This is a genomic window from Acuticoccus kalidii (assembly GCF_021556395.1).
In the GTDB taxonomy this organism is placed as follows: domain Bacteria; phylum Pseudomonadota; class Alphaproteobacteria; order Rhizobiales; family Amorphaceae; genus Acuticoccus; species Acuticoccus kalidii.
On sequence record NZ_JAKGCS010000024.1, the window covers coordinates 173,015 to 285,148 of the forward strand.

A 112,134-nucleotide genomic window follows, 5' to 3' on the forward strand; every position below is an offset into this window, starting at 1 on the left:
TATACCCTTAAATATATCAAGAGGTATAGCGCAAGAAAAACGCCGCACCCCGTGAGGTGCGGCGTTCAGAAAACGGTTTGGATCGCGCCGCCCCCGGCGGCGCGCAACGGACCTATTGGGCGAGGAAACCGCCGTCGACCGGCAGCATATGGCCCGTCACCATGCCGGCCGCGGGCGAGGCGAGGAACAGGATCGCGGCGGCGATTTCCTCCGGCTCGGCAAGGCGGCCGAGGGGCGTCATGTCGGTGATTTTCGCCATCACCTCGGGCTGGCCGAGCAGCGCCTTGATGAACGGAGTGCGCACATAAGTCGGCGCGACGGCGTTGACGCGGATCCCCGCCGGTGCCCACTCGACCGCCAGCGCGCGCGTCATGTTCACGATCGCGCCCTTCGTCGTCTGATAGGAAATGTTCGGATAGACCCCGCCGCCGGAGAGCGACATGATCGACCCGGTCTGCACGATGCTGCCCTTCGTCCCGGCAGCGATCATCATGCGGGCCACCGCGCGGGAGGTGAGGAAGCTCCCCGTGAGGTTGACGTCGACGACCTTGTTCCAGTTCTCGAGGCTCTGATCGACCGCTGCCTCGCGGATCGCGATGCCGGCGCAATTGACGAGAACGCCCGGCACCTTGCGCGCCGCGACGGTGGCGACCGCCGCTTCGACCGAGGCCTCATCGGCGACATCGCAGACGACGGCGAACGCGCCGTCGATCTCCCCCGCGACGGCCTGCGCCTGCTCCGCGTCCCGGTCGAGGACGGCGACCGTCGCGCCGGCGCCGGCCAGCATCTTCGCCGTCGCCGCACCGATCCCGCTGGCCGCGCCGGTGACGATCGCCATCGTCCCGTCGAGGGTGAAGAGCTTGTCCATGGTTGGAGGATCCTTCGTGTGTCGCGCGTCAGAGCGCGCTGAAATTCATGGCTTCCACCGCGCCGACCAGCGCATCCTCGCCGCGCCTTCGCTGCACGAGATGTTTGTCGACGGCGAGGGTGAACTCGCCCGACCGGAGCGCGGCGACGAGTGCGGCGTGGTTGTCGGTCGAGCTGCGCTTATATTCTGCGCTCTGCAGACGGACGGCGACGACATGGGCGCGGCGGGCGAAGTCGCGAAGCTGGCAGCCGACGGCGGCGAGACGCCGGTTGCCGGACAGGTGCATGAGTTGCCGGTGAAAATCCTCGTCCGCGTCGCACCAGCCCATCACGTCGTCGGCCTCGAGCGCCCGTTCCATGCGCCGCACCGCTTCGTCGAGCGGGGCAAGGGTCGCCGCGTCGGGGTGTTTCTCGGCGAGGAGCTGGACGGCCACCATCTCGAGCCCCGAGATCGCCTGATAGGCCTCGCGCATATCGACGATGGAGATCGGCAGGACGCGGATCCCCCGCCCCCGCGCGATCTCGACGAGCGATTCGGCCTGAAGGCGCAGCAGCGCCTCACGCACCGGCGTCCGGCTCATGCCGAGCTCGGCCGCCATTTCCGTCTCGTCGACCGCGGTGTTCGGGGTGAGTTGCCCCCGCACGATCTTGTCCTTGATCGCGGCATACGCCGTATCCGCCGCTCGTCCCATGATTTCGCTCCGGCCGCGACGGCGGCAGCGCTATTATATCGCCTGATACATTTGAAGATACAACAGTTGCGGTCCGACACCGTCGCTGCCCGTGGATGGACTGATCGGCCGGCCCAATGGGCGGCGAGCGTCATCGCCCGGCCTGACGGTGCGCCGGTGAGCGTCGCGGTGGCGATTGGGGGGTGCATGACGCGCCGGCGCGTTCGGATCGAGGCCCGATGCGCGTGTCGACGCCGCTAGGGCGTGACGGGCTCGGGCGGCGCGAAAAGGCCCGAGCGCGGCGGACGACGGAACGGGCGCGCGAAGGCGCCGGCCCCGTCCCGCAAAGTCAGCTCTGACGCACCAGCGTCTCTTGCTGCGTCTCTTCGATTTCGGCGTCCTCGATCGGCTCGACATCGCCCGACAGGTGCTCGGCGCGGCGGCGGACCGCCCCTTCCTCGCCGAGATCGACAGAGCCGAGCGGCGGATAGGGCACCGTGCCCGCGACCTTCTGGACCTGATCTTGCGACATGAACGGGAACGGCAGCGTTCCCGCCTCGCGCCATGTCTCGACCTTTTCCTTCGCGTGATCGGTGCGCACGACATCGAGCCCGGCATCGCGGCTCATATAAAGGCGCGAGGCCGGAACGGCGAAGTCGGTGCCCGCTTCGTGCACGATCTCGTTGACGCGCAGATAGATGTCCTCGCGGATCGCGTAAAAGTCGTTCCACTCGCGCGTCTGGGCGTAGATGCGGATGCCGATATTGAGGGCGGATTCGCCATAGCCCGCGAAGCGGATGCGGATCGTATCGCTCGCGATCCGGGGGTGGGCGTGCGCCATCGCCCGGAGCTGGCCGAGCACATAGCGGAGCTGGTCCGGGCCCGTCTCATAGCGCAGGCCGATCGTGTCGTTGATCAGCATCTGATCGCACTGGGCCCAGTTGATGATCTCCATATCCGCGAATTTCGCGTTGGGAATCGAGATCCGCGTGCGGTCGAGCCCGCGGATCTGCGTGGAGCGGATGCCGATCGCTTCGACGGTGCCCATGTAGCTGCCGAACGAGCAGAAATCGCCGACGCGCACCGGCCGGTCGGCGAAGAGGACAACGCCGCCGATGAGGTTTTCAAGCGAGGGCCGGACCGCGAGCGCCACGGCGAGGGAGCTGACACCGAGACCGGCGACGACGCTCATGACCGGAAGGCCGAGCCGGGTCGCGCCCGCCCCGAGGATCACGAGCACGCCGAAGAGCGCCAGGATCCGCGCGCCGAGCGTGATGAGGCTCGCATTCAGCGTCTGCCGGGACTCGCCGGGCGCACCCAGCACCCAGTTGAACGCCCCCGTCACCGCGACCCAGAAGAGCCAAGCGAGCGTGAAATAACTCAACACCACCGCCACTGTCGCGACCCAGCTCGCGAACGCCCCCGACAGAACGAGCTGATTGTCGAAGAAGCGGCCGAGAGCGCCGATCACGACGAGCGTGACGATCGGCGGAATGAAGCGGCGCGCCAACCGCACCGTGCGCGAGGCCGTGGGGCTAGGCCAGACGGCGCGGGTGAAAAGCGCGAGCACGACCGCCGCGATCAAGACGGAGCCGAACACCGCAAAGGTCTTCCAGCGCGGCGTGACGTGCCAGAGCATCCGCAAATCGTCCGGCATCGCGCGAACGAATTCGGCGGGGATCATCGTCCCCGTGATCTGCGGCCATCCCCGGCTCCAACTCGAGAAAGAGAGGTCGCTCTCCATCGGACCATCGAGCGTGCTCGCAAAGCGCGGCGCGGTGCGGACCGTGGCGGCGGAGAACAGGAACTCGCCCTGCCGCGGGCCATCGTCGAGGCGCACGAGCCGCAGCGAGGTCTCCGGAATGCGCCATGTCGCGGTCGGATCGTCGGCGAACGCGTTGGCGTCCGGGATCGACTGGAGCGACGGCAACCCGACACGGGTCACTATATCGAGAAGCGCGAGCGCCGTCGTCATCCCCACCTCGCGGCGCGAGGCGGGCGGCACCTCCGCAAGATCGATCAGCGCGAGGAGCTGGTCGAACAGCGTGTTGATGTCGGCGAGGCGGGCGCTGGTCTTGTTCTGCCGATAGGCGAACACCTCGCCTTCGAGGGCGGCGGCGAGATACTCGAACGATTCGATCGTGAGGCGCGGGCTGCCCGTGCGGACGGGCCGCACGTCGGGCGCATCGGCGCTCGTCGGAGCCGCCGCCGTTTCGGTCGTGACGTTCGGCGCATCGCCCGGTGTTTGCGCGAGGACTTTTGCGTCGATCGATAGAATAATCAGTGCGATCGCCACCGCGACGCCCGCCCATCGGCGATAAAGACAAGAAATGTGGATCAAGTGATCCCCCCTATTCACTCCGCAACCAACGACGCTGGCGTTCATGAACGGAGAAGACGGCCATTCAACGTGACGTTTCCCCTCGCAGGGCAAGGCGGAACGAAAATTGACGTTGGATATGGGAGACCACAAAAATTTGGGTGCCCGAGTCAAGGGACCAAGCCGACAAAGGGCAGAAAGTGATCGTGCGGCGCGTGGCGGAATGCCGGTCCGCATGAAAACGGCGCCCCGATCGGGCGCCGTTCTGCCTCGTCCGTCGGACGATCGGCTCAGTGATAGCCCTCACCCGGCTTCAGAGTGCCGCGGAAGGTCCAATAGACGAAGCCGGTATAGATCAAAATGATCGGCACCATCGGCACCGCGCCGAGGAGGAGGAAGAGCTGGCTCTCCGGGGCCGCCGCCGCCTCCCAGAGCGTCACGCTTCGCGGCACGAGATAGGGGAAGGTGGAGATCGCAAGGCCCGCGAAGCACAGAACGAAGAGCGCCACCGTCGACAGGAAGGTCTGCGGCCCCTTGCCCTTTTCCACCCCGCGAATGGCGAGCCATGCAAAGCCCGCGGTGAGCAGCGGGACCGGCAGGAGGTAGAGGAATTCCGGCAAGCGGAACCAGCGGTCGGCGATCGGCGGGATCGCGAGCGGCGTCCACACGGAGACCGCGACGATGAAGGCGAGGAGCGCGATCACCAATGGCCGGCCCCAGCGCTTGGCCTTCGCCGCGAGCTCACCCTCCGTCCGCATCATCAACCAGCCGGAGCCGAGGAGCGCGTAGCCCGCCACGAGACCGACCCCACACAGGAGGGCGAAGGGGTGGAACCAGGTAAAGCTGCCGCCGGAGAACTGCCCATCCTCCACCGGCACGCCATAGACGATCGCCCCGAGGACGATCCCCTGACAGAACGCGGCGACGGTCGAGCCGAGAGCGAACGCGACATCCCATTTGCGATGGTTGGGCTTGGAGACGAAGCGAAACTCGAACGCCACGCCGCGAAAGACGAGCGCGAGCAGCATGAAGATGATCGGCAGATAGACCGACGGCATGATGATCGCAAAGGCCTGCGGAAAGGCGACCCAGAGGCCGCCGCCGCCGAGCACGAGCCACGTCTCGTTACCGTCCCAGAAGGGAGCGACGGAGCTCATCATCTGGTCGCGCTCGGCCTCGTCCTTGGTGAAGGGAAAGAGGATCCCCATCCCGAGATCGAACCCGTCGAGGAGGACGTAGAGGACGACGGCGACGCCGATCAGAGCGGCCCAGATCAGCGGCAGATAGTAGGTGAACCAGAGGGTTTCCATGATCGCCTACTCCCCAGCCTCGATGACTTCGCGTCCGACGTCCTTGGCGCCCGAGAGCGGCCGGCGGCCGCTGACGTCCTCGTCTTCGCCCTTCGTGCGGACGTGTGGGCCCACCTTCAAAAGGCGGTTGATGTAGTAGGTGCCCGCCGAGAACACGATGCCGTAGACGACGACGAAGAGAATGAGCGACGTCAGGACGGCGCCCGCCGAGACGGGGGAAACGGCGTCCGCGGTGCGCAGGATGCCGGTCGCGAGCCAGGGTTGCCGCCCGGTCTCGGTGGTGTACCAGCCCGCCAGAACGGCGATGAAGCCGATCGGCCACAGAAACCGGGCCAATCTCAGATAGGTGCGACTGTCGAAGAGGCGGCCTTTATACCACAGATAGCCGCCGGTGATCACCGCGAGCATCATGATGCCCCACATCGCGAGCATGATGCGGAAGGTGAAGAAGGGGATCGCGACGGTCGGCCGGAGGTCTTCGGAAAACTCTTTCAGCCCCTTGATCGTCCCGTCGAGCGAACGGGTGAGGATCAGGCTGCCGAGATAGGGAATGGCGATCTCGTAGTCGTTGCGCTCCTCGGCCTCGTTCGGCCAGGCGAAGACGACCCAGGGAAGCGGCCCCTCGGTGCCCTCCTCCGAGCCCCAGACCCCTTCCATCGCGGCGACCTTCACCGGCTGATATTTCAGGGTGTTCTCGCCGCTGGCATCGCCCAAAAACCCCTGCAACGGCACGAGCACGATGAGGATGCCGAGGCTCATGCGCAGCATCGTCTTGGCGTTCTCGGGCGCGATCCCGGCGAGCATCCACCGCGCGCCCGAGGCGAACACCACGAACGCCGTCGTGATATAGGCCGCGACGACCATGTGGCCGAGCCGTGTCGGAAAGGTCGGGCTGAAGATGATCTTCAGCCAGTCGACCGGATAGGCGATCCCATCCCGCACCTCGTGCCCGGTCGGAAATTGCATCCAACTGTTGGCAGATAGGATCCAGAAGGCCGACGCGGTGGTGCCGACGGCGACCGCGAGGCAAGCGCAAAAATGCAGCCAAGGCGGGACCCGGTCCCAGCCGAACAGCATGACGCCGAGGAAGGTCGCCTCGAGGAAGAAGGCCGTCAGCACCTCATAGCCGATCAGCGGGCCGATGACGTTGCCGGTGACTTCCGAAAAGCGGCTCCAGTTGGTGCCGAACTGGTAGGACAGGACGATACCCGACACGACGCCCATGCCGAACGAGACGGCGAACACCTTGGTCCAGAACCGGGCGAGATCGTGATAGCGGTCGTTCCGGGTCTTCAGCCACATCCCCTCGAGCGTCGTGATCCAGGCGGCGAGCCCGATCGTGAAGGACGGGAAAATGATGTGGAACGTCACCGTGAACGCGAACTGGAGACGGGCGAGGACGACGGGATCCAGCTCCATCGAGACTATCCTTTTCGAGGCCGGAATATCGGCGAAAAGCGCGTGGGCTGCGGTCGAGTGGTTAAACTTGCCGCGGACCGCAATCTCGATCAATTGCCGTCGGCCGACAAAATGCCAAAATGTCCAATCGGTTGTGTGACGATCCGAGGCCGGGCGCGGTGGCGCCGGTCACATCGTGCGGACCTCGCCCCCGCCCGGCCATGCCGCGCGCAGACGATCGGCGACCGCGTCGACGATGAGGCGATCGTTCGGGCCGAGGCTCGGCGCCCGGTGGAAGCGGATCTCGGCGCCGGGGAGCGGCGGCAGGCCGGGCGGCTCGATCCGGCGCAGGCCGGCCGGCATCATCCCCTCCTTCACGATCGTCACCGCGAGCCCCTGGCGCACGATCGCCTCGACGGCGGCAAGGCTCGGACTGACGAAGGCGAGGCGCCAGGCCGTGCCGCTCGCGGTGAGGGCCTCGATCGCCCATTCTCGGAACAGGCAGTCCGGGTGCGAGAGCGCGACCGGCAGCGGATCGCGCTCTTCGACGGCCCGGTCCGGCGCGGCCACCCAGACCGGCCGCTCGCGGCAGATGAAATCCCCCTCCTCGACGCCCTCCGGGTGCATCGCGAGGACGGCGTCGAACCGTGTGCCGAGCCCTTTGAGAAAGCGCCGCGTCAGGCCGATCTCCATTTCGATCTCGACGAGGGGAAACCGCGTCGCGATGGCCGCGATCACGCCGGGAAGGACCGCCGCGCCATAATCCTCCATCACGCCGAGCCGCACGCGGCCGACGACCCGCTGCGGCGAGAGCCGAGCGAGCGCCTCCTCGCCGAGTGCCAGGATCCGGCGGGCATCGAGGAGGAACCCCTCCCCGGCTGCCGTCAGACGCACGTGCGCGGTCGACCGCTCGAAAAGGGCGACGTCGATGCGCTGTTCGAGACGGCGGACCTGAAGGCTCACCGCGGACTGGGTGCGGTTCAGCCGGCCCGCCGCGCGCGTGAACGACCGCTGTTCGGCCACGGCGACGAACGCGCGCAAGAGTTCCGGGTCGAGGTTCGCGCTCTTCATTGCGAGATCTTATCAAGGCGATTGCATTAATTCGATTCCGTTCGGACGCCGCGCCGCCTATCACGGATGGTGACGAACCCGGACGGCACCATGGAACTCCTCGGCATTCTCGCGGCGATGCTCGCGAGCGCACTCGGCGGCACCGCGGTCGGCGCGACGCGCTACCTCGCCGACGCCCTCGACCCGTTCACGATTGGCGCGGTCCGTTTCGGCGGCGGCTTCGTTCTTCTGTTGCTGATCGCGTTCGGACGCGGCGAACGCTGGCCGTCCCGACGGGACTGGGGGGCGACGGCGGCGCTCGGCCTTCTCCTTTTCGGCCTCTTTCCGATCCTTTTCAACGCGGCGATGATCTTCACCACCGCGGCGCGGGCCGCGCTCGCTTTGTCCACTGTGCCCCTCCTCACCATGGTGACGGGCGCGGTCCTGCGCGTCGAAGCGCTGAAGGCGCGTAAGTTGGTCGGCGTGATGATCGCGATGGGCGGCGTCGTCTTCGCGCTCGGCGTCAATGCCTCGCTCGCGCCGGACGGCGCCTGGCGCGGCGACCTCCTGATGCTCGCGGGCGCGGTGTGCATGGCGCTCTACAACGTGCTCTCGCGCCCCTTCATCGCCCGCTCCGGCCCCATCCCCTTCGCGGCGACGGGCATGGGGATCGGCGCGGCCGTCCTCGTCACAGCTTCGCTGGTCTCCGGCGGTTTCGGCGATCTCGCCGCGCTCGACACGGGCCAATGGGTCGCCAACCTTTATCTTGCGATCGTCTGCGGCGCGCTGATCTTCTTCTTGTGGGCTTATGCGCTCGGCCGCACCTCGCCGACGCTCGTCGCCGTATCGGTCGCCCTCAATCCCATCACGGCCTCGATTTTCGGCCTCGCCCTTCTCGGCGAGGCGGTGGGCCCGGCGTTGATCGTCGGCCTCGTCGCGATCCTCAGCGGCATCGCGATCGCGTCGGGCTTCCTCGCATTGACGCCCGTTCCGCGCCTGCGCCTCAACGCGTCGCGCGGACGCGGTGCGGAACCGCCCCGCCTCTGACGCCCGCGCCCCGCGATCGGGCCCACACTTTGCGCCGTCCCCCTAGCGCTCCTTCACATAAGGGATGCTGAGAGCGCGAGGCGGGATCGCCCGCCCGAAAAAGCCGGCGAGGAGGATCACCGTCAACACGTACGGCGCGACGAGGATCACCTCGACCGGGATCTCGCCGATCACCGGAAGGTCGACGCCGGAAAGCCGCGAGGCGGTGCTTTCGAGAACGCCGAACAGCAGGCACGCGAACAGCGTCGGCACCGGCTTCCATTTGCCGAAGATGAGCGCGGCGAGCGCGATATAGCCGCGCCCCGCGCTCATCTCGCGCACGAAGCCGCCGCCATGGGCGATCGAGAGATAGGCCCCGCCAATGCCGCACAGGAGCCCCGCGATCAGCACCGCCCGGTAGCGCAGCCAGGCGACCGAATAGCCCGCACTGTCCACCGCCTCGGGCGCTTCCCCGACGGCACGGAGCCTGAGGCCGAAGGTCGTCGAGAAGAGGACGAAGCCCGTGATCGGCACCGCAAGGATCGCGAGATAGACGAGGAGATTCTGGCCGCTCAGAAGCTCGGCATAAAACGGGCCGAAATAGGGAATGTCGGCGAACGTCTCGGTGAAGGGCAATGTGATGTCGCCGAACCGCTCGGGCCGCGACAGAGGCGGCGTCTGCCCGCCTTGGGAGAACATCGCGATTCCGAGAACCACCGTGAGGCCGGACGCGAGGATGTTGATTGCGACGCCGCTCACGATCTGGTCGCCCCGGTGCGTCACGCACGCGAACGCATGGACGAGGGCGAGCGCCATTCCCGCCGCGATCGCCGCGAACAGGCCGAGCCAGGGCGAACCCGTCGCGCTCGCCGCGGCCGCCGCCGCGAAGGCGCCCATCAACAGCTTGCCCTCGAGGCCGATATCGACGACCCCCGCCCGCTCCGAGAAGAGCCCCGCCATCGCGCAGAAGATCAGCGGCGCCGACAGGCGCAGCGTGCTCGCGAGGATCTGCATGAGGTCGAGCCAGGCTTCAGCCATGGGCGAGCCTCGCGCGCGGCGTCAAGAGGCGGGCGAGCGGGCGCTCCAGCATGAAGGCGAGCGCGCCGGAGAAGAGGATGATCAGCCCCTGGATGACGAGGACCATCTCCCGGTCGATCGTGTCGAACTCGAAGGAGAGCTCGGTGCCGCCCTGATAGAGCGCGCCGAACAGGAGGCTCGCGAGGACGATCCCCACCGGATGGCTCCGCCCCATCAGGGCGACCGCGATGCCGGTAAAGCCATATCCCGCGGTATAATTGAGGACGAGCTTGCCCTGCGCGCCGATCACCTCGTTGATCGCCATCAGCCCCGCGAGCGCCCCCGAAATGCACATGACGACGATGACGGTCCGCGGCACCGCGACGCCGGCATAACGGGCCGCCGGCTCGCTCTCGCCGAGGGTGCGGACGCGAAAGCCGAACGGCGTGCGCCAGACGAGGAGCCACACGCCGACACAGGCGAGAAGCGCAATGACGATCGACACATTGAGCGGCGACGGCGCGGCGTCGATGCCGACCGCCCGCAAAATCTCGTGCACCTTCGGCAGGAGCGCGTCGAGATTGCGGGTCTGCGGCGTCGACTGGCCGGGCCGCATCAACGCGCCGGTGAGGAGCGCCACGAGGAGCCCGGCGGCGATGAAGTTGAACATGATCGTGGTGATCACGACGTGGCTGCCGCGCGTTGCCTGAAGGAGGCCCGGCAGGAAGGCCCAACCCGCCCCGAATATCGCGGCGGCGAGGATCGCGAGCGGGATCACCAGGACGACCGGCAGATAGGGATCGAGCGCGAGGCAAACGAGCGCGACGCCGAGCCCGCCGATCGCCGCCTGCCCTTCTCCGCCGATATTGAAGAGCCGCGCCTGGAAGGCGACCGCGACCGCAAGGCCGGTGAAGATGAAATTGGTCGCGTAATAGAGCGTGTATCCGAGGCTTCCGGGATACACGAACGCCCCCTGAAGCATCACCGTCAGCGCCCGCCACGGATTTTCTCCGATGAGAGCAACCACGAGACCGGCGACCAGGAAGGCGAGCAGAAGGTTGAGGAGCGGGATCACCAACAGGTCGGCCCAGCGCGGCAACGGCGTCGTCACAGGATCGCCTCGTCGCGATAGACGGGCTCGGCCGTTCCCGTCGGCAAGGGATGGGCAACGCCCGCCATCATCAGGCCGACCGACTGGCGGTCCGCCTCTGCCGCGTCGACGATACCGACGATGCGGCCGCCATTCATCGCCATGATACGGTCCGACAGCGCCAAGATCTCGTCGAGCTCGACCGAGACGAGGATGATCGCGCACCCCGCCTCGCGCAGCGCGAGGAGCTGGCGGTGGATGAATTCGATCGCGCCGACATCGACCCCGCGCGTCGGCTGGCCGACGAGGAGAATGCGCGGCGAGGCCCCGTGCTCGCGCGCCAGAACGAGCTTTTGCTGATTGCCGCCCGAAAAACCCGCCGCGCGCAAGGCCGGGTTGGCGGGCCGCACGTCGAAGGTGTCCATCAGGGCCTGACAGCGGCCCGTCATCCGGGTCCGGTCGATCATCCAGGGACGGCGGGCGCGCGCCTCGTCGAGATAGCCGAGAACGGCGTTCTCGCGCATCGCGAAGGGGAGGACGAGCCCCTCGCGCCGCCGGTCCTCCGGCACGTGGGCGAGGCCGAGGGCTCGCATCTCGGCCGGATCCGACGGGCTCGCGGCGCCGATCTCCCGCGCTCCGATGCGCACCGTGCCGGCAGCCGGCGGCATCAGCCCGGCGAGCATCGCGAGAAGCTCCGATTGGCCATTCCCGGCGACACCCGCAACGCCCAGGATCTCACCCGCCCGCAGGTCGAAGGACACCTCGCGCAGCCGCTCCGCCCCGGTCTCGTCGCGGACCGATAGACGCTCCACCTGCAACACCACCTCGCCGTTCGCCGACGGGCTCACATTGCGCACCGGGCGGACGGCCCGGCCCACCATCAGCTCGGCGAGTTCCTCGCGGTTCGTCTGCGCGGTTTGCCGATGGGCGACCATCTTGCCGCGCCGCATCACAGAGACGTTGTCCGTGACGGCCATCACCTCGCGCAATTTGTGGGTGATGAGGAGGATCGTGACGCCCTTCGCCTTCAGGACGCCGAGGCTCTCGAACAGGCGGTCGGTCTCGTCGGGCGTCAGCACCCCGGTCGGCTCGTCGAGGATGAGGATGCGGCCCCCGCCGATCAGCGCCTTCACGATCTCGACCCGCTGTTGCAGGCCGACCGGCAGGCGCTCGACGACGGCGAACGGATCGACCTCGAGCCCATAGGCGCTGGAGATCGCGGCGATGCGGGCGAGGAGATCCTTGCGGCCGGCCTTCAAGAGCCGCGTCTTCGCAAAGCCGAGCTGGAGGTTTTCGAGAACCGTGAAGTTCGGCACCAGCATGAAATGCTGATGCACCATGCCGATGCCGCGCGCGATCGCGTCGGCGCTGGAGGCGAGCTTTACGCTCTCGCCGAAGAGCGCGATCTCGCCCGCATCGGCGCCATAGTGGCCGGAGAGGATCGACACGAGGGTCGACTTCCCCGCCCCGTTCTCGCCGATGATGCCGTGGATCGTTCCTTCGGCGACGTCGAGGTCAACGGCGTCGTTGGCCTGCACCGCCCCGAAGCGCTTGGAGATGCCGCGCAGCGAGATCGCGGGCGGCGCGCTCATCGGCGCCCCGGCTTTCGGATCGACGCCGACGTCACGCCGGTCAGAGGGGGCAGCTTTGGTCGTCTTCGTAATTGTGAACGGTGATCTCGCCGGCGACGATCTTGGCCTTCGCCTCCTCCATCGCCGCACGGATATCCTCGGTGAGAAGATCCGCGTTGTTCTCGTCGGCGACATAATCGACGCCGTCCTCGGCGAGGCCGAGGGTCTTGATGCCGGGGGTGAAGTTGCCGTTCTTGGCGTCCATCAGCGTGTCGTAGGCCGCATTGTCGACGCGCTTCAGCATCGAGGTCAGAACGGCACCGGGCGAGACGGCATATTGGTCCGAATCGACGCCGATCGCGAGCTTGCCCTCGTCCGCGACGGCCCGGATGACGCCGAGCCCCGTGCCGCCCGCCGCGTGATAGACGATATCCGCCCCGCGATCGATCTGGCTGCGGGCGAGTTCGGCGCCCTTTGTCGGGTCGTTCCAGGCGGCCGGCGTCGTCCCGGTCATGTTCTCAAGGACGGTGGCGTCGGGCTTCGTCGCCATGACGCCCTGCTTGTAGCCGCAGGCGAATTTGCGGATCAGCGGAATGTCCATCCCGCCGACGAAGCCGACCGTCCCCGTCTCGCTCTTCATCGCGGCGGCGACACCGACGAGATAGCTGCCTTCGTGCTCCTTGAAGGAATATTGGCGCAGGTTCGGCCGATCGAGCCAGTTGACGTCGATGATGGCGAACATCTGGTCGGGATAATCGCCGGCGACGACATCGATCGCGTCGGCCTGGGCGAAGCCGACGCCGAGGACGGGGTTGCCGCCACGCTGGGCCATGCGGGTGAGCGCCTGCGAACGCTGCGTCTCGTTCGTGACCTCGAACTCCATGACGTCGTCGCCGGTCTCGTCCATGAAGCGCTTCACGCCGTTCCAGACGCCTTCATTGAACGACTTATCGAACTTTCCGCCCATGTCGTAGACGACGGCGGGCTTGAAGTCCTGCGCCGTGGCGGCGGTGGCACACAAGAGGGCGCCGGCAACGCCGGCGAGCCAGGGCTTCACGGTCATGGACGATCTCCGGCTGCATCGCATTCGGAACGAAGCTTAGATCGCGTTCCGTCGATTTGGCTAGGGGATGGGCACGCTTGTTTTGTTCGCAATCGCGTGTGACGCCGCTGCGCGAAAATCGCGGCCGGCGCGGCGTCAGCTTCCGAGGCCGATCTCACGCAGCCGCTCGGTCAGATATTCGTTCGCCGTCCGCTCCGGCGACAGCCGCACCTCCGGCCGGGGATGGATGAACATCGGCATCGAAAAGCGCGGGCCCGGCTGATTCTCGGCCGGGTTCACCACGCGGTGCGTCGTCGACGGATAATAGCCGCTCGAGGCAAGCTCCAGCATGTCCCCGGTGTTGACCGCGATCATGCCCGGATCGCACGGCACGGCGTGCCAATTGCCCTCCCGGTCGCGCGCTTCGAGGCCGGGGGCGGACCCGGCGAGGAGAAGCGTGATGAGGTTGATGTCCTCGTGCGCGGCGGCGCGCGTTGCGCCGGGCTCGACCTCGACGCCCGCCTGCTCTGGATAATGAAGGATGCGCAGCATCGACATCGCGCTGCCGTTCAGCATCGACGGAAGCGGCTCGGAGAAGGTCTTGCGCACCTCCTCCGGGGTGTTGTCCTCGATCCAGCCGAGCATCGTCATGCCGAGGACGACGAGATCGTCGTAAAGGGCGCGCGTCTCGGTGGCGACGGCATCGGGCAACGGGGTCTTCGGGTAGACCTGAAAGAACTCCTTCAGGTCCTTGGTGGGCGAGCCCTTCGCGTTTTCCGAGCGGAAGGGATAATAGCCGGCCGGATCCGGCGCCTTCGCGCGAAACGCGTCCTTCGTGTCGGAGGCGAAGAAGGTGCCCCAATCATGATAGGCGGCATCGATCCGATCGGGGGTGATCGGATGGTCGGTCAGGACCGCGAAGCCCGTTTCCCGCAGCGACCGGGTGAAGGCGGCCGGCGCCTCCGGATCGCGAAAGCTCACCGCTTGAATGTTGAAGGTCATGTCCGTCGCTCGCTGCCAGTGACGGAGGGAATCTAGGCCGGTCCCCGCCTCACATCAAACCGCCCCGCGCCCGCCTTCGGGGCGAGACCCCTTGCGCGAACCGGCGCGGCGCGGTCGCATCGCCGTGCCGTCCGTGCGAAAATGCGAGACGCGAACACGACAGGACCCAGGATGACGAGCGAACTTCCCCCCGCCGACCACACCCTCGAAGCCGGCGCCGAGACCTGCCATTGGGGCTTCTTCGAGGCGGGCCTATCCCCCCGCCTCACCGTCGCCCCCGGCGAGCGAGTGCGGATCGAGACAGTTTCGGGCGGCCCCGCACAGCTTCCCCCCGAGGGCTTCACCGTCTCCGACGCGCTGCGCGAGGTCCACGCCAAGCTCGAACCACCGATCACCGGCCACATCCTGACGGGCCCGGTCGCGATCGAGGGGGCCGAGCCGGGCGACCTCCTGGAGGTGAAGATCGAAGGCATCGCGCTCGCCGCGGACTGGGGCTACACCTTCTTCAAGCCGCTCGGCGGAACGCTGCCGGACGCCTTCCCGGAGTTCCGCCAGGTCCACATCGCGCTCGACATCGAGGCCGGCCGCGCGACGACGCCTTGGGGCACGGTCCTGCCCACCCATCCCTTTTTCGGTGTCCTCGGCGTGTCGCCGCCCGCCTCCTGGGGGCGCTGCACCTCGATCATTCCGCGCCCGTTCGGCGGCAATCTCGACAACAAGGAGCTCGTTCCGGGAACGTCGCTCTTCCTGCCGGTCTACGTGCCGGGGGCGAACTTCTCCTGCGGCGACGGGCACGGCGCGCAAGGCGACGGCGAAGTGTGCGGGACGGCGATCGAAACCGCGCTCACCGGCGTCTTCTCCTTCGCCGTCCACAAGGGCAAGGCAACGGCGCGCCCCTTTGCGATCACGCCGACCCACATCATGACGATGGCGACCGGCCCGGACCTCGACCGCTGTGCCGAGGAGGCGCTCGGCGACCTCATCGCCTATCTCGCGCAGACCACCCGCCTCAGCCGCGAGGATGCCTATATGCTCGCGAGCCTCGCCGCGGACCTGCGCGTCACGCAGACGGTGAACCAGCACAAAGGCGTCCATTGCATGATCGCCCGCGATATCGTCGCCCAGTCCTGACGATTTCGGCGCACGAACGGCCTCTGCCATAGCGAACGGATATGGCAGAGGCGTAAATTGCGATGTGTCATCGGCCGCGAACGGTGCGATTGAAGCGCCGAGGGCGCGGCCCGCTCTCGAGCACGACAAGGGGGAACGGCATGGCGGCAAAATATCGGCGCGAGGATGCGAAGGCCTACGCGCGGGAGAACATGCGCGGCATCTGGGCCGCCGCGCTCACCCCCTTCAAGGACGACCTGTCGATCGACGAGGCGGGCTATACGAAAAATCTCGTCCATTGGTTCGATGATCTCGCGATCGACGGCGCGTTCATCAGCGGCAAGCAAGGCGAGTTCTTCGCCATGTCGGTGCCGGAGCGCAAGCGCACCTTCGAGATCGCGGTCGCCGCCGCGGACGGCCGAGGGGCGACGATCATGTCCTGCTCGGATCAGAACATGGACGTCGTCATCGATCTTGCCAAACATGCCGAGGCGATCGGCGCGGACTATATCGTCGTCCACGCGCCGCTCCTCCATTTCGTCCACGATCAGGACGAAACGCTGTACCAATATTACAAATACATCTCGGAGCAGGTGAACATCGGCATCGCCCTCTGGAGCCATCCGGACAGCGGCTATCTGATGAGCCCGGAATTGTGCGCCCGCATCGCCGACCTGCCGAACATCGTCGCGATCAAATACAGCGTGCCCCGGCCGATGTATCAAAAGCTCACCGAGATCGCCGGCGACAAATTGATCGTCAGCACGGCCTCGGAAGAGGAATGGCTCGACAATATCATCGAGCTCGATTGGCAGGTCTATCTCTGCTCCTCCCCGCCCTATCTGATCCAGACGAAGTGGGACCGGCGGATGCGCGATTATACCGACCTCGCCTTCGCCGGCGAGCACGCCAAGGCCCGCACCGTGCGTGACAGCCTCGACCCGGTGCGCAAGGCGATGAAGTCGACCCGCCCGGCCGACAAGCCGCAAGCCTCGCAAAAATATTGGCAGACCATTCTCGGCCAGGCCGGCGGGCCCGTGCGCCGGCCGATGCTTCCCCTCACCGAACCCGAAAAGGCCGCGATCCGCGCCGCGTTCGATACCTGCGGCCTCAAGCTCGGCCCCGCCGCCGCCGCGGAGTGACGTCCGGCGCGAGGGATATCCGGCGCGCGGTGTCTCAGCGGCCGGCGTGCCGGATCCGCTCGATCCCCGTGCCGATCCCCTCGGGCGGGGCGATCGCCCCGTCGACGATCTCGATCCCTCGATAAGGATCGCCTTCGAGGCGGACGAACTCGGCAAGTTCACACGGCAAATCGATCAGCGGCAAGCTCACCGCGACGTGGAGCGCATGGGCGACGAGGAGCTGACTGCCGACATTCGCCCCCATCCGGTAAGCGAGCCCGCCCGCCTCGCACATGCGGGCCATCCCGAGGGTCGCAAGGATGCCGCCCGAGCGGGCGAGCTTCAGGTTGATCCCGTCGACACTGCGATGGGCGGCGAGGCTCAGAACGGCGCGGGGTGAGGCGGCCGCCTCGTCCGCCTCGAGCGGGATCGCCGATCGCCACACTTCTCTCAGCGCGCCGAGCGCGTCGGACGGCACCGGCTGCTCGATCATCGTGACGCCGAGCTCATCGACGCGGGCGGCGAAATCGGTGGCGTCCGCGACGTCGAAGGCCATGTTGGCGTCGGCCGACAGGCGGACGTCGGCGCCGACCGCCTCGCGCACCGCACGCACCCGCGCAACGTCCTCGTGGACGGCGCCGGCGAGCTTCACCTTCAGCGCGCGATAACCCTCGCCCGCGAGCCGGGCGGCCCGTTCGGCCATCGCGTCCGGCGCCTTCAAAGCGAGGATGCGCATCACCTCGACCCGCTCGCGCGACTTGCCGCCGAGCAATTCGTAAAGCGGCACATTCATCGCGCGTGCCTTGAGATCATGCAGTGCACAATCGACCGCTGCGCGCGCGGGATTGGCTCCCGGCAATGCCGCATTTACCGCGGCCATCGCCGCCTCGATGGCGAACGCCTGACGGCCGATGATCAACTCCCCCGCGAGGCGCAGCGCCTCGAAGGTGTCGTCTTGGGTGGTGCCGAGGTGGGCGAAGGCGGCGGCGTAGCCCTCCCCCCGCGTCCCATCCTCGGCAATGAGGGTGAAGATGCATCCGTCATTGGTCGGGATCCGGTGGCCCGCGATCTGCCAGTCCGGGTCCTCGTCGGGGAGCGACACGCGCTCCACCTGATAGTCCGCAATCTGCAAGAGAAGCTCCCTCCTCGACGGCCGGCCGGTGGATCCGGCGCGCACCGGGCGCTATCAACGTCAGACACCGGGCCGCAACGATGGACAACCCACCACACCACGATATCGACGAGGAAGAGCGCCTGCGCACCGCGCTCGCGCAGCGCGTGAAGCTGCAACAGCTCCGTGTCTTCCTCGAGGTGGCGCGGCAAGGGAGCGTGTCGAAGGCGGCCGCAGTCCTCCACCTTGCCCAGCCCGCCGTCACCAAAACCTTGCGCGAGTTGGAGCGACTGCTCGGCGCCCAACTCTTCGAGCGTCAGGCGCGCGGGGTCGTCCTCACGCGGGCGGGCGGTCTGATCCTGCCCCACGTTCACGCGATCTTCGCCGACCTTGCCCGTGTCGGCGAGGCGATGAGCGCCTTCCAGCGCGGGGCGTGCGGCGCGGTCACCGTCGGCGCGACGATGGCAGCGCTGCCGGCGCTCTTACCGGAAAGCCTCGCGGACGCGGCGGTGCGGGAGGCGGGTGGGCTCGTTCGGGTGGTCGAAGGCACCGTCGAGCCGATGCTCGCCGCGCTCGATCGCGGCGAGATCGACCTACTCATCGGCCGCATCGTGATCGGCTCGCGCGACCATCTTGCCCACGAGATCCTGTTCGAGGATCCGTTCGTGCCGGTCGTCGGCGCCCGCCACCCGCTCGCCGGCGGCGTTCGCTCAGACGCCGACCTGTCGGCCTTTCCCTGGGTGATCCCGCCCTTCGGATCGTCCGCCGCGGAGCCGCTGGAACGCTATTTTCTGAAGAACAAGATCGTGCCGAACGGGCGGACGATCGAGACGGTGTCCTATCTGACGATCCTTCGCCTGCTCGAGCGAACCGACACGATCGCGATCCTGCCCGGTCATCTCGCCGCCGCGGAGGTGATGCGGGGAACCCTCGTCCCTGTCGCCCCGCCGCTCGCCGAGGGCCGCCTTCCGGTGGGCATCACCCGCCGCCGCGACCGCCCGCTTCCCCCCTTCGCTGAGACCTTCGCCGGCGCGGTCCGCCGCGCCGCGCGCGCGCTCGGCGGCGCAGATGGGCCGGACGCGGCCAAAACATGACCGAATTCTAAATGGACGCCATAGAATTGTCATGGTTTACTCCAGATGTTCGGATGTCGCGGATCGATCAATCGATCGCAGCGAAAGGATCAGCCCCGGCGCCCGACAATCAAACGAAACATAAAATAACGGGGCGGCGGCGCTGAAGCGGCCGAAGCAGTGATATGAACGAGATCGGCACGACCAAAGTCCTGATGCGGGACGACTTCAATGTCGACGGCAGGATCGATTCCAGCGTCTGGAAGCCCAATGTCGGGCAAGGCTCGTTTCTGGGCCTCACGCAGATGCGGCCGACGCTGCCGGTCGCCGAAGGCGGTGTGCTCCGCCTGAAGCTCGACACCTACAATCCCTCAGGCGATCCCCGGAACCCGACCTTTTTCGGTTCCGAGGCGATCACCAATGAATTTTTCGACGTCGGCAACGGCATCGCCTTCGAGGGCGAGATGCGCCTTGCCCAGCCTCAACGCGGGCTGATCGCCGGCTTCTTCCCCTATTGGACCGACCACAAGGTCCATGACGAGATCGACGTCGAACTCATTCCCAATCGCGGGCCCGACATCGTCCAGTCGAACATCTTCGTGAACAACGCCTTCGATGAGGGCGATTACAAACTTCACTCGATGGACGCGCCGCTGACCGAGTATCACACCTACCGGATCGAATGGCTGCCCAACACAGTGCGCTGGTTCGTCGACGGCGAGCTCGTCCGGGTCTCCGACGAGTCACCGACCCGGCCGATGGCGCTTCACCTCAACATCTGGGGTCCAGGCAACGGGTGGGACACCTCCGACCCCTCATTCAAGCCGACCGGCAATGCGAGCCAGAACCGCTCCGCCTTCTTCGAGGTCGATTGGGTGCAGGTGGTGGAGCTCGCCAACTTCACCGGCAGCGGGGCGAACGAGGCTCTTCGCGGCACGGCGGCGAGCGACATGATCCGCGCCGGCGGCGGTGACGACGTGGTGAATGGCGGCGCCGGCTTCGACACCATCTGGGGCGGCGCGGGCAACGATCACCTCATCGGCAAAGCGGGCGAAGATCACCTCGTCGGCGGCGCCGGAAATGACAGCCTCGCCGGCAACGCGCACGACGATGTCCTCCGCGGCGGCGCCGGCGACGACACCCTCGATGGCGGCCGCGGCACCGACACGATGGTCGGCGATGACGGGGCCGACACCTTTCTCTTCCGCAGCGTCGCCGATTCCCCCGCCGGCCCCGCCCGCGACCGCGTCGCCGATTTCGACGCCCAATGGGGCGACATGATCGACCTATCCGCGATCGACGCGAACATGCTCGTCGACGGCGATCAGAGCTTCCACTTCCTGCGGCGGGCCGAGTTCGGCAGCCGCCCCGGCACCGGCGATCAAGGCGAACTGCGCTACGAGGCCAGCGGCAACGGCATCCTCCTTCAAGGCGATGTCGATGGCGATGGCGTCGCCGATTTCGAGGTCTATTTGAACGGCACCGCCTCGCTCTTCGCGGACGCGCTGGTCCTTTGAGCCGAAAGGGGCCGGTGCCGCGCACCAGTCCCCTTATCAGCCATCGAGCCCGAGCGGATCGGGATCGAGCGGCCACATTGGCCGCGGCAGGCGCGTGAAGGGCAGCGCCGTCCAATCCGGATTGCTCGTTCCGGGCGTCGCCACGAAAAGCTGGCGGCGCGTGTTCTCCACGAACAGATCCTTGTGCTTATAGAGGTTCTTGATCGACACGACCTGCTTGTCGTCGAACGAGATGCCGTGAAGCGTGAGAAGGCTCAGCGAATAAAGGTTCGTCCGGTGCGTCGTGAGGAGGATCTCGATCCCCTCCACCCGCACCACCGCGATGTCGCCGATCGCGATCCGCTCGCCGGGCAGATGGTCCTGATAGGCGTCGCGTTTCAGGAGGAGCACCTCGACCTCCGCATCGAAGGGCGGGCCGGAATGCGGCTCGAACTTGCCGCCGATCCGCATCGGAAGGCGCGCCCCCTCGCCCACTTTGAAGCAGATCGCGACCGCCGAGGGATCCCAGAGCGGCGCGATCGCCGCATTGCGGATCCCCGCCTCGACGAAGGCGCGCAGGACGTGCGTCGTGTCGCCGGGTGCGCCGCTTCCCGTCTGGTCTGAGGTGTCGGCGATGAGGAGCGGCTTGTCGCCCTTGATCTTCGCCTCCTCGATCGCCTCCTCGAAGGGGGTAAAGGGCAGCGTCGCCTCGGCGCGGATCCGATAAAAGCGCTCGCCATAGTCGCGGGCCGCCGCGTCCGCCGCCGCCTGGTCCCCGTCGGCGACGGCGAGCATCTTCGCCCCGGCGAGCGGGACGTCGGCCCACGGAAAGCCGTGATTGAGCGAGAGGGAGACGATCTTGCCGACGCCCTCCCCGTCATAAAGGGACTGGGTGAAAGCAATCATCGGCCCCTCCATCGTGGTCGGGAAGAGGCCCATCGTCTTGCAGTCGAAGAGACCCATCACCGGGTCGATCTCACCCGCCAAGGTGCGCTTCATCAGGGTGAAGAGATCGTCCGCGCGCTCGGTATGGTCGATGTGCGGATACGTTTTGTAGATGACGATGAGATCGGCCGCGTCGACGATCGTCGCATCCATATGGGCGTGAAGGTCGAGCTCGATGCCGATCCGCGTTTTCGGCCCCACTTGCGCCCGCATCCGGGCGACGAGATCGCCCTCGCAGTCGTCATATCCCTCGGCCACCATCGCCCCGTGGAGGAACATCAAGACGGCGTCGACCGGCCCGGCCGCGGCGAGATCGGACAGGATGCGCTCGCGCATCGCCTCGTAATCGCGCCGAACGGTGAGGCCGGCGGGCGATGCGAAGGCGTGAAGGCTCTCGATCACCTCCCACCCTTCCGCCTTGCCGCGCTCCAACCAATGTTGCGCCGGGGCGGACCAGGGCGAGGCCGGCTTGGAGGCGATGTCCCCTTCCGACCAGAGCTGCACCTTGAAGTCGTCGATGCCGGTGGGGAAGGACGCAAACGTGCTTGTCTCCGTCCCGAGCGTTGCAATGAAGAGCCGCATCGTCCTGCTGTTCCGTGTCGATGGTGGGAAAAAAACCGCCGCGACGGCGCGGCGGCGTGCCGGTTCAGATCGCGCCGTCGGCCTTGATCTGCTTGACCGCGCGCTCGAACGCGTCGAGCGTTTCGGCGATGACGGCGGCGTCGTGCTCGCTCGACAGGAACCAGGCTCCGCGCTCGAGCGCCCGCACGCCGCGCTTCAGGAGCGCCGTCGTCAGCGCGATATAGGCCACGCGGTTCATCTGCGTCAGATCGCGATAGTGCGTCGCCGGCCGGTCGAGGCCGAGGGCGATGTGGAAGATCTGCGGGAAGCCTTCGACCACCGCCGGAACGCCCTCGCGGGCGAAGATCTCACGCATGCCGGCCATTAGGGTGTTGCCGTGCTCGGCGATGCCGGCATAAAGGGCCGGCGTCAGCGAGCCGAGCGTCGCCGCGGTCGCGGCCATCGCGATCGGCTGCGCGTTGTATGTGCCGCCATGGACCACGCCGCCGGTCGAGAAGAGATCGATGAGATCCGCCCGGCCGACGATCGCCGCAACGGGAAAGCCGTTCGCGATCGCCTTGCCGAAGGTCGAGATATCGGGCGTCACGCCGAAGAGGGATTGCGCACCGCCGGGGGCGACGCGGAAGCCGGTGATCACCTCGTCGAAGATCAGCACCGTCCCGGCCGCCGAACACGCCGCCCGGACACCTTCGAGATAACCGGGCGCGGGGTGGATCGCCCCCTGATTGCACATCGCCGGCTCCATGATGACGCCCGCGATGTCGCCCTGCCGAAGGCGCGCCTCCAACAGGTCGAGATCGTTCCACGGCAGGACGACGAGATCATCCGCCTCGGACGCGGGCTGACCCTTGCTGCCCGCCACCGGCACCGGGGCCTCATAGGGACCGGCCGCATTGAGGCCCGGCGCCGTCGACCACAAAATGTTGTCGAACCAGCCGTGATAATGGCCCTCGAACTTGATGATCTTCGTCCGCCCGGTCGCCGCGCGCGCGACGCGGATCGCCGCCTGATCGACCTCCGAGCCAGAGCTGCCGAAGCGCAGCCGCTCGGCCGAGGGCACCAGCTCGCACACCCGCCGCGCCGCCTCCGCCTCGATCGCGGTCTGGCCGGCGAAGAGGATGCCGTTCGCGATCTGGGCCGTCACGGCCTCGGTCAGCGCCGCCGGATTGTGGCCGAGGATCATCGGCCCCATGCCGAGATAATAATCGATCAGCCGGTTGCCATCGACATCGTAGAGATATGGCCCGACGCCTTTCTCGAACACGAGGGGCGTCGGCGCAATATTGAGGCGGAAGTTGCTGTTCACCCCGCCCGCCATCCATTGGGAGTTGCGCTGGATCGTCTCGGCGGATGTCTCGAACGACAGCAACGTTTCGGCGGCCGAAGCCTCTGACGGTGAGATGGTCAACACTCTTCTCCTCAATCTCCCGCGAAGCTAACCATGTGCGCCGGCTCCGATGAATGCCCGCATGTTTCGCGAGACGGAAACCTCGCGCCACTCAGCGCACGAACGGAAAGATCCCGGGTCGGAGGCGCGCGAAGGGCAGACCGGACAGATCGCTCGTGCAGGGCCCGGCGGTGCGGACCGTGTAGCTGCCGGCGGCAATCGGATCATAGGCGCGGCGATGGGCGACGGCCGCCTTCACGCCGATCGCGAAGAGCGTCTCGGGGTCGATCCCCTGCGAGCGCCATTGCGCGAGATCGAAAGGCGGCGTCTTGCGGCTCGTGAGGAGCACCGTCACCCCCTCGACCCGGACCACCGCCGTCGGCCCCATCTGGAAGTGGACGCCTTGCGAGGCGGCGAGATGGCTGTTGCGGTCTTCGAGGGTGAAGGCCCCGTCGCTGCGGCGCTCGAAAACCGCCTCGACCTCGAGTGGCCCGGCCCCGAGCCGGCTCGCCTTGCCGCCGATCGCAAGCCGCCGCACCGCGCCGGGCGCGGCGTCCGCGAGCGCCTCGACGGCCGCCTTGTCTGCGATCGCGACGGCCGCGTTCGTGAGGCCGTGAGCGAGGAAGGCGCGCAGAACGGCGGTGTCGTCGCCCGGCGCGCCGCCGCCGATATTGTCGGCCGGCTCCACCACGAGATAGGGCCCGCCTTCGCGTCCGGCGAAATCGGCGATCGCCGCGTCAAGCTCCCACTCCTGCGGGACGCCGAGTTCGCGCAGGGCGACTGCGAGCGCTTCGAGCGCGTCGAGGATCGGCCTCGTCTGCGCCTCCGACAGCGTCGTCACGAGGCTGAAGGCAACGCCTGCCTGCGGCACGTCCGAGAAGGAGAAGCCGCCGACGACATTCGCCGCCCAGACGCCGGGCGTCTCGGCCTCGATGCGGCGGGCGAGCGCCTCGAGATCGCGCATCGGCCGGTCCGCGGTGCCCGTTCCGGGCGGCGCCCACAGGATCGGCGCGTTGCGGACCACCATATGCGGCATCTCTCCGTCGAGGGCGCGGGCGAGGAGATCGGCCGAGCGGACCGCCGACGCGCGCGCATCGATATGCGGGTTCTCGCGATAGCCGACGAGGCCGTTCGCGTGGTGGGCCATTGCCGGCGTGAAGGTCGCGTGGAGATCGAAGACGCCGAAGATCGGCAACGTCTCCGCGCCCGGCACCGAGCGCAGACGCGCAAGGAGCGCGCCCTCCGGGTCGACCTCTTCCGTCGTCACCATCGCGCCGTGAAGGGCGAGCCAGATCCCGTCCAATGGCCCGTCGAGCGCGGCGCGCAGGCCGTCTTCGACCTCGGCGAGGAACGCCTCGAACACCGCATGGTCCGCCGTTCCCGACGGGAGCGCCGCATAGTCGACAACCGGAACGATCTCCCATCCCTCCCGGTCCGCGACCTCGATGAAGCCGTCGATGGTCGAGCCGTCGCCGCGCCGGGAGAGCACCGCATCGCCGCGCAGAACATGGAAGTCGTCGAAGCCGGTGATGTCGTCGACGAAGGTGTGTGTCTCGTGGAAGAGACCGGCGAGAAGGATGCGGGTCATGGCACCATCTTGGAGCTGCGGGGCGGGTCGATCGCCGCGGTGAGGCTTTTGGTGACTTCGGCAAGGCTCTCCACGAGAAGCGCGCCGAAGCGCTTCATCGTCGCCGGGCCGAAACGGGCGGAAGGGCCGGCGATGCTGACGGAGGCGATCGCCTCTCCGCCCGGCCCAAAGATCGGCGCGGCGACGCACGCCCCGCCGATCTCGTTCTCCTCGAACTCGGTCGCGTAGCCGACGCTGCGGCATTCGGCGAGAAGCGCCTCGAGCGCGTCGGGATCGGTGACGGTGCGCTCGGTCTCCTTCATCAGCGGGCCGAGACCGTAGATCACCTGGCGGAACGGATCCGGCTGATGGGCGAGGAGCGCGCGCCCGCACGCCGTCGCATGATAGGCGGCGCGGGTGCCGGAATAGGACGAGACGCGCAGGCTCTGGCTGCCTTCGAGACTTTCGACGATCACGCAGTCGGTCGGAGCGGGAAGCGCGAGGTTCACCGTCTCGCGGGTCGCCGCGCAGAGGCGGATGAGGTGCGGCCCGGCGATCGCCGCGATATCGAGCCGCCGCTCCACCGCTTTGCCGTAGACGACATGCTGTAGGCTGAGCCGGTAGGCCCCGGCTCGGCCATCATGCTCGGCAAGGCCGACATCGACGAGGGCGGTGACGAGATTGAAGGTCGTCGTCTTCGCAAGGCCGGTCGTCTCGGCGAGGCGGCCGAGGCCGACCCAGCCGCCATGGCCCATCGCGTCGAGCAAGGCCTTCGCCCGGCCGATCGACTGAATTCGCACCGGCGCCGGACGTTGGGGAGCCCCCTGCCGCCGCGCCGCGCCATTCTCCGCCATACCGCACCACGAATCGTCAATGTTTTACATTGTGGAACGCAACGCTTCAGCGCACCGCCCCACCATAAGGCCAACCTTCAGCCGATTATGCAAGCATGACGCTCGAATAGTCAGCATTCGTCCATTGAGCATTGACATCAACGCGCGTCCGCCGTGTTATTTCACTCGTTACGCAGGTGATGAGATCCCACAATGTGGATCGACCACCGTAGGAGGATCGACCCGTGCGCGCTTTCGTGGCCTCACTCGCGACCGAGACGAACACGTTCTCGCCGCTCTTCGTCGATCGCACGGCCTTCGAGGACGCCTTCTATTGCCCACCGGGCGCCCATCCCGAAACGCCGACCCTGTGCTCGGCGCCGATGGTCGCCGCGCGCCGCCGCGCCCGCGAGGGCGCATTCACCCTCGTCGAGGGCACCGCCACCTGGGCCGAGCCCGCCGGCCCCGTCTCCCGCGCGGCCTATGAGAGTCTGCGCGACGAGATCCTCGATCAGCTCCGCGCCGCCCTCCCGCTCGATATCGCCCTCTTCGGCCTCCACGGTGCGATGGTCGCCCGCGACTATGACGATTGCGAAGGCGACCTCCTCGCCCGTGTCCGCGCCCTCGTCGGCCCCGACTGCATCGTCGCCGCCGAGCTCGACATGCACTGCCATATGACCCCCGCGCGCGTTGCCGCGGCCGACCTTCTCGTCGCCTTCAAGGAATTCCCCCACACCGATTTCCTGGCCCGTGCCGAGGACCTCGTGAGCCTCGCGATCGCTGCCGCGAAAGGTGAGATCGCGCCGGTGATGGAGGTCTTCGACACCCGCGCAATGGCCGGCTTCATGACGAGCCGCGAGCCCGGCCGCAGCTTCGTCGACCGCATGATGGCGCTCGAGGGCAAAGACGGCATCCTCTCGGTCTCGATCGCGCACGGCTTTCAGGCGGGCGACGTCTACGATGTCGGCACCAAGGTGCTCGTGATCGCCGATGGCGAGGCGAACCGCGCCAAGGCGGCAAGGCTCGCCGAGACGCTCGGCCGCGAAATGCTCGCCTGGCCGCCGGCCTCGGCCGGGCCGAAGCATCACAAGCCCGCCGAAGCGATCGCGCTCGCCCGCGCCGCGGCCGGTCGGCCGATCGTCTTCGCCGACCGGTGGGACAATCCGGGTGGCGGCGTCGCGGGCGATTCTTCCGTCATGGTCCGCGCCCTCCTCGACCACCCGGACATTCCGTCGGCGATCGGCGCTTTGTGGGATCCGGGGGCCGTCGCGCTCTGCCGGGCCGCCGGCGAGGGCGCCGAGATTCCACTGCGCTTTTGCGGCAAGGCCGCCGCCACCTCGGGCCCTCCGATCGATGCCGTGGTGCGCGTGCGCGCGGTGTCGGACGATCTCGTGATCCCGTTCGAGCAGAGCTTCGTCTCGCTCGGCCCCTCGGCGGCGATCACGATCGGCGCGGTCGACATCGTGCTCGCGACCGGCCGCTCGCAGACCTTCTCCCCGCCCGCCTTCACAACGCTCGGCATCGACCTCGATCGCAAGACGATCGTGGTCGTGAAGTCGTCCAACCACTTCTACGCCGCCTTCGCCCCGATCGCGGCCGAGATCCACTATCTCGACACCGGCGGCCCTTACCCGGCGGACCCCACCAAGGTGACGTACGCGAAAGCCCGTCGCCCCCTCTTCCCTCTCGATCCGAACCCGCTCCTATGATCCCTCGCCTCGACCTTTCAAGCCTCGACGCTCTCCCGCTCGATCCCTCCACCAAGGGCCTGCCCTTCGGCGCGGTGCCGCCCACGGTCGGCGCGGTGGCGGATGAAGGCTGGCGCATTCTCGAGGAGGATCTGCCGCTCCCCCTCGCCGTCATCCGCGAGGATATTCTCGCCGCGAACAGCCGCTGGATGGCCGCCTTCACCGCCGCGAACGATCTCGTCATCGCCCCGCACGGCAAGACCACGATGGCCCCCGCCCTCTTCGATCTCCAGATCGCGGACGGGGCGTGGGGGATCACCGTGGCGACCGTGCAGCAGCTCGAGGTCTGCCGCCGCTTCGGGGTGAAGCGCGTCCTTCTCGCCAACCAGCCGACCGGGCCGCGCGCGATCGAGGCGTGTTTCGCCGCGCTCGCCGCCGACGCCTCCTTCGAGCTTTATTGCCTCGCCGACGGTGCGGACGGGCTCGCCCGTCTCGCCGAGGCGGCGCAGCGTATGCCGACCGGCGGCAACCCGTTGCGGATCCTCGTCGAGGTGGGCTTCACCGGCGGGCGCACCGGAGCGCGCACCGAAGCGGGCGCGCTCGCACTCGCGCGGACGGTCGCGGCCACCGACGGGCTCGCCCTCGCCGGCTTCGAGTGTTTCGAGGGGCTATTGCCGACGCCCGACGAGGCGGCTGAACTCGTCGCCGCCGTCACCCGCTCGGCGGAGGCGGCGACCCGCGAAAACCTCTTCCCGGCGGACGTGCCCGTCATCGTGAGCGCCGGCGGCTCGGCCTTTTTCGACCGTGTCGGCGAGCGCTTCGCCGCGCTCTCTCTCGACCGCCCGCTCCTCAAGGTGATCCGCTCGGGCTGCTATCTCACCCACGATGCGATCGGCTACGCCGCCGCCTTCGAGCGGATCCGCCGCGAGACGAGCCTCACTTTGCCGGACGGCGGCCTCGAACCCGCGCTCGAGGTCTGGGCCTATGTCCAGTCGTGCCCGGAGGCGCAGCGCACGATGCTGACGATGGGCAAGCGCGATGTCGGCTTCGACGCGGGCTTTCCCGTTCCGACCCGCTGGTTCCGGCCGGGACCGGGCATGACGGCCCCCGAGCCGATGCCGGCCGGCCACGAGGTGGTCGCCCTCAACGACCAGCATTGCCACCTCGTCAGCGAGGCGCCGACGCATTTGCAGGTCGGCGACATGGTCGCCTTCGGGATCGGCCACCCCTGCACGACCTTCGACAAATGGGCGCTCCTCCTCCTCGTCGACGAGACCTATCGCGTCACCGGAGCGCTGCGGACCTTCTTTTGATCCCGCCGCCGCATGGCGCGGGATGAAGTGGAGAGATCGGACATGAGCCATGTCAGCGACGACTATATCGTCCAGCCCGTCATGAAGGCCCTCAACGTCCTCGACTACGTGATCCGCCAGGGCCGCGACGTGACGCTGACCGAGACGGTGCAGGAACTCGGCCTGCCGAAGACGACGGCGTTCCGCTATCTCCAGACCCTCTCGGCGGCCGCCTATCTCGAATATGACGCCGCCTCCGATCGCTACCGCGCCGGCCCTCGCTTTCGCGCGCTCGCCGGCGCCGACCGCGCCTTTCACGCGCTGCGCGAAGCGGCGCGGCCGGAGATGGACGCGCTCCTCGACGCCTTCCGCGAGACGGTGAACCTGGCCGTCCTCGATAACGGAATGGTCGTCTATATCGACATTGTGGATCCCGGCCGGTCGGGTCGCGGCCAGGCCCGCGTCGGGCATCGCCACTATCTTCACTCGACTTCGCTCGGCAAGGCGATCGCCGCCTTTCTGCCGAACGCGGAAAAGGGCCTCGTCGGCCCCTCCGAGCTTCCGGCGCGCACCATCAACACCCTCACCGACGCGCGCCGCTTTCGCCGCGAGGTCGAGGCCGTGCGGGCGCGCGGCTTTGCGGTGGAGCGCGGGGAAAACGAAGACGGACAGATGTGCATCGGCGTGCCGATCCTCGACGCCGCGCGCCATCCGCTCGCCGCGATCAGCCTCTCCGCCCCCGAAACGCGGATGCCGGCCGAACGCATCGAGACGACCGCCGCGGCGCTGAAAAGCGCGGCGGCGCGGATCGCCCGCGCGCTCGAAACGCCCGTTCCGCCGTTCGCCGCCTCGTGACGGCGCGTTGTTCCAAGAGGCGGAACGGGTCCGCGTTGACCCTAGAATAGGTGAAAAATACTCTCACCATCACACCCACGAATAGCGGCGAAGACTGGATGAAACGCGCGACATATGAGGGAGGCGAGTGGCATTTGCAGGCTTCACCATCGAGATCCCCTTGCGATTGCCGCGCGTCGTCTCGTCTGCGTGCGCCGCGGCGGCTGAGGTAGAGCGCTGGCTCGCCGCGCCCCCGTCATCCGCGCAGGCGTCGTCCGCGCTTCCCCCCTCCGCGCATCCATTGTCCCCGCGCGATGCGGGAGCGCGCATCACACGGCGCACCGGCGCGCACCATGGTGCGCCCGCCTCCCCGCAGGATCACCGCCGTCCCACAGCACGAACGTCCGCCCGATCGATGCGGGCGGTTCCCGATCGATCGTCCCCGTCACGGCAGAGCGCAACAGGAGCTCAAGATGAGAAAAAGACTTTCCGGACTGGTCAAAGTATTGAGTGTGGCCGCCTTCGCGGCACTGCCGATGACGGCACACGCGGCCGACGAGGCCCTCGAGGGCGGCACGCTGCGCGTCGGCATCCTCGCCGACATGACGAATTTCGACCCGATGCAGTTCTCGTCGGTGAACTTCTTTCTGATCAAGAATCTTTATGACAGCCTGATCGAGTACACGGCCGAGGGCGAGCCGGTGCCGAGCCTCGCGACCGCGTGGGAGATCGCCGACGACAACACGTCCGTCACCGTGACGCTGCGCGACGGCGTCACCTTCGCGAGTGGTGCGCCGCTGACGGCCGAGGATGTCGCGGCGACGCTCGAGAAGGCGTCGGACCCCGAAAAGGGCAAGAACGTCTATCCGACCACCTCGATCATCGACGGATGGGAGACGCCGGACGAGAAGACCGTCGTCATCACCTTCAAGAGCCCGGTGCCGACGCGGCAGATCCTCGACCTCCTCGAGTTCACGATGCCGATCGAAAAGGCGGGCATCGACACCGTCGAGACCGTTCCCGCCGGCACCGGCGCCTACGAGCTTGAAAACCGCGCCGTCGGCCAGGGCGTGACGCTGACCGCCAACGCGGATTATTGGCGCGAGGGCGAGCCGGTCGCCGAGACCGTGACGTTCACGATCTTCAGCGACGACGCTTCGGCGAGCGCGGCGCTCGAGTCGGGCTCCGTCGATCTCGTCTATGGTGGCTCGGCGCGCAGCGCGAAGCGGCTCGGCGATGCCGGATACACCGTCTTCCGCGGCCCGGGCCCGCTGGTGCAGGTCTTCCGCATCAACGCGACCCACGCCCCCTTCGACAACGCGGCCTTCCGTCAGGCCTTCAACCATCTGATGGAGCGCGACGGCATGCTCCGCGTCGCCTATGCCGGGATCGGCGAGGTCGTCGCCCTGCCGTGGGCCCCGGCAAGCCCGGCCTTCGACGCCTCGTTCAACGACACCTATGGCTACGATATCGACAAGGCGAAGGCGCTCTTCGCCGAATCGGGCCTTTCCGACGCCGAGATGAGCGACTGGACGCTTCTCGTGAACGGCACGGACGAGGCGGCCGTCATCCTCAGCCAGATCGTGCAGGGGTCCCTCTCCGAAGCCGGCATCGACATCGAGCTCGACGTGCGCGAGAGCGCGGAATGGATCGAGGCGCTTCTCGGCGGCGATTTCGACGCGACCTTCGCGGGCATCGGCAACGTGCAGAAATTCCCCTCTCGCGTCGCCACGAACTCGATCTATCGGACCGTCAACAACCCCGTGTTCGGCGAGCCCCACCCCTTCCCGGATTATGTCGAGGCGATCGCCGCCGTCGACGCTGCCGTCGGCTCCGAGGACGAGGTCAAAGCCGCCTACGACCACCTCAACACGGTGCTGATCGAATCGGCCTTCGCGATCCCGACCAACACCTACGATGTCGGCATCGTCGTCGCCTCGCCGAAGCTCGCCGGCTTCACGCCCGAGATCGACAATCTCTTCGTCGCCCGCACCATCGGCTTCAAGTGACGAACGGCCCCACGTGACGCGTAAGACCCAAGGAGCCACGATGAGCGAGCCGGTTCTCGCCGTGCGCGATCTGACGGTGGATTTTTCGGGCCCCGCCGGCCCGATCCCCGTCGTGCGCGGCGTCTCGTTCGATGTCCATGCCAACGAGGTGCTGTGCATCGTGGGCGAGTCGGGCTCGGGCAAGAGCGTCACGTCCCTCGCGGTCGCCGGCCTGCTCGCCGACACGGCAAAGGTCGGCGGCGACATCCGCCTCGGCGCGATCGACGTCCAACGCGCCGACGCCGAAACGCTGCGCCGGATGCGCGGCGAAGACGTCGGGTTCATCTTTCAGGACCCGTCGACCACACTGAATCCGGTCCTCAAGGTCGGCCGGCAGATCACCGAGGGAGAGGTCGCCCATGGCCGCCTCTCTCCGAGCGAGGCCCGTGCGCGCGGTGTCACCCTCCTGCGCGAGGTCGATATCGCCGATCCCGAAGGCCGCATCGACCAATATCCGCACCAATTTTCCGGCGGGATGCGTCAGCGCGCCGTCATCGCGATGGCGATGGCCGGCAAGCCGCGCCTCATCATCGCCGACGAGCCGACGACGGCGCTCGACGTCACCGTTCAGGCGCAGGTTCTCGCCGTTCTCGCCCGCCGCCAGCGCGAGACGGGATGCGCGGTCGTCCTCATCACACACGATCTCGGCGTTGTCGCCGAAGTCGCCGACCGGGTCGCGGTGATGTATGGCGGCCGCATCGTCGAGACCGGGCCGGTGCGCGAGATCTTCCGCGCCCCGCGGCATCCCTATACGCGTGCGCTCCTGCGCTCGATGCCCCGCCTCGACGGCACGGACGCGCGCCTCGACCCGATCCCCGGCCAACCGCCCGTCGCGATCAACCTGCCGGCGGGCTGCACCTTTCACCCGCGCTGCGCCCTCCAGAACGGCCGCGAGCGGTGCCTGCGGGACGAGCCGGCGCTACGCGCGCTCGCCGCCGATCATACCGCCGCCTGCCATTTCGCCGAGGAAACGCCGGAGCGCCCGCCTGCCCTCGCGGCCGAGCCGCGCCCGCTGCCCGCTCATGCCGCCGAGGCGCCGCTCCTCGAGGTGGAGGATCTGCGTGTCCACTTCCCGATCAAGGCCGGTCTCCTGCGCCGCACGGTGGGCGCGGTCCATGCCGTCGACGGGGTGAGCCTCGCCGTCCATCCCGGCGAAACGGTGAGCCTCGTCGGCGAATCGGGCTGCGGCAAGACCACGACCGGCCGCACCGTGATGGGCCTCATTCCCGCGACGAGCGGCGCGGTCCGCTTCGACGGGCAGTCGATCCTCGGGCTCGACCGGCGCCGGATGCGCAAGGCCCGCCGGCAGATGCAATATATCTTTCAGGATCCCTATTCCTCCCTCAACCCGGTGCGCTCGGTGGAGGAGGTCATCGCCGAACCGATGCACATTCATGGCGTCTATGACGAGATGGGCGGCGCGCCTTGGGTCGCCGAGCTGTTCGACCAGGTCGGCCTCTCCCGGACCATGATGGGCCGCTATCCGAGCGAGTTCTCGGGCGGGCAGAAGCAGCGGATCGGCATCGCCCGCGCGCTCGCGCTGAAGCCGCGCCTTCTCATTCTCGACGAGCCCGTCGCCGCCCTCGATGTGTCGATCCAGGCGCAGATCCTCAACCTTCTTCAGGATCTCCAGCGCGAGCTCGACCTCGCTTATCTCTTCATCGCGCACAATCTGTCCGTCGTGCGTCACATCTCGGACCGTGTCGCGGTGATGTATCTCGGCCGGATCGTCGAGATGGGCGATCGCGACGCGCTCTATGAGCGCCCGTCCCATCCTTATACGCAAAGCCTCCTGTCGGCCGCGCCGATCCCTGACCCGGCGATGCGCGACCGCGATTCCCGCATCGTCCTCGAAGGCGAGATTCCCAATCCCGCCGCGCCGCCGCCCGGCTGCACCTTTCATCCGCGCTGCTTCCGCGCGAGCGAGCTGTGCCGGCGCGAGGCGCCGCGCTTTGAACGGCCGGACGGGCTTGCGACCCACCTCGCCTGCCACCATCCGGGGCCGCTCTTCGACGAAAGGGCGCCCCGTGCCATGGAGCGGGCGACATGAAGGCCGCCTTCGGCATCCTCGGGCGGCTGATGATCCGGCCGGGATCGGCGCTCGCCGTCCTCTTCCTCACGATCATCGCGCTCGCGGCGATCTTCGCCGACCTCCTGCCGCTCGACCCGTTCCGGCAAAATCTCCTCCACTCGCTGGAAGGGCCGTCGGCGCAATACTGGTTCGGGACCGACGAGCTTGGGCGCGACATTCTCTCCCGCGTCGTCTACGGCGCGCGCACATCGCTTCTCACCGCAGCCGGCGCGGTCGCCGTCGCCGCCCTCTTCGGCATCCCGATCGGCCTGATCGGCGGCTTTTTCGGCGGGTGGCGTGACGCGGCGCTGATGCGCTTCGTCGACGTCCTCCTCGCCCTGCCGGCAATCCTCTTCGCCATGGCGCTGATCGCCGTTCTCGGCCGCAGCCAGGTCGCCGCCTTCATCGCCGTCGGCATCACCGGGATTCCCGCCTTCGCCCGCATCGTGCGCGCGCAGACGCTCGCGCTGCGCAAACGCGATTTCGTGACGGCGGTCGAATCCTTCGGCGGCTCATCGGGCTACAACATGTTCCGCACGATTTTGCCGAACGCGTGGAGCCCGATCCTCGTCCAGGTCGTCGTCCTCTGCTCGATCGCGATCCTTCTCGAGGCCGCCCTCGCTTTTCTGGGCGTCGGCGTCGCCCCGCCGACACCCAGCTGGGGCGAGATGCTGCGCACCGGCAAATCCTATCTCTACGAGGCGCCGACCTATGCGCTGCTGCCCGGCATCGTCCTCACCCTCACCATCCTTTCCTTCGACACCATCGGCCGCGCTCTCGGATCCCTCCTCGAAGACCGGCACGATACCGGCACCGCCACGGCCGGCGGAGTGACGTCATGACCGGCTATATCCTGCGCCGCCTTCTCCAGCTCATCCCCGTCCTGATCCTCGCCTCGATCGGCGTCTGGGCGATGATGTATGCGGTGCCGGGCGGGCCGGTCGCCGCGATCGTCGGCGACAATGCAACGCCCGAGCAGATCGCCGCCGTCACGCGTCAATACGGCCTCGATCGCCCGATCGCAGTCCAATATCTCGACTGGTTCGGCAGCGCGCTCGTGGGTGATTTCGGCGAGTCTTATTATAGCCGCGCCCCGGTCCTCCAACTGATCGGCGAGCGGCTTCCCGCAACGCTCCACCTTGCGGTCGCGGCGACGATCGTCGCTCTCCTTCTCGGTATTCCCGTCGCGGTGGCGAGCGCCTTGCGGCCGGGAACGCTCCTCGACCGGATCCTGTCGGGATGGAGCGCGCTCGCGCTCGGCGTGCCGACCTTCTGGCTCGGCATCCTCCTCATTCTCCTCTTCGCGGTGGAATTGCGGTGGCTCCCCTCCGCCTCGGGCTATGTGCCGATCTGGGAGGATCCGCTTCAGGCGCTGCGCAATCTCGCGCTTCCCGCCATCACCCTCGGCGTCTACGTCTCCGGCATCCTCGCCCGCTTTCTGCGCGCGTCGCTGGTGACGGAGCTGAGGGCCGACTATGTGCGCACCGCCCGCGCCAAGGGACTGCCGGAGCGGCAGATCGTGTGGGTGCATTTGATGCGCAACGCGCTCCTGCCGTTCATCACCATCGTCGGGTTGATGATGGCCGGCTTCATCGGCGGCGCGGTGGTGACGGAGGCGGTCTTCACCTATCCGGGGCTCGGCCGCCTCCTCATCCAGGCTATCAGCTCGCGCGATTACCCGCTGATCCAGGGCTGCATCCTCGTGATCCTCGTCCTTTATGTGGCGATCAACCTCACGGTGGATGTGCTCTACGCCTATATCGACCCGCGGATCGATTATCGCTGACGGCGGCTCCGCGTTGTTGCATTGCAGCATCGCGGCGTGGCAACCTGTCGCATCCCATCGCGCCCCGAGCGGCGTCCGCCGCGCGCCGGCGCGACAGTTCGGAGGCGACAATGCAATCCAACCGATCGAAGACACTCGCGTTCGCCGGCACGCTGTGCGCGATCCTGTCGGCGACGTCCCCGCTCCGTGCGGCGGACGATCAGGGCCTTTGGGGCGTTTATGAGAGCGCGCTCAAGGGCGCGAAATATGTCGACCTCACCCACACCATCACACCGTCGATCCCGGTCTGGTCGGGCTTTGCCGCCTCGACCTTCGGCCCGGCCCGTGCCGGCGTCGACATCGAGGGTTATGCCAAAAAGGGTGAGGTCTACACCTACGAAAAGCACGGCTTCGAGGCGACGGAATACACGCTGCGGACCGACCAGCTCGGCACCCAACTCGACCCGCCCGCCCACTGGGCGCCCGAATATGCCGCGATCGACGAGATCCCCGCGAGCTATGCGATCCGTCCGCTCGTCGTCATCTCGATCGTCGATCAGGTGAAGGAGAACCCCAACTACGCCCTAGAGGTGTCCGACATCGAGGCGTGGGAGGATGCGAATGGGCCGATCCCGGAGGGTTCGGTCGTCTTCGTCCGCTCCGATTGGTCGAAGGATTGGCCGGACCCGGCGCTCGCGACCTTGAAGGAATTTCCCCAGGTCGGGCTCGATGCGCTCAAATTCCTGCACGAGGAGCGCAACATCCTCTTCCACGGGCACGAGCCGCTCGACACCGATTCCACCCCGACGCTCGAGGGCGAATATTGGCTGATGCACAACGGCTACGCGCAGGCCGAAGGCGTCGCCAATCTCGACCAGGTGCCTGAGACCGGCGCGCTCGTGATGATCGGTTATCCGAAATTCGGCGGCGGGCTCGGCGGCTATGCCCGCTATATCGCAATCTGCCCGCCCGACTGGCCGCACGGCGTCACGGTGAGCGCCGAAGACGCGCCGCTCAAGAAGTTCGAGACCCCGCTCCATTTCGACGAGGCGAAGGGCATGCGGGTGCGCTGAGCCTACCGCACGCCGCACACGGTGCGCCGCCGCCGGTCGGGCGACGGCGCGTCAATCATGGGATCAGACCACCCCTTCGATCGCGACGACGCGGGCCGGCGCACCGTCCGCGCCGTCGATCTTCAGCGGAAGCGCGCAAAGGAAGGTGCGCGGCCCCGGAACGCTCGCGACGTTGACGAGATATTCGATCAGCGTCACTCCGTTGCGCAGCAGGATATCGTGCGTCACGTGCTCGGGCATCGGCGGGACGACCCTGTCGAGGGAGAGGCGGATCGTGTAATCCTGCGGGAAGTCGAAGGCGACCGCCTTCGGCTTCAGCGCGGCGATCACCTCGGTGGCGGGCCGGCCGAGATAGGGCGCCTCCCGCCAGAACTCGGGCGTTTTCCAGTCGCGCTGCGTGTCCCAAGCGCTTTTCAGGAGGATGATCGGTTCGCCGTCATACCCGGCGAGTGCCCGCTCCATCCGGTCCGCGGAAATCTCCGTGTTCGGCACAACGTCGGTGAGATCGGCGACGAAGGCCGGCCCGGCGACGTCCTCGAGCGCCGTCGCCTCGATCGTCGGCGCGCCGGGAAGCATGTGGCGGCGCGCGTCGACATGGGTGAAGGAGTGGACCGAAAGGGTCAGCTTCGTCACCTGGAAGGGCGCGGCGTCGGAATGGTCGCCCGTCACCTGCCGGGGCGCGGGCCAGCGGAAATGGTCGGCGATCACCGGCATCGACAGGTCGATGATATGGGTCATGGCATCATCCTTGATAAAGCGCCGGCAGCGTCGTCGTGATGGCGGGCACGAGCGTCAGGATCGCGAGCGCGGCGAAAAGGGCGAGGATGAACGGGATCGATGCGACCATCACCCGCTCCGGCTTCTCGTCCGCGATCCGGGCCGACAGGTAGATCAGATAGCCGACCGGCGGCGTCGTCAGCCCGATCATCAGATTGAAGACGAGGACGATCCCGAAATGGATCGGGTCGATCCCGAGCTGGGTCGCCGCCGGCAACAGGATCGGCACCAGGATCACGAGCGCGGCGAGCGGATCGAGAAAGAGGCCGAGAAGCAGCGCGAAGAGGTTGACGAAAAGCAGGAAGACCAGCGGGCTCGCGCTCACCGCGGTGATCAGGTCGACGATCGTCCGGCTCACCCTGAGATCGGCGACGATCCAGGCAAAGAGCGCCGAGGCCCCGACGATGACGAGGATTGTCGCCGTCCCCTCCGCCGCGTCGCACAGCGCCCGCCAGAACCCTTTCCAGGTCAGCTCGCGGAAATAGAACGCGCCGATGAGGCCGGCATAGAGACAGGCGATCGCCCCCGCCTCGGTCGCCGTCATGACGCCGCCGAGGATGCCGCCGACCACGATGATCGGCGCGAGGAGCGCGAGGATCGCGTCGCGGCCGGTGACGATGATCGTCTTCAGCGAGGCGCGGGGCGAGCGCGGAAAGCTCTGCCGGGTCGAGATGATGAAGACGCACACCATCAGGCAGATCCCGATGACGATCCCCGGAACGATGCCGGCGAGGAACATAGCCCCCACCGATTGCTGGGCGAGGAGCGCGTAGATGATGATCGGGATCGAAGGCGGGATGATCGGCCCGACGACGGAGGAGGCTTGCGTCACCGCCGCCGAGAAGGCCGCGCCATAGCCCTTTTCCTTCATCGACGGGATCATCACCGAGCCGACCGCCGCGGTATCGGCGACGGCGGAGCCGGAGATGCCGGAGAAGAACAGGCTCGACAGGATGTTCACCTGCGCGAGGCCGCCGCGAATATGGCCGATCAAGGCGTCGGCGAAGGCGACGATACGGCGCGTGATGCCGCCGCGATTCATGAGTTCGCCCGCGAGGAAGAAGAAGCCGATCGCGAGGAGCAGAAAGGCGTCCATTCCGTTCATGAAGAGCTGCGTCACGAGGACCAGCGGCATCTCGGGCTTGGCGACGACGATGGTGAGGACGCTCGCCCCGAGGATGGCGAAGACGAGCGGAATGCCGAGGATCGCGAGAACGATCATCGAGCCGAAAAGGAGCGCGACCATCATGGCACGAGTTCCTCGTCCTTGTGGTGGGAGAGGAGCCCGGTCACCAGCAGCACGATCCACAGGATGCCGCAGGCGATCGCCCCGCTCCAGTACCACGACTTGGTGATGCCGAGCGTCACATAGCGGTCCGCGCCGAAGCTCGCATTGAGGGTGAGCGCGCCGCGCACGATGAGGACGAGCAGCGCCGCCATCACCACGACGCGCAGCGTGGCGAGCGCGGTGCCGAGAAGGCCGGGCGCGGCGTCGGCGAGGATGCCGATGCGCATGTGCGGCGCGGCGGTCGCCGCGACGAGCACGAGCCAGACATAGAGAAGGCGGATCAACTCTTCGCCCCAGACGATCGAGTCGTTGAGGACATAGCGGGCGAAGACCTGCACCACCGCAAGCACCGTCACGGTGAGAAGCAGCCCCCCGGAGACCCAACGCACCGCCGTGCGCAGGGCCGTATCCAATCGGGCGATCGCGGAAAGCATGGCCTCTCCATGGCTGGCCGGCCCGCGAGCGGGAAGCGGCTGAGGCGTATTGGTCCGAAATGAAGCGGGCGGCCCCCGAAGACGCCGCCCGCTCGACATTGGTGTGAAGGGATCAGTCGCCGGCGGCGGCGATCGCCTTATCGAGAAGCTCGGAGCCGTGCTCGGCGACGTAAGCCTCGCGCGTCACGTCGGCGACCGCCTCGCGGAACGCCTCGCGATCGGGATCTTCGATGATCTCCATCCCGGCGGCGCGCATGCCCTCGAGGCTCCCCGCCTCCTCCTCATCGTTGAGCTGACGCTCGAACGCGGCCGCTTCGAGCGCGGCCTCGCGAAGGGCCGCCTTGTGCTCGTCGGAGAGGCTGTTGAAGCGCATCGCGTTCATCACCAGCGGCGCGGCCGTATAGGCGTGCTCGGTGAGCGACAGGTACTTCTGCACCTCCTGGAGCTTGGAGGCGTAGATGTGGTTCACCGGGTTTTCCTGCCCGTCGATCGTGCCGGTCTGAAGGGCGGCGTAGACCTCGGAGAAGGGCATCGGCGTCGGGTTTGCGCCGAGCGTCTCGAACGCCTTGATGTGCGCCGGGTTCGGCGTCGTGCGGATTTTGAGGCCCTCGAGGTCGGCCGGCTCGCGCACCGGGCGGACATTGTTGGTGAGGCTGCGGAAGCCGAGTTCCCAGAAGGCGAGGCCCTGGAGGCCGGCCGAGTTGATCTGGTCCATCAGCGCCTGCCCCACTTCCCCATCGAGGACGGCGTAAGCGTGCGCGTCGTTCTCGAAGAGGAACGGAAGGTCGAGGAGGTTGAGCGCCGGGGCAAAGCCCGTGAAGTAGGGATTGCCGGTCAGCACGATATCGATTGTGCCGAGGCGCGCGCCTTCGAGCATCGTCGGGCTGTTGCCGAGCTCGCCTGCCGGAAACACCTCGATCGCGAGCGAGCCGTCGGTCTTCTGCGAGACGAGTTCGGCGAAGTGCTCGGCCGCCTTGTGGGCGGTGTCGGCGGTGTGGGCATAATGGCCGAAGCGCAGAGTCACGTCCTGCGCGAAAGCCGGCATGTCGCTCATCGCGAGCGCGCCGACGATGGCGGCACCGGCCATGAGATTGCGGCGGTTGATCATATCGTTCAATCCTCCCTTGTTATGGGCGGCCCGCCCCACCGGCGGGCCGATTGTTCAGTCGGTCTGTATCGCGAGATCGGACGGCGGCTTGCGGCGGTCGCGATAGACGCGCCAGGCCGTGAAGATCCAGAGCGCGAGGGTGACGACGCCGAGCCCCGCCGCGACCGGCCGGGCGAAGAAGGCGATAAGGTCGCCGTCCGCCTTGATCATCGTCGTGGTGAAGTTGAACTCCACCGTGCCCCCGAGGACGATCGCGAGGATCGCCGGGGCGACCGGAATGCCGTTCTCCTCGAAGATCCAACCGACCACCCCGAAGACCAGCATCACGCCGACATCGAAGAGCGAGTTGTTGATCGCGTAAGAGCCGATGATGCAGGTGACGAGGACGACCGGCGGCAGGAGCGAGCGCGGAACGCGCACGATGTGCCGGGCGAAGCGGATGAGGAGCCAGCCGAGCGGCCACAGGATCAAATTGGCGAGGATGAAGGTCAGGAAGATCGCATAGACGAGCTCCGGCTGACGCAGGAAGATCGTCGGTCCGGGGTCAAGCCCCTTGAGGATCAGGACGCCGATCACGATCGCCGTGATGGAATCGCCCGGAATGCCGAACACCAGCGTCGGCACCCACGCCCCCGACAAAGCCCCGTTGTTGGCCGCGCCCGCCTCGGCGAGCCCTTCATCGTGCCCGGTGCCGAACTTTTCCGGCGTCTTGGACGACCGGCGGGAGACCGCATAGGCGACCCACGCCGCGATATCGGCCCCCGCGCCCGGCAGAGCGCCGATGACGGTGCCGACGATCGAGCCGCGCGCCACGTTGCGCTTCAGCTTCCAAAGATGCGCGCCGAGACCCTGGCGAACGCTGCCGACATGGTCGGTCGCGAGCTTGGCATCGCTGCCGGTGCGGCCGAGCGCCTGACGCAGGATTTCGGAGACGGCGAAGAGGCCGATCATCGCCGGGATCATGTTGATCCCGCCCATCAGATCGACCGAGCCCATCGTGTAGCGAAGATTGCCGGACGCCGGGTCGATCCCGACCGTCGCGCACATGAGGCCGAAGAGCAGCGAGATGAGCCCCTTCACCGGATCGCCCGCCGCGACGAACGCGGCGCAGGTGAGACCGAGAAGCGAGAGCCAGAAATATTCGACCGTCGAGAAGCCGAGCGCGACCTTGGCGAGGAGCGGCGCCCCGAGAATGAGGATGAACGTTCCGACGAGCCCGCCGATCACCGCCGCGCCGAGACAGAGGCCGAGCCCCTCCTCCGGCCGTCCGGCTTTGGTGAGGGCGTAAGCCTCGTCGACATAGGCGGCGGAGGCCGGCGTTCCCGGCATCCTGAGGAGCGCGCCCGGCACGTCGCCGGCGAAGATCGCGGTCGCCGCCAGCGCGACGATCGCCGCCACCGCCGGGATCGGGTCCATGAAGAAGGTGAGCGGCACGAGAAGCGCCGTGCCCATCACCGCCGTCAGGCCGGGAATCGCGCCGATGATCATGCCCATCACCGACGCGGCGAGGATGGTGAGGATCACCTGCGGATCGGCGACGATGGAAAGCGCGAGAATTATCTGATCGACCACGGGTCAGCCCTTCACAGGAATCCGATCGGCCCCGGCGGCAACGGCACCCGCAACAGGTGGCCGAACAGCAGCGCGAGCACCAAGGTCGCCACGACCGCGACGATGAGCGTGGTGAGGACGGGCGCGCGGAAGACGAGCCCGAGAACGACCATGATGACGAACGAGGAAATGACGAAGCCGAGATACGGCGCCGCGGCGACGTAAAAGGCGATCGCCGCGAGGACGACGACATAGCGGAACACGCCGCCGAGCGTCGGCCGCTCGGCGTCCGCGGCCTCGCCGATGCCGTCCGCCGGCTGAGGCACCGGCCGCTTGGCCTTGAAACCTCGGACGAACAGCACGACGCCGGCGAGCGTCATCGCGACGCCGATGATGGAGGGGAAGAAGCCCGCGCCATAGGGCTGGCCCGCGAGATTGGGCAGGCCGAAAGCCACGAAGGCGTAGGCGGCGCCGCCGAGTGCGGCGACGCCTCCCACGACGCGATCGTCGAGCCGCATCGGCTTACTTCGCGACCCCGAGATCGACGAGGATCGCGTTGGCGCTCTCGGAGAACGCCTCGACGGCCTCGGTCGACTTCTGCGAACCGTCCCACACCGGTGTGATGCCGCGTTCCTTGAGCGCGGACTGCACCGCCTCGCCCGCATGGGCGACGGCGCCGGCCTCTTCGAGCTTCGCCGTCACTTCGTCGGGAAGGCCCGCCGGACCGCAGAGCGAGAAGAAGTTCTTCAGCTCGAAATCGATGCCGAGCTCCTTGAGCGTCGGAACGTCGGGATAGGACGAAAGGCGCTCGTCGCTCATCACCGCGAGCACTTCGACTTCGCCGGCATCGGCGAGCGTCTGCGCCTCGATCGGCGAGCCGGTGAAGAGATTGAGACCACCCGCGACGAGATCCTGCAGCGCGGGCGCGCCGCCTTGCGAGGGCACGAACTTGATCTTGGTCGCCGGCTCACCGAGCGCCTTGGAGAGGCCGCCCGCCGCCATGTGCCACGTCCCGCCGACACCGGAGCCGGACGAGGAGAACGTGCCCGCGGGCTCCGACTTGATCGCCTCGAGGAGCGCCTCGGCGCTCTCATAGGCGCCGGCCTTCACAGTGATGCCGGCCGGGATCGTCGCCATGCGGGAGACGATGGTGAAGTCGTCGAGCGTCAGCGGCGCGAGACCCAGGGTCTTGAAATAGGCGATTTCGGGCGTGCAGGCGCCGATCGTGTAGCCGTCCGGCTTCGCCTTTGCGATCGCCATATGACCGACGACGCCGTTGCCGCCGGCGCGGTTCACGACGTTGATCGGCTGGCCGAGCTCCTGTTCGAGGCCCGCGGCGAGAATGCGCGTCACCGTGTCGGTGCCGCCGCCGGCGCCCCAGGGGACGATCACCGTAACGGGACGGTCGGGATATTCGGCGAGCGCGGCGCCCGTGCCGAGGCTGAGCGCCACGGCGCCGAGCATGAGGGATTTCAACGTGTTCTTCATGATGGTCTCCTCCATTCGTTCTTTTCGTTCGCGGTCGATGTCGGGATCAGTCGGCGGCGGCCCCTTCCGCGGGCGATTGCCCGGCGACGGCCGCACGTGCCGCAGCGATCGCGTCGGCGAAGCTTTGCGAGATCTCCGGCGCGTCAGAGGCCGGGCGCGCGAGACGGGTCGCGAGCTCGATCGCCTTGATCGCCGCGCCGTCATTGGCGATGCCCTGACCGGCGATGTCGTAGGCGGTGCCGTGGGCAGGCGTCGCGATCGGGAAGGGATAGCCGGCCACCAGCGTGACGCCGCGATCGAAGCCGATCAGCTTCATCGCGATCTGGCCCTGGTCGTGGAACATCGTGAGCACCGCATCGAACTCGCCCTTCACGGCGCGCACGAAGACGGTGTCGGACGGGATCGGCCCCTCGACCGACATTTGATGCGCCTTGGCGCGCTCCACCGCCGGCAGAATGACGTCCTCGTCCTCGGTGCCGAAATTGCGGCCGTCCCCGGCATGGGGGTTGAGGGCGGCGACACCGATGCGCGGACGTTTGATCCCCGCCCCTTCCATCACCTCGGTGGTGAGGCGGATGGCGCGGAAGATGCGGTCGGTGTCGATCGATTCGGCGACCTTCGAGAGCGGGATGTGCGAGGTGACGCGCGCGTTCCAGACCTCATCGAGGACGTTGAATTCGGAGCCCGAGCGCTCCGCCCCGATCGTCCGGTTCACGAAGCCGATCTCGTCGACATAGTTGCTCTCGCCGAGCCGCATCGCGTGCTTGTTGAACGGCGTGAAATAGACGGCGTCGGCGAAGCCCTCATTGGCCGCCGTGAGCGCGATGCGGAAATTGTCGAGTGCGGCGCGGCCGCCCGCGGCGCTCGATGCGCCGATCCCGACCGAATCGACGTCGCAGTTCGCAAGGTCGACGAACACGGAGCGGGCCGGACGCGCGGTCCCGATATCGGCCGGCGACACGCGATCTATCGACGCAGCGAGACCGGGATCGTCGAGCTTCGCGTGGGCGATTCCGCGGTCGAGAACACGGGCGTCCCCGAGCACCAGCAGCGTCGCGTCGTCCTCATTGTGCTTGGCGAGCACGCGGACGGCTAGTTCGGGGCTGATGGCGGCTGGGTCGCCGATGGCAAAGGCGATGACAGGTTTCTGGGGCATTCGCACCTCGTTGGGATGCAGTATACAAAACACAATATTCGGGATGTGCAAGAGGATCATATTCGATCTATCGTTGCGGCCGTGAGATTTTGAGGAGACCGAGAGCGTTGGCGACTGACACCCAAATGGACCCGACAGCCGCACCGATCCTGCGTCGAACGCTGCACGAACAGGTGACGGAACGCGTGCGCGACATGATCATCGAAGGCCATCTGTCGCCCGGTCAGCGAATCAGCGAAGCCCAGCTCGTCGAGCAGCTTGGCGTCTCCCGGACACCGCTGCGCGAGGCGCTGCGCACGCTCGCGGCGGAGAATCTGATCGACTCACGTCCGTCTCGCGGTTCGGTTGTACGCGCTCTGAGCCCGAAGGATATTTTCCACATGCTGGAGGTGCTCGCCGATCTCGAGCGCCTCGCCGGTCGGCTCGGTTGCGAGCGCGGCTCGGATGCCGACATTGCCGCGATCTGCGCGATGCATGAGGAGATGATGCGCCATTATGCGCGGCGTGATCGCCTGCCTTATTACAAGGCGAACCAGGCGATTCACTCGATGATCTCGGCCCTGCCCGGCAACCCGACCCTCATCGAGATGCAGTCCGGCATCCAGGCCCGCCTCAAGCGGATCCGCTTTATCGGCAACCAGGAGCCGGAGGGTTGGACGGCGGCCGTCGCCGAGCACGAGGCGATGATCGATGCGCTGACAGCGCGTGACGGCGAACGCCTCGGCAACGTCCTCGCCGATCACATGATGAAGACGTGGGACCGGGTCCGCCATGTGGTCACGACGGAGCCGTCCCGGAACGCCTAGAAGCGCCGCCCCGCCGCCCGTCAGAGGCGGGAGGCTCGCGGCCGGATCCCGCTATTTGGCGCCGATTTTTTCCGCGTAAGGCATGAACGCGGCGAGCTGCGTCGCGATCACCTTGCGCGTTCCTTCGTCGGCGATCGTCTCGCCGTCCGGCGAGACCTTCTGCCCGGCGCTCCCGACGAACACTTCCGGCGTCAGGAAGACGTGCGCGTTCAAGAACACCATCGTCTGACGCAGGTGATACTGCATCCGCGCCCCGCCGAGCATGCTCGCCGAGGCGGATTGGAGCGCGACCGGCTTTCCCTTGAACGGCTGATCGGGCAACCGCGAAATCCAATCGATGAGGTTCTTGAGCCCGCCCGGCACCGAATAATTGTATTCCGGCGACACGATGATCACCCCGTCCGCTGCCGCGATCGCCTCGCCATAGGCCGTGACCTCCGGCGGAAAGCCCGTCGCCTGAATATCCGCGTTATAGATCGGGATCGGCTCGAAGGACGGGGCGAGCGTCGTTCGCATCCCCTCCGGCGCGAGCTCGGGCAACGTGTTGCAGATCGCGCGGTTGTAGGAGCCTTTGCGCAGGCTCCCACAGATCACCAGAACGTCGAGTTCTCGGGCCATCGGTCGGTCCTCTCCGGGGTTTGCCACCCGCGCCATGCGAGCGACGTCTCCGAGAAAGAATGTGTCCCGTCACCGCGCAAGGTCGAGGGGCGATGCGCGAACGCCGTCGAATCAGCGCGCGGTCGCCGGAAATCCCGCCGCCGCGAGCGCCTTCAACACGGCGTCCTGGCTGGCGCTCGTCTCCACCCGCACCTTTCGCGTCTCAAGGTCGGCCTCGACCGTCGCCTTGTCGTCGAGGCGGGACAGGATCCGCGCCACGCTGCTCACGCAGCCGCCGCAATGCATGTCGGGCACGTCGAACGTCATCATCAGAAGCACTCCAAAACCGCAATCGGTCCAGGATATGGGGCTTCCAACGGTAGGAAGGTCAAGGCCTCCGCGCCCCGTCCGGCGCGCATGACGGATTGCCGATCGTCTCCCCGGCCCCGCGACCGCCGTTGGCCATAAGGCAGATTTTTTGGCGCTCACCTATAATATTGCGGTCGACGGGCGTGGGGGTCGTCCCACATGCAGGCAATCGCTGTCGCCGAAATCCGCCGGATGGGCGCAGTGGGAGCGGAGCAGGGAGAAGGCACATGAATATCGGCCGTGCGGCTGAGGCGTCCGGCGTCTCTGCGAAGATGATCCGATATTATGAGGACATCGGCTTGATCGAGAAGCCGGCGCGCACCGCGGCCGGCTATCGCCGTTATTCCGAGGCGGAGGTCAACACGCTCTCCTTCATTCGCCGCGCGCGCAATCTCGGTTTTTCCGTGGAGGAGATCCGCGCCCTCCTCGCGCTGTGGCGCGACCGCAGCCGCGCGAGCTCGGACGTGAAGGCCCTCGCGATGAAGCATATCGCCGATCTCAACACGCGGATCGCCGAATTGAAGGAGATGGCCGACACGCTCGACCATCTCGCCCGCAACTGTCATGGCGACGACCGCCCGCACTGCCCGATCCTCGAATCGCTCGCCGCGCCCGTCATCGGCGAGACGCAGCCGCGCGAAGGTCAGCCGCCGGAGGCCTGACCGCCGCCAGCGGCCGGCGGCCGGCGCCCCGGCTCAGTCCTCGCGGCGCGCGTGATAGGCCGCTCGGATGTCGGCCTTCACCTTCTCCGGCTGGGTTTCGATCGCCCCGCCGAGCGCCTTCAATTCGCGCCTCAGCCCATAGACCTGATCGATCAGCGACAGCACCATCGGCATTGCCTCGTCGGCGACTTCCATGTCCTCGCCGAGCTGCGAGAGCAGACGCACGCGCGCCACGTCGAGCGAATCGAAGGTCGGCCCGTTCGCGCCGGTGGCCGGTGTCACCCAGCCATGGCTCACCATGACCCTGAGGCGCTGCAAGGTGATCGTGCGCACCTCGGCGACGATCTCGGTCTCGGTCCATCGCATCATGACGCCATCCTCATCGTGCGGCGGGGGTCGTAGGCGTGGGTCTTGCGCCAGTCCTCCATGAAGGCCTCGAGATCGGGATCGACCCGTTCGGGCATCACCACCTTGAGAACGACGCGCTGATTGCCGGCGGCCCGCCCCTTCGCGGCAACACCCCGGCCGCGCAGGCGCAGCGTGTCGCCGCTCGACGCGCCCTTCGGCACGGTCATCTTCACCGCGCCCCCGATCGTCGGCACCTCGACCTTGCCGCCGAGCACCGCCTCGTCGATCGTGATCGGCAGTTCGATCACGATGTCGTCCCCCTCCCGCTTATAAAACGGGTGCGGCAGCACCCCAATCTCGATCAGCGCATCGCCCGGAGGACCGCCGCCGATACCCGGCCCGCCCTTGCCTTTGAGGCGCATCGTGCCGCCGTCCTCGATGCCGGCGGGGATCGTCACGTCGAGGGCGCTGCCGTCGGGCAGCGTGAGGCGGCGCGTCGCGCCCTTCACCGCGTCGAGAAAGTCGACCTCGAGGTGATAGCGTGCGTTCTGGCCGCGCATCTTGAAGCGGCGCTCGCCGCCACCGCCACCACCACCGCGCCACGCTTCGCCGAAGAGGTCGGCGAAGATGTCCGACGCATCGGCGAAATCCTCATAGCCGGCCGAGGTCGAATAGCGCCCGCCATGGTCGGCGTCGGCATAATGGCGGTAAAAATCGTGCTGGGGTGCACGTTCGGCGCCCGACGCGTCGATCTCGCCGCGGTCGAAGCGGCCGCGCTGCTCCTCGTCGCTGAGGAGGCTGTAGGCCGACGAGACCGCTTTGAAGCGCTCCTCGGCGGCGCTGTCGCCCGGATTGAGATCGGGGTGCAGCGTCTTGGCAAGTTTTCGGTAGGCCTTGCGGATCTCCTCCTGCGACGCGGTCTTCGCGACGCCGAGGAGCGCATAGGGATCGTCATTCACGGCGGTTCACCTCACGGGGTCGCGGCGCCCGAGCCGGACCGGACGCCGCCACGAGTCTTAGGGGCTCGCGGCGTCGCCTTCCAGTGCGTCCTGCTACGTCACGGACGCGGCGTCGAACCCGTCGGGCACGGTGCCGGTCGGCTTGATGACGTCGTAGGGGCCGCGCGGCAAAAACGAGCCCGATCCTGGTGCGGCGATCACCTCATTGTCGCGCACCGCGATCTCGCCGCGGCGGATGGTGACGACGGGCCAGCCCTTCACGTCGAGCCCCTCCCAGGGCGTATAGTCGATCGCCTGGTGCATCCGCGCGACCTCGACCTTGCGCTCCATCTGTGGATCCCACACCACGAGATCGGCGTCCGCACCCGGGGCGATCGTCCCCTTGCGGCCCTGCAGGCCGAAGAGACGGGCCGCGTTGGCGGAGGTGATGCGCACGAACGCGTTGATCGAGATCCGGCCCTTGCTCACCCCCTCGGAGAAGAGGACCGGAAGGCGCGTCTCGATCCCCGGCATACCGTTCGGGATCGCGTTGAAGGCCGGCATTCCGTCGGCCCGCTGCACCGCGCCGCCTTGGCCGTAGCCGCTCGATCCCGGATTGCGCTTCGCCGTCGCGAAGGAAAAGCCGCAATGGTCGGAGGTGACGATGTCGAGCGTGCCGTCTTTGATGCGCGCCCACACCCGTTCGCTCTCCCCCTTCTCCCGCAGCGCCGGCGAGCAGACCGCCTTCGCGCCGCCGAAATCGGGTTGATCGAGATCCTCGTGCGAGAGCGTCAGATATTGCGGGCACGTCTCGCCCCAAACCTTGAGGCCGCGGGCCTTGGCGCGCGCGACCTCGCCGGCCGCCTCCTCGCAGGAGACGTGGAAGACCTGGATCGGCTGGTCGACGAGCTCGGCGAGCGCGATCGCCCGGTGCGTCGCCTCCCGCTCCACGAGGGGCGGGCGCGCCCAGGCGTGCTGCAAGGGATCGGTGAGGCCGGCGGCGAGGAGCTTTTCGATACGCCACGAGATCGCGTCGAAATTCTCGCAATGGACCGTCACCATCGCACCATGCCGGCGCGCCGTCGCGAGGACTTCGAGATATTGGGCGTCGGTGAGCTGCAGCGGATCGTAGGTGAGGAAGACCTTGAGGCTGCGCACCCCCTTCGCGATGAGCGCGGGCACCTCCTTTTCGAGGACCTCCGGCATCGGATCGGTGATGATCTGATGGAACGAATAGTCGGCGCGCGACTGGCGGGCCCGCTCGGCATAACCGGGCGCGCTCTCGGTGAGCGTGTGGCCCTTCCACTGCTGAAGGAAGCAGATGAACGAGGTCGTGCCCCCCGCAAGGGCCGCGGCTGAGCCCGACGCGAAGCTTTCCTCCTGGACGCCGCCGCCGGGGCTCATCTCCTCGATATGGCAATGGCTGTCGATGCCGCCCGGCAAGACGAGCTTGCCCTTGGCGTCGACCTCCTCCTTGCCCCTGGCGAGATTGCGGCCGATCGCGTCGATCTTGCCGTCGACGATGCCGATATCGGCCTCGAAGAGGTCGTAGGCGGTGCCGACCGTTCCGCCGCGCACCACAAGATCGAACTCAGCCATCGCAACGCTCCCTCTCTCTGTTCTGCCGCGCCGGGATCAACCGCACCGGTTGCCGCCCGGCCCGCCCGCATCCCGCTCCGCAGCCATCCTGTCCTCGCGAGCCGCCCCGCCGCAAGCGTCCCTCACCGCGCGCCGCCGGCTTGCCGATGATGGGGAGACAGCAGATTATGCCGTGACAGCGCCAACTTCGGCATGAGATGCGGACGACAATGTTCGCAAAGACGCACAATGGCGGTGCGAACGACGACAATGCCCGCAAGACACCGACACGACACCTGCAAGACTTCGGCCACACCACACCGGCCCGCACGGCAGATTATGCCGAGCGCCCCCGATCGGCCCCATCCGCAAGGAGCGAGCGACGTGAACCTCACCGATTATAAAGCGCTGACCTTCGACTGCTACGGCACCCTGATCGACTGGGAGACCGGCATGATCGAGGGGCTGAAGCCGCTGACCTCGCGCCTCGCCTCCCCGCCGACGCGCGATCAGATCCTCGAAGCGCACGCCCGCCACGAATCGAGCCAGCAACGCTGGACCCCGGCGAAGAAATATTCAGATCTCCTCGCGACCGTTTACAAGCGCCTCGCCGAGGAATGGGGCCTCACCGCCTCGATCGAGGCGTGCGAGGCCTATGGCGACAGCGTGAAGGATTGGCCCGCCTTCCCCGACACAGCCGGCGCGCTTCAATATCTGAAAAAGCACTACAAGCTCGTGATCCTGTCGAACGTCGACAATCGCGGCTTCGCGGCGAGCAACACGCGTCTCGGCGTCGAGTTCGACGCGATCTATACCGCCGAGGATGTCGGCTCCTATAAGCCCTCCGACCGCAATTTCGAGTATATGCTCGAAAAGCTCGCCACGATCGGGATCGAGAAGGCGGACATCCTCCACACGGCGGAAAGCATGTTCCACGACCATCAGCCGGCGAACCGGTACGGCCTCGCCAACTGCTGGATCTATCGCCGCTACGACCAGGAAGGCTTCGGCGCGACGATGAACCCCGGCGAGATGCCGAGCTACGATTTCCGCTTCAACTCGATGGCCGATCTCGCCAAGGCCCATCAGGAAGCCTTGCGCGGCTGATCGCCATGGGCCCGGTGAAGCTCGACCGGATCGACATCGCCATCCTCGCAACGCTCCAGCGCAGCGGCAAGATGTCGAACATCGCGCTCGCCGCGACGGTGGGCCTCTCGCCGAGCCCGTGCCTCACCCGTGTCAAACGCCTCGAGGCGGCCGGCTATATCGCCGGCTACCGGGCCGAGCTTGCATGGGCGAAGCTCGCCGACCACATCATAGTCTTCACCGAGGTGACGCTCGCCGATCACAAGCGCGAGGATTTCGTGCGCTTCGAGGCGGAGATCCGCCGCGTGGAGGCGGTCGTCGAATGCCATGTGGTGAGCGGCGGTTACGATTATCTCCTGAAATTCGTCGCGCGGAATGTGGCGCATTATCAGGAGATCATCGAAGCGATTCTCGATCGGAATCTCGGGGTCGAGAAATATTTCAGCTACGTCGTCATCAAGACGGTGACGGCAAAGGACGGCGTTCCGTTGCGTTTTCTTCTGCCCTGACGTCGCGGGCGGGCGGAGCGCGGTGGATTTTGCGTTCGTCGCATTCTAAATTGAGGACGCGGGCGGTGCTGTGACGCCCCCGCGAACGGCTCGAGGCCCCGCGTGTGGCCGCGCCGCCCGCAGAAAAACGTCATCGACCTGTCTCGTGTCCGCTCCGTTGATGTTGCAACGCAGCAAAGAGACGATGATCGAAAAGGCAAGTTGACGCTTCAATGGGCGGCCCGTGTTTGCTATGTGGGCCCTTGTAAGATGTCAGGATGATCTCATGCCAACCTATCGCTCTCGCACCACGACACACGGCCGCAACATGGCCGGCGCGCGGGGCCTCTGGCGCGCGACCGGAATGCGCGACGGAGACTTCGGCAAGCCGATCATCGCCATTGCGAACTCGTTCACCCAGTTCGTGCCCGGCCACGTGCATCTGAAGGATCTCGGCCAGCTCGTCGCGCGCGAGATCGAGAAGGCCGGCGGCGTCGCCAAGGAATTCGACACCATCGCGGTCGATGACGGCATCGCCATGGGCCATGACGGGATGCTCTACAGCCTCCCCTCGCGCGAGCTGATCGCCGACAGCGTCGAATACATGGTGAACGCCCACTGCGCCGACGCGCTGGTGTGCATCTCCAATTGCGACAAGATCACGCCCGGCATGCTCCTCGCCGCGCTGCGCCTCAACGTCCCGACGGTGTTCGTCTCCGGCGGCCCGATGGAAGCCGGCAAGGTGGTCCTCAAGTCCGGGACGAAAAAGCTCGACCTCGTCGACGCGATGATCGCCGCCGCCGACCAGAAGATCAGCGACGAGGATGTCGCGACGATCGAGCGTTCGGCCTGCCCGACCTGCGGCTCCTGCTCGGGCATGTTCACCGCGAACTCGATGAACTGCCTCACCGAGGCGCTCGGCCTCTCCCTGCCCGGCAACGGCTCCACGCTTGCCACCCACTCCGACCGTCAGCGCCTCTTCGAGGAAGCCGGCCACACGGTCGTCGCCCTCGCCAAGCGCTATTATGAAGGCGACGACGCGTCCGTGCTGCCGCGGTCGATCGCGACCTTCAAAGGGTTCGAGAACGCGATGACGGTGGACCTTGCCATGGGCGGGTCGACGAACACCGTTCTCCATCTCCTCGCCGCCGCGCACGAGGCGGAAGTCGACTTCACGATGGCCGACATCGACCGTCTGTCGCGCCACGTGCCGTGCTTGTGCAAGGTCGCGCCGAACATCGCGAACGTCCACATGGAGGACGTCCACCGCGCCGGCGGCATCATGGCGATCCTCGGCGAGCTCGACCGGGCGGGCCTCATCCACCGCGACCTGCCGACGATCCACGCCCCCACCATCGGCGAGGCGCTCGAGACCTGGGACATCGCGCGCAACCCGTCGGAAGAGGTCCAGACCTTCTTCCGTGCCGGCCCCGGCGGCGTGCCGACGCAGACCGCCTTCAGCCAGTCCGAGCGTTATGACAGCCTCGATATCGACCGCGAGAAAGGCTGCGTCCGCGACAAGGCGCACGCCTACAGCCCCGATGGCGGTCTGGCCGTTCTCTATGGCAACCTCGCCGAGGACGGGTGCATCGTGAAGACGGCGGGCGTCGATGAAAGCATCCTGAAATTCACCGGCCCGGCCTGCGTCTTCGAGAGCCAGGACGCTGCGGTTGCGGGGATCCTCGGCGGCCAGGTGAAGGCGGGCGACGTCGTCGTCATCCGCTATGAGGGGCCGAAGGGTGGGCCCGGCATGCAGGAAATGCTCTACCCGACGAGCTATCTGAAATCGATGGGTCTCGGCAAAGCTTGCGCGCTCGTCACCGACGGCCGCTTCTCCGGCGGCTCCTCGGGCCTTTCGATCGGCCATGCGTCGCCGGAAGCGGCGGAAGGGGGCACGATGGGCCTCGTCCAGGACGGCGACACGATCGAGATCGACATCCCCAACCGCTCGATCAATCTCGCGGTCGCCGATGTCGAAATCGCCAAGCGCCGCGCCGACCAGGAAGCCCGTGGCGCCGATGCATGGCACCCCGCAAGCCCGCGCAAGCGCAAGGTGACGACCGCGCTGCAGGCCTACGCCGCGCTGACCACGAGCGCCGCCCGCGGCGCGGTGCGCGACGTCGCCCAGCTTCGCCGTCCGGCTGCGATCCCCGCGACCCCGTCGCGCGAGACGCAGGCCGAACCGGCCGAATAAGCGCGCTCCTCGGAGCACGAAGCGGGCGCGCCATCGGCGCGCCCGTTTTTGTTTGCGCAGCCCGCCACCCCGCCCCGACACCCGACCCGCCTTGTCGCCCCACCCGACGCGCGTCACACTCGGCAAAAAGCGCGACACGACAACAGGTGAGGAAACGCCATGGACGGAGTGGAGATCGCACGATCGCGCCATGACCGACGATCGGCCGATAGCGTGCCGGATTACTCGGACTATGTGCCGCTCTCGCTCGAAACCGTCCCGCCGCGCCTCGCGCATTATGACGGGATCGCCGCGCGGCTCGGTGGAACGCCAGATGACTGGTCGGTCCGCGAGGTCGGCGACGGCAATCTCAATTTCGTCTATATCGTCGAGGGGCCGGCCGGCTCGGTCTGCGTAAAACAGGCGCTTCCCTATGTGCGCCTCGTCGGAGAGAGCTGGCCGCTGCCCCTCGCCCGCTCCTTCTATGAATATTCCGCCCTCGTGCGGCAGGCCGAACGCAGCGGCCACGTGCCGGAAATCCTCCATTTTGACGGGCCGCAAGCCCTCGTGGTGATGGAAAATCTCGCCCCGCACATCATCTGGCGCAAAGCGCTGATGGCGCGCGAGCGGCACGAGACGGCGGCGCCCATCATGGGGCGCTTCCTCGCCGAGACGCTGTTCCGCTCGTCGGACCTGTCGCTGTCGGCGGAGACGAAGAAGCGCGAGATCGCCCTCTTCAGCGGCAACACCGCGCTCTGCAAGATCACCGAGGATCTCGTCTTCACCGATCCTTATCGCGACCACCCGCTGAACCGCTGGACGAGCCCCGAGCTCGACGCAACCGTCGCCGCGATCCGGGCGGATGCGGAGTGGAAGATAGCGATCCAGGAGCTGAAATATATGTTCCTGACGCGGGCCGAGGCGCTCGTTCACGGCGACGCGCACACCGGCTCGGTGATGGTCGCGAAGGCGGCCACCGGGGAGGATATCCGCGTCATCGATCCCGAATTCGCCTTTTACGGGCCGATGGGGTTCGATCTCGGCGCGGCGATCGCGAACCTCTTTTTGTCATATTATTCGCAGGATGGACGCGGGCCCGATCCCGGCCCCTATCAAGCCTGGCTCCTCACCGCGATCGCCCGATTGTGGGACACCTTCGCCTCGCGCTTCGCCGAATTGTGGCGCACGGAGCGGACCGGCGATGCCTACCCTCCGACCCTTTATGAGGCGCAGGACCAGACCGACGCGAGCGAGGCCGCCCTCGCCCGCTTCCTCGTCCGCCTCGAGGCCGACACGCTCGGCTTCGCGGGCGCGAAGATGGCGCGGCGCATTCTGGGGCTGGCCGGCGTCGCCGATCTCGAAACGATCGAACCCGCCACCGTTCGCGCCGGATGTGAACGGCGCGCCCTCGCGCTCGCCCGCCGCCTCGTCGTAGACCGGGAGCGGATCGGAAGCGTCGCCTGTGCGATCGTCGAGGCGAAGGGGATTTTGGGAGAGGTGAAATGAAGGTCAACGGCAAGCCGACCCGCACCATCTGGGTGGACGAGATGCCGGGCGCGGGGCCCGGGCGGGTCGGGATCATCGACCAGACCCGCCTGCCGCACGAATTCGTCACCGTCTCGCTCACCGATCTCGACGAGGCGGCGCATGCGATCAAGGCGATGCTGGTGCGGGGCGCGCCCCTCATCGGCGCGACGGCCGCCTATGGCCTCGCCCTCGCCATTCACGGCGATGCGTCCGATGCCCGCCTCGCGGCGGCATACGAGACACTCCACGCGACGCGCCCAACGGCGGTGAACCTGCGCTGGGCGCTCGACGAGATGATGAAGACCCTCGCCCCGCTCCCCGAAGCGGCACGGGAGGCGGCAGCCTGGTCGCGCGCCGGGGCGATCGCCGACGAGGATGTCGAAATCTGCCGCCAGATCGGCCTCAACGGGCTGTCCTTGATCCGCGAGATCGCCGCGCGAAAGAACGGCGCGCCGGTCAACATCCTCACCCATTGCAATGCCGGCTGGCTCGCGACGGTCGACTGGGGCACCGCGACCTCGCCGATCTATCACGCCTTCGAGGACGGCATTCCGCTTCATGTCTGGGTCGACGAGACGCGGCCGCGCAACCAGGGCGCTGCCCTCACCGCGTGGGAGCTCAACAATCACGGCGTTCCGCACGCGGTCGTGGTCGACAATACTGGCGGCCATCTGATGCAGCACGGCATGGTCGATCTCGTGATCGTCGGCACCGACAGGACGACCGCGAACGGCGACGTGTGCAACAAGATCGGCACCTATCTGAAGGCGCTCGCCGCGCATGATAACGGCGTCCCCTTCTATGTCGCGCTGCCCTCGCCGACGATCGACTTTACCCTCACCTCCGGCTTCGACATTCCGATCGAGGAGCGCGGCGGGGAGGAAATCACCGATGTCTGGGGCCGAACCCCGTCCGGCGAGATCACGACCGTGCGCGTCACGCCGGACGGCTCGCCCGTGGTGAATTACGCCTTCGACGTCACCCCGGCCCGCCTCGTCACGGGCCTCATCACCGAAAAGGGCATCGTCGCGGCGGACCGGGAGGCGATCGCGAGGCTGTTTGCCGAACGCGCGGCGGCGGCGGCCTGAGATGGCGCGCCTCACGAACCTCGCATTGCGCCGCGAGATCATCGCCGCCTGTCTCGAAATGAACGCGACGGGGCTCAATCAGGGCACGTCGGGGAACGTGTCGGCGCGGATCAAAGGCGGGATGCTGATCACCCCGTCGGGCGTCCCCTATGCCGAGATGGAGCCCGAGCAGATCGTGATGGTGAAGGCGGACGGCACATATAGCGGCGACTGGCGCCCCTCCTCGGAGTGGCGCATGCACCGGGACATCTATGTGCAGCGTTCCGAGGCCGTCGCCGTCGTCCACGTCCACTCGACGCACGCGACGGCGCTCTCCTGCCTGCGCCAGCCGATCCCGGCTTTTCATTATATGGTCGCCGTCGCCGGCGGCACCGACGTGCGCTGCGCGCGATACGCCCAATTCGGCACACAAGCCCTCTCCGACGCGATGCTCGAAGCGCTCGATGGGCGGAGCGCCTGCCTTCTCGGCAATCACGGTCAGATCGCGTTCGGCCCGTCGATCGCCAAGGCGCTGTGGCTCGCGGGTGAGATCGAGGCGCTCGCCCATCAATATGTCGTGGCGCGCGGGCTCGGCGCCCCGGTGATCCTCGACGATCAGGAGATGCGGCGCGTTCTGGACGCGTTCAAAGACTATGGACGGCAACCGGCTCGCAAGGCGGCCTGAGGAGCGCGCGGCGGTGGGCTTCGCCTCACCGCACCGCCGCGAGAGACGGATGTCGCCTTAGCGCACGCCCGCCGCGACGAGGTCCCCGCTCTCCTCGGCGACGAGGCGCGGATCCATCGCCGCGCCGACGGTCAGCGGCCGGGCAATGTCGCCGAGATCGCCACGATCGACATAGGGCGTTCCGTGCAAGGGCAGGATCGAGCTCACGAGACGCTGGGCGAGGATCGTCTCCCACTCCGCCTTGAAGGGGTCTTCGAGCCCCTCGTCCACGATCGGCCGTTCGAGATGGGGCGGATCCTGCGGTTGGCGCGGGCCGGGCCCCACCGCCGAATCGCCGGCGAAGAGGACGCCGCGATTCTTTGGATAATGCAGCATGATCGACCCCGGCGTGTGGAACGGCATCTCAATCACGTCGATCCCGAAGGAGCGCAGCGCGCCGTCCGGTCGGGGGTCCATGAAGGCGACGCCGGCGCGGGCCGATTGCGGCCGCGACACGTCCGCCGGATGCATGAGGATCGGACAGCCATAGCGCTCACGGATCGTCTCGAACGCATCGCCCTTCGCGGCGACGTCGACATGGGTGAGAACGAAAGCCGTCGGCGGAAGGCCGGCGTGCGCGATCTGATCCACGGCGTCCATCGTCCAGGAATAGACTGCGTCGATGAACACGGAACCCTGCCGGCCAAGGATCGCGTAGGAGTTGGGCGGACGCCCCGTCGGCCCGGTCGTCGCGCCGGCCTGGGGAAGCCAGAGGACATCGTCGAACAACGCCTGTGATTTCGCGGAAAAGAACTGGGCCATGTTTTCTACCTCCGCAAAACAAAAACGTTAACGTCCGTAACGTTCCATATTTGTCTAAATATGGGCGAATTTCCACCCGCTGAACCGAACGACATCGCCACCGCGTTATTCGGAAAGTTGTGCCGCGATGGCAGCTTTATCGATGACCGACCGAACGTCGACAATCCGTCCACCAGCGAATTCGTAGAACACATTTTCTGAAAAGCGCACGCGCCGCCCGTTCACCGGCAGGTCGAACAGCGTTCCCACCGGCGTGCAGTCGAACAGGAGACGGGCCGCGATGCGCGGCGGCTCGGCGACCAGGAGATCGATATGGAACACGAGATCGGGGATCGACGCGACGTCGGCCTCCAGCATCGCGCGATAGCCCGACAGGCCGAGCGGGCGGCCATCATGCCGCGCCGCCTCGTCCACGAAGTTGCCGAGCGCATCCCAATCGCGCGCGTTGAGGCACGCGATATAGCCGCGATAGATGCGTTTCAGGTCGTCCTCGGTCATGACCTCTCCTGATACGATTCCACTTACGATTCCATGCCTTCGCACGGCATTCCACCTTGCGTGGGAACGCGAGCGGCCCGATAAGCCGCTTTATGCTGACGATCCGCAATCTGACATACCGTATCGACGGGCGCGTCCTGTTCGAAGGCGCCGAAGCCATCATCCAGACCGGGTCCAATGTGGGGCTCGTCGGGCGCAATGGCTGCGGAAAGACGACGCTGTTCAACCTCATCTGCGGTGATCTCTCACCCGAAGGCGGCGAGATCGTGCGCGGCGAAGGCCAGCGGATCGGCCGCGTCACCCAGGAAGCGCCCGGCACCGAAACGAGCCTCATCGACACCGTGCTCGCCGCCGACACCGAGCGGGCCGCCCTCCTCGCCGAAGCCGAGACCGCGACGGATCCCCACCGGATCGGCGACATCCATGCCCGCCTCGCCGATATCGACGCCTATGCCGCCGAATCGCGCGCCGCCTCGATCCTCTCCGGGCTCGGCTTCGACGATGCGGCCCAGAAGCGGCCCTGCTCGTCCTTTTCCGGCGGCTGGCGGATGCGCGTCGCCCTCGCCGCCGTGCTGTTCCTGGAACCGGACCTCCTCCTTCTCGACGAGCCGACCAACTATCTCGACCTCGAGGGCACGGTGTGGCTCGAGACCTATCTCAGCCGCTATCCCCACACCGTCATCGTGATCAGCCACGATCGCGACCTTCTCGACACCGTCGCCCGGCAGATCCTCCACGTCGACAACGGCAAGCTCGTCACCTATCGCGGCAACTATTCCGAGTTCGAGCGCCAGCGCCGCGAAAAGGCGCTCTTGATGGCCAAGCGCGCGCAGAGCCAGGCCGAGGAGCGGGCGCGGCTACAAGCCTTCGTCGACCGTTTCCGCGCCAAGGCCTCGAAGGCGCGGCAGGCGCAAAGCCGCGTCAAACGGCTCGAAAAGATGGCGGCGATCGAACCCGTGATCGACGAATCGACGCCGCCGATCCGCATTCCCGCCCCCAAACGCCAATTGTCGCCGCCGATCATCGCCGCCGAGCGCGTGGTTCTCGGCTATGACGGCAAGGCCGTTCTGCGGCGCGTCAATATCCGCATCGACGACGATGACCGGATCGCCCTCCTGGGGGCGAACGGCAACGGCAAGTCGACCCTTGCGAAGATGCTCGCCGGTCGCCTTTCGCCGATGGACGGCACGATGACCCGCGCCGACCGGATGGACATCGCCTATTTCGCCCAGCACCAGCTCGACGAGCTCGTCCCCGGCGAATCGCCGGTCGATCATGTCCGCGCCCGCCGCCGTTATGACGGCGAGGCGGAGGTCCGCGCCCGCGTCGCCCAGATGGGCCTCGGGACGGAGCGGATGGATACGCCCGCCAAGGATCTGTCGGGCGGCGAGCGGGCGAAGCTCCTTCTCGGCCTCGCGACGATGAACGGGGCGAACCTCCTCATCCTCGACGAGCCGACCAACCACCTCGACATCGACAGCCGCGCCGCGCTGATCGACGCGATCAACGGCTATGACGGCGCCGTCATCCTGATCAGCCACGACCGCTATCTCGTCGAGGCCTGTGCCGATCGCCTGTGGCTCGTCGCCGACGGAACGGTGCAGCCGTATGACGACGACATGGAAGCCTATCGGGCGATGATCCTCGGCGCGGCGCGCAAGTCCCGCAGCGAGGCGGGCGACAAGCCGGCCGAGAAGGTGAGCGCGCAGGACCGGCGACGGGAGGCGGCCGAAGCGCGCGCCGCCCTCGCCCCGTTACGCAAGACGATTCAGGCGGCCGAGCGCGCCGTCGCGAAGGCGGAGGCCGAGATCGCCAAGCGCGATGCGCTGCTCGCCGACCCGGACCTTTACACCAAGGATCCGCAGAAGGCCGCGCAGATCAATCAGGAGCGGACGCGCTGGGTCGAATCGCGCGATTCGGCCGAAGAGGAATGGCTCGCCGCCTCCGAGGCCTATGAGACCGCCCAGGCCGAATCGGCGAGTGCCGGCTAACCGGCCCCTCTCGTCACCCGCCCGAGAGAGACGCGGGGCTGATCGATTGCCGCATTATTGCCCAACTCCGCCTCAGGAGCGGGCATCTCTTCGCACCTGCACACTCGAACGATCGGCGAGGCGATCCGCGGCATAAGGTCGACACGCTTTGGTTATGGCATTGAGGCGCGATCGCCATCTCTTCGCAGTCGCACAAATATATTCGCATATGCAAAAAAGAAAAAAGGCGACCCGAAGGCCGCCTTTCTTATTTTTGCTGCGGGGCGGTTTGGCCTTATGGCCACTGCAACGCCCTCCTTGGGTGTTTCCTCGATCTCGGCACACACACGGTGCCTCTGCCGAACAAGACTGCTCGGGACAGAAACTTTTAATCTCAACTCTCTGAGCCGTTTCCGTTCGTCGGATACTGCTCAATACGTCCTTGTTCGTCAGTAGTTGTGTCGCGGTCCGAGACGATGGTCAAGTTATTATTGGGGCCGTTTCGCACCGCCGCACCCGCTTCCGCGCCCCGCCATGCCGGTTCGCGCGAATGCCCTCCCACGAGGCAGCGTCCCATTTAAAGGTGTCTGCATTGCAGAAACATCATAATTCGCGCACCGAGACCGCAGCATTTTCACAACAAAGGCCGCGGATGCCCGCAGCTTTTATCCAACTTCAATGAGCGAAAATGAAGCGGTCCACACGAGCGTAGGGCCGGCGCGAGGCCCATCGGAAATTGTGCTCAAATTTTTAGCAGCGGGCCGTGAGGGGGATTTCAGCGGTGGGAATCGGTCGCAATTGGCGAATCGTGCGGCAAGAGCGGGCCGCTCACTCTCCGGGCACCAGCTGATAACCGAGTTTGGCGAGAACGGCGTCGACCATGCCCTTCTGCACCGTCGAGCCGTGCACGGCCTCGATATTGTAGTAGGGCCGGTCATCGTGGCGCGTCACATAATTGGAGAGCGAGCAGTCATAATTCTGCCGGCTCACCCTCTCGTGGACGACGTTGAGGCCTGCACCGAGAAACATGTCGCGCTCGGCCTTGGCGCCCGCGTCCTCGTCCATCGCCCGCTCACCGACGATGAAGACGAGGTGGTCATAGTCGGCGAAGGGCCCGCTGTTCACCGGATACCCTTTCAACTTCGCGTCCCAGGCCTTCACGCTGAGATCGCCGCCACGGGAATTGTTGTGGAGCGTCAGGATGTGCTTCGCGCCCTCGAAGTGGCCCATCACGAACCCGGTATAGGCCGGCATCGCGCCGGCAAGGCCGCACGCGCGCGCCTCGTCCGGCGAGGCGGTGAAGGCGCGGTTGGGGTCGATCCCCTCATAGTCGCGCGTCTCGGGGCCGGCGACCGCGATGAACCGGCCGCCATAGCGGCGCACGGCATAGACGGCCGCGTCGAACGCCTCGCTCTCGTCGTCGTGCGGCAGATACCAGACGGGACCATCCGGGAATGCGGCATTGCGGATCGAGACGAAGGCCCAGTCGACGCCTTTCTCCTCTACCCTCATCTGCTCCACACAAAGAGGCGGATCGAGGTCCGCCTTGTTGCGCTGGATGTCGGCATCGCGAACGCTCGACGGGGCGAGGCATCCGTCGGGGCGGAGCGCGCGGGCCCGTTGCAGCAAGGTCGCGACGCGCTGATCGGCGCGCGGATGACGTTGCGGCGTGTTGCGGGGCAGATGCGCCCCGCTCGGAAGACGGCCGAACGTCTCCGGATCGGCCGCGCCGGGCGGCAGCGCGTCCCCGGCGACGGCGACGAGAAGGCCAGGCGCTGCACCGCCCGTCAGAGCGACGGCCGGCTGCGCGCCGCCCTCCACTTTATGCCCGCGCACACTCTCGGCGAGGGAGACGATTTCGTTCGCCTGCATCGGCGTGAAGGCGAGCGTGCGGCGGCGGACGGTGTCGGTGTGAACGGCGGGCTCGGCCATCGTCAGCGCATCGGAAAGGCGCACGAGAAGCGCGGCGGGAATCGGGCCGCTCGGCAAAGCGCCTCCCGAAAAGGTCGCGAGGCCGTCGCGAAAGGTGTCGCCCTCGAACGCATCGGCCGGGAGGAGGCGCAGACGCAAGAGTGCGACGCGCGCGTAACACTCCTTCGCCTCGTCCGATTCGGCGCCGGACCGGCGCAGCGCCGCGGCCAGGGTCGCATTGTCGGCGCTGCGCACCCGTTCGCATCGCGCCGGGTCGAATGCGAGGGCCGGCACCGTCGCCAAGCCGGTCACCGCCATGATCGCCACGATGAGCGAGCCAACGCCACGTGAGATCCGCATCGCCCCTCTCGCCTACGCTTTTGACGCGAGCGTGCGGGGTGCCGAAGGTCCGGTCAAGCCTTCGGAAGGCCCAACGGGCGGGTTTGCGCCTTGGAACGGCTGCGAAACCGCCTAAACTGTGCGCGAGCGCGAGCCCGGCGCGCACCAGCATCGCGCTCCATCGCGCGGACCGGCAAACGCCGACCCCACGAGGCGAATCTTCGCCGACGGACGCGCGATCGCGGCGCAAAGGCCACGCCGCGCGGGATCGGACCGCCCCGCGGCCGGGAGAATGACCGATTTTCCTTGCCCCGTGGCATCGGAACGCTAGAGCCTTTCTGACCTGACAGGCGGCCCGCGCCGAGACGAGGGATAAGCGGACATATCCGTCGACAACGCGATCGATGATGGCCGTGGCGCTGGTCGGGACGCCGTATCAACGATGGTCGTCCGCGAATGACGTGTGCGCACCGAGAACGGGACGAGCCAACGCCTCCGTACGGCCGCAAGCCCGATAAAACGACGAGACAGATGACGCTGACGCTCCGGACCGCCTTGACGAAAGCCTCAATCGCGAGCCTCGCCTTCGCGGTGATCGCGGATGCGTCGATCTCGATCGCAGGCCCGGCCGCGGCGGCTGCGTCGGCGGAGACGGCGACCACGGCCGCACCGGCTGCGGCGGCGGAGGAGAGCGGAGCCGCGACCGCGCTCGTCGGCCCCGATGGTGGGCACCGCGAGCCGATCCCCCATCCCCATCCGATGAGCCCCACCGCCCGTGCCGCGATCGCGACCGTCGGCCCTTATCAAGGGCCGCGCCCGCCGCGGCCTGGCGAACCGATCGGCCCGGACGGCGCCTCGCTGGAGACGATGATCGGCCAGATGCTGATGGTCGGCTTCACCGGCGACGATGTCGACGAGGCCGGCACCAATCTCATCGCCCGCCATATCGCCGCCGGGCGGCTCGGCGGTGTCCTCTTCTTCGGGCAGAACATCAGCGACGCCGATGCCGTCAAACGGATGACCGAGGCGTTTCGCGCCGCCTCGCCGGATCGTCCGGTCCTCCTCGCGGTCGATCAGGAGGGCGGCCGCGTCGAGCGGCTCACCAAGGCGGTCGGCTTTCAGGAGACGCCCTCGGCGCGCGCCATCGGCATGAACCGGCTCGACCGCGCGAGCATCGTCTATGAGCGCCTCGCCGAGAATCTCGCCGCCTGGGGGTTCAATCTCAACCTCGCGCCCGTCGTCGATCTCGCGGTGGAGCGCGACAACCCGGTGATCACCCGGCTCGGCCGCGCCTATTCCGACGATCCGGCCATCGTGACCGACTATGCCCGCGCCTTCATCGAGGCCCATCACGCGGCCGGCGTCCTCACCGCGCTCAAACACTTTCCGGGCCACGGCTCCTCCCGCGCCGACACGCATGAGGGGTTCGTCGACATTTCCGAGACCTGGGCGGAGGACGAACTCGTCCCCTATGAGAAGCTGATGGCCGAAGGCCTCGCCGACATGGTGCTCGTCAGCCACGTTCACCTCGACATGCCGCCGGACATTCCGCCGACGACCGCGACCTTCGCCGAGGTGCCGGACGAGACGCCGGCCCTCCAGGCCGCCGCGGTCGACGAGCGCATCGTCCGCGCCCCCACGCGGCCGGTCGCCAACGACCTCACCGATCCCCTCCACGAGGCGGAGAGCGCCCTTCCCCTCCCCGCGAGCCTCTCGCCGCAGATCATCGACGGGCTCCTGCGCGAAACGCTCGGCTATCAGGGGGTCGTGATCTCCGACGATCTCGAGATGGGCGCGATCGAGGCGCTCGGCGATCCGGTGGAGACGACGGCCCAGGCGATCCTCGCGGGCAACGACATTCTCGTCTTCGCCGGCGGCGCGGCGCCCGGTCAGGATCTCGTCGCGACGCTCCATCGCCGCATCCGCCAGGCGGCGAACGAGGATCCGCGGCTGTTGGCGCGAATCGTGGAGAGCTACAAGCGAATCGCAGACCTCAAGACTCGCCTCTCCGCCGAGCCGGAGAATTGACCCGCGCCGATCTTGCGGCGTTTCATCGCGTCTCGGACGCGCTCAAGAGCCGCCCCCCCTCCGCATCGCGATCGCCGCGCCCTAAATCCGCTATGCACTCCCCGATCAACGAACGCGGCCCAATCCGATGACAGGCGACCAATTTGACGCACGGCGCGAGAAGCTTCGAAATACGCTCGACGCGCATAAAGCCGCGGAAGACGCGGAGAACGCCCGCTATGCCCGCAGTTCTATGGTTGGCTATGCTGCGGCGTTCCGTCTCTCTACCGAGTTTATCAGCGCGATCGTCGTCGGCCTGGCCCTCGGCTATTTGGCCGATTGGGGGCTTGGAACCACGCCATGGTTCATGATCGTGTTCCTTCTTCTTGGCTTCGTAGCCGGCATCCTCAATGTTTTGCGTTCGGCGGGCTTGATTCAGTCGCCGCAAATCGGCAAGAGACCCCCCGACGACACCTGAACGGGTGTCGCGTCCCTGAATCTGCCCCTCGGGGCACAATTGCGAGCGACGGATCACAACGTGGCAACGGCAGAAGGCGGTGGGCTCGACCCCATCCACCAGTTCGAAGTTAAACCGCTGATCGACATCAACGTCGGTGGCGTGGACCTGTCGTTCACCAACGTGTCGTTGTTCATGCTGGTGGCGACCGCTCTGACGCTCGCTCTCATGCTGCTCCCGACCAACAAGCGCGCCCTCGTGCCCGGTCGCTGGCAGAATGTCGCCGAGCTCGCTTACGAGTTCTCCGGGAACATGCTGCGCTCCTCCGCCGGTGCGGGCGGTATGCGCTTCTTCCCGCTGGTGTTCTCGCTCTTCATGTTCATCCTCGTGGCGAACATGCTCGGGATGTTCCCCTATTTCTACACCATCACCAGCCAGCTCATCGTGACGTTCTCGCTGGCGATGATCGTGATGTTGACCGTCGTGATCGCAGGCCTGCGCATGCATGGCCTCTCCTTCTTCAAGGTCTTCGTCCCGTCGGGCGTGCCCGGCTACATCATTCCGCTGGTCTCCGCGATCGAGGTGATTTCGTTCCTCTCGCGGCCGATCAGCCTGTCCGTCCGTCTCTTCGCCAACATGCTCGCCGGCCACATCATGCTGAAGGTGTTCGCGGCGTTCGTGGTGTCGATGAGCGCATTCGGTGCGATCGGGGTTCTCGGTGCGATTTTGCCGCTCGGGATGACCTTGGCGATCACCGCGCTCGAGTTTCTCGTGGCCGCGCTTCAGGCCTATGTTTTCGCGGTGTTGACCTGTATCTACCTGAACGACGCCGTTCACCCACACCACTAATCTTCCCCAAGCGCATACTGAACGCGCAATCGAAGGAGCCCCCCATGGAAGCGGAAGCTGCCCGTTATCTTGGTGCCGGCCTGGCATGTTTCGGCCTCGCCGGGACTGCTCTCGGCCTCGGAAACATGTTCGCCCAGTATCTGTCGGGCGCTCTGCGCAACCCGTCGGCTGCTGACGGCCAGTTCGGCCGCCTGATCTTCGGCTTCGCGGTGACGGAAGCGCTCGGCATCTTCTCGCTGCTGATCGCCCTCTTGCTGCTCTTCGCCGTCTAAGACGCGAACCGAGAGCGCGTGATGTCGACACAATTGGCCCAGGCGGAAACGACCACACCGGCGCATGCCGAGGGCGTTTCCGTTCCCCTGCCCCATACCGATGCGCAGGTGAACACGCCGCTTCACGGCGGCGAAGAAAGCCTATTCCCGCCCTTCGACATCGACGCATTCCCGTCGCACATCTTCTGGCTGGCGATCGCGTTCGGCATCCTCTTTTATTTCGTCAACCGCTTGGTCGTACCCAAAGTCGGCGGGATCTTGGAGGACCGGCGCGATCGGATCGCGAGCGACCTCGGGGAGGCGAACCGCCTCTCACGGGAGACCGACGAGGTCATCGCGGCCTACGAGGCGGAACTCGCCACAGCCCGCCAGAAGGCGTACGGAATCGCGCAAGAACGGCGGGACGAGATCAAGGCCGAGCAGGCCCGCCAGCAGGCGGAGACCGAGGCGACCCTCAACGCCCGCATCGCGGACGCGGAGGCTGAAATCGTCGCCCGTCGCGACGCCGCCCTCGCCGACGTCAACCAGATCGCCACGGAGGCCACACGAGCGATCGTGGACCGCCTCACCGGCATCCAGGTGACCGAAGCAGACGTGGCGGAAGCCGTTCGCCAGTCGGAGGCCACCCGTGCTTAGCAGCGATACCTTTTGGGCCCTCGTCGGCCTGATCCTCTTCTTCGTCCTCATCATCGCCGTCGGGGCTCCCCGTAAGATCCTCGGCCTTCTCGATACGCGGTCCGATCGGATCCGGAACGAGCTCGATGAGGCGCGGAAGAATCGCGAGGAAGCGCAAGCCCTTCTCGCCGAGTATCAGCGTCGTCGTCGCGATGCCGAAGCCGAGGCCGAAACGATCGTCGAGGAGGCCCGCAAGGAAGCTCGTCGGCTGACCGAGGAAGCCAACGAGAAGCTTCGCGACATGGTGGAGCGTCGAACCAAGGCCGCGGAAAACAAGATCGCCCAGGCCGAGGCGCAGGCGATCACCGAGGTGCGTGGCCGCGCCGCCGATCTCGCGATCGCCGCTGCGACCAAGCTCCTCACCGAAAAGATCTCGGGCGACAAAGCGAACGAGATGGTCGATTCCTCGATCGAGACCGTTCGTCAGCGTCTCAACTGATCCGGGCGGCCGGGCCTCACGGCCCGTGCCCTCCTCCCATCGCCCCGGACAACGGGTCGATCAGCAGAAACGCCGTCGCCTTTTGAAGGTGAACCTTGAACCCGCCGCGATCCGTCGCCGGCGGGTTTTCCATGTCCGCACCGCGGCCATAAAAACTGCGGCGAGCGGCAAGTTTCCACAGGATCGCCGGCTACGCTGGATTTCTCCCCGGAACTTCGCCGCCAGCCCTCGCGTTGGTGAAGCCAGACGGCAAACGAACGGCGCTCCATACAACGCCGCCAGGAGCGGAGATCCCGCTTTCGGCGCACGCGCCGCCTCGCGCCGAAACGCCACAAAGGAGACCAGGCTATGGGTCTGTTCACCAAAGATATCCGCACGATGGATGATCTCTTCGTCCACACCCTTCAAGACATCTATTATGCGGAGCACCAGATCGAGAAGGCGCTCCCGAAGATGGTCGAGACCGCCAGCGACCCGGCGCTGAAGCACGCCTTCGAGCACCACTTGACCGAGACCCGTCATCAGATCGAGCGTCTCGAACAGGTCTTTACGAATATCGGCGCCAAGGCCAAGGGCGTCACCTGCGATGCGATCGACGGCATCATCAAGGAAGCCGACAGCGTCACCGGCGAAGTGAAGGACGCGCAAGTCCTCGATGCCGCCTTGGTCGCCGCTGCGCAGGCCGTGGAGCACTATGAGGTGAGCCGCTATGGCACCCTCGCCACCTGGGCCGAGCAGCTCGGTCAGACGAGCTCCGCCAAGCTGCTACGGGAAACGCTCGCCGAAGAGGAAGCCGCCGACGAGAAGCTCACCACTCTCGCCAAGGCCCACCTCAACCGCGTCGCGGCGTCCGCCTGATGCGCGGGCGCTGAGAGGGGCGAGCGCCTTGCTGACGGGTGCCGGACGCCACCGGCACCCCAGCCGATCGCGCCCACCCCAGCGCCGTGCGGCGCCCAAAGAAAAAAGGCTGTGCCGGGGATCCCCGGTACAGCCCTTTCTCGTTCCGAAACCGGTCGAGGCAGGCGGCTTACGCCTCCGCCTCCTCCGCCTCGAGGCGGGCACGGTCTTCGGCGCCACGGGCCTCCTCGTCGCGATCGACGAACTCGATGACCGCGAGGGCCGCGTTGTCGCCATAGCGGAAGCCCGCCTTCATGATGCGCGTGTAGCCACCATTGCGGCTCTCATAACGCGGACCGATAATCTCGAAGAGCTTCGCGACCATATCCTTGTCACGAATCTTCGAGATGGCCTGACGACGGGCATGGAGGTCGCCGCGCTTGGCGAGCGTCACGAGCCGCTCGACGAACGGGCGAAGTTCCTTCGCCTTCGGCAGCGTGGTCACGATCTGCTCGTGCTTGATCAGCGACGCGGACATGTTCGCGAACATCGCCAGCCGGTGGCTGGACGTGCGATTGAGCTTACGACCTGACTTTTTATGACGCATGGCGTCCTCCGTGTTGGGTGCTGCCGGGCGCTCCGGCGTTCGCGCGGGTGTGCCGATCCGGCGTCATGCCGGACGGGACAGGGGAAAAGCCCCGGCGGAACCGGGGCTTTGATCTCAGTAGTGGTGATCCTCGTAGCGCTTGGCGAGCTCTTCGATGTTGTCGGGCGGCCAGTTCGGCACTTCCATGCCGAGGTGGAGCCCCATCTGCGCCAGCACTTCCTTGATCTCGTTCAGCGACTTGCGGCCGAAGTTCGGCGTGCGGAGCATTTCCGCCTCGGACTTCTGGATGAGGTCGCCGATATAGACGATATTGTCGTTCTTCAGGCAGTTCGCGGAGCGGACCGAAAGCTCCAGCTCGTCCACCTTCTTAAGCAGCGCCGGGTTGAAGGCGAGCTCGGGAACGTCCTCGTGGACCTCGGGCTTCTGCGGCTCCTCGAAGTTCACGAAGATCGACAGCTGGTCCTGAAGGATCCGCGCGGCATACGCGACGGCGTCCTCGGGCGACAGCGAACCGTCGGTCTCGACCTGCATCGTCAGCTTGTCGTAGTCGAGAACCTGACCCTCACGGGTGTTCTCGACGCGATAAGAGACCTTCTTCACCGGCGAATAGAGGCTGTCGACCGGGATGAGGCCGATCGCCGCGTCTTCCGGACGGTTCCGGTCCGCCGGGACATAGCCCTTGCCGGTGTTGACGGAGAACTCCATGCGGATGTCCGCCCCTTCGTCGAGCGTGCACAGCACATGCTCGGGGTTCAGGATGGACACGTCGCCGACGGTCTGGATATCGCCCGCGGTCACGGCGCCCGGCCCCTGCTTGCGCAGGACCATACGCTTCGGACCCTCGCCCGACATGCGGACGGCGATTTCCTTCACGTTGAGAATGATGTCGGTCACGTCCTCACGGACACCGGACATCGACGAGAATTCGTGCAGCACGCCATCGATCTGGACCGACGTCACGGCGGCACCCTGAAGCGAGGACAGCAGCACGCGACGAAGCGCATTGCCGAGCGTCAGGCCGAAGCCACGCTCGAGCGGCTCGGCGACGACCGTGCCGATCCGCTTCGGATCGTAACCCGGCGTCACGTCGAGCTTGTTGGGGCGAATCAGCTCCTGCCAATTCTTTTGGTTTGTCGTCACGGATCAATGCCTCATTGTTGTCCCACGACCCGGATTGATCGCGGGCGGTCGCGACGAAAGCGTCAGACGCGGCGACGCTTGGGCGGGCGGCAGCCGTTGTGCGGGATCGGCGTCACGTCCCGAATCGAGGTGATGGTGAAGCCGGCGGCCTGAAGGGCACGCAGCGCCGATTCACGGCCCGAACCCGGACCCGTCACTTCGACCTCGAGGGTGCGCATGCCGTGCTCGGACGCCTTCTTGGCGGCGTCTTCGGCAGCGACCTGCGCGGCATAGGGGGTCGATTTCCGCGACCCCTTGAAGCCCATCGCCCCGGAGGACGACCACGAGATGGCATTGCCCTGCGCGTCGGTGATGGTGATCTTCGTATTATTGAAGGAGGCGTTCACGTGAGCGATGCCCGACGTGATGTTCTTACGCTCCCTGCGCCGAACGCGCGTGGCTTCCTTCGCCATTCAATTCCTCGTTTCAAGCGAGCCGCTGGGGGAGCCAGCGGGACCTCGTAAAATTACTTCTTCTTACCGGCGATCGGCTTAGCCGGGCCCTTGCGGGTGCGCGCATTGGTATGCGTGCGCTGACCGCGAACCGGCAGGCCGCGACGATGGCGCAGACCGCGATAGCAGCCGAGATCCATCAGCCGCTTGATGTTCATCGCCGTTTCACGGCGCAGATCACCTTCGACCATATAGTCGCGGTCGATGACCTCACGCACGTGCAGCACTTCGGCGTCAGACAGCTCGTTGACGCGGCGTTCGGGGGTGATGTTCACCTTGTCGACGATTTCTTTCGCCTTCGCCGGCCCGATGCCGTGAATGTACTGCAGCGCGATGACGACGCGCTTGTTGGTTGGAATATTGACGCCTGCGATACGAGCCACTTTGCCTCCACTGCCGGTCCCGCCGCCGGCCTAAATTCCATCAGGTCGCCCCGATTCGCGCCTGTGCTCCGAACGTGCAACGGGCTGGCTCCGCCGTTGGGCGACGGCGCGACCAGCCATGACGCTTTGGGGTTTGGTGCCCTGAACCAGATGCGCGAAAGCAGCAAGCTCCGCGACTCCTCCAGTTAGGGAGCCTGCCTAGCGTTGTGCAAGCCCCCCGTCAAGACTTTATCCGGCCGCTCCGACCGCTCCGTTGCGCACTTTACCGAGAATACCCTCGATCTGCGCAGAAACCGCATCGATCTCTTGCATACCGTCAACGGCTACCAGCTTCCCGGTATGCGCATAATGGTCGATCAGCGGGGCGGTTTGCGCGCGATAGACCGACATGCGGTGCTTCAACGCTTCCACCGTGTCGTCGTCGCGAACGGCCTCGCCCGATTCGCGCGCCCGATTCTCGACACGGGCCGCCAGCGCCTCTTCGTCCACCTTGAGCTCGACGACCGCGTCGAGCTCCAAGCCATGCGCCGCGAGCATCGTCTCGAGCGCCTCGGCCTGTGCCACCGTCCGCGGAAACCCGTCCAGAATGAAGCCGTTGCCACAGTCCGGCTCGGTGATCCGGTCCTCGACAATCCGCACCACGACGTCGTCGGGAACGAGATCACCGCGGGCCATGATGTCCTTCGCCTTGAGGCCGATCGGGGTCTCGGCCTTCACTGCCGCCCGCAGCATATCGCCGGTCGAAAGCTGCGGAATTCCGTCCCGCTCCATCAGCCGCTTGGCCTGGGTCCCCTTCCCCGCGCCCGGTGGGCCCAGCAGAATCAACCTCATCGACGCTTCCCTTTAAGTTTGGCCTTCTTCACGAGACCCTCGTACTGATGGGCCAAAAGGTGTCCCTGGACCTGAGCCACCGTGTCCATGGTCACGCTCACGACGATCAGCAGCGATGTGCCACCGAAGTAGAACGGAACCGCCGTCGCCGAGATCATGAACTCCGGCAAGAGGCAGATGATCACCAGATAGATGGCACCCACCACGGTGATTCGCGTCAGCACAAAGTCGATATATTGCGCGGTCCGCTCACCAGGCCGGATGCCGGGAATGTAGCCACCGTGCTTCTTCAGATTGTCCGCCGTGTCGGCCGGATTGAACACGATCGCCGTGTAGAAGAAGGCGAAGAATACGATCAAGCTGGCATAGACCAGCATGTAAAGCGGCTGCCCGTGGCCGAGCAGCGCCTGGACGGTGCCGAGGAACCCGGTGCCATCATTGGAGCCGAAGCTCGTCAGCGTCGCCGGCACGAGGAGCAGCGAGGACGCGAAGATCGGCGGAATCACGCCAGCCGTGTTGAGCTTCAGCGGCAGATGCGAGGAATCGCCCTGGAACATCCGGTTTCCGACCTGACGGCGCGGATACTGGATCAACAGCCGGCGCTGCGCACGCTCCACGAACACGATGAAGCCGATGACCACGACCGCCATGATCATCACACCGAGGATGATCGGTGTTGACAAAGCCCCCTGTCGCCCGAGCTCCAGCATCCCCGCGATCGCGGTCGGGAGACCGGCGATGATGCCAGCGAAGATGATCAACGAGATACCGTTGCCGACGCCGCGCGAGGTGATCTGCTCGCCGAGCCACATCAGGAACATCGTGCCGCCGACCAGCGTCACCACGGTGGTGAATCGGAAGAACAGGCCCGGATCGATGACGATGTCGCCCGCCGTCTCGAGCCCGATCGAGATGCCATAGGCCTGCACGGTCGCCAGAATCACGGTGCCGTACCGCGTGTACTGGTTGATGACCTTGCGGCCCTGCTCGCCCTCCTTCTTCAACTGCTCGAGCCGAGGCACGACCGTCGTCAGAAGCTGGATGATAATCGAGGCCGAAATGTACGGCATGATGCCGAGCGCAAAGATCGCCATACGGCCCACCGCGCCGCCGGCGAACACGTTGAACATCCCGAGGAGCCCGGACTGCGCTTGGTTGAACGCCGCCTCCAACGCCACCGGATCGATCCCCGGCAGCGGAATGTAGGTTCCGAGCCGGTAGACGATCAGCGCGCCAAGGGTGAACCAGATGCGCTTCTTGAGCTCATCGGCCTTGGCGAATGCCTTGAAGTTGAGATTGGCGGCAAGTTGTTCGGCGGCTGACGCCATGAGCGGCTCCGAGACTCAAAAAAATGTGTTGGCAGATCGCCATGTTCCGTAAAGGCGCCCGACGCGTCGCGAGACGACATCGGTCAAGGCCACGCTTCTACGCGAGTCGGTCACGATCTCCACGCACGATTGGATTGACCGCGGACGGATGCCCCACGGCCTCCCCCCATATCAACATGCTTTCGCACTTATCAAGCATCGCGTCGACCGACATCGTGTCCCAACCGCCTCAAAGCGGCTTGCGGGCGAGGAAGACGCCGAACGCCATCAGCGCGAGACCGAGCGTCCGCTTCAGGCCCAGCGGGACGTGCGGCGCACCGAACAGCGCGAAATGATCGATAAGGGCCGCCGACACGAGCTGACCGAGAAGCACGAAAAAGATCGCGTTCGCGACACCGAAACGCGGCGCGAGGAACGTGATCGACAAGACATAGAGCGCGACGAAGAAGCCGGCGGCATAGGAAATCGTCGGCGCCGGCCAGGCGATCCCCCCACTCGGTAGGCCCGACACGAGGAGCGCCGCGCAGATGCACAGAAAGGCGACGCCGATGAGGAGCACCGCCGCAAGGACCGGGCTCCCAATGCGGGCGCCGAGCCCGCCATTCATCGCCGCCATCACCGGAATGCCGACACCGGCCACGAGCGCCAGCGCCGCATAACCGAGCACGTTCATCGCTCACTCACTTCCCACGCGGGCCGGCCGCGGCCCCACGAGCCAGCGGCGCTCCGCATCCAGTCATTGTGAAAGAGCGCTTGCCAGATGGCGACCGCCATCGGGAAAACGCTCGCGAGCCCCACCCCACGCACGACCGCCGGAACCGAGACGCGAACGTCTCCCCGCCTGGTCCAGAGTGAGCGGGCACCCCACGAACAAAAAACCCGGCCGGGGGAACCGGCCGGGTTTGGGATCAACCCTCGGCGTCGGCCGCTGGCTTCTTGTCGAGAACCTCGACGGAGCCGCCGGCCTTCTCCACCGCCTCGATCGCCGCCTTGGAGGCACCCGCGACCGAAAGCTTCAGACCCGCCTTCAGCTCACCGTCGGACAGCACGCGAACGCCGTCTTTGGCGCGACGCAGGATGCCCGCGGCGACGAGCGCCTCGACCGTGATGGTCGAACCGGCGTCGAGCCTGCCAGCGTCCACCGCCTCCTGGAGGCGGCCGAGGCTGACAGTGTTGTAGCTCTTGGCGAAGATGTTGTTGAAGCCACGCTTCGGCAAGCGCATGTGGATGGGCATCTGCCCGCCCTCAAAGCCCTTGATGGCCACGCCCGAACGCGACTTCTGACCCTTCACACCGCGGCCCGCGGTCTTACCGCGACCGGAGCCGATACCGCGCGCGAGACGACGCTTAGGCTTCGCCGCGCCCGGATTGTCACGAAGATCGGAAAGCTTCATTTACGCCTCCACGATCCGCACAAGGTGACGGACCTTGTGGATCATACCGCGCACCGCAGGCGTGTCTTCGAGCACGCGACGACGATGCATTTTGTTGAGGCCGAGACCCGCGAGGGTCTGGCGCTGTTCAGCCGGACGGCGGATCGGGCTGCCGATCTGCTCGACCGTGATCACCGGGCGACCGGCGGCCTTCGCCGCCTTCGCCCCTTCGGTCTCACGAATGTCGGGCATCAGGCCATCTCCGCCTGATTCTCGTCGCTGCCGTCGGCGACGGGAGCGTCGTGCTCGGCATCACGGCGGCGGGCCTGAAGCGCCGACACCTTGAGACCGCGACGCGCCGCGACCGAACGCGGCGAATCCTGATCCTTCAGCGCCTCGAACGTCGCCCGGATCATGTTGTACGGGTTCGAGGAGCCGAGCGACTTCGCCACGATGTCGTGGACGCCCAGCGTCTCGAACACGGCGCGCATCGGACCACCCGCGATGATGCCGGTGCCCGGAGGCGCCGCACGCAAGAAGACCTTCCCCGCGCCCCAACGGCCCGCGACGTCATGGTGAAGCGTCCGACCCTCGCGCAGCGGCACGCGGATGAGCGTGCGCTTCGCCGAATCGGTCGCCTTGCGGATCGCTTCCGGCACTTCACGCGCCTTGCCGTGGCCGAAGCCGACCCGGCCCTTCGTGTCGCCAACAACGACCAGCGCCGCAAAACCGAAGCGCCGGCCGCCCTTCACCACTTTCGCCACACGGTTGATGTGTACGAGCTTGTCGGTGAACTCGTTGTCTTCGTCGTCGCGGTCGCGCCGGCGACCCCTACGTTCGTCTGCCATACTTACCCCTTCCCGGCCGTTCGGTGCCCCGCGTACCGGGCGTTAAAACTCGAGCCCGCCTTCACGCGCGGCATCGGCCAGCGCCTTCAGACGTCCGTGATAGAGGCGATCGCCACGGTCGAAAATGACCTTATCGACGCCCGCCGCCTTGGCGCGCTCGGCGATCAGCGCACCGACGCGCGCCGCAGCCGCCATGTCGGCGCCCGTCTTCAGTTCGCCGCGCAGGTCCTTCTCGAGCGTCGAAGCGGACGCCACGGTGCGGCCCGCCTCGTCGTCGATCACCTGCGCATAGATGTTCGCAGACGAACGAAAGATAGAAAGGCGCGGACGGCCATAAGCAGCCACCTTGAGTTGACGGCGAACGCGTGCGCGACGCCGATCGGAGCGAATGCGTTCCCGGCTCACTTCTTCTTACCTTCCTTGCGCACGATCGTTTCGTCCGCATACTTCACGCCCTTGCCCTTATAGGGCTCCGGCGGACGCCATTTGCGGATCTCGGCCGCGACCTGACCCACACGCTGCTTGTCGATCCCGGACACGACGATCTCGGTCGGCTTCGGACACTTGATGTCGATCCCGTCGGGGATCGCATACTTCACGTCGTGCGAGTAGCCGAGCGCCAGAACAAGATCCTTGCCCTGGATGGCCGCGCGGTAACCGACGCCGTTGATCTGAAGCGCCTTCGAGAAGCCGTCGGTCGTCCCCGTGACGAGGTTCGCGATCATCGTGCGCGACAGCCCCCAAAGGGCGCGCGCCTTCTGCTCCTCATTCACCGGGTCGACCTTGATGCCGTCCTCGGTCTCTTTGACCGAGACCAGATCGGGAACCGTGAAGGACAATTCGCCCTTCGGTCCCTTCACCGTCACCGTCTGCCCGTCGACCTTGGCGGTCACCCCTTTGGGGATCGGTACCGCCAGCTTGCCAATACGTGACATGCCCGCCCCCTTAGAAGATTTGGCAGAGCACTTCACCGCCGACATTTTCGTCGCGCGCCTGGTGCTCACTCATGACGCCTTTCGACGTCGACAGGATGGAAATGCCGAGGCCGTCGCGGACCCGCGGCAGCGTGGTCACCGAGGAATACACCCGGCGGCCAGGCTTGGACACGCGCTTGATCTCGCGGATCACGGGCGCGCCGTCATAATATTTGAGCTCGATGTCGATCTCGGACCGCCCATTTTCGTGGGTGGTCACCGAGTAGCCACGAATGTAGCCCTCGGACTTCAGAACATCGAGAACGTTAACGCGAAGCTTGGAGCCCGGCGTCTGAACGCTTGAACGCTTACGCATCTGGGCGTTCCGGATACGCGTCAGCATATCACCAAGAGGATCAGTCAGATTCATGCCGTTGCCTTACCAGCTCGACTTCACGAGGCCCGGCACCTTGCCGGCAGAGCCCAGTTCGCGCAGCGCAATACGGCTCATCTTGAGCTTGCGATAGTACGCCTTCGGACGACCCGTCACTTCGCAACGGTTCTTCACGCGAGTCGGGGCCGAATTACGGGGAAGCTCTGCAAGCTTCAGCTGAGCCGCGAAGCGCTCCTCCATCGGGAGCTCCTGGTTCTTCGTGATCTCGAGCAGAGCCGCCCGCTTCGCCGCATACTGATCGACGAGCTTCATCCGCTTGGCGTTGTTCTCGATCTTGCCTTTCTTGGCCATGTCTCGTCCCCTACTGCCGAAACGGAAAGTTGAAAAGCCGCAGCATTTCGCGCGCTTCTTCGTCCGTCTTGGCGGTCGTCGCCACGATGATGTCCATACCCCAGACCTGATCCACCTTGTCGTAGATGATCTCGGGGAACACCAGATGTTCCTTCACGCCACAGGCGAAGTTGCCCCGTCCGTCGAAGCTCTTCGGGTTGAGACCCCGGAAGTCCTTCACACGCGGAAGCGCGATCGTGACGAAACGATCAAGGAACTCGAACATTTTCTGCCGACGCAGCGTGACCTTGCAGCCGAGCGGCATCTGCTCACGGACCTTGAAGCCCGCGATCGAGTTCTTCGCCCGCGTCATCACCGGCGCCTGACCCGCGATCAACGCGAGATCTTTCATCGCCGACTGGACCTTGCGGCTGTCCGCCGTCGCCTCGCCGACACCCATGTTGATCACCACCTTGTCGAGGCTGGGGATCATCATCGGGTTCGAATACTCGAACTTCTCTTGCAGGCCGGGAACGACCTTCTCGCGATAGAGCTTCGCAAAACGCGGCTCATAGCCTTCCGGGAGTCCGACGGTCTCCGGCGCGTCCATGACATCAGCCATCGATCACCTCCCCCGAGCGCTTCGCAAAGCGCACTTTCGTGCCATCGTCGTTGACGCGGAAACCGACACGGGTCGGCTTGCCGTCCTTCGGGTCTTCGAGCGCGATGTTCGACAGGTTGATCGGCGCGGACTTCGCGATGATCCCACCCTCGGACTGCGCACTCTGACGCGTATGGCGTTGAACGATATTGACGCCGGCGACGAGGGCGCGGCCCTCTTTCGGCATCACCTTGGTCACCTGACCGGACTTGCCCTTGTCGCGGCCGGCGAGGACGACGACGCGGTCGCCTTTCCGAATCTTCGCGGCCATCTACAAAACCTCCGGCGCGAGCGAAATAATCTTCATGTGGTTCGACTGGCGCAGCTCGCGGGGGACAGGCCCAAAGATGCGGGTGCCAAGGGGCTCCTTGTTGTTGTTCACAAGGACAGCCGCGTTGCCGTCGAAGCGGATCACCGAGCCGTCGGCCCGTTTGATGTCCTTCGCCGTACGCACGACGACGGCCTTCGCCACGTCGCCTTTCTTGACGCGACCACGCGGGCTCGCCTCTTTCACGGACACCACGATGATGTCCCCGACCGAGGCGTATTTCCGCTTCGAGCCGCCCAGCACCTTGATGCACATGACCCGGCGTGCGCCGGAATTGTCGGCGACGGCGAGGTTAGTCTGCATCTGGATCATAACTTCATCTCATGTTGGGACCGCCATCAACGGTCCGGCACTCAAGTAAACCGCTAGAGGAGGTTTCCCTCCTCTAGCGCTCCAGATCACGAAATCGGTGCGGTTCACACCGGAGCGGAAGACTTACGCCTTCTCGTCTCCGACATGCGTTTCCGCATCATGTGCCGCCTTCTCGACCGCCTGGGCGTCACCACCCGCGGCAGAGACGGCCGCCGCAGCGGCCTGCGCTTCGGCGTCGGAGGTGATCAGCACACCAGCCGGCGTCAGCGCACCGACGACCCGCCACGATTTCAGCTTGGAAACCGGGCGGCATTCCTCGATCCGAACCCGATCACCGACGTGATAGCGGTTCGTCTCGTCGTGCGCGTGATAGCTCTTCGAGCGACGCACGGTCTTCTTCAACAACGGGTGGGCAAAGCGCCGCTCGACGGAGACAACAATCGTCTTGTTGCCCTTGTCGGAGGTCACGATCCCTTCAAGGTTACGCTTCGGCATCTAAACCCTCACTCGGCCTTGGACGCCGCGGCGTCCGCGGCCCGGCGCTGGCCCAAAATCGTCTTGATCCGCGCAATATCGCGGCGGATCACACGCACCCGCGCCGTATTCTCAAGCTGCCCGGTGGCACGCTGGAAACGCAGGTTGAACTGCTCTTTCTTCAGATCGCGAAGCTGGTCGACGAGCTCGTCGGACGTCTTCGCGCGCACATCTTCGGCCCGCATCATCTACTCCGCAATCCGCTGGACGAAGCGCGTCTTGATCGGGAGCTTCGCACCGGCGAGACGGAACGCCTCACGCGCGATCTCCTCGGACACGCCGTCGATCTCGAACATGATCCGGCCGGGATGCACCCGGGCGGCCCAATACTCGACCGAGCCCTTACCCTTACCCATACGCACTTCGGTCGGCTTCTTCGACACCGGCAGGTCGGGGAAGATACGGATCCACACGCGACCCTGACGCTTCATGTGACGCGTCATGGCCCGACGGGCTGCTTCGATCTGCCGGGCGGTCACCCGCTCCGGCTCCATTGCCTTCAGGCCGAAGGCGCCAAAGTTGAGCTCGGTGCCCCCCTTCGCGACGCCATGGATGCGGCCCTTGTGCTGCTTGCGGAACTTGGTCCGTTTCGGCTGCAACATCGATTACCGCTCCCCTCAGCCGCGATCGCCGCGGTCATCACCGCGTCGACGACCGGACGAACCCTGGTTCGACGCCTCGGTGGCGCGCCGTTCGGACGCCATCGGGTCGTGCTCCAGGATCTCGCCCTTGAAGATCCAAACCTTGACGCCACACGTGCCGTACGCCGTCTCGGCCGTGGCAACGCCATAGTCGATGTCGGCACGCAGCGTGTGCAGCGGCACACGGCCTTCGCGATACCACTCGGTCCGCGCGATTTCCGCGCCGCCGAGACGACCGCCGCAATTGATGCGGATGCCGCCAGCGCCCATGCGCATCGCGGTCTGCACCGCACGCTTCATGGCGCGGCGGAACGCGATACGGCGCTCGAGCTGCTGCGCAATCGAAGCGGCCACCAGCGTCGCGTCAACTTCCGGCTTGCGGACCTCGACGATGTTGATGTGCACCTCGGAGTCGGTCATCGCCGACACCTTCTTGCGCAGGCGGTCGATATCGGCGCCCTTCTTGCCGATCACGACACCCGGACGCGCCGAATGGATCGTCACACGGCACTTCTTGTGCGGGCGCTCGATCACGATCTTCGAAACCGCGGCCTGCTTCAGCTCCTTCATGAGCATCTTGCGGATCGCAATATCCTCATGCAGCAGCTTGCCGTATTCGCCGCCCTCCGCGTACCAGCGCGAATCCCAGGTGCGGTTGATGCCGAGCCGGAGCCCGATCGGGGAAACCTTCTGACCCATCAGGCCGCCTCCTCAACTTCACGCACCACGATCGTGAGGTGCGAAAACGGCTTCTCGATGCCACCGACGCGGCCACGGCCACGCGGGCGGAAGCGCTTCATCACAAGCGCTTTGCCAACGAAGGCTTCTTTCACGACCAGGGCGTCGACGTCGAGATCGTGGTTGTTCTCCGCATTTGCGATCGCCGACTCGAGCGTCTTACGCACGTCGACTGCGATCCGCTTGCGGCTGAACTCCAGATCGGAGAGCGCCTTGGAAACCGGCTTCCCACGGATCATTGCCGCGACCAGATTGAGCTTCTGGGGGCTGACCCGGATCATCTTGTTTACCGCGCGTGCCTCGGTCTCGGCGAGGACGCGGGGGCGTTTTGCCTTACCCATTACTTCCTCTTCGCCTTCTTGTCGGCACCGTGCCCGTAGTACGTGCGCGTCGGCGAAAACTCACCGAACTTGTGGCCAACCATGTCTTCGGTCACGAGCACGGGGACGTGCTTCTGACCATTGTAGACGCCAAATGTCAGACCAACGAAGTGCGGCAGAACGGTCGAGCGACGCGACCAGATCTTGATGACCTCGTTGCGACCGCTCTCGCGGACCTTCTCCGCCTTCTTCAGGAGGTATCCGTCGACGAACGGACCTTTCCAGACTGAGCGAGTCATTTACTTCTTCCGTGCGTGACGCGAGCGGACGATGTACTTGTCCGTCGACTTGTTGGAGCGCGTGCGCTTGCCCTTGGTCGGCTGGCCCCACGGCGTCACAGGGTGACGACCGCCGGACGTGCGACCCTCACCACCACCATGGGGGTGGTCGAACGGGTTCATCGCGACACCGCGCGTCTGCGGGCGACGGCCGAGCCAACGCGAACGGCCTGCCTTCGAGAGATTGATGTTGCCGTGATCGGGGTTCGACACCGCGCCACAGGTGGCCATGCAGGCACCCGGAACGCGGCGCTGCTCACCCGACTGAAGGCGAAGCACCGCATAACCGCCATCACGACCGACGAGCTGCGCGTAGCCGCCGGCGGCGCGGGCGATCTGACCACCCTTCATCGGCTTCATCTCCACATTGTGGATGATGGTGCCAACGGGGATCGCCGAAAGCGGCATCGCGTTGCCCGGCTTCACGTCAACCTTCGCACCGGCCACGACGGTGTCACCCACCGAAAGGCGCTGCGGCGCGAGAATGTAGGACAGCTCGCCGTCCTGATACTTCACCAGCGCGATGAACGCCGAACGGTTCGGGTCGTACTCGAGCCGCTCAACCGTCGCCGGAACGTCGAACTTGCGACGCTTGAAATCGACGATGCGATAGGTCCGCTTGTGACCGCCGCCACGATGCCGGCTCGTCTTGCGGCCGACATTGTTGCGGCCGCCGGACTTCGACAGACCCTCGGTCAGCGACTTCTCGGGCTTGCCCTTGTAAAGGCCGTCCCGCTTGACGATGACGAGCTGGCGCTGGCCCGGGGACGTCGGATTGAAAGTCTTCAGTGCCATCGGATTAAAGCCCCGTCGTCACGTCGATGGATTGACCGTCGGCGAGCGTCACGACAGCGTGCTTCACATCCGACTGACGTCCTTTGACGCCGCGGAAGCGCTTCACCTTGCCCTTGCGCACCAGCGTGTTGACGGCCGTCACCTTCACCGAAAAGAGCGCTTCGACAGCGGCCTTGATCTCGGGCTTCGACGCCGCCTTCGACACGCGGAAGACGATCTGGTTGTTCTCGGACGCCTCGGTCGACTTCTCGGTAATCACCGGAGAGACGATGACGTCATAATGGTTGAGCGCGATCGCCATCAGGCCGCCTCCCCTTCGGCGGCCGTCAGGGCCGCAGCGCCGGCACCGGCGAGACGCGCTTCGATGCCCTCGAGGGCCGAGCGGGTCAGCACCAGCGTGTCACGACGCATGATGTCGTAGACGTTGAGGCCGGCGACCGGCAGCACGTCCACCATCGGAATATTGCGCGCCGCCTTGGCAAAGTTCGCGTCGACGTCGGCGTCGATCACCAGCGCGTTCGACACGCCCAGCGCCGCGAACTGCGTGCGCAGCGCCTTCGTCTTCAGCTCGTCGATCGCTGCGCGGTCGAGGACGATGATGCCCTCGTTCTTCGCCTTGGCCGACAGCGCGAGACGCAGGCCGAGCTGACGAACCTTCTTCGGCAGCTCGTGCGAATGATCGCGAACCTTCGGCCCGTGGGGCTTCGCGCCGCCACGGAACTGCGTCGCCTTCTTGTCGGAGTGACGAGCGCGGCCCGTCCCCTTCTGGCGGTACATCTTCTTGCCGGTGGCGTTGATCTCGCCGCGACTCTTCACCTTGTGCGTGCCGGCCTGGCGACGAGCCAGCTGCCAGCGCACGACACGGTGGAGAATGTCCGCACGGGGCTCCAAACCAAACGTCTCATCGGGCAACGTAACGGTACCCGCGTCCTCACCGGCGAGCGTTTTGACCGTAATGTCCATCACGCATCACCCTTGTTCGTATCGTCACCAGCTGCGGGCGCCTCGTTGACGACCTCGGTGACATCGGCCGGCGCGGCGCCGGCAGCCTCTTCGGCCGGGGCCTCGTCGCTCTCGGGCATGCGGAACGCACCCGGCATCGGAATGCCGTCCGGCGTCGCCTTCTTCACCGCATCGCGGATCATAACCCAAGACCCCTTGGAGCCCGGGACGGCGCCCTTCACGAGGACCAGCCCGCGATCGGCGTCAACACGCGCGATCGTGAGGTTCTGCGTGGTCACACGGACATTGCCCATATGACCCGCCATCTTCTTGCCTTTGAAGATCTTGCCGGGATCCTGGCACTGGCCGACCGAGCCGTGGCTACGGTGCGAGATCGACACGCCGTGAGAGGCGCGAAGGCCGCCGAAATTGTGCCGCTTCATGGCACCGGCGAAACCCTTACCGATCGACGTACCCGTGGCGTCGACGAACTGCCCCTCCACGAAATGGTCGGCGGTGATCTCCGCGCCCACCTCGATGAGGTTGTCCTGAGACACACGGCACTCCGCGAGCGCACGCTTCGGCTCGACATTCGCCTTCGCGAAATGGCCGCGCATCGCCTTCGTGGTGTTCTTCGCCTTAGCGCGACCGGCGCCAAGCTGAAGCGCCACATAGCCGTCGCGTTCGGCCGTCCGCTGTGCCACGACCTGGCAGCCGTCGAGCGCCAGCACCGTCACCGGCACATGCTCGCCCGCATCGTTATAGATGCGGGTCATCCCGATCTTCTTTGCGATGATCGCCGAACGCATCGCTCTACCCTTCCGCCCTCAGGCCCTCGTCAAAACTCAAAACAACCAAGCTCAAAATCAGAGCTTGATCTCGACATCCACGCCGGCGGCAAGATCGAGCTTCATCAGCGCGTCCACCGTCTGCGGCGTCGGGTCGACAATGTCGAGGAGCCGCTTATGCGTACGAATTTCGAACTGCTCGCGGCTCTTCTTATCGATGTGCGGCGAACGGTTCACTGTGTAGCGTTCAATACGGGTCGGAAGCGGGACCGGCCCTCGGACCTGTGCCCCCGTCCGGCGCGCCGTCTGCACGATCTCCTTGGTGGAGGTATCGAGCACACGGTGATCGAACGCTTTCAGGCGTATGCGAATATTCTGGTTCATCACGCTCTTCTTGCACCCGCCGCAACGGACGACTTCGCCTGCCCGATTTCCTCAATCGGAAATCGACAGACCCTGAAAACACGACTCAATGGCTGACACCCCTTCCTTAAGGGGCGGCGCGAAACGTAATCAACCATCGCGCCAATTGCCAGCATTTTCTGCCCTCGGATGTCAAAAAGATGACGCCCGGGACGTGCAGAGGCGCGGCCGAAACCGCGCCTCCGAATTTGGTCGCCGAATTACTCGACGATCGTCGCGACGACGCCGGCGCCGACGGTGCGGCCACCTTCGCGGATCGCGAAGCGGAGCTGCTCTTCCATCGCGATCGGCTGGATCAGCTCGACGTTGATCTCCACGTTGTCGCCCGGCATCACCATCTCGGTGCCTTCCGGAAGCGTCACCACGCCCGTCACGTCCGTCGTCCGGAAATAGAACTGCGGACGATAGTTCGTGAAGAACGGCGTGTGGCGGCCACCCTCTTCCTTGGTGAGGATGTAGGCCGACGCCTTGAACTTCGTGTGCGGCGTCACGGAACCCGGCTTGCAGAGAACCTGCCCGCGCTCCACGTCGTCGCGACCAACGCCGCGCAGCAGCGCGCCGATATTGTCGCCAGCCTGGCCCTGATCGAGCAGCTTGCGGAACATCTCGACGCCCGTAACGGTCGTCTTCGTGGTGTCGCGGATGCCGACGATCTCGACTTCCTCACCCACCTTCACGATGCCGCGCTCGACACGACCGGTCACAACCGTACCACGACCGGAGATCGAGAACACGTCTTCGATCGGCATCAGGAACGCGCCGTCGACGGGACGCTCCGGCTCCGGAATGTACGCGTCGACTTCCTTCATGAGCTCGAGCACCGCGTCGTGGCCGATCTCCTTATTGGAGTCTTCCAGCGCCGCGAGGGCGGAGCCCTTCACGATCGGAATGTCGTCGCCCGGGAACTCGTAAGAGTTCAAGAGCTCACGCACCTCGAGCTCGACGAGCTCGAGCAGTTCCGGGTCATCGACCTGGTCGACCTTGTTCAGGAAGACCACGATCGCCGGAACGCCGACCTGACGGGCGAGCAGGATGTGCTCGCGGGTCTGCGGCATGGGGCCGTCCGCCGCCGACACGACCAGGATCGCGCCGTCCATCTGGGCGGCACCCGTGATCATGTTCTTCACGTAGTCGGCGTGCCCCGGGCAGTCGACGTGCGCGTAGTGGCGGTTCTCGGTCTCGTACTCCACGTGCGCGGTGGAGATGGTGATGCCACGAGCCTTTTCTTCCGGCGCTGCGTCGATCTGATCGTAGGCCTTGAACGTCGCGCCACCGGTTTCTGCCAACACCTTCGTGATCGCCGCCGTTAGCGACGTCTTACCATGGTCAACGTGACCGATGGTCCCGATGTTCAGGTGCGGCTTACTGCGGTTAAACTTCTCCTTCGCCATTGGCGATTCTCCACTATCCTCTTGGGTCCGGCGCTGACGCTAGATTGGTCAAGTTGGCACCGCCCCCAAAACCCGGGGCGGCGGGTTGCTTTGCCACCGCCCCTGGTCTCGTTGGGGCGGCAGTCGGATCAGGCGTACTTCGCCTGAACTTCTTCGGCGACCGCCTGCGGCACTTGCTCGTAGTGGTCGAACTGCATCGTGTACTGCGCGCGACCCTGGGTCATGGACCGCAGGTTCGACACGTAGCCGAACATGTTGGCCAGCGGCACGAACGCGTTGACGACGCTCGCGACACCGCGGGTCTCCGTGCCCTGGATCTGACCACGACGAGAGTTGATGTCACCCATGACGGTGCCGGCGAATTCGTCAGGCGTCACGACCTCGACCTTCATGATCGGCTCGAGAAGCTTCGGCTTCGCCTTTTGGCAACCTTCGCGGAACGCCGCGCGAGCAGCGATTTCAAACGCCAGGACCGAGGAGTCAACATCGTGGTAGGCACCATCGATCAAACGGGCCTTGATATCCACCATCGGGAAGCCCGCGATCGGACCCGACGTCAGAACCGACTGGATGCCCTTCTCGACGCCCGGGATGTATTCCTTCGGCACCGAGCCACCGACGATCTCGGAGGCGAACTCGAAGCCCGACCCGATCTCGTTCGGCTCGATCACGAGCTTGATACGCGCGAACTGGCCCGAACCACCCGACTGCTTCTTGTGGGTGTAGTCGATCTCGGCCTGCTGCGTGATCGTCTCGCGATAGGCGACCTGCGGCTGACCGATGTTCGCCTCGACCTTGAACTCCCGCTTCATGCGGTCGACCAGAATGTCGAGGTGAAGCTCACCCATACCGGAAATGATCGTCTGGCCCGATTCGGGGTCGGACTTCACGCGGAAAGACGGGTCTTCGGCCGCGAGACGGTTGAGCGCGAGGCCCATCTTCTCCTGGTCCGACTTCGTCTTCGGCTCGATCGCGATGTCGATGACCGGATCCGGGAACTCCATGCGCTCCAGGATCACCGGCGACGACGGGTCACACAACGTGTCGCCCGTGGTGGTCTCCTTGAGACCAGCCAGCGCCACGATGTCGCCCGCATAGGCGATCTTGATCTCTTCGCGCGAGTTCGAGTGCATCTGCAGCATACGGCCGACGCGCTCGCGCTTCTCCTTCACCGTGTTCATCACCGTGGCGCCCTGCTCGAGCACACCGGAATAGATACGGCAGAAGGTGAGCGTCCCGACGAACGGGTCGTTCATCACCTTGAAGGCGAGCATGGCGAGCGGCGCTTCGTCCGACGAACGGCGCTTCACGGGCTCTTCGGTCTTCGCGTCGATGCCGCGGATCGATTCGACGTCGATCGGGGACGGCAGATAGTCGACGACGGCGTCGAGCAACGGCTGAACGCCCTTGTTCTTGAACGCGGAGCCGGTGAGGATCGGCGTGAAGGTGTTGTCGATCGTGCCTTTGCGGATCAAGGCCTTCAGCGTGGCTTCGTCCGGCTCGTTGCCTTCGAGATAGGCTTCCATCGCTGTCTCGTCGAGCTCGACGGCGGCCTCGACGAGCTGTTCACGATATTCCTGCGCCTGGTCCTGAAGGTCGGCCGGGATGTCGACATAGTCGAACTTCGCACCGAGCGACTCGTCGTGCCAGATGATCGCCTGCATCTTCACGAGGTCGACGACGCCCTTGAAGTCGGTCTCGGCGCCGATCGGAAGCTGAAGGATGATCGGGTTCGCGCCGAGGCGCTCCTTGATCATCGTCACGCAGCGGAAGAAGTCCGCGCCGGTCTTGTCCATCTTGTTGACGAAGATCATGCGCGGCACGGAATACTTGTCCGCCTGGCGCCACACGGTCTCGGTCTGGGGCTCAACGCCGGCATTGGCGTCGAGGAGCGCGATCGCGCCGTCGAGCACGCGCAGCGAACGCTCGACCTCAATCGTGAAGTCGACGTGGCCCGGCGTGTCGATGATGTTCAGCCGCTTGTCCTGCCAGAAGCAGGTCGTCGCGGCGGAGGTAATCGTGATGCCCCGCTCTTGCTCCTGCTCCATCCAGTCCATCGTGGCGGCGCCGTCATGGACTTCGCCGATCTTATGGCTGCGGCCCGTGTAGAACAGGATGCGCTCGGTCGTCGTCGTCTTCCCGGCATCGATGTGCGCCATGATGCCGAAGTTGCGATAGTCTTCGATTTTGTGCGTGCGGGACATGATGCTCTCGGGCGTTCGTGCTTCGGCTTACCAGCGGTAATGCGAGAACGCACGGTTGGCTTCCGCCATCTTGTGCGTGTCTTCGCGCTTTTTCACCGCGGTGCCGCGGTTGTTGGCGGCGTCCATCAGCTCACCCGACAGACGGTCGACCATGGTCTTTTCGTTGCGCTTGCGGGCCGCGGCGATGAGCCAGCGGATCGCGAGAGCCTGGCGGCGCTCCGGACGAACCTCGACCGGGACCTGGTAGGTCGCGCCACCGACACGGCGAGAGCGAACCTCGACCTGCGGCGAGACGTTCGACAGCGCGTCGTGGAACATCTGCACAGGATCCGTGCGCGACTTGGTCTGGCAGATATCGAGCGCGCCGTAGACGATCTTCTCGGCGGCCGACTTCTTGCCGTCGTACATGATCGCATTCATGAACTTCGACAGGATGACATCGCCGAATTTCGGATCCGGCAGAACTTCCCGCTTCTCAGCGCTGTGACGTCGTGACATTCGTCTTCAATTCCTCACCGAGGTCAGGGCCCCCGCGCGACCCGCTCCCCACCACACTTCGATCAATTCTTCGCCTAACCGCGACCGTCAGCCGTCGGGATTGCACGAGCTCGTTTCGATCGTGCAATTCACGCCGCCGCTCTGCTTGCAAAGGGCGATGGCGTCCGCCTCGGCCTCCGCCAGCGTCTCGCCTTTGCCGTTCCCTTCGCCACCGTTCGCCTGATCGACGGCGATGGCGAGACACCCTTTCGGGAGCGAGGGAAGTCCGGCATCCCCCTCGTCGGCGGCAGCGCCGGCGCCCGTCTGGGCGGCCGCCGCGCTCATCGAAAGCGCGAAAGCGGCGATCACCGTGATGGGAAGGCCGGCGCGCATCATTTCGGCCGCTTGGCGCCGTACTTCGAGCGGCGCTGCTTGCGGTTCTTCACACCCTGCGTGTCGAGCACGCCGCGCAGAATGTGATAGCGCACGCCCGGAAGGTCCTTCACGCGGCCGCCGCGGATCATCACCACGGAGTGCTCCTGAAGGTTATGACCCTCACCCGGAATATAGCCAATCACCTCGAACCCATTGGTGAGGCGAACCTTGGCAACCTTACGCAGAGCCGAGTTCGGCTTCTTCGGCGTCGTCGTATAGACGCGCGTGCAGACGCCCCGCTTCTGCGGGTTCGCCTCCATGGCCGGAACCTTGTTGCGCTTCACCGGGGCGACGCGCGGCTTGCGGATCAGCTGGTTGATCGTCGGCATTACACCTTCCCAAACGCGGCCAAAACCGCACTCGCGGCCCTTCTGGGCCTTATATTCCGGGTTTCAAACCCATACGGACAAGCGCGCCGTCACGGCCTTCACTGTAGAAGCCGCGCCAGCGCGAACGTGAGCGGCCCGGAATAAATAGTCGGGCCGAACTCAAAACGGAGTACCGGACAGCGTTTCGCGTGCGCCACTGAAGCCGCAACCGACAGCCTGTCATTCGGTTGGGGTCACATAGAGGGTCGCTGGTTCAGCGTCAAGCCTCTAGATCGGGAGTTGTGGTGCCCCGGCGGGGGAAAGACGCTCCGATTGCCCGGTCGACGACGGCGGTATAGGAACAGATAGTATTCACAATCAGCGCGTTCAATTGCCATGAACCCGGTCGATCTTTTCCGTATTCCTCTCGCGGCCCCTGCGATTTTTACGGCTGAAAAATCATTTCGCAAAAATCCCGTCATCGGTTCCGCCACGCTCAACATGCGCGGTCTCCACAGGCGGCGCGTCGCGTGGGCCTATGCCATGTCGGAGCGGCGCCGCAAAACGCTCGCCTCGCGAATCGATCCCGCCGAGCGCGAATCGGTCGATCGCGACGGATTCGTCGTCCGCCACAACGCCTTGCCGGACGACCTCTTGAAGCGCGTGCGCGAGGAGGTGGCGAGCATCCCGCGTCCCGCATGGCAGATGCGACAGGGGCAGGCGGTCAACCGCGTGATGCCCCTGCCCGCCCGATCCGACGGTTCGGCGATGGCGGCGCTCTCCCGCTATCTCGCCAGCCCCGATATTCGCAATCTCGTCGGCTACACCGCCGGGCGGACCGGCCACATCGTCGGCATGCTTCAGACGATCGCCGTCGATCCGCCTTCCGGTGCGGCGGACCCGCAGGCCGATCTCCACGCCGACACCTTCCATCCGACGGCCAAGCTCTGGCTCTTCTTACATGACGTGCGCGAGGAAGATGGCCCCTTCGCCTATGCGCCCGGCTCGCACCGCCTGACGCCGGAGCGGCTCGAATGGGAGCATCAGCAGGCCATCCGCGCGACGAGCAACGCCGACCGCCACCATGCCGCCGGCTCTTTCCGCCTGCCGGAGGATCAGCTGAAGGCTCTCGGTTATGGCGAGGTGCGCCCCTGCCCCGTGCCCGGCAACACGCTGGTGGTCGCCGACACCTATGGCTTCCACCGCCGCTGCCCGAGCCCGCACCGGACCGTCCGCACCTCGCTCTACGGGGTCCTGCGGCGCAACCCGTTTTTGCCGTGGAACGGTCTCGATCCGTATGACCTGCCCGTCCTGCGCGACCGCGTGATGCTCACCCATCTCCACATGCAGGACCGCCGGGCCCGCGCCGGAAAGAGCGTCGTCTATGAGAATGCCGGCACGATTCTCGCCGAGATGATGCCGGAGGCTTGACCCGGCCGCCTCGGGTGCGTCACCTCTCGTCGGCAGACGATCGACGATAAAGGCGAAGCGCCGATGGTATCTCGAGCGGCCGGTGATGGTGATTATGTCACCAATTACGGATATTATGCGAAAAAGTACGGAAAATTTCGTCTGAATTATAAGACGAACATTTCGTCACGATTCCGATACGTCTATGTGGAGACGCCGAAGGTCGCGTGTTCCACCGTGAAGCAGACGCTTCACAGCATCGAGACCGACCGTCCGGGGCACCGGTATGCGGATCCGGAGCGGGTGCACCGTCGCGCGCTCTCGCCGCTCTTGTCGCCGGAGACGTTCGCGGCGGTCGACGTCTTCACCGCGCCCGACTTCTTTCGCTTCTGCTTCGTGCGCGATCCGTTCAGTCGGCTTTTGTCGGCTTATCTCGACAAGATCGCCGGCAACAAGCCGCAGAAGAAGAACATCCTTCGCCATCTCGGGCACGACGAAGACGCCATCGACACGGCGATTGACTTCGCAACCTTCGTCGACGTCGTCTGTGCGCAGACGGCCGGCGAAATGGACCTTCATTGGCGCCTTCAAACGGTCGAGACGATGATCGAAGATGTCCGCTATCACGCGATCGGCCGGGCCGAATCGTTCGACGCGGATTTTCGCGCGATTCTCGAGCGTATCGGCGTCGCGCCGCATGATTTTCTGCGCACCGAGGACCGGCACCGCACCGATGCCGGCGACAAGCTGAAGGCGTACTATACGCCGGCACTCGAACGCCGTGTAGCGGAGCGATTCGCAGCCGATTTCGACCGATTCGGCTACGCCCCGACGGTCGGCGCCCCCACCCTTATGAGGGAGATCAATCTATGACGGGATGGTTCCCACGGACCGCGTCCTCCCGCGCCGCACGCGCCGCTTTGACGGCCCTCGCCGCGGTCGCCGCCACCGGCGCGGCGGCGGAGGATCTCATCGACGCACACGATCCCGAGGCCGTCGCCCATGTCGCCCGCGGCTACGGCTCGGCCTTTATCGAGACCGACGAATACGGCGATCCGCTCATCCGCGGCCGGATGGATGGCACTGTCTATCTCATCTATTTCTATGGCTGTACCGACAACGCCGCCTGCCGCTCGATCCAGCTGCGAGCGCTCTATCCGTCGGATGCCGATCTCGACACGCTGAACCAGTGGAATCGCAGCTATCGCTTCAGCGTCGCCTATCGACACGGCGGCGGGGACGTCGCGCTTCAGTATGACGTGAACCTCGCCTATGGCGTCACGCCGCGCAATCTCGACGACACGTTCGACTGGTGGCGCGGCACGATGCGGGAATTCGCGACGTATTTGGACGCGCCGGCGGAAGCGACCTATCAGCCCTATCAGACCACGGCGCCCTTGCAGGCGGCGCCCTTGCCCGACGAGGCCGAGGCCGCCGAGCCCGCATCCGACACGGCGCCTGAGGCGGACGCTGAGGAACGGGTCGAGCTTCCGGCCTTCCTCAAAGCCCTCGTCCCGGACCTTGAGAGCGAGTCACCGGAGAAGAACCGCTAGGCCGGGCGTCACCAACGCCTCGTCAAGCCGCCGACGGCTGATCGGCGGCGCGACGCTCCCACGTAGCGCCGCTGCACGGTCCGGGGTGCGGCGCGGTCCGGATCGCGCCGCGCGGTGGCAACGGCCTCAGGGGGGATGCCGTAGGCGGTCGCCCGACCCCCTCGGATAGGCCGGAAAGCGGCTCACTGCCCGATCCCGCCGAGCTGCGTCCTCGGCACACACCATGACGGAGCCGGCCCCTCGCCGCCCGGCGACGCTCCGCCCATCGTTCCACTCGATACCCAGAAACGAAAACGGCCGCCCGAAGGCGGCCGTTTCTTTGTCCGTAGAGGTCCGCGAGCGGACCCGCGGTCACTCGCCCGGGAACGGGCTCGCGTCGCGCATGTCGGCGATCATCGCCGCACCTTCGTTCGCGTGCTGCGCCTGACGCTCGGCCTCTTCGATGAGGTCGTCGCGCTTGGCCGCAACCTCGCGGATGCGGTTGATCATGCCGCCGGTGCCGGCCGGGATGAGGCGGCCGACGATGACGTTCTCCTTCAGCCCCTCGAGCTGGTCGGCCTTGCCGGACACCGCCGCTTCGGTCAGCACCCGCGTCGTCTCCTGGAAGGAGGCGGCGGAGATGAACGAACGCGTCTGCAGCGACGCCTTGGTGATGCCGAGCAGGACCGGCTGACCCGACGCCGGCTTCTTGCCGTCGGCGACGAGTTCGTCGTTCAGCTCGTCGAGCTCCAGACGGTCGACCTGCTCGTTGACGAGGAGGTCGGAATCGCCCGGATCCTGGATCTCGACCTTCTGCAGCATCTGGCGAACGATCACCTCGATGTGCTTGTCGTTGATGCCGACGCCCTGGAGCCGGTAGACGCCCTGGATCTCGTTGACGAGGTAGGCGGCGAGCGCCTCCACGCCGTGAATCGCGAGGATGTCGTGCGGCGCCGGGTTGCCGTCCAGGATGTAGTCGCCCTTCTCGATCGGGTCGCCGTCCTGCAAGTGAATGTGCTTGCCCTTCGGCACCATGTACTCGATCGGCTCGAGCCCCGAATCGGCCGACGGCTCGATGATGATCCGGCGCTTGTTCTTGAAGTCCTTGCCGAAGCGGACCGTGCCGTCCATCTCCGCGATGATCGCATTGTCCTTCGGACGACGCGCCTCGAAGAGCTCGGCGACGCGCGGCAGACCACCCGTGATGTCACGCGTCTTCGCGCTTTCCAGCGGAATACGCGCCAGCACGTCACCGGCATGGACCATGTTGCCGGTGTCGACGGACAGCACCGTGTCGACCGACAGGAGGTAACGCGCGTCACCGCCACGCGGCAGCTTCAAAACGTTGCCGTCCGGGCCCTTGATGATCACGGCCGGCCGCAAGGCGGAGCCGCGCGTGTGGGTCCGCCAGTCGGTGACGACGCGCTTGGTGATACCCGTCGCCTCGTCGGCCGCTTCCGACACCGAGATACCGTCGACGAGATCCTCGAAGTCCACCGTGCCCTCGACCTCGGTGAGGATCGGGCGGGTGTACGGATCCCATTCCGCGATGCGCTGCCCGCGCTTGATCACGTCGTCTTCGTCGACATGGAGCTTGGCGCCGTAGGTCAGCTTGTAGGTCGCCCGCTCGGTGCCGTCGGTGTCGATCACCGCGACCTGAACGTTGCGGCCCATGACCATCAGGTTGCCTTCCGAGTCGCGAACCAGGTTGCGGTTCTTGACCTGGATGGTGCCCTCGAAGGACGACTCGATGAACGAGCTGTCGACCACCTGCGCCGTGCCGCCGACGTGGAAGGTGCGCATCGTGAGCTGCGTGCCCGGCTCGCCGATCGACTGCGCCGCGATGACGCCGACCGCCTCGCCCATGTTGACGGGCGTACCGCGGGCGAGGTCGCGCCCATAACAGGCCGCGCACACGCCGTTGCGGGTCTCGCAGGTAAGCACCGACCGGATCTTCAGCGACTGGATCTTCGCCGCCTCGATCGCGTCGACGTCCTTCTCGTCGAGAAGTTTGCCCTTCTCGGCGATCAGCTCGCCGGTCAGCGGGTTGTTCACGTCCTCCGCCGCGGTGCGGCCGAGCACACGAGAGCCGAGTGTCGCGATCACCTGACCGGCGTCGACGATCGGCTCCATGGTGAGGCCGCGCTGCGAGCCGCAATCGGTCTCGTTGATGATCGAATCCTGCGCCACGTCGACGAGACGGCGGGTGAGATAACCCGAGTTCGCCGTCTTGAGCGCCGTGTCCGCGAGGCCCTTACGGGCGCCGTGGGTCGAGTTGAAGTACTCGAGAACCGTCAGACCCTCTTTAAAGTTCGAGGTGATCGGCGTCTCGATGATCTCGCCCGACGGCTTCGCCATCAGGCCACGCATGGCCGCGAGCTGACGCATCTGGGTGGGCGAACCACGCGCACCCGAGTGGCTCATCATGTAGACGGAGTTCATCTGCTTGGTCCGCCCCGTCTCCGGGTCGGTCTCCACGGCGGAGATTTTCTCCATCATGGCGGCGGCGACACGGTCGGTGCACTTCGCCCAAGCGTCGATGACCTTGTTGTACTTCTCGCCCTGGGTGATGAGGCCTTCGTTGTACTGCTGCTCGTATTCCTTCGCGAGCTCGGCCGTCTCTTCGACGACTTTGTACTTCTCTTCCGGGATGACCATGTCGTCCTTGCCGAACGAGATGCCGGCCTTGAACGCGTTGGTGAAGCCGAGGCTCATCACGCGGTCGCAGAAGATCACCGTCTCCTTCTGACCGGTGTTGCGGTACACCGCATCGATCATCTTGGAGATGTTCTTCTTCGTCATCAGCTGGTTGCAGATGTCGAACGGCACCTTCGGCGAACGCGGCAGAAGATCACCGATCAGCGCGCGACCGGGGGTGGTCTCGTGGATCTGGGTGATCGGATTGCCGTCCTCGTCGACGGTCTTGTAGCGGACCTTCACCTTCGAGTGGACGGTGACCACCTTGGCGTCGAGCGCGTGCTGCAGCTCGGCCATGGAGCCGAAGGTCATCCCCTCGCCCGGCTCTTTCTCCGACATGATCGACAGATAATAGAGGCCGAGAACGATGTCCTGCGACGGCACGATGATCGGCTGACCGTTCGCGGGGTGCAGGATGTTGTTCGTCGACATCATCAGGACGCGCGCTTCGAGCTGCGCTTCGAGCGACAGCGGAACGTGCACGGCCATCTGGTCGCCGTCGAAGTCGGCGTTGAAGGCCGTGCAGACCAGCGGATGAAGCTGGATCGCCTTGCCTTCGATGAGCTTGGGCTCGAACGCCTGGATGCCCAGACGGTGAAGCGTCGGCGCGCGGTTCAAGAGAACCGGGTGCTCGCGGATCACCTCGTCGAGGATGTCCCAGACCTCGGGCTTTTCCTTTTCGACGAGCTTCTTCGCCTGCTTCACCGTGGACGAATAGCCCTTCGCGTCGAGGCGCGAGTAGATGAACGGCTTGAACAGCTCGAGCGCCATCTTCTTCGGCAGACCGCACTGGTGGAGCTTCAGCTCCGGACCCACCACGATCACCGAACGGCCCGAATAGTCGACGCGCTTGCCGAGAAGGTTCTGGCGGAAGCGGCCCTGCTTGCCCTTCAGCATGTCGCTGAGCGACTTCAGCGGGCGCTTGTTGGCACCCGTGATGACGCGGCCGCGACGGCCATTGTCGAACAGCGCGTCGACGGACTCCTGCAGCATCCGCTTCTCGTTGCGGATGATGATGTCCGGCGCACGCAGCTCGATGAGCCGCTTCAGGCGGTTGTTACGGTTGATGACGCGGCGATAAAGGTCGTTGAGGTCCGACGTCGCGAAGCGGCCACCATCGAGCGGGACGAGCGGACGCAGATCCGGCGGAATCACCGGAATCACCGTCATCACCATCCACTCGGGCCGGTTGCCGGATTCGAGGAACCCGTCGACGATCTTGAGACGCTTGGCGAGCTTTTTCGGCTTCAGCTCGGAGGTCGATTCGGCGATCTCCTTGCGCAGCGTCTCCCGCTCCCGCTCGAGGTCGAGCTGGAGGAGAAGCTCGCGGATCGCCTCGGCGCCGATCATCGCCGTGAAGCTCTCGCCATACTCGTCCTGAAGGTCGAGATACTCGTCCTCCGACAGGAGCTGGCCCTTCTTGATCGACGGCACCATGCCGGGCTCGGTGACGATATAGGACTCGAAATAGAGGACGCGCTCGAGATCCTTCAGCGTCATGTCGAGAAGCAGGCCGATGCGCGAGGGCAGCGACTTCAGGAACCAGATGTGCGCAACCGGAGCGGCGAGCTCGATATGGCCCATCCGCTCGCGACGAACGCGCGACAGCGTCACCTCGACGCCGCACTTCTCGCAGATGACGCCCTTGAACTTCATGCGCTTGTACTTGCCGCACAAGCACTCATAATCCTTGATCGGGCCGAAGATGCGGGCGCAGAAGAGCCCGTCCCGCTCCGGCTTGAACGTGCGGTAGTTGATCGTCTCCGGCTTTTTGATTTCACCGAACGACCACGAGCGGATCTTCTCAGGGCTCGCGATGGAGATCCTGATCCGGTCGAACGTCTGCGTGGGCGCCTGCGTGTTGAACAGGTTCATCACTTCCTGGTTCAAGGCGGCTCTCCTTTAAATGCCACGCTGTCCCGTGGGGCGCGGGCGCGCGGCGGAAAAATGGGCCGGCTCGGCACGATCGAACCGGCAGATCAGGCTTGCTGCGGGGCGCGCAGCCAGGACGGGCGCCGGTGCGCCCGCCCCTCACGGCGTCTTATTCGGCGGCGTAGAGCTTGCGCGCGTCGATGTCGTTGTTGATCACCATGTCCTTCTCGACGTCGGTGAGTTCGACATTGAGACCCAGCGAACGAATTTCCTTCACGAGAACGTTGAAGCTCTCCGGGATACCCGCCTCGAAGGTGTCGTCGCCGCGCACGATCGACTCGTAGACCTTGGTGCGGCCCGCGACGTCGTCCGACTTCACGGTCAGCATCTCCTGCAAGGTGTAGGCGGCGCCGTAGGCTTCGAGCGCCCAGACCTCCATCTCACCGAAGCGCTGGCCACCGAACTGCGCCTTACCGCCCAGCGGCTGCTGGGTGACGAGCGAGTACGGACCGATCGAACGGGCGTGGATCTTGTCGTCGACCAGGTGGTGCAGCTTCAGCATGTAGATGTAGCCGACCGTGACCGGACGATCGAACTGCTCGCCGGTGCGCCCGTCGAACAGGGTCGACTGACCGCTTTCGTGCAGCCCCGCCTTCTTGAGGAGCTCCACGATGTCCGGCTCACGCGCGCCGTCGAACACCGGGGTCGCGATCGGAACGCCCTTCGTGAGCTGCGTGCCGAGCGCCAACACCGATTCGTCGTCATACTCGGCGATCGGCTCCGACGTGCCGCCGTCATAGATGTCGAGCATCGTCGTTCTCAGCTCGCCGGTGTCGCCGCTCTCTTTCGCGAGACGGACCAGCTCACCGATGCGCTTGCCGAGACCAGCGCACGCCCAGCCGAGGTGGGTCTCGAGGATCTGCCCGACATTCATGCGCGACGGCACGCCCAGCGGGTTCAGAACGATGTCGACGTGCGTCCCGTCCTCGAGGAACGGCATGTCCTCGATCGGCACGATCTTCGACACGACACCCTTGTTGCCGTGACGGCCGGCCATCTTGTCGCCCGGCTGGATCTTGCGCTTCACCGCCACGAAGACCTTGACCATCTTCATGACGCCCGGCGGCAGCTCGTCACCGCGCTGCAGCTTCTCGACCTTGTCCATGAAGCGCTCTTCGAAGCGCTTGCGGGCCTCGTCGTACTGCACGCGCATGGCCTCGATATCGGCCTGGAGCTGCTCGTCGGTCAGCGCGAACATCCACCACTGGCTGCGCGGCGTATCGTCGAGCACCTCTTTGGTGATCTCCGAGTCCTTCGCAAAGCCCTTGGGGCCGGACACCGCGGTCTGGCCGGTGAGGAGCTCGCGCAGACGGGCATAGACGTTCCGGTCGAGGATCGCCTGCTCGTCGTCGCGGTCCTTGGCGAGACGCTCGATCTCCTCGCGCTCGATCGCCTGGGCGCGCTCGTCCTTTTCGATGCCGTGGCGGTTGAAGACGCGCACCTCGACGATGGTGCCCGTCACGCCCGGCGGCACGCGAAGCGACGTGTCGCGCACATCCGACGCCTTCTCGCCGAAGATGGCGCGCAGAAGCTTCTCTTCCGGCGTCATCGGGCTCTCGCCCTTCGGCGTGATCTTGCCGACGAGGATGTCCCCCGCCTGCACTTCCGCGCCGATATAGGCGATGCCCGCCTCGTCGAGGTTGCGGAGCGCCTCTTCCGACACGTTCGGAATGTCGCGCGTGATCTCTTCCGGGCCGAGCTTGGTGTCGCGGGCGGCGACTTCGAATTCCTCGATGTGGATCGAGGTGAAGACGTCGTCCCGAACGATACGCTCGGACAGGAGGATCGAGTCCTCGAAGTTGTAGCCGTTCCAGGGCATGAACGCGACGAGCACGTTCCGGCCGAGCGCGAGGTCGCCGAGTTCGGTCGAGGGACCGTCCGCGATGATCTCGCCCTTCGACACGATGTCACCCACCGACACCAAAGGCCGCTGGTTGACGGTCGTGTTCTGGTTCGACCGCTGGAACTTCATCAGCTGGTAGATGTCGACGCCCGACTTCGCCGGATCGAGATCTTCCGTCGCGCGGATGACGATACGCGTCGCGTCGACCTGGTCGACGACGCCGGTGCGGCGCGCTGCGATCGCGGCGCCCGAGTCACGTGCCACGGTCGCTTCCATGCCGGTGCCGACGAACGGCGCCTCGGCGCGCACCAGAGGCACGGCCTGACGCTGCATGTTCGCGCCCATCAGCGCGCGGTTCGCGTCGTCGTTCTCGAGGAACGGGACGAGCGCGGCCGCGACCGACACGAGCTGCTTCGGCGACACGTCCATGAGGTCGACGCGCTCGGAGGGCATCATCGACACGTCACCCTGGTGACGAGCGATGGTCAGCTCCTCGGCGAAGCGGCCGTCCTCCAGAAGCTCGGCGTTCGCCTGCGCGACCGCGTGCTTGGATTCCTCCATCGCCGACAGATAGACGACGTCGTCCGAAACGCGGCCCTCGACCACCTTGCGATAAGGCGCTTCGATGAAGCCGTATTTGTTGACGCGCGCGAAGGTCGCGAGCGAGTTGATCAGACCGATGTTCGGGCCTTCCGGCGTCTCGATCGGGCAGATACGACCATAGTGGGTCGGATGGACGTCGCGCACCTCGAAGCCGGCGCGCTCGCGGGTGAGACCACCCGGGCCGAGCGCCGAGAGACGACGCTTGTGCGTCACCTCGGACAGCGGGTTCGTCTGGTCCATGAACTGCGAGAGCTGCGAGGAGCCGAAGAACTCACGCACCGCGGCCGCTGCCGGCTTCGCGTTGATGAGGTCCTGCGGCATCACCGTCTCGATCTCGACGGACGACATGCGCTCCTTGATGGCGCGCTCCATGCGCAGGAGGCCCAGACGATACTGGTTCTCCATGAGCTCGCCGACCGAGCGCACACGGCGGTTGCCGAGATTGTCGATGTCGTCGATCTCGCCCTTGCCGTCGCGCAGGTCGATCAGCGTCTTGATGACCGCCATGATGTCCTCCTTGCGCAGCGTCCGCTGCGTGTCGGGGGCATCGAGGTCGAGGCGCATGTTCATCTTCACGCGGCCGACGGCGGACAGGTCGTAACGCTCCGGATCGAAGAAGAGCGACTCGAACATCGCCTCGGCGGTCTCGATGGTGGGCGGCTCGCCCGGGCGCATCACGCGATAGATGTCGAAGAGGGCCTGCTCGCGCGTCTCGTTCTTGTCCGCGGAGAGCGTGTTGCGGATGTACGCACCCTTCGTGACATGGTCGATGTCGAGAATGGTGACTTCCTGAAGACCCGTCTCGAGCAGCGCGTTGAGGCGCTTCTCGTCAAGCTCCTCGCCGGCTTCGGCGAAAATCTCACCCGTCTCATAATTGACGATGTCGTCGCCGAGATAACGGCCATAAAGCTCGTCATCGGTGACGCGGAGGGCCTTCACGCCCTTCTCGGTGAGCTGGCGCACGGTGCGCGCCGTGATCTTGCGGCCTTCCTCGATCACGAGCTCGCCGGTGTCGGCGTCGATGAGATCGGTGTGGGCCTTGAGACCCTTCATGCGATCGCCGTCGAACGGCATGCGCCATCCGTCGCCGTCGCGGATGTACGCGACACGCTCGTAGAAGGTGTGCAGAATTTCTTCCGGCGAGAAGCCGAGCGCCATCATGAGGGACGTGACGGGGATCTTACGGCGCCGGTCGATACGGGCGTGCACGATGTCCTTGGCGTCGAACTCGATGTCGAGCCAGGAGCCGCGATAGGGGATGATGCGGCCGGCGAAGAGGAGCTTACCGGACGAGTGCGTCTTACCCTTGTCGTGATCGAAGAACACACCGGGAGAACGGTGCATCTGCGAGACGATCACGCGCTCGGTGCCGTTGATGATGAACGTCCCGTTTTCGGTCATGAGCGGCATGTCGCCCATGTAGACGTCCTGCTCCTTGAACTCCTTCGGGCTCTTGGCGCCGGTGTCCTCGTCGACGTCGAAGACGACGAGACGCAGCTTCACCTTGAGCGGCGCGGCGAAGGTGATGTCGCGCTGGCGGCATTCGTCCACGTCGAACTTCGGCGCTTCGAACTCATAATCCACGAATTCGAGCATCGCGGTGCCCGCGAAGTCGGAGATCGGGAAGACGGAGCGGAAGACGCCTTCCATGCCCTCGTCGCCCCGCCCGCCTTCGGGCTTGTCGACCAACAAAAACTGATCATAGGATGCCTTCTGCACCTCGATCAGGTTCGGCATCTCCGTGACTTCACGGATCGAGCCGAAAAATTTCCGGACCTGCTTACGACCGCTGAACGCTTGCGTCATATCGTGCTTTTTGCCCCTTCTGCGCGGCTTCTCCGCGCCGTCGTCGCGCCGCCGCCCCTAACGACGCGAAAGGCCGGCGCTCCCCCAGAGAGCGCCGGCAGATCGTTGGATGGTGGCGCGTACGCCACCGGGCGGGCCAGAAAAGCGGCCCGGCATGGCACCCTTACTTAAGGGCGACCTTCGCGCCGGCTTCTTCCAGCTGCTTCTTGATCTTCTCAGCTTCGTCCTTCGACGCCGCTTCCTTGACGGTCTTCGGTGCGCCTTCGACGAGGTCCTTGGCTTCCTTCAGGCCGAGACCCGTGATGCCGCGGACTTCCTTAATGACGTTGATCTTCTTGTCGCCCGCGCTCTCGAGGACGACGTCGAACTCCGTCTTCTCCTCGGCCGGCGCAGCCGCGTCGCCACCAGCGGCGGCACCCGGCATCGCCATCGCCATCGCCGGCGCAGCCGCCGCGGCGGAGACGCCCCAACCGTCTTCGAGCTTCTTCACGAGCTCGGACACTTCGAGGACCGTGAGCTTGGACAGCTCTTCGTACAGGCTATCGAGATTGGCCATGTTTCTACTTCTCTTTCAGGTTGTCGGTTCGAGTGGCCGTTAAGCCGCCGCTTCCAGTTTCGCCCGTTGCGCCGCAAGGACGCCGATGAGGTTCTGCGCAGGCGCGTTAAGCTGCGAGGCAAACTTGTTGCCCGGCGCGTTGAGCACGCGTGCCAGATTGGTCCCCGGCTGCAGCATGCAGCCCAGAAGTTTGGAGCGAAGCTCTTCGATCGAAGGCATCTTGGCGAGCGCCTCGACACCCTTCGAATCCATCGCTGCCTCGCCGAGGAGGCCGCCGATGATGATGAGCTTCTCGTTCTTCTTGATGTACTCAGTCAGAACCTTCGGAGCCGCCACCGGGTCCTCGGCGTAGGCAATGCCCACGGGACCGGTGAAGAGCGGCGCCACCACACTTCTGTCGACATTCTCGAGTGCAATCTTGGCGAGCCTGTTCTTGATGACCTTGAACTTCGCCCCAGCCTGTTTCATCTGGCGACGCAGCTCGGTCATCTCGGCGACGGTCAGACCCGAATACTGGGTCACGACCACGGAGCCGGAGTTGGCGAACACCTCGTCGAGGAAGCTCACCATTTCGCGCTTTGCGGCTCTGTCCACCGTTCTCTCCAAGACAATGGATGATCGTCCTCGAAAGGGCGTCATCCGCTCGATTTGCCCGGCTCGGCGGTGCACCGAACCGGACGGCTAAAACCCGTCCCGAAGGCGAACGGAAACCCGTTCCGACCCCCGTCTATGCAGGGCGATTAAGCGGTCCTTTAGAACCACACCTGCAGTCTCGGACAGGCTGCCCCGGCGTCCCCCGAAAGGTTGGCCGGAGCGACCCTTGCAAGGCCGAAGCCCCGCAAAGTCCTTATGTGGGGATGATCGCCCCACGAAACTCGTTCGGGCCGTGGCCCGTGTTATCTCTGGCGCCGGACCTGCCCGCGGCCACTGTCGCGGGATCGATCGGCGTCTTACTCTGTGCGTCGCGGGATCGGACCCGCGCCTTGCCCAGGCGGTTCTTCGACCCGTCGGAAGGCCGGTGATCGTCGCCCTCGTCGAGGCCGACCCGCACCCTTCTCAACCGAACCAGGTCTCCACCAAACGGATCACCAGGACCGTCACCACGGCCACGGCCGCACCGAGCGCCATGCGCTGAATGCGGTTGTTGGGCTTATCGGGTGACGCCATCGGCTTTCCCATTCGTAGACGAGCCGCCGACCCGAGGACCGGCGGCCGTCTCGATCGTTACGCTTCGGCCGCGACCGTCGACAGGTCGAGCTTCACGCCCGGGCCCATCGTCGAGCTCATGGCGGCCTTCTTCATGTAGGTGCCCTTGGCACCGGCCGGCCTCGCACGGCTCACCGCATCCCAAAAGGCGCGGATATTCTCGACGAGCTTCTGGTCGTCGAACGAGACCTTGCCGACGCCGGCGTGCACGATGCCCGCCTTCTCGACGCGGAACTCGACGGCGCCGCCTTTGGCGTCACGCACGGCCTGCGCGACGTCGGGGGTGACGGTGCCGACCTTCGGGTTCGGCATCAGACCACGCGGGCCGAGAACCTTACCGAGACGACCGACCAGCGGCATCATGTCGGGCGTCGCGATGCAGCGCTCGAAATTGATGTTGCCGGCCTGGACCTCGGCGACGAGCTCCTCCGCACCGACGATGTCGGCGCCGGCGGCCTTCGCCTCTTCGGCCTTGTCGCCACGGGCGAACACGGCGACCTTGACGTCCTTGCCGGTGCCGTTCGGCAGAACGCACACGCCGCGAACCATCTGGTCGGCATGACGGGGGTCAACGCCCAGATTGATCGCGATCTCGATGCTCTCGTCGAACTTCGTCGTCGCGCGCGACTTGATCAGCTTCACCGCCTCTTCGAGGCCGTAGGACTTGTTGCGGTCGAGGCCCTCATACGCGGCCTTCATGCGCTTTGCGATCTTGGTCATTATTCCGTGACCTCCAGACCCATGGAGCGGGCCGAGCCCTCGACCATCTTCATCGCCTGCTCGACGGTGTCGGCATTGAGGTCCTTCATCTTGGCCTCGGCGATCTCTTTGACCTGCGCCTTCGTCACGGAACCCGCGACTTCCTTGCCGGGCGCCTTGGAGCCCGACTTCAGGCCCGTCGCCTTCTTCAGGAAGAAGGACACGGGGGGCGTCTTGATCTCGAACGTGAAGGACTTGTCCGTGTAGTAGGTGATCACGGTCGGGCACGGAGCGCCCTTTTCCATGTCCTGCGTCTTCGCGTTGAACTCTTTCGTGAACATCACGATGTTCAGACCGCGCTGACCGAGCGCCGGGCCGATCGGCGGCGACGGGGTCGCGACGCCGGCCGGCACCTGCAGCTTGATATAGCCGGCAACCTTCTTTGCCATTCTCAACTCCTCTGGGTCCGAAGACCCTGCCAAACTCGGGCCCTATGCCCGTCTGCGGTATCGGCTTGCCGGGTTGGCCGCCCGGCTCGCCTCCCGCAACTCCAAGCGATCCCTCGGGACCGCTTAAACCTTCTCCACCTGCGCGTATTCGAGCTCCACATTCGTGGGGCGCCCGAAGATCGACACTGCGACCTTCACCCGGGCACGCGCATCGTCCACCTCTTCGACGTAGCCGTTGAAGGAGGCGAACGGGCCGTCCGAGACGCGGACCTGCTCGCCGACCTCGAAGGACATCGTCGGCCGCGGCCGCTCGACACCCTCGGTCACCTGATGGAGGATCCGCTCCGCCTCACGATCGGGGATCGGCTGGGGACGCTGCGTCGCACCCAGGAACCCGGTGACCTTCGGCGTGTTCTTGATCAGGTGGAACACTTCATCCGTCAGCGCGCACTTCACGAGCACGTAGCCAGGGAAATAATTGCGCTCGGTGTCGACGCGACGCCCGCGGCGCACCTCGGTCACCTTCTCCTTCGGGACCAGCACCTGCTCGAACATGTCGGTCAAGCCCCGCGATTCCGCCTCTTGGATGATGGCGTCGCGGACCTTGTTCTCAAAGTTCGTGTAGGCGTGGACGATGTACCAGCGCTTTTTCATTCGCTATTTGCCTTGATGGTCCTGAGTGAGCGGCCAGAAAACGGCGCCTCAACCGAGGACCAAACCGACCCCGTAACCGAGGATCTGATCGACCAGGAAGAAGAAGATCGATGCGAACGCGCACATGATGAACACCATGATGGTGGTGATCAGCGTTTCCCGACGCGTCGGCCAGACCACCTTTTTGGTTTCGGTCCGGACTTCCTGGATGAACTGAAATGGATTCGTCGCCACGAGGACCCCTCTTTTCGCCAGACGAGGCGAGACTATCTCTCACCAGACGCAGCGAAGCCTTGCGACGCTGTCACAAGGCTCGTTCACCACCGATCGTCTGAGCGGCAAGGCGCACGACCCCCTTCGGGCGCCTCGTAGACAGCGTAGCTAACAACAGAGGGACGTCGATGCAACCCCTCCTGAACGCCATGCGGAGATTCTTTCTCGAAAAAGTCAAGTGAGCCGTTCCCCCTGCCCGGCGCGGCGCCCGGTCGCGATTGTGGATCGTCATCGTGGAACGGCGGGGACATCACGGCGCGGGCACGGTTCACTCGCGAATCCGACGCTCTTCGCTCGCGAATCGCGCAATCGAGAGACGGTCGCCGCGGTTTTGTGATTCGGCTTTTTCGGGCGTCCACCAGCCGCTGATGGCTGAGCCTCGGGCAACGCGACGGGACAATCAGCCTCGAAGGGCTTGGCAGGGGCGGAGGGACTCGAACCCCCGGCCTACGGTTTTGGAGACCGCCGCTCTACCAACTGAGCTACGCCCCTAAGCGGCCTCTGCAATAGGATGCTTCGCCGGCCGCCGCAAGCCTCGATTGGCAAAGAACCCTCAGCTTTTCACCCACGATCGGACAGCGCCTCTTCCGGCCCGGCGGATCGACCGATTGCGTCGCTGCGGCAAAATTCATTATAATCGTTCTAACTGAGAAGTTTCGGAGAGACCGACGATGGCCCCGGTTCGCGCGAACGGCTGGTCGACGCTCAACATCATCCTGCATTGGCTGATCGTCGCCTTCATCATCATCCAGTTCTTCGATCATGAAGCGATGGTCGCGATGTGGCGCGCGGCGCGTCAGGGCACGGAGATCGATGCCGGAACGACCTGGCTCGGGTGGACGCATATCGTGGTCGGCATTCTCGTTCTCACCGCGACCGTGGTGCGGATCGCCGATCGGCGCATCGCCGGCCGGCCCGCTCATCCGGACGGGGCGCCGGCTTGGACGCACCAGCTCGCCCGGATCACCCACACCCTGCTCTACGCCCTTCTTCTCGCAATGCCGCTGACCGGCCTCGTCGCCTGGTTCGGCGGCGTCGGCGCGGTCGCCGAGGTCCACGAGACCTTGTGGACGCCGCTTCTCGTCATCGTGGCGCTTCATATCATCGGCGCGCTGGTGCAGGAATTTTACTACCGCACGGGCGTGCTGCGCCGGATCGTCGGCCTGAAATGACGGAGGCGGGCGCGCGTCGCACGCACAATCGCGTCCAGCGTTCGGGCGGGCCGATAAAGGGTCGTAGCGGGGCTGTCGCGGGGGCTGGAGCGGGTGAAGGGAATCGAACCCTCGTCGTCAGCTTGGAAGGCTGCTGCTCTACCATTGAGCTACACCCGCGCTGCGACATCAGATAGCCTCCATAGCGAGGCGCGTCCAGCGCCGAGAGCAAAGGGACCGCGATGGACGAGATCGAATCGCACCAAATTCACAGCGAAGACGAGCTCCGCAGCCGCTTCAAGGACCGCAACCCCCTCTCGATCCAGAAGGCCCATGCGCGCCTCAATCGCCACGATCGGGACTTCATCGCCCGCTCCCCCTTCCTCGTGATCGGCACGCAAGGGGCGAATGGGGTGGCGGACGCGAGCCCCCGCGGCGACCCGCCCGGCTTCGTCGCGGTGATCGACGACACGACGATCGCGATCCCCGACCGACCGGGCAACAACCGGCTCGATACGATGACCAACATCATCGAGAACCCGGCCGTCGGGCTGATCTTCCTCATTCCGGGCTTCGACGAGACGCTGCGGATCAACGGCCGCGCGAAGATCACAACCGCGCCGAGCCTTCTCGCCGAGATGGCGGTGCGCGATCGTGCGCCCGGCGTCGCGATCGTGGTGGAGATCGATGAGATCTTCCTCCACTGCGCCAAGGCGTTCCGCAGATCGAAATTGTGGGATCCCGCGAGCCGGCAGGACCGCTCCGAGATGCCCGGTCTCGCAACGATGATCCTCGAGGTCGCCAATGACGGTCCGGTCGACGCCGATGTCGGCAAGGACGCGGACGAGAAGGTCGAAGCGAGCTACGAGCGCACGATGTACTGAGGAAAACGGGACGGCGCCGCCGCCGCCCCGCCTCTCATCGGTGGCGGGCGATCAGCGCCCGGTCCAGGCCGGCTTGCGCTTTTCGAGGAAGGAGGCGACGCCTTCGCGGAAATCGTCGCTTCCATAGATGCCTTCAACGATATCCTCGATATCGGGAAGGTTCGCCTCGCGGATGCGAAGGATCGCGTCCTTGCTGCCGGCGATCGTCAACGGCGCGTGCTGGAGGAGGCGCTTGGTGATCTCCCCGATCCGCGCGTCCATGTCGCCTGGCTCGACGAGATCGATCAGATAGCCGAGGTCGCGCGCCGCCGTCGCGGGCATCATCTCACCGAGGATGAGCATCCGCTTCGCCCAGGACGTGCCGACGGCTTCGAGAAGGCGCGCATAGCTCTTCGCCGACAAGCAGTTGCCGACGGTCCGGGCGAGCGGCGAGCCGAATTTCGCGTCCGGCGTCGCGATCCGCAGATCGCAGGCAGCGCTGATCGCGAGCCCGCCGCCGACCGCATAGCCGTCGATCACGGCGAGCGTCGCCTGCGGCAAACGCTCCAGCCGGCCGACATAATCGTCCATCTTCGCCTCGTAGGCGAGCCCGTCGGCGCCCTTGGTGAAGGCGGAGAAGCCGCGAATGTCGGTCCCGGCGATGAACGCCTTGCCGCCCGCCCCGCGAAAGACCACGACGCGGGTCTGCGTGTCGGTCCTCAATTCGCTCGCGATCTCGGCGAGACGGTCGTACATCGACCAGGTGAGCGCGTTCATGGCCTCCGGCCGATCGAACGTCACATAGGCGACGCCGTCGCGCTTTTCGAAGCGGACCTGTCCTTCACTCATCGTCCAAACGCTCCCGCTTCCTTCAGGCTGTCATAGGATCGATCGAGGCCGAGCGCGCCGATCACCTCCTCGGTGTGCTCGCCGAGGAGCGGTGCGCCGCGGCGCACCTGTTGCGGCGTCTCGCTCATTTTCACCGCGAATCCGAGGGACTTATAAGTCCCCTCCACCTTGTGCGGCACGTCCATCACCATCTTGCGCGCCAGTGCATGATCGGCCGTCGTCGCCGCTCCATAATCGTTGATCGGGCCGGCTGGAATGCCCGCCTCGAGCAGCGCGTCGACCCATTCATCGGTCGTCTTGGTGACGAAGACCTCCTCGAGCGCCGCAATCAGCGCCTCGCGGTTCTGCATGCGGCCGGTGTTGTCGGCGAAGCGGGGGTCGTTCTTCAGATCCTCCCGCCCGAGCATGTCACACAGCCGCGTCCACAGCCGCGCGTTCGCCGCTCCGAACACGAAATGCCCGTCGGAGGAGCGGACCGCCTGATAGGGTGCGCTCATCCGGTTCGCGGTGCCGATCGGGCGCGGCGCCTCCCCGCTCGCCCAAAGCTCGGTCGTCTCCCAGATGGACAGGCCGAGCGCCGCCTCGAACAGCGAGGTGTCGATATATTGGCCGCGCCCCGAGGTCTCGCGCCCATGGAGCGCGGACAGGATGCCGTAGACGAGGAAGAGGCCCGAGCCGAGATCGGCGATCGGCGTCGTCGCCTTGACGGGTTCGCCGTCGGCCGTGCCGGTCGCGCTCATGATCCCGCTCATCGCTTGCGCAATGAGGTCGAAGCCCGGCCGCAACGCCCATGGCCCGGTCTGCCCGAAACCCGAGATGCTCGCATAGATGAGGCGCGGATTGATCTCGGACAGCGTCTCGTAGTCGGCTTTGAGGCGCGCCATCACGCCCGGCCGGCTGTTCTCGATCAAGATGTCGGCGCTCTTGACGAGCTCGTAGAAGACCGCCCGCCCCGCCTCGTTCTTGAGGTCGATTTCGACGCTTCGCTTGTTGCGGTTGAGCGCCAGAAAGCCCGGACTGTCGGTCCCTTTATAGCGATATTCCATCGCGCTGCGCGTCTGGTCGCCGGTGCCGGGCGGTTCGACCTTGATGACGTCGGCGCCCATGTCGCCGAGGAGCATGCACGCGAACGGCCCGGCCATGACCTGGCTGAGGTCGAGGACGCGCAGGTCCGATAGCGGCTGGTTCATGGTCGACCCTTTCTGTCGTCTGATGTCGTGCGCCCGCAAGGCGCCGCGCGCCTTGCGGGGCGGCCGCGTCGATGGCGGCTCAGCGCATCATCTTGGGGAGCCAGAGCGAGATTTCCGGCACCAGCGTGAGCAACGCGAGCGTTGCAAAGAGCGGGATATAGAAGGGCAGAAGCTGCTTCAGGATCGCCTTCATCGGCACGTTCGCGATGTCGGATATCAAGAAGAGCGCGAGCCCCATTGGCGGGGTCAGCAGACCCAGCATCAGATTGAAGATCGCCACGATCCCGAGATGCACCGGATCGACGCCCGCCATATGGAGCGGCCCGGCGATAATCGGGATCACGAGGAGCGTCGCCGTCGTCGAATCGAGGAACATCCCGACGATCAGGAGGATCACGTTGGCGATCAGGAGGAGCATCAACGGATCGGTGGACAGCGAAAGGAGCTCGCGCGCCATCATCTGCGGGATCTGCTCGACCGTGAGGATCCACCCGAAGATCGCCGCCGCCGACACGATGATGAGGATCGCCGACGTGCTCTTCACCGTCTCGATCGCGGCATGAACGAGATGCTCGACCGTGAGCGTGCGATAGAAGAAGGCGCTGATGACGAGCACGTAAACGACCGTGACCGAGGCGGCTTCCGTGGGCGTGAAGAAGCCCATCAACATGCCTGCCACGAGCAGGACGGGGGTCATCAGTGCCGGAAAGGCCGGCCAGAAATCGCGCCAGATCTCGGACATGCGCGGCCAGCGATCGGCGCGCGGATAATGATGCCAGCGGCCGAGCACGGCAACCGTGATCATCAAAAAGGCGACACAGATGAGCGCCGGGATGATGCCGGCGAGAAGGAGCTGGATGATCGAGACGCTCGTCACCGAGCCGTAGATGATCAGCGGGATCGAAGGCGGAAAGATCGGCCCGACAACCGCCGAGGAGACGGTCACCGCGCCGGCGAAATCGCGGCGGAAGCCGCGCGCGGCCATCGCCTTCACCTCGATCCGCCCCAGGCCGCCGACATCGGCGAGCGCGGCGCCGCTCATGCCGGAAAAGATGAGGCTCGAAAAGATGTTCACCTGCGCAAGCCCGCCCGGCGCGCGGCCGACGAGCGTGTTCGCGAACGTGAAGATGCGCTCGGTGATGCCGGCATTGTTCATCAGGTTGCCGACGAAGATGAAGACGGGCACGGCGACGAGCGGGAAGGAATCCAGCGCATAGGCCATGCGCTGGCCGATCAGCTCGATCGGAAAGCCGCTGACGAGGATATAGACGATCGCCGGCACCATGATGGCGAGGACGACCGGCCAACCGAGCAGGAAGGCAAGGCCGAAACTGCCGAGGATCGCACCCGTCATGTCGGAAGCTCCTCGAGCGGATCGGGTTCGTGCTCTTCGCGCGTCAGTACGTAGAGCGGCCGGCCCATCAGCCCCTTCGCGAGCTGCACGGCGCACTCGATCGCGGCGAGGGTGAGGCCGAGGAAGGCGGCGGAGAAGAACACCCAGTAGGGAATCTGCAAGGTCGGTGTCGCGTTGTTGAGATTGCGGATCGTGGCGACGGCGACCGAGAGCGCGGCCGTTCCGAACGCGAGCGTCCCGGTCAGCGCGATCAGGAAGCGCAAGACCGCCTGAACCGCCTTCGGCATCGCGCCGAGCACCTCCTCCATGCGCACGCTGGCGCCGGATGAGACGACGGTCGGCAGCGTCACGAAGACCACGCAGATCAACATGAAGCGGGCAAGCTCCTCCGCCCCGATAAAGGGCTGCCGCACGATCTCGCGCAGCACCACCTGGATGGCGGGCATCGCGACGAGGACGGCGAGGAGCACGAGCGCGAGGCGGCGAAAGACCCAGCGTACCGGCGCGAGAATGCGGTCGGCGCGGGTCTCGTCCGTGCGGTCGGCGAGGAGATGGGATGATGCAGTGTCGGTCACGAAGGGGCCGTCGTGCGTGAGGTGAAGGCCCGGCCGCGATCGGCCGGGCCGTGTCGCTCGATCAGTCGATCTTGCCGATGCGCTCGATGTACGGCGTCCAGCTCGGGAAATCCTTCTGGATCTCCGCCGAGACGCTGTCGCGGAACGCGTCGATCTTCAGACCATCCTCGGGGGTGATGAAGGTCATCCCCTTCCCTTCCAGCTCGCCGATGAGGTTCGTCTCGGCCTCTTGCGCCTGCGCATAAGTCTCTTGCGCGAGGTCGTCGAGCACGGTGAGGATCGCCTGCTGATCTTCCTCGGAGATCTGGCCCCATTGCCGCTCGTTGATGAACACCGGCAGCACGTTCTGCATGTGGCCGGTCAACATCACGTTGCTCTGCACTTCGTAGAGCTTGTTGGCGTTGATCATCGTGAGCGGGTTTTCCTGGCCGATCACCATGCCGGTCATCAGCGCCGTCGGCAGCTCGCTCACCTCGACCGGGGTCGGGATCGCGCCGAAGCCGCGGATCATGGTGGTCCAGAGCTGGAGGGGCACGCCGCGGAAGGGCTTACCGTCGAGATCGGCGGGCGAATAGACCGGCTGATTGGCGGTCATCTGGCGCGCGCCGCGATAGAGACGGCCGATGATGCGCATGCCGCCGTCCTCGGACAGCGTCTCGTTGAATTCCTCGAGAACCTCGGAATTCTGCGGATCGGTCGCGGCGAGGGCATGCGCGCCGTCACGATAGATGAAGGGCGCGTTGAAGACGGCGATATCGTCGGCGAGCTGGCTCAGCGAGGCGAACTCGTGGTGACCCATCGAGATCGAGCCGGAGCGGACGCCGTCGATCAGCTCCTGCACGCCGCCGAGCTGGGAATTCGGGAACACCGTGACGCCGACGCGGCCCTCGGTGGCCTCGGGAATCCGCTCGGCCGCCTGTTCGGCATACCAATACTGGATGTCCCCTTCGGAGCCGACATGCGCGTAACGCAGCGTCACGTCCTGAGCGAGTGCGCCGGTCGCCGCAAACGCCACGGCAGACGCCGCGAAGAGGCCAAGAATACTACGTGATGAACGCTTCATCTGGTTTCCTTCCCTGATCGTCTCTCACCGCCTCTTGTCAAACCCGGGCGATTGAGTGTTCCAATAGGTTGGCATACCAAAGCGACGAAGAAAAGTCTCCGATCGACGAAAGGACGTCCGTGGCTCCCTCCCTCTCCTCCCCCGATGCCCACAACGACGCCGATATCCTGCGCGTGGTGGACCCTCATCAGCACTTCTGGAACCTCGACGAGAATCCCTATCCCTGGCTTCAGGGCGAGCGCATCCCGTTCCGCTATGGGGACTATTCGTCGATCTGCCGGAACTACCTCCCGGATGATTTCCGCCGTGACTGGGGACCGAACCTGATCGTCGAGAAGACGGTGCACATCGAAGCGGAATGGGATCGCGCCGATCCCGTCGCCGAGACGCGCTGGCTCGAGGCGCTCAGCGCCCGCGAGGGGCTGCCGAGCGCTTGCGTCGCGTTCGCCCAGCTCGACGCGCCGAATGCGGCCGAGATCATCGCCGCACAGGCCCAGCACCGTCTCGTGCGCGGCATCCGCTGCAAGCCCGCATCCGCCGGCGATCCCGCCTCCGCCAAGCGCGGCGAACCCGGCTCGATGGATGACGCCACCTGGCGCGAAGGATATGCCGAACTCGGCAAGAACGGCCTCTCCTTCGACCTTCAGACGCCGTGGTGGCACATGGACGCCGCCGCCGAGCTCGCGCGCGACTTTCCGGGGACGCAGATCATCATCAACCACACCGCCCTCCCCTCCGATCGGAGCGAGGACGGGCTCGCGGGTTGGCGTGCGGGGATCGAGCGCGCGGCGCGGGAGCCGAACATCGCGATCAAAATCTCGGGGATCGGCCTTCCGGGCGTTCCGTGGTCGGCGGAGAATAACGGCCCCGTCATCCGCGACACGATCGCGGCTTTCGGCGCGGACCGGGCCATGTTCGCGAGCAACTTCCCCGTGGATAGCCTCGCGGGCGACTACGCCACCATCTTCCACGGCTTCGCCGCGGTGGTGAAGGACCGCCCCGAAGCCGAGCAGGCCAAGCTCCTGCGGGAGAACGCGATCAAGTTCTACCGCCTCGGCTGAACCGCGGTTCGGCGACATGGCTGCACGTCGTGGCCTGTCGCGCCCCAACCGCGCGTGGTGGCGGAAATCGCATCAGGACGCTTGTTCGGCTCCCTGCGCGCGCTTTCGCCACCAATCTTGCCGGTCGCGCTGGACGCGCGGCCGAATTAAACAGAACGTGCACACCCCGTCCGGCCGGACGATCCGGCGCCGGGTTCGCGCACGACCAAGGAGTGAGGAAACACGATGTCCGCAAACGTCGCCTTTATCGGCCTCGGGTTGATGGGGACGGGCTTTACCCGCCGCCTCAATGAAACCGGCCACACCATCGCCGGCTATGACGTCGACGCCGCACGGCTCTCCGCCGCGAGCGCGTGGGGCGTGACGGCCGCCGCCTCCCCCAAGGAGTCCGCCGCGACCGCCGACATCGTGATGATCTGCGTCACCACCTCGAAGGCGATGAAAGAGGTCGTCCTCGGCAAAGGCGGGCTCCTCGAAGGCTCGGTCTCCGGCAAGACGATCGTCGACTTTTCGACCTGTGAGATCCCGGTCACCCGCGCGGTGGCAGAGGCGG

Annotated in this window: 113 protein-coding genes, 2 tRNA genes and 1 pseudogene (1 of these 116 running past the window's edge); 36 read left to right on the forward strand and 80 right to left on the reverse strand. The window is 65.9% G+C overall.

The annotated features are described in order from the left end of the window. Nucleotides 1-112 precede the first annotated feature (112 nt). The 6 genes from L1787_RS14270 to L1787_RS14295 form a co-directional block, all read right to left on the reverse strand. Complete coding sequence (locus L1787_RS14270) at nt 113-868, reverse strand: SDR family NAD(P)-dependent oxidoreductase (protein ID WP_235709511.1); 756 nt, start codon at nt 866-868, stop codon at nt 113-115. A 28-nt stretch (nt 869-896) separates the two neighbouring features. After that, complete coding sequence (locus tag L1787_RS14275) at nt 897-1,559, reverse strand: GntR family transcriptional regulator (protein ID WP_235709512.1); 663 nt, start codon at nt 1,557-1,559, stop codon at nt 897-899. A gap of 328 nt (nt 1,560-1,887) precedes the next feature. After that, entirely contained in the window at nt 1,888-3,879 is a 1,992-nt protein-coding gene (locus tag L1787_RS14280) for a mechanosensitive ion channel family protein (RefSeq protein ID WP_235709513.1), read from the reverse strand. Between the two features lie 269 nt (nt 3,880-4,148). Further along, nucleotides 4,149-5,168, reverse strand: coding sequence for a cytochrome d ubiquinol oxidase subunit II (gene cydB / locus L1787_RS14285; RefSeq protein ID WP_235709514.1), 1,020 nt, complete (start codon nt 5,166-5,168; stop codon nt 4,149-4,151). 6 nt (nt 5,169-5,174) lie between these two features. Next, a complete protein-coding gene (locus L1787_RS14290; protein WP_235709515.1) occupies nt 5,175-6,587 on the reverse strand; it encodes a cytochrome ubiquinol oxidase subunit I in 1,413 nt (470 codons plus the stop codon). A gap of 168 nt (nt 6,588-6,755) precedes the next feature. Then, a complete protein-coding gene (locus L1787_RS14295; RefSeq protein ID WP_235709516.1) occupies nt 6,756-7,637 on the reverse strand; it encodes a LysR family transcriptional regulator in 882 nt (293 codons plus the stop codon). Between the two features lie 90 nt (nt 7,638-7,727). Here L1787_RS14295 and L1787_RS14300 point away from each other — a divergent pair, with 90 nt between their 5' ends. Then, nucleotides 7,728-8,663, forward strand: a complete 936-nt coding sequence (locus L1787_RS14300; protein ID WP_235709517.1) for a DMT family transporter — start codon at nt 7,728-7,730, stop codon at nt 8,661-8,663. Nucleotides 8,664-8,705: 42 nt separating this feature from the next. Here the strand turns inward: L1787_RS14300 and L1787_RS14305 are convergent, their stop codons facing one another. The 5 genes from L1787_RS14305 to L1787_RS14325 form a co-directional block, all read right to left on the reverse strand. Beyond that, complete coding sequence (locus L1787_RS14305) at nt 8,706-9,680, reverse strand: ABC transporter permease (RefSeq protein WP_235709518.1); 975 nt, start codon at nt 9,678-9,680, stop codon at nt 8,706-8,708. Continuing rightward, complete coding sequence (locus L1787_RS14310) at nt 9,673-10,770, reverse strand: ABC transporter permease (RefSeq protein WP_235709519.1); 1,098 nt, start codon at nt 10,768-10,770, stop codon at nt 9,673-9,675. The genes L1787_RS14305 and L1787_RS14310 overlap by 8 nt, the downstream gene beginning before the upstream one ends. Beyond that, nucleotides 10,767-12,341, reverse strand: coding sequence for an ABC transporter ATP-binding protein (locus tag L1787_RS14315; protein ID WP_235709520.1), 1,575 nt, complete (start codon nt 12,339-12,341; stop codon nt 10,767-10,769). The genes L1787_RS14310 and L1787_RS14315 overlap by 4 nt, the downstream gene beginning before the upstream one ends. A 40-nt stretch (nt 12,342-12,381) precedes the next feature. After that, on the reverse strand, nt 12,382-13,377 hold the full coding sequence (locus L1787_RS14320) for a BMP family lipoprotein (RefSeq protein WP_439648296.1): 996 nt from the start codon (nt 13,375-13,377) through the stop codon (nt 12,382-12,384). A 141-nt stretch (nt 13,378-13,518) separates the two neighbouring features. After that, on the reverse strand, nt 13,519-14,364 hold the full coding sequence (locus L1787_RS14325; RefSeq protein WP_235709522.1) for an isopenicillin N synthase family dioxygenase: 846 nt from the start codon (nt 14,362-14,364) through the stop codon (nt 13,519-13,521). Nucleotides 14,365-14,535: 171 nt separating this feature from the next. On the opposite strand from L1787_RS14325, the gene L1787_RS14330 reads away from it, so the two are divergent. Next, nucleotides 14,536-15,495 carry an acetamidase/formamidase family protein gene (locus tag L1787_RS14330; RefSeq protein WP_235709523.1) on the forward strand — a complete coding sequence of 320 codons (960 nt, stop codon included), beginning with the start codon at nt 14,536-14,538 and terminating at the stop codon, nt 15,493-15,495. A 140-nt stretch (nt 15,496-15,635) separates the two neighbouring features. Then, nucleotides 15,636-16,616 (forward strand): dihydrodipicolinate synthase family protein, encoded by a 981-nt coding sequence (locus L1787_RS14335; protein WP_235709524.1) that lies wholly within the window; start codon nt 15,636-15,638, stop codon nt 16,614-16,616. 34 nt (nt 16,617-16,650) lie between these two features. Here L1787_RS14335 and L1787_RS25765 read toward each other — a convergent pair whose 3' ends face one another. After that, nucleotides 16,651-17,727, reverse strand: coding sequence for a mandelate racemase/muconate lactonizing enzyme family protein (locus L1787_RS25765; RefSeq protein ID WP_255720519.1), 1,077 nt, complete (start codon nt 17,725-17,727; stop codon nt 16,651-16,653). Between the two features lie 80 nt (nt 17,728-17,807). On the opposite strand from L1787_RS25765, the gene L1787_RS14350 reads away from it, so the two are divergent. Both L1787_RS14350 and L1787_RS25870 read left to right on the forward strand, forming a co-directional pair. Continuing rightward, nucleotides 17,808-18,800: a LysR substrate-binding domain-containing protein gene (locus tag L1787_RS14350; RefSeq protein ID WP_235709525.1), complete on the forward strand. Its 993-nt coding sequence runs from the start codon at nt 17,808-17,810 to the stop codon at nt 18,798-18,800. A 164-nt stretch (nt 18,801-18,964) separates the two neighbouring features. Further along, nucleotides 18,965-20,296 (forward strand): family 16 glycosylhydrolase, encoded by a 1,332-nt coding sequence (locus tag L1787_RS25870; RefSeq protein WP_304523966.1) that lies wholly within the window; start codon nt 18,965-18,967, stop codon nt 20,294-20,296. 36 nt (nt 20,297-20,332) lie between these two features. On the opposite strand, the gene L1787_RS14370 is transcribed toward L1787_RS25870, so the two are convergent. The 4 genes from L1787_RS14370 to L1787_RS14385 all read right to left on the reverse strand — a co-directional run bounded on the left by L1787_RS14370 (nt 20,333) and on the right by L1787_RS14385 (nt 25,610). Then, nucleotides 20,333-21,802: a M81 family metallopeptidase gene (locus L1787_RS14370; RefSeq protein ID WP_235709526.1), complete on the reverse strand. Its 1,470-nt coding sequence runs from the start codon at nt 21,800-21,802 to the stop codon at nt 20,333-20,335. A 64-nt stretch (nt 21,803-21,866) separates the two neighbouring features. Then, nucleotides 21,867-23,210, reverse strand: a complete 1,344-nt coding sequence (locus L1787_RS14375) for an aspartate aminotransferase family protein (RefSeq protein ID WP_235709527.1) — start codon at nt 23,208-23,210, stop codon at nt 21,867-21,869. Between the two features lie 91 nt (nt 23,211-23,301). Continuing rightward, nucleotides 23,302-24,777 carry a M81 family metallopeptidase gene (locus L1787_RS14380; RefSeq protein ID WP_235709528.1) on the reverse strand — a complete coding sequence of 492 codons (1,476 nt, stop codon included), beginning with the start codon at nt 24,775-24,777 and terminating at the stop codon, nt 23,302-23,304. Then, entirely contained in the window at nt 24,774-25,610 is an 837-nt protein-coding gene (locus tag L1787_RS14385; RefSeq protein WP_235709529.1) for an IclR family transcriptional regulator, read from the reverse strand. Before L1787_RS14385 ends, L1787_RS14380 begins: the two co-directional genes overlap by 4 nt. Before the next feature lie 224 nt (nt 25,611-25,834). Here L1787_RS14385 and L1787_RS14390 point away from each other — a divergent pair, with 224 nt between their 5' ends. From L1787_RS14390 to L1787_RS14425, 8 genes are all read left to right on the forward strand, one after another. After that, complete coding sequence (locus L1787_RS14390) at nt 25,835-27,298, forward strand: M81 family metallopeptidase (protein WP_235709530.1); 1,464 nt, start codon at nt 25,835-25,837, stop codon at nt 27,296-27,298. Further along, complete coding sequence (locus L1787_RS14395) at nt 27,295-28,590, forward strand: alanine racemase (protein WP_235709531.1); 1,296 nt, start codon at nt 27,295-27,297, stop codon at nt 28,588-28,590. Before L1787_RS14390 ends, L1787_RS14395 begins: the two co-directional genes overlap by 4 nt. A gap of 42 nt (nt 28,591-28,632) precedes the next feature. After that, nucleotides 28,633-29,424, forward strand: coding sequence for an IclR family transcriptional regulator (locus tag L1787_RS14400; protein ID WP_235709532.1), 792 nt, complete (start codon nt 28,633-28,635; stop codon nt 29,422-29,424). 515 nt (nt 29,425-29,939) lie between these two features. Next, complete coding sequence (locus L1787_RS14405; RefSeq protein WP_235709533.1) at nt 29,940-31,412, forward strand: ABC transporter substrate-binding protein; 1,473 nt, start codon at nt 29,940-29,942, stop codon at nt 31,410-31,412. 40 nt (nt 31,413-31,452) lie between these two features. After that, complete coding sequence (locus L1787_RS14410; protein WP_235709534.1) at nt 31,453-33,501, forward strand: ABC transporter ATP-binding protein; 2,049 nt, start codon at nt 31,453-31,455, stop codon at nt 33,499-33,501. Further along, entirely contained in the window at nt 33,498-34,364 is an 867-nt protein-coding gene (locus L1787_RS14415) for an ABC transporter permease (protein ID WP_235709535.1), read from the forward strand. The genes L1787_RS14410 and L1787_RS14415 overlap by 4 nt, the downstream gene beginning before the upstream one ends. After that, nucleotides 34,361-35,308, forward strand: coding sequence for an ABC transporter permease (locus L1787_RS14420; protein ID WP_235709536.1), 948 nt, complete (start codon nt 34,361-34,363; stop codon nt 35,306-35,308). Before L1787_RS14415 ends, L1787_RS14420 begins: the two co-directional genes overlap by 4 nt. Nucleotides 35,309-35,418: 110 nt before the next feature. Further along, entirely contained in the window at nt 35,419-36,360 is a 942-nt protein-coding gene (locus L1787_RS14425) for a cyclase family protein (RefSeq protein ID WP_235709537.1), read from the forward strand. A 63-nt stretch (nt 36,361-36,423) separates the two neighbouring features. Here L1787_RS14425 and L1787_RS14430 read toward each other — a convergent pair whose 3' ends face one another. The 8 genes from L1787_RS14430 to L1787_RS14465 form a co-directional block, all read right to left on the reverse strand. Next, a complete protein-coding gene (locus L1787_RS14430) occupies nt 36,424-37,098 on the reverse strand; it encodes a cyclase family protein (protein WP_235709538.1) in 675 nt (224 codons plus the stop codon). 4 nt (nt 37,099-37,102) lie between these two features. After that, the gene (locus L1787_RS14435) at nt 37,103-38,386 is read right to left on the reverse strand and encodes a TRAP transporter large permease (protein WP_235709539.1); all 1,284 of its coding nucleotides are present in this window, start codon (nt 38,384-38,386) and stop codon (nt 37,103-37,105) included. Further along, nucleotides 38,383-38,859 carry a TRAP transporter small permease gene (locus L1787_RS14440; protein ID WP_235709540.1) on the reverse strand — a complete coding sequence of 159 codons (477 nt, stop codon included), beginning with the start codon at nt 38,857-38,859 and terminating at the stop codon, nt 38,383-38,385. Before L1787_RS14440 ends, L1787_RS14435 begins: the two co-directional genes overlap by 4 nt. Nucleotides 38,860-38,971: 112 nt before the next feature. After that, nucleotides 38,972-39,967 carry a TRAP transporter substrate-binding protein gene (locus tag L1787_RS14445; RefSeq protein WP_235710042.1) on the reverse strand — a complete coding sequence of 332 codons (996 nt, stop codon included), beginning with the start codon at nt 39,965-39,967 and terminating at the stop codon, nt 38,972-38,974. Nucleotides 39,968-40,021: 54 nt separating this feature from the next. After that, nucleotides 40,022-41,539 carry a tripartite tricarboxylate transporter permease gene (locus L1787_RS14450; protein WP_235709541.1) on the reverse strand — a complete coding sequence of 506 codons (1,518 nt, stop codon included), beginning with the start codon at nt 41,537-41,539 and terminating at the stop codon, nt 40,022-40,024. Nucleotides 41,540-41,550: 11 nt separating this feature from the next. Next, nucleotides 41,551-42,036: a tripartite tricarboxylate transporter TctB family protein gene (locus L1787_RS14455; RefSeq protein WP_235709542.1), complete on the reverse strand. Its 486-nt coding sequence runs from the start codon at nt 42,034-42,036 to the stop codon at nt 41,551-41,553. A 4-nt stretch (nt 42,037-42,040) separates the two neighbouring features. After that, nucleotides 42,041-43,006: a Bug family tripartite tricarboxylate transporter substrate binding protein gene (locus L1787_RS14460; RefSeq protein WP_235709543.1), complete on the reverse strand. Its 966-nt coding sequence runs from the start codon at nt 43,004-43,006 to the stop codon at nt 42,041-42,043. A gap of 46 nt (nt 43,007-43,052) precedes the next feature. Beyond that, complete coding sequence (locus tag L1787_RS14465) at nt 43,053-44,162, reverse strand: 4-hydroxythreonine-4-phosphate dehydrogenase PdxA (RefSeq protein ID WP_235709544.1); 1,110 nt, start codon at nt 44,160-44,162, stop codon at nt 43,053-43,055. A 125-nt stretch (nt 44,163-44,287) separates the two neighbouring features. Here L1787_RS14465 and L1787_RS14470 point away from each other — a divergent pair, with 125 nt between their 5' ends. Continuing rightward, nucleotides 44,288-44,968 carry a GntR family transcriptional regulator gene (locus L1787_RS14470; protein ID WP_235710044.1) on the forward strand — a complete coding sequence of 227 codons (681 nt, stop codon included), beginning with the start codon at nt 44,288-44,290 and terminating at the stop codon, nt 44,966-44,968. Nucleotides 44,969-45,019: 51 nt separating this feature from the next. On the opposite strand, the gene L1787_RS14475 is transcribed toward L1787_RS14470, so the two are convergent. Both L1787_RS14475 and L1787_RS14480 read right to left on the reverse strand, forming a co-directional pair. After that, nucleotides 45,020-45,586 (reverse strand): NADPH-dependent FMN reductase, encoded by a 567-nt coding sequence (locus L1787_RS14475; protein ID WP_235709545.1) that lies wholly within the window; start codon nt 45,584-45,586, stop codon nt 45,020-45,022. 111 nt (nt 45,587-45,697) lie between these two features. Continuing rightward, nucleotides 45,698-45,895 (reverse strand): heavy-metal-associated domain-containing protein, encoded by a 198-nt coding sequence (locus tag L1787_RS14480; RefSeq protein WP_235709546.1) that lies wholly within the window; start codon nt 45,893-45,895, stop codon nt 45,698-45,700. 266 nt (nt 45,896-46,161) lie between these two features. Between L1787_RS14480 and cueR the strand changes: the two genes are divergently transcribed. Then, nucleotides 46,162-46,596, forward strand: coding sequence for a Cu(I)-responsive transcriptional regulator (cueR, locus tag L1787_RS14485; protein ID WP_235709547.1), 435 nt, complete (start codon nt 46,162-46,164; stop codon nt 46,594-46,596). Between the two features lie 33 nt (nt 46,597-46,629). Here the strand turns inward: cueR and L1787_RS14490 are convergent, their stop codons facing one another. The 3 genes from L1787_RS14490 to hydA all read right to left on the reverse strand — a co-directional run bounded on the left by L1787_RS14490 (nt 46,630) and on the right by hydA (nt 49,481). Then, nucleotides 46,630-46,965: a chaperone modulator CbpM gene (locus tag L1787_RS14490; protein ID WP_235709548.1), complete on the reverse strand. Its 336-nt coding sequence runs from the start codon at nt 46,963-46,965 to the stop codon at nt 46,630-46,632. Then, on the reverse strand, nt 46,962-47,903 hold the full coding sequence (locus tag L1787_RS14495) for a DnaJ C-terminal domain-containing protein (protein ID WP_235709549.1): 942 nt from the start codon (nt 47,901-47,903) through the stop codon (nt 46,962-46,964). Before L1787_RS14495 ends, L1787_RS14490 begins: the two co-directional genes overlap by 4 nt. A 93-nt stretch (nt 47,904-47,996) precedes the next feature. After that, nucleotides 47,997-49,481 (reverse strand): dihydropyrimidinase, encoded by a 1,485-nt coding sequence (hydA, locus tag L1787_RS14500; RefSeq protein WP_235709550.1) that lies wholly within the window; start codon nt 49,479-49,481, stop codon nt 47,997-47,999. 363 nt (nt 49,482-49,844) lie between these two features. Here hydA and L1787_RS14505 point away from each other — a divergent pair, with 363 nt between their 5' ends. The 6 genes from L1787_RS14505 (at nt 49,845) to L1787_RS14530 (ending at nt 56,486) form a co-directional block, all read left to right on the forward strand. Next, the gene (locus tag L1787_RS14505; RefSeq protein WP_235709551.1) at nt 49,845-50,567 is read left to right on the forward strand and encodes a haloacid dehalogenase type II; all 723 of its coding nucleotides are present in this window, start codon (nt 49,845-49,847) and stop codon (nt 50,565-50,567) included. A gap of 14 nt (nt 50,568-50,581) precedes the next feature. Continuing rightward, nucleotides 50,582-51,055, forward strand: a complete 474-nt coding sequence (locus L1787_RS14510; protein WP_235710046.1) for an Lrp/AsnC family transcriptional regulator — start codon at nt 50,582-50,584, stop codon at nt 51,053-51,055. A 265-nt stretch (nt 51,056-51,320) separates the two neighbouring features. Next, on the forward strand, nt 51,321-53,228 hold the full coding sequence (gene ilvD, locus L1787_RS14515) for a dihydroxy-acid dehydratase (protein ID WP_235709552.1): 1,908 nt from the start codon (nt 51,321-51,323) through the stop codon (nt 53,226-53,228). A 159-nt stretch (nt 53,229-53,387) separates the two neighbouring features. After that, on the forward strand, nt 53,388-54,713 hold the full coding sequence (gene mtnK, locus L1787_RS14520) for an S-methyl-5-thioribose kinase (RefSeq protein ID WP_235709553.1): 1,326 nt from the start codon (nt 53,388-53,390) through the stop codon (nt 54,711-54,713). Then, entirely contained in the window at nt 54,710-55,822 is a 1,113-nt protein-coding gene (mtnA, locus tag L1787_RS14525; protein ID WP_235709554.1) for an S-methyl-5-thioribose-1-phosphate isomerase, read from the forward strand. The genes mtnK and mtnA overlap by 4 nt, the downstream gene beginning before the upstream one ends. 1 nt (nt 55,823) lies before the next feature. Continuing rightward, nucleotides 55,824-56,486, forward strand: a complete 663-nt coding sequence (locus L1787_RS14530) for a class II aldolase/adducin family protein (RefSeq protein ID WP_235709555.1) — start codon at nt 55,824-55,826, stop codon at nt 56,484-56,486. A gap of 57 nt (nt 56,487-56,543) precedes the next feature. On the opposite strand, the gene L1787_RS14535 is transcribed toward L1787_RS14530, so the two are convergent. Together L1787_RS14535 and L1787_RS14540 are read right to left on the reverse strand one after the other, a co-directional pair. Continuing rightward, nucleotides 56,544-57,287 (reverse strand): MBL fold metallo-hydrolase, encoded by a 744-nt coding sequence (locus L1787_RS14535; protein ID WP_235709556.1) that lies wholly within the window; start codon nt 57,285-57,287, stop codon nt 56,544-56,546. A gap of 105 nt (nt 57,288-57,392) precedes the next feature. Then, complete coding sequence (locus L1787_RS14540) at nt 57,393-57,785, reverse strand: ester cyclase (protein ID WP_235709557.1); 393 nt, start codon at nt 57,783-57,785, stop codon at nt 57,393-57,395. Between the two features lie 92 nt (nt 57,786-57,877). On the opposite strand from L1787_RS14540, the gene L1787_RS14545 reads away from it, so the two are divergent. Beyond that, nucleotides 57,878-59,776, forward strand: coding sequence for an ABC-F family ATP-binding cassette domain-containing protein (locus L1787_RS14545; protein WP_235709558.1), 1,899 nt, complete (start codon nt 57,878-57,880; stop codon nt 59,774-59,776). 807 nt (nt 59,777-60,583) lie between these two features. Here the strand turns inward: L1787_RS14545 and L1787_RS14550 are convergent. After that, nucleotides 60,584-62,026: a serine/threonine-protein kinase gene (locus L1787_RS14550; RefSeq protein WP_235709559.1), complete on the reverse strand. Its 1,443-nt coding sequence runs from the start codon at nt 62,024-62,026 to the stop codon at nt 60,584-60,586. A gap of 510 nt (nt 62,027-62,536) precedes the next feature. Between L1787_RS14550 and L1787_RS14555 the strand changes: the two genes are divergently transcribed. From L1787_RS14555 to L1787_RS14585, 7 genes are all read left to right on the forward strand, one after another. Further along, complete coding sequence (locus L1787_RS14555) at nt 62,537-64,033, forward strand: glycoside hydrolase family 3 N-terminal domain-containing protein (RefSeq protein ID WP_235709560.1); 1,497 nt, start codon at nt 62,537-62,539, stop codon at nt 64,031-64,033. A 127-nt stretch (nt 64,034-64,160) separates the two neighbouring features. After that, nucleotides 64,161-64,490 carry an AtpZ/AtpI family protein gene (locus L1787_RS14560; RefSeq protein WP_235709561.1) on the forward strand — a complete coding sequence of 110 codons (330 nt, stop codon included), beginning with the start codon at nt 64,161-64,163 and terminating at the stop codon, nt 64,488-64,490. Between the two features lie 60 nt (nt 64,491-64,550). Further along, complete coding sequence (locus L1787_RS14565; RefSeq protein WP_235709562.1) at nt 64,551-65,318, forward strand: F0F1 ATP synthase subunit A; 768 nt, start codon at nt 64,551-64,553, stop codon at nt 65,316-65,318. 44 nt (nt 65,319-65,362) lie between these two features. Then, nucleotides 65,363-65,590: a F0F1 ATP synthase subunit C gene (locus L1787_RS14570; RefSeq protein ID WP_108661482.1), complete on the forward strand. Its 228-nt coding sequence runs from the start codon at nt 65,363-65,365 to the stop codon at nt 65,588-65,590. Between the two features lie 21 nt (nt 65,591-65,611). Continuing rightward, nucleotides 65,612-66,226 carry a F0F1 ATP synthase subunit B gene (locus L1787_RS14575; protein WP_235709563.1) on the forward strand — a complete coding sequence of 205 codons (615 nt, stop codon included), beginning with the start codon at nt 65,612-65,614 and terminating at the stop codon, nt 66,224-66,226. Then, nucleotides 66,219-66,704 carry a F0F1 ATP synthase subunit B gene (gene atpF / locus L1787_RS14580; RefSeq protein ID WP_235709564.1) on the forward strand — a complete coding sequence of 162 codons (486 nt, stop codon included), beginning with the start codon at nt 66,219-66,221 and terminating at the stop codon, nt 66,702-66,704. Before L1787_RS14575 ends, atpF begins: the two co-directional genes overlap by 8 nt. A 348-nt stretch (nt 66,705-67,052) precedes the next feature. Beyond that, nucleotides 67,053-67,562 carry a YciE/YciF ferroxidase family protein gene (locus L1787_RS14585; RefSeq protein ID WP_235709565.1) on the forward strand — a complete coding sequence of 170 codons (510 nt, stop codon included), beginning with the start codon at nt 67,053-67,055 and terminating at the stop codon, nt 67,560-67,562. Nucleotides 67,563-67,731: 169 nt separating this feature from the next. Here the strand turns inward: L1787_RS14585 and rplQ are convergent, their stop codons facing one another. From rplQ to rpsL, 33 genes and pseudogenes are all read right to left on the reverse strand, one after another. After that, nucleotides 67,732-68,148 carry a 50S ribosomal protein L17 gene (gene rplQ / locus L1787_RS14590; protein ID WP_235709566.1) on the reverse strand — a complete coding sequence of 139 codons (417 nt, stop codon included), beginning with the start codon at nt 68,146-68,148 and terminating at the stop codon, nt 67,732-67,734. Between the two features lie 114 nt (nt 68,149-68,262). Further along, complete coding sequence (locus tag L1787_RS14595; protein ID WP_108661487.1) at nt 68,263-69,288, reverse strand: DNA-directed RNA polymerase subunit alpha; 1,026 nt, start codon at nt 69,286-69,288, stop codon at nt 68,263-68,265. 62 nt (nt 69,289-69,350) lie between these two features. Further along, complete coding sequence (gene rpsK / locus L1787_RS14600) at nt 69,351-69,740, reverse strand: 30S ribosomal protein S11 (RefSeq protein WP_075219881.1); 390 nt, start codon at nt 69,738-69,740, stop codon at nt 69,351-69,353. A 53-nt stretch (nt 69,741-69,793) separates the two neighbouring features. Next, complete coding sequence (gene rpsM / locus L1787_RS14605; RefSeq protein WP_235709567.1) at nt 69,794-70,162, reverse strand: 30S ribosomal protein S13; 369 nt, start codon at nt 70,160-70,162, stop codon at nt 69,794-69,796. 228 nt (nt 70,163-70,390) lie between these two features. Further along, nucleotides 70,391-70,993 carry an adenylate kinase gene (locus tag L1787_RS14610; RefSeq protein ID WP_235709568.1) on the reverse strand — a complete coding sequence of 201 codons (603 nt, stop codon included), beginning with the start codon at nt 70,991-70,993 and terminating at the stop codon, nt 70,391-70,393. Then, the gene (secY, locus tag L1787_RS14615) at nt 70,990-72,321 is read right to left on the reverse strand and encodes a preprotein translocase subunit SecY (protein WP_235709569.1); all 1,332 of its coding nucleotides are present in this window, start codon (nt 72,319-72,321) and stop codon (nt 70,990-70,992) included. The genes L1787_RS14610 and secY overlap by 4 nt, the downstream gene beginning before the upstream one ends. Before the next feature lie 229 nt (nt 72,322-72,550). Continuing rightward, a complete protein-coding gene (locus L1787_RS14620; protein ID WP_235709570.1) occupies nt 72,551-72,994 on the reverse strand; it encodes a DMT family transporter in 444 nt (147 codons plus the stop codon). 235 nt (nt 72,995-73,229) lie between these two features. Then, complete coding sequence (rplO, locus tag L1787_RS14625) at nt 73,230-73,715, reverse strand: 50S ribosomal protein L15 (RefSeq protein ID WP_235709571.1); 486 nt, start codon at nt 73,713-73,715, stop codon at nt 73,230-73,232. Beyond that, nucleotides 73,716-73,946, reverse strand: a complete 231-nt coding sequence (gene rpmD, locus L1787_RS14630) for a 50S ribosomal protein L30 (protein WP_235709572.1) — start codon at nt 73,944-73,946, stop codon at nt 73,716-73,718. Further along, complete coding sequence (rpsE, locus tag L1787_RS14635; protein WP_235709573.1) at nt 73,946-74,542, reverse strand: 30S ribosomal protein S5; 597 nt, start codon at nt 74,540-74,542, stop codon at nt 73,946-73,948. Before rpsE ends, rpmD begins: the two co-directional genes overlap by 1 nt. 42 nt (nt 74,543-74,584) lie before the next feature. Next, on the reverse strand, nt 74,585-74,947 hold the full coding sequence (rplR, locus tag L1787_RS14640; RefSeq protein ID WP_235709574.1) for a 50S ribosomal protein L18: 363 nt from the start codon (nt 74,945-74,947) through the stop codon (nt 74,585-74,587). Next, complete coding sequence (rplF, locus tag L1787_RS14645; RefSeq protein WP_235709575.1) at nt 74,944-75,477, reverse strand: 50S ribosomal protein L6; 534 nt, start codon at nt 75,475-75,477, stop codon at nt 74,944-74,946. The genes rplR and rplF overlap by 4 nt, the downstream gene beginning before the upstream one ends. Nucleotides 75,478-75,487: 10 nt before the next feature. Then, entirely contained in the window at nt 75,488-75,886 is a 399-nt protein-coding gene (gene rpsH / locus L1787_RS14650; protein ID WP_235709576.1) for a 30S ribosomal protein S8, read from the reverse strand. Nucleotides 75,887-75,895: 9 nt separating this feature from the next. After that, nucleotides 75,896-76,201, reverse strand: coding sequence for a 30S ribosomal protein S14 (rpsN, locus tag L1787_RS14655; RefSeq protein ID WP_235709577.1), 306 nt, complete (start codon nt 76,199-76,201; stop codon nt 75,896-75,898). A gap of 10 nt (nt 76,202-76,211) precedes the next feature. Then, nucleotides 76,212-76,790: a 50S ribosomal protein L5 gene (rplE, locus tag L1787_RS14660; RefSeq protein ID WP_235710048.1), complete on the reverse strand. Its 579-nt coding sequence runs from the start codon at nt 76,788-76,790 to the stop codon at nt 76,212-76,214. 4 nt (nt 76,791-76,794) lie between these two features. Continuing rightward, nucleotides 76,795-77,112, reverse strand: coding sequence for a 50S ribosomal protein L24 (gene rplX / locus L1787_RS14665; protein ID WP_235709578.1), 318 nt, complete (start codon nt 77,110-77,112; stop codon nt 76,795-76,797). After that, nucleotides 77,113-77,481 carry a 50S ribosomal protein L14 gene (gene rplN, locus L1787_RS14670; RefSeq protein ID WP_235709579.1) on the reverse strand — a complete coding sequence of 123 codons (369 nt, stop codon included), beginning with the start codon at nt 77,479-77,481 and terminating at the stop codon, nt 77,113-77,115. 267 nt (nt 77,482-77,748) lie between these two features. After that, a pseudogene (gene rpsQ / locus L1787_RS14675) lies at nt 77,749-77,976 on the reverse strand (30S ribosomal protein S17); the annotation flags it as partial. Nucleotides 77,977-77,984: 8 nt separating this feature from the next. Further along, the gene (gene rpmC / locus L1787_RS14680; protein WP_235710049.1) at nt 77,985-78,200 is read right to left on the reverse strand and encodes a 50S ribosomal protein L29; all 216 of its coding nucleotides are present in this window, start codon (nt 78,198-78,200) and stop codon (nt 77,985-77,987) included. A gap of 3 nt (nt 78,201-78,203) precedes the next feature. Further along, on the reverse strand, nt 78,204-78,617 hold the full coding sequence (gene rplP / locus L1787_RS14685) for a 50S ribosomal protein L16 (protein ID WP_235709580.1): 414 nt from the start codon (nt 78,615-78,617) through the stop codon (nt 78,204-78,206). A 15-nt stretch (nt 78,618-78,632) separates the two neighbouring features. Then, nucleotides 78,633-79,355, reverse strand: a complete 723-nt coding sequence (gene rpsC, locus L1787_RS14690; protein ID WP_235709581.1) for a 30S ribosomal protein S3 — start codon at nt 79,353-79,355, stop codon at nt 78,633-78,635. Beyond that, nucleotides 79,355-79,735 (reverse strand): 50S ribosomal protein L22, encoded by a 381-nt coding sequence (gene rplV / locus L1787_RS14695; RefSeq protein ID WP_235709582.1) that lies wholly within the window; start codon nt 79,733-79,735, stop codon nt 79,355-79,357. The genes rpsC and rplV overlap by 1 nt, the downstream gene beginning before the upstream one ends. Beyond that, nucleotides 79,735-80,013, reverse strand: coding sequence for a 30S ribosomal protein S19 (rpsS, locus tag L1787_RS14700; protein WP_235709583.1), 279 nt, complete (start codon nt 80,011-80,013; stop codon nt 79,735-79,737). The genes rplV and rpsS overlap by 1 nt, the downstream gene beginning before the upstream one ends. Further along, on the reverse strand, nt 80,014-80,847 hold the full coding sequence (rplB, locus tag L1787_RS14705; RefSeq protein WP_235709584.1) for a 50S ribosomal protein L2: 834 nt from the start codon (nt 80,845-80,847) through the stop codon (nt 80,014-80,016). Between the two features lie 4 nt (nt 80,848-80,851). Further along, on the reverse strand, nt 80,852-81,148 hold the full coding sequence (locus tag L1787_RS14710; protein WP_235709585.1) for a 50S ribosomal protein L23: 297 nt from the start codon (nt 81,146-81,148) through the stop codon (nt 80,852-80,854). Then, complete coding sequence (gene rplD, locus L1787_RS14715; RefSeq protein WP_235709586.1) at nt 81,148-81,810, reverse strand: 50S ribosomal protein L4; 663 nt, start codon at nt 81,808-81,810, stop codon at nt 81,148-81,150. The genes L1787_RS14710 and rplD overlap by 1 nt, the downstream gene beginning before the upstream one ends. Beyond that, a complete protein-coding gene (gene rplC, locus L1787_RS14720) occupies nt 81,810-82,598 on the reverse strand; it encodes a 50S ribosomal protein L3 (RefSeq protein WP_235709587.1) in 789 nt (262 codons plus the stop codon). Before rplC ends, rplD begins: the two co-directional genes overlap by 1 nt. A 57-nt stretch (nt 82,599-82,655) precedes the next feature. Next, nucleotides 82,656-82,964 carry a 30S ribosomal protein S10 gene (gene rpsJ, locus L1787_RS14725; RefSeq protein ID WP_235709588.1) on the reverse strand — a complete coding sequence of 103 codons (309 nt, stop codon included), beginning with the start codon at nt 82,962-82,964 and terminating at the stop codon, nt 82,656-82,658. Nucleotides 82,965-83,200: 236 nt separating this feature from the next. Then, nucleotides 83,201-84,391 carry an elongation factor Tu gene (tuf, locus tag L1787_RS14730; RefSeq protein WP_235709589.1) on the reverse strand — a complete coding sequence of 397 codons (1,191 nt, stop codon included), beginning with the start codon at nt 84,389-84,391 and terminating at the stop codon, nt 83,201-83,203. Between the two features lie 128 nt (nt 84,392-84,519). Further along, the gene (gene fusA / locus L1787_RS14735) at nt 84,520-86,595 is read right to left on the reverse strand and encodes an elongation factor G (RefSeq protein WP_235709590.1); all 2,076 of its coding nucleotides are present in this window, start codon (nt 86,593-86,595) and stop codon (nt 84,520-84,522) included. Between the two features lie 27 nt (nt 86,596-86,622). Further along, a complete protein-coding gene (gene rpsG, locus L1787_RS14740) occupies nt 86,623-87,093 on the reverse strand; it encodes a 30S ribosomal protein S7 (protein ID WP_235709591.1) in 471 nt (156 codons plus the stop codon). Between the two features lie 87 nt (nt 87,094-87,180). Next, nucleotides 87,181-87,468: a DUF4189 domain-containing protein gene (locus L1787_RS14745; RefSeq protein WP_235709592.1), complete on the reverse strand. Its 288-nt coding sequence runs from the start codon at nt 87,466-87,468 to the stop codon at nt 87,181-87,183. Further along, nucleotides 87,465-87,836, reverse strand: a complete 372-nt coding sequence (gene rpsL, locus L1787_RS14750; protein WP_235709593.1) for a 30S ribosomal protein S12 — start codon at nt 87,834-87,836, stop codon at nt 87,465-87,467. Before rpsL ends, L1787_RS14745 begins: the two co-directional genes overlap by 4 nt. A 522-nt stretch (nt 87,837-88,358) precedes the next feature. On the opposite strand from rpsL, the gene L1787_RS14755 reads away from it, so the two are divergent. The 3 genes from L1787_RS14755 to L1787_RS14765 all read left to right on the forward strand — a co-directional run bounded on the left by L1787_RS14755 (nt 88,359) and on the right by L1787_RS14765 (nt 90,778). Next, nucleotides 88,359-89,246: a phytanoyl-CoA dioxygenase family protein gene (locus L1787_RS14755; RefSeq protein WP_235709594.1), complete on the forward strand. Its 888-nt coding sequence runs from the start codon at nt 88,359-88,361 to the stop codon at nt 89,244-89,246. Between the two features lie 63 nt (nt 89,247-89,309). After that, entirely contained in the window at nt 89,310-90,098 is a 789-nt protein-coding gene (locus L1787_RS14760; RefSeq protein ID WP_255720528.1) for a sulfotransferase family 2 domain-containing protein, read from the forward strand. Then, nucleotides 90,095-90,778 carry a YbjN domain-containing protein gene (locus tag L1787_RS14765; RefSeq protein WP_235709596.1) on the forward strand — a complete coding sequence of 228 codons (684 nt, stop codon included), beginning with the start codon at nt 90,095-90,097 and terminating at the stop codon, nt 90,776-90,778. Before L1787_RS14760 ends, L1787_RS14765 begins: the two co-directional genes overlap by 4 nt. 351 nt (nt 90,779-91,129) lie before the next feature. Here the strand turns inward: L1787_RS14765 and rpoC are convergent, their stop codons facing one another. The 9 genes from rpoC to L1787_RS14810 all read right to left on the reverse strand — a co-directional run bounded on the left by rpoC (nt 91,130) and on the right by L1787_RS14810 (nt 103,967). Then, on the reverse strand, nt 91,130-95,344 hold the full coding sequence (gene rpoC, locus L1787_RS14770) for a DNA-directed RNA polymerase subunit beta' (protein ID WP_235709597.1): 4,215 nt from the start codon (nt 95,342-95,344) through the stop codon (nt 91,130-91,132). 151 nt (nt 95,345-95,495) lie between these two features. Then, the gene (gene rpoB, locus L1787_RS14775; protein WP_235709598.1) at nt 95,496-99,638 is read right to left on the reverse strand and encodes a DNA-directed RNA polymerase subunit beta; all 4,143 of its coding nucleotides are present in this window, start codon (nt 99,636-99,638) and stop codon (nt 95,496-95,498) included. 163 nt (nt 99,639-99,801) lie between these two features. Beyond that, nucleotides 99,802-100,194, reverse strand: coding sequence for a 50S ribosomal protein L7/L12 (gene rplL / locus L1787_RS14780; protein WP_235709599.1), 393 nt, complete (start codon nt 100,192-100,194; stop codon nt 99,802-99,804). A gap of 39 nt (nt 100,195-100,233) precedes the next feature. Beyond that, nucleotides 100,234-100,788: a 50S ribosomal protein L10 gene (rplJ, locus tag L1787_RS14785; protein WP_235709600.1), complete on the reverse strand. Its 555-nt coding sequence runs from the start codon at nt 100,786-100,788 to the stop codon at nt 100,234-100,236. A gap of 630 nt (nt 100,789-101,418) precedes the next feature. Further along, nucleotides 101,419-102,120 (reverse strand): 50S ribosomal protein L1, encoded by a 702-nt coding sequence (gene rplA / locus L1787_RS14790; protein WP_235709601.1) that lies wholly within the window; start codon nt 102,118-102,120, stop codon nt 101,419-101,421. Beyond that, the gene (rplK, locus tag L1787_RS14795; RefSeq protein WP_235709602.1) at nt 102,120-102,548 is read right to left on the reverse strand and encodes a 50S ribosomal protein L11; all 429 of its coding nucleotides are present in this window, start codon (nt 102,546-102,548) and stop codon (nt 102,120-102,122) included. The genes rplA and rplK overlap by 1 nt, the downstream gene beginning before the upstream one ends. Before the next feature lie 123 nt (nt 102,549-102,671). Then, on the reverse strand, nt 102,672-103,202 hold the full coding sequence (gene nusG, locus L1787_RS14800; RefSeq protein WP_235709603.1) for a transcription termination/antitermination protein NusG: 531 nt from the start codon (nt 103,200-103,202) through the stop codon (nt 102,672-102,674). Nucleotides 103,203-103,250: 48 nt separating this feature from the next. Further along, nucleotides 103,251-103,436 carry a preprotein translocase subunit SecE gene (secE, locus tag L1787_RS14805; protein ID WP_235709604.1) on the reverse strand — a complete coding sequence of 62 codons (186 nt, stop codon included), beginning with the start codon at nt 103,434-103,436 and terminating at the stop codon, nt 103,251-103,253. A gap of 455 nt (nt 103,437-103,891) precedes the next feature. After that, nucleotides 103,892-103,967 (reverse strand) — tRNA-Trp (locus tag L1787_RS14810). A 179-nt stretch (nt 103,968-104,146) separates the two neighbouring features. Here L1787_RS14810 and L1787_RS14815 point away from each other — a divergent pair. After that, nucleotides 104,147-104,647: a cytochrome b gene (locus L1787_RS14815; protein WP_235709605.1), complete on the forward strand. Its 501-nt coding sequence runs from the start codon at nt 104,147-104,149 to the stop codon at nt 104,645-104,647. Nucleotides 104,648-104,732: 85 nt separating this feature from the next. Here L1787_RS14815 and L1787_RS14820 read toward each other — a convergent pair. Continuing rightward, nucleotides 104,733-104,806, reverse strand: a tRNA-Gly gene (locus L1787_RS14820). A 62-nt stretch (nt 104,807-104,868) separates the two neighbouring features. On the opposite strand from L1787_RS14820, the gene L1787_RS14825 reads away from it, so the two are divergent. After that, nucleotides 104,869-105,510, forward strand: coding sequence for a pyridoxamine 5'-phosphate oxidase family protein (locus tag L1787_RS14825; RefSeq protein ID WP_235709606.1), 642 nt, complete (start codon nt 104,869-104,871; stop codon nt 105,508-105,510). A gap of 51 nt (nt 105,511-105,561) precedes the next feature. Here L1787_RS14825 and L1787_RS14830 read toward each other — a convergent pair whose 3' ends face one another. From L1787_RS14830 to L1787_RS14850, 5 genes are all read right to left on the reverse strand, one after another. Continuing rightward, nucleotides 105,562-106,338: an enoyl-CoA hydratase gene (locus L1787_RS14830; protein WP_235709607.1), complete on the reverse strand. Its 777-nt coding sequence runs from the start codon at nt 106,336-106,338 to the stop codon at nt 105,562-105,564. Next, nucleotides 106,335-107,528 (reverse strand): CaiB/BaiF CoA transferase family protein, encoded by a 1,194-nt coding sequence (locus tag L1787_RS14835; protein ID WP_235709608.1) that lies wholly within the window; start codon nt 107,526-107,528, stop codon nt 106,335-106,337. Before L1787_RS14835 ends, L1787_RS14830 begins: the two co-directional genes overlap by 4 nt. A 79-nt stretch (nt 107,529-107,607) precedes the next feature. Further along, complete coding sequence (locus L1787_RS14840; protein ID WP_235709609.1) at nt 107,608-108,882, reverse strand: TRAP transporter large permease; 1,275 nt, start codon at nt 108,880-108,882, stop codon at nt 107,608-107,610. Further along, on the reverse strand, nt 108,879-109,457 hold the full coding sequence (locus L1787_RS14845; protein ID WP_235709610.1) for a TRAP transporter small permease: 579 nt from the start codon (nt 109,455-109,457) through the stop codon (nt 108,879-108,881). Before L1787_RS14845 ends, L1787_RS14840 begins: the two co-directional genes overlap by 4 nt. Before the next feature lie 61 nt (nt 109,458-109,518). Then, entirely contained in the window at nt 109,519-110,520 is a 1,002-nt protein-coding gene (locus L1787_RS14850) for a TRAP transporter substrate-binding protein (RefSeq protein WP_235709611.1), read from the reverse strand. Between the two features lie 119 nt (nt 110,521-110,639). Here L1787_RS14850 and L1787_RS14855 point away from each other — a divergent pair, with 119 nt between their 5' ends. Further along, entirely contained in the window at nt 110,640-111,581 is a 942-nt protein-coding gene (locus tag L1787_RS14855) for an amidohydrolase family protein (RefSeq protein ID WP_235709612.1), read from the forward strand. A 225-nt stretch (nt 111,582-111,806) separates the two neighbouring features. Further along, on the forward strand, nt 111,807-112,134 hold the 5' portion of the coding sequence (locus L1787_RS14860; RefSeq protein WP_235709613.1) for an NAD(P)-dependent oxidoreductase. The gene runs 542 nt beyond the window's last position; 328 of the gene's 870 nt are visible here — the first part of the coding sequence; it begins with the start codon at nt 111,807-111,809; the stop codon falls past the right edge of the window.

Excerpts from the sequence above, each read along its gene's own strand:
- L1787_RS14270 (WP_235709511.1), bottom strand. The coding sequence starts at position 868 with ATGGACAAGCTCTTCACCCTCGACGGGACGATGGCGATCGTCACCGGC.
- L1787_RS14275 (WP_235709512.1), bottom strand. The coding sequence starts at position 1,559 with ATGGGACGAGCGGCGGATACGGCGTATGCCGCGATCAAGGACAAGATC.
- cydB (WP_235709514.1), bottom strand. The coding sequence starts at position 5,168 with ATGGAAACCCTCTGGTTCACCTACTATCTGCCGCTGATCTGGGCCGCT.
- L1787_RS14290 (WP_235709515.1), bottom strand. The coding sequence starts at position 6,587 with ATGGAGCTGGATCCCGTCGTCCTCGCCCGTCTCCAGTTCGCGTTCACG.
- L1787_RS14295 (WP_235709516.1), bottom strand. The coding sequence starts at position 7,637 with ATGAAGAGCGCGAACCTCGACCCGGAACTCTTGCGCGCGTTCGTCGCC.
- L1787_RS14300 (WP_235709517.1), top strand. The coding sequence starts at position 7,728 with ATGGAACTCCTCGGCATTCTCGCGGCGATGCTCGCGAGCGCACTCGGC.
- L1787_RS14305 (WP_235709518.1), bottom strand. The coding sequence starts at position 9,680 with ATGGCTGAAGCCTGGCTCGACCTCATGCAGATCCTCGCGAGCACGCTG.
- L1787_RS14315 (WP_235709520.1), bottom strand. The coding sequence starts at position 12,341 with ATGAGCGCGCCGCCCGCGATCTCGCTGCGCGGCATCTCCAAGCGCTTC.
- L1787_RS14325 (WP_235709522.1), bottom strand. The coding sequence starts at position 14,364 with ATGACCTTCAACATTCAAGCGGTGAGCTTTCGCGATCCGGAGGCGCCG.
- L1787_RS14330 (WP_235709523.1), top strand. The coding sequence starts at position 14,536 with ATGACGAGCGAACTTCCCCCCGCCGACCACACCCTCGAAGCCGGCGCC.
- L1787_RS14335 (WP_235709524.1), top strand. The coding sequence starts at position 15,636 with ATGGCGGCAAAATATCGGCGCGAGGATGCGAAGGCCTACGCGCGGGAG.
- L1787_RS14350 (WP_235709525.1), top strand. The coding sequence starts at position 17,808 with ATGGACAACCCACCACACCACGATATCGACGAGGAAGAGCGCCTGCGC.
- L1787_RS25870 (WP_304523966.1), top strand. The coding sequence starts at position 18,965 with ATGAACGAGATCGGCACGACCAAAGTCCTGATGCGGGACGACTTCAAT.
- L1787_RS14370 (WP_235709526.1), bottom strand. The coding sequence starts at position 21,802 with ATGCGGCTCTTCATTGCAACGCTCGGGACGGAGACAAGCACGTTTGCG.
- L1787_RS14380 (WP_235709528.1), bottom strand. The coding sequence starts at position 24,777 with ATGACCCGCATCCTTCTCGCCGGTCTCTTCCACGAGACACACACCTTC.
- L1787_RS14385 (WP_235709529.1), bottom strand. The coding sequence starts at position 25,610 with ATGGCGGAGAATGGCGCGGCGCGGCGGCAGGGGGCTCCCCAACGTCCG.
- L1787_RS14395 (WP_235709531.1), top strand. The coding sequence starts at position 27,295 with ATGATCCCTCGCCTCGACCTTTCAAGCCTCGACGCTCTCCCGCTCGAT.
- L1787_RS14400 (WP_235709532.1), top strand. The coding sequence starts at position 28,633 with ATGAGCCATGTCAGCGACGACTATATCGTCCAGCCCGTCATGAAGGCC.
- L1787_RS14405 (WP_235709533.1), top strand. The coding sequence starts at position 29,940 with ATGACGGCACACGCGGCCGACGAGGCCCTCGAGGGCGGCACGCTGCGC.
- L1787_RS14410 (WP_235709534.1), top strand. The coding sequence starts at position 31,453 with ATGAGCGAGCCGGTTCTCGCCGTGCGCGATCTGACGGTGGATTTTTCG.
- L1787_RS14415 (WP_235709535.1), top strand. The coding sequence starts at position 33,498 with ATGAAGGCCGCCTTCGGCATCCTCGGGCGGCTGATGATCCGGCCGGGA.
- L1787_RS14420 (WP_235709536.1), top strand. The coding sequence starts at position 34,361 with ATGACCGGCTATATCCTGCGCCGCCTTCTCCAGCTCATCCCCGTCCTG.
- L1787_RS14425 (WP_235709537.1), top strand. The coding sequence starts at position 35,419 with ATGCAATCCAACCGATCGAAGACACTCGCGTTCGCCGGCACGCTGTGC.
- L1787_RS14430 (WP_235709538.1), bottom strand. The coding sequence starts at position 37,098 with ATGACCCATATCATCGACCTGTCGATGCCGGTGATCGCCGACCATTTC.
- L1787_RS14435 (WP_235709539.1), bottom strand. The coding sequence starts at position 38,386 with ATGATGGTCGCGCTCCTTTTCGGCTCGATGATCGTTCTCGCGATCCTC.
- L1787_RS14440 (WP_235709540.1), bottom strand. The coding sequence starts at position 38,859 with ATGCTTTCCGCGATCGCCCGATTGGATACGGCCCTGCGCACGGCGGTG.
- L1787_RS14445 (WP_235710042.1), bottom strand. The coding sequence starts at position 39,967 with ATGATCAACCGCCGCAATCTCATGGCCGGTGCCGCCATCGTCGGCGCG.
- L1787_RS14455 (WP_235709542.1), bottom strand. The coding sequence starts at position 42,036 with ATGCGGCTCGACGATCGCGTCGTGGGAGGCGTCGCCGCACTCGGCGGC.
- L1787_RS14460 (WP_235709543.1), bottom strand. The coding sequence starts at position 43,006 with ATGAAGAACACGTTGAAATCCCTCATGCTCGGCGCCGTGGCGCTCAGC.
- L1787_RS14465 (WP_235709544.1), bottom strand. The coding sequence starts at position 44,162 with ATGCCCCAGAAACCTGTCATCGCCTTTGCCATCGGCGACCCAGCCGCC.
- L1787_RS14470 (WP_235710044.1), top strand. The coding sequence starts at position 44,288 with ATGGACCCGACAGCCGCACCGATCCTGCGTCGAACGCTGCACGAACAG.
- L1787_RS14475 (WP_235709545.1), bottom strand. The coding sequence starts at position 45,586 with ATGGCCCGAGAACTCGACGTTCTGGTGATCTGTGGGAGCCTGCGCAAA.
- L1787_RS14480 (WP_235709546.1), bottom strand. The coding sequence starts at position 45,895 with ATGATGACGTTCGACGTGCCCGACATGCATTGCGGCGGCTGCGTGAGC.
- cueR (WP_235709547.1), top strand. The coding sequence starts at position 46,162 with ATGAATATCGGCCGTGCGGCTGAGGCGTCCGGCGTCTCTGCGAAGATG.
- L1787_RS14490 (WP_235709548.1), bottom strand. The coding sequence starts at position 46,965 with ATGATGCGATGGACCGAGACCGAGATCGTCGCCGAGGTGCGCACGATC.
- hydA (WP_235709550.1), bottom strand. The coding sequence starts at position 49,481 with ATGGCTGAGTTCGATCTTGTGGTGCGCGGCGGAACGGTCGGCACCGCC.
- ilvD (WP_235709552.1), top strand. The coding sequence starts at position 51,321 with ATGCCAACCTATCGCTCTCGCACCACGACACACGGCCGCAACATGGCC.
- mtnK (WP_235709553.1), top strand. The coding sequence starts at position 53,388 with ATGGACGGAGTGGAGATCGCACGATCGCGCCATGACCGACGATCGGCC.
- mtnA (WP_235709554.1), top strand. The coding sequence starts at position 54,710 with ATGAAGGTCAACGGCAAGCCGACCCGCACCATCTGGGTGGACGAGATG.
- L1787_RS14530 (WP_235709555.1), top strand. The coding sequence starts at position 55,824 with ATGGCGCGCCTCACGAACCTCGCATTGCGCCGCGAGATCATCGCCGCC.
- L1787_RS14535 (WP_235709556.1), bottom strand. The coding sequence starts at position 57,287 with ATGGCCCAGTTCTTTTCCGCGAAATCACAGGCGTTGTTCGACGATGTC.
- L1787_RS14540 (WP_235709557.1), bottom strand. The coding sequence starts at position 57,785 with ATGACCGAGGACGACCTGAAACGCATCTATCGCGGCTATATCGCGTGC.
- L1787_RS14545 (WP_235709558.1), top strand. The coding sequence starts at position 57,878 with ATGCTGACGATCCGCAATCTGACATACCGTATCGACGGGCGCGTCCTG.
- L1787_RS14550 (WP_235709559.1), bottom strand. The coding sequence starts at position 62,026 with ATGCGGATCTCACGTGGCGTTGGCTCGCTCATCGTGGCGATCATGGCG.
- L1787_RS14555 (WP_235709560.1), top strand. The coding sequence starts at position 62,537 with ATGACGCTGACGCTCCGGACCGCCTTGACGAAAGCCTCAATCGCGAGC.
- L1787_RS14560 (WP_235709561.1), top strand. The coding sequence starts at position 64,161 with ATGACAGGCGACCAATTTGACGCACGGCGCGAGAAGCTTCGAAATACG.
- L1787_RS14570 (WP_108661482.1), top strand. The coding sequence starts at position 65,363 with ATGGAAGCGGAAGCTGCCCGTTATCTTGGTGCCGGCCTGGCATGTTTC.
- L1787_RS14575 (WP_235709563.1), top strand. The coding sequence starts at position 65,612 with ATGTCGACACAATTGGCCCAGGCGGAAACGACCACACCGGCGCATGCC.
- L1787_RS14585 (WP_235709565.1), top strand. The coding sequence starts at position 67,053 with ATGGGTCTGTTCACCAAAGATATCCGCACGATGGATGATCTCTTCGTC.
- rplQ (WP_235709566.1), bottom strand. The coding sequence starts at position 68,148 with ATGCGTCATAAAAAGTCAGGTCGTAAGCTCAATCGCACGTCCAGCCAC.
- rpsK (WP_075219881.1), bottom strand. The coding sequence starts at position 69,740 with ATGGCGAAGGAAGCCACGCGCGTTCGGCGCAGGGAGCGTAAGAACATC.
- L1787_RS14610 (WP_235709568.1), bottom strand. The coding sequence starts at position 70,993 with ATGAGGTTGATTCTGCTGGGCCCACCGGGCGCGGGGAAGGGGACCCAG.
- secY (WP_235709569.1), bottom strand. The coding sequence starts at position 72,321 with ATGGCGTCAGCCGCCGAACAACTTGCCGCCAATCTCAACTTCAAGGCA.
- L1787_RS14620 (WP_235709570.1), bottom strand. The coding sequence starts at position 72,994 with ATGAACGTGCTCGGTTATGCGGCGCTGGCGCTCGTGGCCGGTGTCGGC.
- rplO (WP_235709571.1), bottom strand. The coding sequence starts at position 73,715 with ATGAAGCTTTCCGATCTTCGTGACAATCCGGGCGCGGCGAAGCCTAAG.
- rpmD (WP_235709572.1), bottom strand. The coding sequence starts at position 73,946 with ATGCCCGACATTCGTGAGACCGAAGGGGCGAAGGCGGCGAAGGCCGCC.
- rpsE (WP_235709573.1), bottom strand. The coding sequence starts at position 74,542 with ATGGCAGACGAACGTAGGGGTCGCCGGCGCGACCGCGACGACGAAGAC.
- rplF (WP_235709575.1), bottom strand. The coding sequence starts at position 75,477 with ATGTCACGTATTGGCAAGCTGGCGGTACCGATCCCCAAAGGGGTGACC.
- rpsH (WP_235709576.1), bottom strand. The coding sequence starts at position 75,886 with ATGAATCTGACTGATCCTCTTGGTGATATGCTGACGCGTATCCGGAAC.
- rpsN (WP_235709577.1), bottom strand. The coding sequence starts at position 76,201 with ATGGCCAAGAAAGGCAAGATCGAGAACAACGCCAAGCGGATGAAGCTC.
- rplE (WP_235710048.1), bottom strand. The coding sequence starts at position 76,790 with ATGGACGCGCCGGAGACCGTCGGACTCCCGGAAGGCTATGAGCCGCGT.
- rplX (WP_235709578.1), bottom strand. The coding sequence starts at position 77,112 with ATGGCCGCGAAGATTCGGAAAGGCGACCGCGTCGTCGTCCTCGCCGGC.
- rplN (WP_235709579.1), bottom strand. The coding sequence starts at position 77,481 with ATGATCCAGATGCAGACTAACCTCGCCGTCGCCGACAATTCCGGCGCA.
- rpmC (WP_235710049.1), bottom strand. The coding sequence starts at position 78,200 with ATGCGGGCCGAAGATGTGCGCGCGAAGACGTCCGACGAGCTCGTCGAC.
- rplP (WP_235709580.1), bottom strand. The coding sequence starts at position 78,617 with ATGTTGCAGCCGAAACGGACCAAGTTCCGCAAGCAGCACAAGGGCCGC.
- rpsC (WP_235709581.1), bottom strand. The coding sequence starts at position 79,355 with ATGGGTCAGAAGGTTTCCCCGATCGGGCTCCGGCTCGGCATCAACCGC.
- rplV (WP_235709582.1), bottom strand. The coding sequence starts at position 79,735 with ATGGGTAAGGCAAAACGCCCCCGCGTCCTCGCCGAGACCGAGGCACGC.
- rpsS (WP_235709583.1), bottom strand. The coding sequence starts at position 80,013 with ATGACTCGCTCAGTCTGGAAAGGTCCGTTCGTCGACGGATACCTCCTG.
- rplB (WP_235709584.1), bottom strand. The coding sequence starts at position 80,847 with ATGGCACTGAAGACTTTCAATCCGACGTCCCCGGGCCAGCGCCAGCTC.
- L1787_RS14710 (WP_235709585.1), bottom strand. The coding sequence starts at position 81,148 with ATGGCGATCGCGCTCAACCATTATGACGTCATCGTCTCTCCGGTGATT.
- rplD (WP_235709586.1), bottom strand. The coding sequence starts at position 81,810 with ATGGACATTACGGTCAAAACGCTCGCCGGTGAGGACGCGGGTACCGTT.
- rplC (WP_235709587.1), bottom strand. The coding sequence starts at position 82,598 with ATGCGTTCGGCGATCATCGCAAAGAAGATCGGGATGACCCGCATCTAT.
- tuf (WP_235709589.1), bottom strand. The coding sequence starts at position 84,391 with ATGGCGAAGGAGAAGTTTAACCGCAGTAAGCCGCACCTGAACATCGGG.
- fusA (WP_235709590.1), bottom strand. The coding sequence starts at position 86,595 with ATGTCCCGCACGCACAAAATCGAAGACTATCGCAACTTCGGCATCATG.
- rpsG (WP_235709591.1), bottom strand. The coding sequence starts at position 87,093 with ATGTCACGACGTCACAGCGCTGAGAAGCGGGAAGTTCTGCCGGATCCG.
- L1787_RS14745 (WP_235709592.1), bottom strand. The coding sequence starts at position 87,468 with ATGATGCGCGCCGGCCTTCCCATCACGGTGATCGCCGCTTTCGCGCTT.
- rpsL (WP_235709593.1), bottom strand. The coding sequence starts at position 87,836 with ATGCCGACGATCAACCAGCTGATCCGCAAGCCGCGCGTCGCCCCGGTG.
- L1787_RS14755 (WP_235709594.1), top strand. The coding sequence starts at position 88,359 with ATGTCGGAGCGGCGCCGCAAAACGCTCGCCTCGCGAATCGATCCCGCC.
- L1787_RS14760 (WP_255720528.1), top strand. The coding sequence starts at position 89,310 with ATGGTATCTCGAGCGGCCGGTGATGGTGATTATGTCACCAATTACGGA.
- L1787_RS14765 (WP_235709596.1), top strand. The coding sequence starts at position 90,095 with ATGACGGGATGGTTCCCACGGACCGCGTCCTCCCGCGCCGCACGCGCC.
- rpoB (WP_235709598.1), bottom strand. The coding sequence starts at position 99,638 with ATGACGCAAGCGTTCAGCGGTCGTAAGCAGGTCCGGAAATTTTTCGGC.
- rplL (WP_235709599.1), bottom strand. The coding sequence starts at position 100,194 with ATGGCCAATCTCGATAGCCTGTACGAAGAGCTGTCCAAGCTCACGGTC.
- rplA (WP_235709601.1), bottom strand. The coding sequence starts at position 102,120 with ATGACCAAGATCGCAAAGCGCATGAAGGCCGCGTATGAGGGCCTCGAC.
- rplK (WP_235709602.1), bottom strand. The coding sequence starts at position 102,548 with ATGGCAAAGAAGGTTGCCGGCTATATCAAGCTGCAGGTGCCGGCCGGC.
- nusG (WP_235709603.1), bottom strand. The coding sequence starts at position 103,202 with ATGAAAAAGCGCTGGTACATCGTCCACGCCTACACGAACTTTGAGAAC.
- L1787_RS14815 (WP_235709605.1), top strand. The coding sequence starts at position 104,147 with ATGGCCCCGGTTCGCGCGAACGGCTGGTCGACGCTCAACATCATCCTG.
- L1787_RS14825 (WP_235709606.1), top strand. The coding sequence starts at position 104,869 with ATGGACGAGATCGAATCGCACCAAATTCACAGCGAAGACGAGCTCCGC.
- L1787_RS14830 (WP_235709607.1), bottom strand. The coding sequence starts at position 106,338 with ATGAGTGAAGGACAGGTCCGCTTCGAAAAGCGCGACGGCGTCGCCTAT.
- L1787_RS14835 (WP_235709608.1), bottom strand. The coding sequence starts at position 107,528 with ATGAACCAGCCGCTATCGGACCTGCGCGTCCTCGACCTCAGCCAGGTC.
- L1787_RS14840 (WP_235709609.1), bottom strand. The coding sequence starts at position 108,882 with ATGACGGGTGCGATCCTCGGCAGTTTCGGCCTTGCCTTCCTGCTCGGT.
- L1787_RS14850 (WP_235709611.1), bottom strand. The coding sequence starts at position 110,520 with ATGAAGCGTTCATCACGTAGTATTCTTGGCCTCTTCGCGGCGTCTGCC.